At 56.6% G+C, this 84,436-nt stretch carries 77 protein-coding genes and 2 tRNA genes; 60 read left to right on the top strand and 19 right to left on the bottom strand.

Translation table 11 applies throughout. The annotated features are described in order from the left end of the window. The 6 genes from H9C73_RS11775 to paaE all read left to right on the top strand — a co-directional run bounded on the left by H9C73_RS11775 (position 1) and on the right by paaE (position 4,290). A tRNA-Ala gene (locus H9C73_RS11775) sits at positions 1–76 on the top strand. 490 nt (positions 77–566) lie between these two features. Next, positions 567–1,508: a 1,2-phenylacetyl-CoA epoxidase subunit PaaA gene (paaA, locus tag H9C73_RS11770; RefSeq protein ID WP_209288022.1), complete on the top strand. Its 942-nt coding sequence runs from the start codon at positions 567–569 to the stop codon at positions 1,506–1,508. A gap of 13 nt (positions 1,509–1,521) precedes the next feature. Continuing rightward, the gene (gene paaB / locus H9C73_RS11765) at positions 1,522–1,815 is read left to right on the top strand and encodes a 1,2-phenylacetyl-CoA epoxidase subunit PaaB (RefSeq protein ID WP_010325399.1); all 294 of its coding nucleotides are present in this window, start codon (positions 1,522–1,524) and stop codon (positions 1,813–1,815) included. 35 nt (positions 1,816–1,850) lie between these two features. Next, on the top strand, positions 1,851–2,615 hold the full coding sequence (gene paaC, locus H9C73_RS11760) for a 1,2-phenylacetyl-CoA epoxidase subunit PaaC (protein ID WP_209288021.1): 765 nt from the start codon (positions 1,851–1,853) through the stop codon (positions 2,613–2,615). Positions 2,616–2,640: 25 nt separating this feature from the next. After that, positions 2,641–3,180: a 1,2-phenylacetyl-CoA epoxidase subunit PaaD gene (gene paaD, locus H9C73_RS11755; RefSeq protein ID WP_209288020.1), complete on the top strand. Its 540-nt coding sequence runs from the start codon at positions 2,641–2,643 to the stop codon at positions 3,178–3,180. 9 nt (positions 3,181–3,189) lie between these two features. Further along, entirely contained in the window at positions 3,190–4,290 is a 1,101-nt protein-coding gene (paaE, locus tag H9C73_RS11750) for a 1,2-phenylacetyl-CoA epoxidase subunit PaaE (protein ID WP_209288019.1), read from the top strand. A gap of 43 nt (positions 4,291–4,333) precedes the next feature. Here the strand turns inward: paaE and H9C73_RS11745 are convergent, their stop codons facing one another. Continuing rightward, positions 4,334–4,915, bottom strand: coding sequence for a peptidylprolyl isomerase (locus H9C73_RS11745; RefSeq protein ID WP_209288018.1), 582 nt, complete (start codon positions 4,913–4,915; stop codon positions 4,334–4,336). 182 nt (positions 4,916–5,097) lie between these two features. On the opposite strand from H9C73_RS11745, the gene H9C73_RS11740 reads away from it, so the two are divergent. The 6 genes from H9C73_RS11740 to H9C73_RS11715 all read left to right on the top strand — a co-directional run bounded on the left by H9C73_RS11740 (position 5,098) and on the right by H9C73_RS11715 (position 12,762). Beyond that, positions 5,098–5,865 carry an EAL domain-containing protein gene (locus H9C73_RS11740; protein WP_209288017.1) on the top strand — a complete coding sequence of 256 codons (768 nt, stop codon included), beginning with the start codon at positions 5,098–5,100 and terminating at the stop codon, positions 5,863–5,865. A gap of 105 nt (positions 5,866–5,970) precedes the next feature. After that, the gene (locus tag H9C73_RS11735; RefSeq protein ID WP_209288016.1) at positions 5,971–9,444 is read left to right on the top strand and encodes an acyl-[ACP]--phospholipid O-acyltransferase; all 3,474 of its coding nucleotides are present in this window, start codon (positions 5,971–5,973) and stop codon (positions 9,442–9,444) included. 48 nt (positions 9,445–9,492) lie between these two features. Next, positions 9,493–10,590: an iron-sulfur cluster carrier protein ApbC gene (gene apbC, locus H9C73_RS11730; RefSeq protein WP_209288015.1), complete on the top strand. Its 1,098-nt coding sequence runs from the start codon at positions 9,493–9,495 to the stop codon at positions 10,588–10,590. Between the two features lie 114 nt (positions 10,591–10,704). Next, positions 10,705–11,271 carry a dCTP deaminase gene (dcd, locus tag H9C73_RS11725; RefSeq protein ID WP_209288014.1) on the top strand — a complete coding sequence of 189 codons (567 nt, stop codon included), beginning with the start codon at positions 10,705–10,707 and terminating at the stop codon, positions 11,269–11,271. A gap of 26 nt (positions 11,272–11,297) precedes the next feature. Beyond that, positions 11,298–11,945: a hypothetical protein gene (locus H9C73_RS11720; RefSeq protein WP_209288013.1), complete on the top strand. Its 648-nt coding sequence runs from the start codon at positions 11,298–11,300 to the stop codon at positions 11,943–11,945. A gap of 25 nt (positions 11,946–11,970) precedes the next feature. After that, complete coding sequence (locus H9C73_RS11715; protein ID WP_209288012.1) at positions 11,971–12,762, top strand: hypothetical protein; 792 nt, start codon at positions 11,971–11,973, stop codon at positions 12,760–12,762. Between the two features lie 74 nt (positions 12,763–12,836). On the opposite strand, the gene H9C73_RS11710 is transcribed toward H9C73_RS11715, so the two are convergent. From H9C73_RS11710 to H9C73_RS11685, 6 genes are all read right to left on the bottom strand, one after another. Further along, positions 12,837–14,138 (bottom strand): TolC family outer membrane protein, encoded by a 1,302-nt coding sequence (locus H9C73_RS11710; RefSeq protein WP_209288011.1) that lies wholly within the window; start codon positions 14,136–14,138, stop codon positions 12,837–12,839. A 15-nt stretch (positions 14,139–14,153) separates the two neighbouring features. Next, positions 14,154–17,210, bottom strand: a complete 3,057-nt coding sequence (locus H9C73_RS11705; RefSeq protein ID WP_209288010.1) for an efflux RND transporter permease subunit — start codon at positions 17,208–17,210, stop codon at positions 14,154–14,156. Continuing rightward, positions 17,207–18,265: an efflux RND transporter periplasmic adaptor subunit gene (locus H9C73_RS11700; protein ID WP_209288009.1), complete on the bottom strand. Its 1,059-nt coding sequence runs from the start codon at positions 18,263–18,265 to the stop codon at positions 17,207–17,209. Before H9C73_RS11700 ends, H9C73_RS11705 begins: the two co-directional genes overlap by 4 nt. After that, positions 18,262–18,900 carry a TetR/AcrR family transcriptional regulator gene (locus H9C73_RS11695; protein WP_209288008.1) on the bottom strand — a complete coding sequence of 213 codons (639 nt, stop codon included), beginning with the start codon at positions 18,898–18,900 and terminating at the stop codon, positions 18,262–18,264. Before H9C73_RS11695 ends, H9C73_RS11700 begins: the two co-directional genes overlap by 4 nt. Before the next feature lie 86 nt (positions 18,901–18,986). Next, positions 18,987–20,135: a GGDEF domain-containing protein gene (locus tag H9C73_RS11690; RefSeq protein ID WP_209288007.1), complete on the bottom strand. Its 1,149-nt coding sequence runs from the start codon at positions 20,133–20,135 to the stop codon at positions 18,987–18,989. 68 nt (positions 20,136–20,203) lie between these two features. After that, positions 20,204–21,391 carry a pyridoxal phosphate-dependent aminotransferase gene (locus H9C73_RS11685; RefSeq protein WP_209288006.1) on the bottom strand — a complete coding sequence of 396 codons (1,188 nt, stop codon included), beginning with the start codon at positions 21,389–21,391 and terminating at the stop codon, positions 20,204–20,206. A gap of 188 nt (positions 21,392–21,579) precedes the next feature. Between H9C73_RS11685 and uvrB the strand changes: the two genes are divergently transcribed. The 10 genes from uvrB to H9C73_RS11635 all read left to right on the top strand — a co-directional run bounded on the left by uvrB (position 21,580) and on the right by H9C73_RS11635 (position 32,637). Next, entirely contained in the window at positions 21,580–23,592 is a 2,013-nt protein-coding gene (uvrB, locus tag H9C73_RS11680) for an excinuclease ABC subunit UvrB (RefSeq protein ID WP_209288005.1), read from the top strand. 10 nt (positions 23,593–23,602) lie between these two features. Continuing rightward, positions 23,603–24,355 carry a sulfite exporter TauE/SafE family protein gene (locus tag H9C73_RS11675; protein ID WP_209288004.1) on the top strand — a complete coding sequence of 251 codons (753 nt, stop codon included), beginning with the start codon at positions 23,603–23,605 and terminating at the stop codon, positions 24,353–24,355. Positions 24,356–24,396: 41 nt separating this feature from the next. Beyond that, positions 24,397–25,491, top strand: a complete 1,095-nt coding sequence (locus H9C73_RS11670) for a substrate-binding domain-containing protein (RefSeq protein WP_209288003.1) — start codon at positions 24,397–24,399, stop codon at positions 25,489–25,491. Then, entirely contained in the window at positions 25,488–27,215 is a 1,728-nt protein-coding gene (locus H9C73_RS11665) for a sensor histidine kinase (protein WP_209288002.1), read from the top strand. Before H9C73_RS11670 ends, H9C73_RS11665 begins: the two co-directional genes overlap by 4 nt. A 163-nt stretch (positions 27,216–27,378) precedes the next feature. Next, positions 27,379–28,452 carry a TRAP transporter substrate-binding protein gene (locus H9C73_RS11660; protein WP_209288001.1) on the top strand — a complete coding sequence of 358 codons (1,074 nt, stop codon included), beginning with the start codon at positions 27,379–27,381 and terminating at the stop codon, positions 28,450–28,452. Between the two features lie 87 nt (positions 28,453–28,539). Beyond that, the gene (locus H9C73_RS11655; RefSeq protein ID WP_209288000.1) at positions 28,540–29,076 is read left to right on the top strand and encodes a TRAP transporter small permease subunit; all 537 of its coding nucleotides are present in this window, start codon (positions 28,540–28,542) and stop codon (positions 29,074–29,076) included. Between the two features lie 15 nt (positions 29,077–29,091). Further along, positions 29,092–30,381: a TRAP transporter large permease gene (locus H9C73_RS11650; protein ID WP_209287999.1), complete on the top strand. Its 1,290-nt coding sequence runs from the start codon at positions 29,092–29,094 to the stop codon at positions 30,379–30,381. Between the two features lie 64 nt (positions 30,382–30,445). Continuing rightward, on the top strand, positions 30,446–31,816 hold the full coding sequence (locus H9C73_RS11645) for a cache domain-containing protein (protein WP_209287998.1): 1,371 nt from the start codon (positions 30,446–30,448) through the stop codon (positions 31,814–31,816). Beyond that, positions 31,813–32,466 carry a response regulator transcription factor gene (locus H9C73_RS11640; protein WP_209287997.1) on the top strand — a complete coding sequence of 218 codons (654 nt, stop codon included), beginning with the start codon at positions 31,813–31,815 and terminating at the stop codon, positions 32,464–32,466. Before H9C73_RS11645 ends, H9C73_RS11640 begins: the two co-directional genes overlap by 4 nt. A gap of 94 nt (positions 32,467–32,560) precedes the next feature. After that, positions 32,561–32,637: transfer RNA gene (locus H9C73_RS11635), tRNA-Val, on the top strand. Between the two features lie 100 nt (positions 32,638–32,737). On the opposite strand, the gene H9C73_RS11630 is transcribed toward H9C73_RS11635, so the two are convergent. Together H9C73_RS11630 and gltA are read right to left on the bottom strand one after the other, a co-directional pair. Further along, complete coding sequence (locus H9C73_RS11630; protein WP_209287996.1) at positions 32,738–32,926, bottom strand: hypothetical protein; 189 nt, start codon at positions 32,924–32,926, stop codon at positions 32,738–32,740. Positions 32,927–33,370: 444 nt separating this feature from the next. Next, positions 33,371–34,648, bottom strand: a complete 1,278-nt coding sequence (gene gltA / locus H9C73_RS11625) for a citrate synthase (protein ID WP_209287995.1) — start codon at positions 34,646–34,648, stop codon at positions 33,371–33,373. Between the two features lie 447 nt (positions 34,649–35,095). Here gltA and sdhC point away from each other — a divergent pair, with 447 nt between their 5' ends. The 11 genes from sdhC to H9C73_RS11570 all read left to right on the top strand — a co-directional run bounded on the left by sdhC (position 35,096) and on the right by H9C73_RS11570 (position 48,341). Next, positions 35,096–35,473, top strand: a complete 378-nt coding sequence (gene sdhC / locus H9C73_RS11620; protein WP_209287994.1) for a succinate dehydrogenase, cytochrome b556 subunit — start codon at positions 35,096–35,098, stop codon at positions 35,471–35,473. Further along, positions 35,467–35,814: a succinate dehydrogenase, hydrophobic membrane anchor protein gene (gene sdhD, locus H9C73_RS11615; RefSeq protein WP_209287993.1), complete on the top strand. Its 348-nt coding sequence runs from the start codon at positions 35,467–35,469 to the stop codon at positions 35,812–35,814. Before sdhC ends, sdhD begins: the two co-directional genes overlap by 7 nt. Positions 35,815–35,817: 3 nt before the next feature. Next, a complete protein-coding gene (gene sdhA / locus H9C73_RS11610) occupies positions 35,818–37,593 on the top strand; it encodes a succinate dehydrogenase flavoprotein subunit (protein WP_209287992.1) in 1,776 nt (591 codons plus the stop codon). A gap of 12 nt (positions 37,594–37,605) precedes the next feature. After that, entirely contained in the window at positions 37,606–38,310 is a 705-nt protein-coding gene (locus H9C73_RS11605; protein WP_209287991.1) for a succinate dehydrogenase iron-sulfur subunit, read from the top strand. Positions 38,311–38,624: 314 nt separating this feature from the next. After that, positions 38,625–41,456: a 2-oxoglutarate dehydrogenase E1 component gene (locus H9C73_RS11600; RefSeq protein WP_209287990.1), complete on the top strand. Its 2,832-nt coding sequence runs from the start codon at positions 38,625–38,627 to the stop codon at positions 41,454–41,456. Between the two features lie 47 nt (positions 41,457–41,503). Continuing rightward, entirely contained in the window at positions 41,504–42,727 is a 1,224-nt protein-coding gene (gene odhB / locus H9C73_RS11595; RefSeq protein ID WP_209287989.1) for a 2-oxoglutarate dehydrogenase complex dihydrolipoyllysine-residue succinyltransferase, read from the top strand. A 40-nt stretch (positions 42,728–42,767) separates the two neighbouring features. Further along, positions 42,768–44,207, top strand: a complete 1,440-nt coding sequence (lpdA, locus tag H9C73_RS11590) for a dihydrolipoyl dehydrogenase (RefSeq protein ID WP_209287988.1) — start codon at positions 42,768–42,770, stop codon at positions 44,205–44,207. A 124-nt stretch (positions 44,208–44,331) separates the two neighbouring features. Beyond that, the gene (gene sucC / locus H9C73_RS11585) at positions 44,332–45,498 is read left to right on the top strand and encodes an ADP-forming succinate--CoA ligase subunit beta (RefSeq protein ID WP_209287987.1); all 1,167 of its coding nucleotides are present in this window, start codon (positions 44,332–44,334) and stop codon (positions 45,496–45,498) included. Between the two features lie 2 nt (positions 45,499–45,500). Further along, complete coding sequence (gene sucD / locus H9C73_RS11580; protein WP_209287986.1) at positions 45,501–46,382, top strand: succinate--CoA ligase subunit alpha; 882 nt, start codon at positions 45,501–45,503, stop codon at positions 46,380–46,382. A gap of 117 nt (positions 46,383–46,499) precedes the next feature. Further along, positions 46,500–47,876 (top strand): ATP-dependent RNA helicase DbpA, encoded by a 1,377-nt coding sequence (gene dbpA / locus H9C73_RS11575; RefSeq protein ID WP_209287985.1) that lies wholly within the window; start codon positions 46,500–46,502, stop codon positions 47,874–47,876. Positions 47,877–47,885: 9 nt separating this feature from the next. Next, complete coding sequence (locus H9C73_RS11570; RefSeq protein WP_209287984.1) at positions 47,886–48,341, top strand: YaiI/YqxD family protein; 456 nt, start codon at positions 47,886–47,888, stop codon at positions 48,339–48,341. Here H9C73_RS11570 and H9C73_RS11565 read toward each other — a convergent pair. Then, entirely contained in the window at positions 48,332–48,691 is a 360-nt protein-coding gene (locus tag H9C73_RS11565; RefSeq protein ID WP_209287983.1) for a DUF3301 domain-containing protein, read from the bottom strand. The two genes, H9C73_RS11570 and H9C73_RS11565, sit on opposite strands and share 10 nt — an antisense overlap. A gap of 84 nt (positions 48,692–48,775) precedes the next feature. Here H9C73_RS11565 and H9C73_RS11560 point away from each other — a divergent pair, with 84 nt between their 5' ends. From H9C73_RS11560 to H9C73_RS11515, 10 genes are all read left to right on the top strand, one after another. Continuing rightward, positions 48,776–50,242: a protein adenylyltransferase SelO gene (locus H9C73_RS11560; RefSeq protein ID WP_209287982.1), complete on the top strand. Its 1,467-nt coding sequence runs from the start codon at positions 48,776–48,778 to the stop codon at positions 50,240–50,242. 116 nt (positions 50,243–50,358) lie between these two features. Further along, entirely contained in the window at positions 50,359–50,853 is a 495-nt protein-coding gene (locus tag H9C73_RS11555; RefSeq protein ID WP_209287981.1) for a Na+/H+ antiporter subunit E, read from the top strand. Beyond that, complete coding sequence (locus tag H9C73_RS11550; RefSeq protein ID WP_209287980.1) at positions 50,850–51,152, top strand: monovalent cation/H+ antiporter complex subunit F; 303 nt, start codon at positions 50,850–50,852, stop codon at positions 51,150–51,152. Before H9C73_RS11555 ends, H9C73_RS11550 begins: the two co-directional genes overlap by 4 nt. After that, a complete protein-coding gene (locus H9C73_RS11545) occupies positions 51,139–51,477 on the top strand; it encodes a cation:proton antiporter (protein WP_209287979.1) in 339 nt (112 codons plus the stop codon). The genes H9C73_RS11550 and H9C73_RS11545 overlap by 14 nt, the downstream gene beginning before the upstream one ends. Then, positions 51,470–51,745 (top strand): Na(+)/H(+) antiporter subunit B, encoded by a 276-nt coding sequence (locus tag H9C73_RS11540; RefSeq protein WP_209287978.1) that lies wholly within the window; start codon positions 51,470–51,472, stop codon positions 51,743–51,745. The genes H9C73_RS11545 and H9C73_RS11540 overlap by 8 nt, the downstream gene beginning before the upstream one ends. Then, a complete protein-coding gene (locus tag H9C73_RS11535) occupies positions 51,742–52,440 on the top strand; it encodes an MnhB domain-containing protein (RefSeq protein WP_209287977.1) in 699 nt (232 codons plus the stop codon). Before H9C73_RS11540 ends, H9C73_RS11535 begins: the two co-directional genes overlap by 4 nt. Next, positions 52,437–52,769: an NADH-quinone oxidoreductase subunit K gene (locus H9C73_RS11530; protein ID WP_209287976.1), complete on the top strand. Its 333-nt coding sequence runs from the start codon at positions 52,437–52,439 to the stop codon at positions 52,767–52,769. The genes H9C73_RS11535 and H9C73_RS11530 overlap by 4 nt, the downstream gene beginning before the upstream one ends. Then, the gene (locus H9C73_RS11525) at positions 52,766–54,229 is read left to right on the top strand and encodes a complex I subunit 5 family protein (protein ID WP_209287975.1); all 1,464 of its coding nucleotides are present in this window, start codon (positions 52,766–52,768) and stop codon (positions 54,227–54,229) included. The genes H9C73_RS11530 and H9C73_RS11525 overlap by 4 nt, the downstream gene beginning before the upstream one ends. Continuing rightward, positions 54,226–55,719 (top strand): complex I subunit 5 family protein, encoded by a 1,494-nt coding sequence (locus tag H9C73_RS11520; RefSeq protein ID WP_236014244.1) that lies wholly within the window; start codon positions 54,226–54,228, stop codon positions 55,717–55,719. Before H9C73_RS11525 ends, H9C73_RS11520 begins: the two co-directional genes overlap by 4 nt. Beyond that, the gene (locus H9C73_RS11515) at positions 55,716–57,395 is read left to right on the top strand and encodes a complex I subunit 5 family protein (protein ID WP_209287974.1); all 1,680 of its coding nucleotides are present in this window, start codon (positions 55,716–55,718) and stop codon (positions 57,393–57,395) included. Before H9C73_RS11520 ends, H9C73_RS11515 begins: the two co-directional genes overlap by 4 nt. 50 nt (positions 57,396–57,445) lie before the next feature. On the opposite strand, the gene H9C73_RS11510 is transcribed toward H9C73_RS11515, so the two are convergent. Next, complete coding sequence (locus H9C73_RS11510; RefSeq protein WP_209287973.1) at positions 57,446–58,318, bottom strand: DMT family transporter; 873 nt, start codon at positions 58,316–58,318, stop codon at positions 57,446–57,448. A gap of 59 nt (positions 58,319–58,377) precedes the next feature. On the opposite strand from H9C73_RS11510, the gene H9C73_RS11505 reads away from it, so the two are divergent. The 5 genes from H9C73_RS11505 to H9C73_RS11485 all read left to right on the top strand — a co-directional run bounded on the left by H9C73_RS11505 (position 58,378) and on the right by H9C73_RS11485 (position 62,448). Then, positions 58,378–59,097 carry a DUF599 domain-containing protein gene (locus H9C73_RS11505; RefSeq protein WP_209287972.1) on the top strand — a complete coding sequence of 240 codons (720 nt, stop codon included), beginning with the start codon at positions 58,378–58,380 and terminating at the stop codon, positions 59,095–59,097. Further along, positions 59,094–59,579 (top strand): PaaI family thioesterase, encoded by a 486-nt coding sequence (locus H9C73_RS11500; RefSeq protein ID WP_209287971.1) that lies wholly within the window; start codon positions 59,094–59,096, stop codon positions 59,577–59,579. Before H9C73_RS11505 ends, H9C73_RS11500 begins: the two co-directional genes overlap by 4 nt. Further along, the gene (locus H9C73_RS11495) at positions 59,563–60,024 is read left to right on the top strand and encodes a PaaI family thioesterase (protein WP_209287970.1); all 462 of its coding nucleotides are present in this window, start codon (positions 59,563–59,565) and stop codon (positions 60,022–60,024) included. Before H9C73_RS11500 ends, H9C73_RS11495 begins: the two co-directional genes overlap by 17 nt. 77 nt (positions 60,025–60,101) lie before the next feature. Continuing rightward, positions 60,102–62,015 (top strand): molecular chaperone HtpG, encoded by a 1,914-nt coding sequence (gene htpG, locus H9C73_RS11490; RefSeq protein WP_209287969.1) that lies wholly within the window; start codon positions 60,102–60,104, stop codon positions 62,013–62,015. A 127-nt stretch (positions 62,016–62,142) separates the two neighbouring features. Beyond that, on the top strand, positions 62,143–62,448 hold the full coding sequence (locus H9C73_RS11485; RefSeq protein ID WP_209287968.1) for a c-type cytochrome: 306 nt from the start codon (positions 62,143–62,145) through the stop codon (positions 62,446–62,448). Between the two features lie 24 nt (positions 62,449–62,472). Here the strand turns inward: H9C73_RS11485 and H9C73_RS11480 are convergent, their stop codons facing one another. Further along, positions 62,473–63,693: an EAL and HDOD domain-containing protein gene (locus H9C73_RS11480; protein WP_209287967.1), complete on the bottom strand. Its 1,221-nt coding sequence runs from the start codon at positions 63,691–63,693 to the stop codon at positions 62,473–62,475. A gap of 160 nt (positions 63,694–63,853) precedes the next feature. Here H9C73_RS11480 and H9C73_RS11475 point away from each other — a divergent pair, with 160 nt between their 5' ends. Beyond that, on the top strand, positions 63,854–64,747 hold the full coding sequence (locus H9C73_RS11475) for a GGDEF domain-containing protein (RefSeq protein WP_209287966.1): 894 nt from the start codon (positions 63,854–63,856) through the stop codon (positions 64,745–64,747). A gap of 18 nt (positions 64,748–64,765) precedes the next feature. Here the strand turns inward: H9C73_RS11475 and hisC are convergent, their stop codons facing one another. Both hisC and H9C73_RS11465 read right to left on the bottom strand, forming a co-directional pair. Beyond that, positions 64,766–65,833: a histidinol-phosphate transaminase gene (hisC, locus tag H9C73_RS11470; protein ID WP_209287965.1), complete on the bottom strand. Its 1,068-nt coding sequence runs from the start codon at positions 65,831–65,833 to the stop codon at positions 64,766–64,768. A 78-nt stretch (positions 65,834–65,911) separates the two neighbouring features. Then, positions 65,912–66,433: a MarR family winged helix-turn-helix transcriptional regulator gene (locus H9C73_RS11465; RefSeq protein ID WP_209287964.1), complete on the bottom strand. Its 522-nt coding sequence runs from the start codon at positions 66,431–66,433 to the stop codon at positions 65,912–65,914. Positions 66,434–66,702: 269 nt separating this feature from the next. Here H9C73_RS11465 and ectA point away from each other — a divergent pair, with 269 nt between their 5' ends. The 5 genes from ectA to H9C73_RS11440 all read left to right on the top strand — a co-directional run bounded on the left by ectA (position 66,703) and on the right by H9C73_RS11440 (position 71,433). Further along, on the top strand, positions 66,703–67,215 hold the full coding sequence (gene ectA, locus H9C73_RS11460) for a diaminobutyrate acetyltransferase (protein ID WP_209287963.1): 513 nt from the start codon (positions 66,703–66,705) through the stop codon (positions 67,213–67,215). A gap of 13 nt (positions 67,216–67,228) precedes the next feature. Further along, positions 67,229–68,503 (top strand): diaminobutyrate--2-oxoglutarate transaminase, encoded by a 1,275-nt coding sequence (ectB, locus tag H9C73_RS11455; RefSeq protein WP_209287962.1) that lies wholly within the window; start codon positions 67,229–67,231, stop codon positions 68,501–68,503. 54 nt (positions 68,504–68,557) lie between these two features. Then, the gene (locus H9C73_RS11450) at positions 68,558–68,956 is read left to right on the top strand and encodes an ectoine synthase (protein ID WP_209287961.1); all 399 of its coding nucleotides are present in this window, start codon (positions 68,558–68,560) and stop codon (positions 68,954–68,956) included. Positions 68,957–69,064: 108 nt separating this feature from the next. Beyond that, complete coding sequence (locus H9C73_RS11445; protein WP_209287960.1) at positions 69,065–70,495, top strand: aspartate kinase; 1,431 nt, start codon at positions 69,065–69,067, stop codon at positions 70,493–70,495. Then, the gene (locus H9C73_RS11440) at positions 70,483–71,433 is read left to right on the top strand and encodes a TPR end-of-group domain-containing protein (protein WP_209287959.1); all 951 of its coding nucleotides are present in this window, start codon (positions 70,483–70,485) and stop codon (positions 71,431–71,433) included. The genes H9C73_RS11445 and H9C73_RS11440 overlap by 13 nt, the downstream gene beginning before the upstream one ends. Before the next feature lie 32 nt (positions 71,434–71,465). Here H9C73_RS11440 and H9C73_RS11435 read toward each other — a convergent pair whose 3' ends face one another. Together H9C73_RS11435 and H9C73_RS11430 are read right to left on the bottom strand one after the other, a co-directional pair. Next, a complete protein-coding gene (locus H9C73_RS11435) occupies positions 71,466–71,675 on the bottom strand; it encodes a PA3496 family putative envelope integrity protein (RefSeq protein ID WP_209287958.1) in 210 nt (69 codons plus the stop codon). 193 nt (positions 71,676–71,868) lie between these two features. Next, a complete protein-coding gene (locus tag H9C73_RS11430; RefSeq protein ID WP_209287957.1) occupies positions 71,869–73,605 on the bottom strand; it encodes a PHA/PHB synthase family protein in 1,737 nt (578 codons plus the stop codon). Positions 73,606–73,788: 183 nt separating this feature from the next. On the opposite strand from H9C73_RS11430, the gene H9C73_RS11425 reads away from it, so the two are divergent. From H9C73_RS11425 to H9C73_RS11415, 3 genes are read left to right on the top strand one after another with little or no spacing between them, the layout of a single operon-like run. Continuing rightward, positions 73,789–76,518: a bifunctional acetate--CoA ligase family protein/GNAT family N-acetyltransferase gene (locus H9C73_RS11425; RefSeq protein ID WP_209287956.1), complete on the top strand. Its 2,730-nt coding sequence runs from the start codon at positions 73,789–73,791 to the stop codon at positions 76,516–76,518. Positions 76,519–76,566: 48 nt separating this feature from the next. Next, the gene (locus H9C73_RS11420; RefSeq protein WP_236014243.1) at positions 76,567–77,262 is read left to right on the top strand and encodes an AzlC family ABC transporter permease; all 696 of its coding nucleotides are present in this window, start codon (positions 76,567–76,569) and stop codon (positions 77,260–77,262) included. Continuing rightward, a complete protein-coding gene (locus H9C73_RS11415; protein WP_209287955.1) occupies positions 77,238–77,567 on the top strand; it encodes an AzlD domain-containing protein in 330 nt (109 codons plus the stop codon). The genes H9C73_RS11420 and H9C73_RS11415 overlap by 25 nt, the downstream gene beginning before the upstream one ends. A gap of 36 nt (positions 77,568–77,603) precedes the next feature. Here H9C73_RS11415 and H9C73_RS11410 read toward each other — a convergent pair whose 3' ends face one another. Further along, entirely contained in the window at positions 77,604–77,945 is a 342-nt protein-coding gene (locus H9C73_RS11410; RefSeq protein ID WP_236014242.1) for an ArsR/SmtB family transcription factor, read from the bottom strand. Positions 77,946–78,232: 287 nt separating this feature from the next. Here H9C73_RS11410 and H9C73_RS11405 point away from each other — a divergent pair, with 287 nt between their 5' ends. Further along, positions 78,233–79,636 carry a xanthine/uracil/vitamin C permease gene (locus tag H9C73_RS11405; protein ID WP_209287954.1) on the top strand — a complete coding sequence of 468 codons (1,404 nt, stop codon included), beginning with the start codon at positions 78,233–78,235 and terminating at the stop codon, positions 79,634–79,636. Here H9C73_RS11405 and H9C73_RS11400 read toward each other — a convergent pair. Next, positions 79,633–80,913 (bottom strand): GGDEF domain-containing protein, encoded by a 1,281-nt coding sequence (locus tag H9C73_RS11400; protein WP_209287953.1) that lies wholly within the window; start codon positions 80,911–80,913, stop codon positions 79,633–79,635. The two genes, H9C73_RS11405 and H9C73_RS11400, sit on opposite strands and share 4 nt — an antisense overlap. 133 nt (positions 80,914–81,046) lie before the next feature. On the opposite strand from H9C73_RS11400, the gene H9C73_RS11395 reads away from it, so the two are divergent. After that, positions 81,047–81,985, top strand: coding sequence for a universal stress protein (locus tag H9C73_RS11395; RefSeq protein ID WP_209287952.1), 939 nt, complete (start codon positions 81,047–81,049; stop codon positions 81,983–81,985). Here H9C73_RS11395 and xthA read toward each other — a convergent pair. Next, positions 81,982–82,797, bottom strand: a complete 816-nt coding sequence (gene xthA / locus H9C73_RS11390) for an exodeoxyribonuclease III (RefSeq protein ID WP_209287951.1) — start codon at positions 82,795–82,797, stop codon at positions 81,982–81,984. The two genes, H9C73_RS11395 and xthA, sit on opposite strands and share 4 nt — an antisense overlap. 170 nt (positions 82,798–82,967) lie before the next feature. Here xthA and gor point away from each other — a divergent pair, with 170 nt between their 5' ends. Further along, entirely contained in the window at positions 82,968–84,323 is a 1,356-nt protein-coding gene (gene gor, locus H9C73_RS11385) for a glutathione-disulfide reductase (RefSeq protein ID WP_209287950.1), read from the top strand. Positions 84,324–84,436: the final 113 nt, after the last annotated feature.

Below are 84,436 nucleotides of genomic sequence, written 5' to 3'. Positions count from 1 at the left end.
GGGGCCTTAGCTCAGCTGGGAGAGCGCAACACTGGCAGTGTTGAGGTCAGCGGTTCGATCCCGCTAGGCTCCACCAATTTCCTTCTATCTGATTTGTTTTCCGAAGTTGCACGGGTTCCGCCGTGTCTGTTCTTTGTGCTGGTGCGTCTGCGCTCCAACATGCTCATGCTTTCCCTTCCCTTGACCCATATTGGCTGATTGTTTCCTGCTGGCAGGGCTGTCCGTGGTCAGGCCTGCGTTCGCCCGTTGTATCGCCTTCACTCTCTAATGTTACGACTGGTTACGAATTGACCAGTCTGGACTAGACTTAAGGATGTTGAGCCAGATCAAACCATCAAGTGATACATTTATTTAAAAAAAATTTTGTTTTTGTGTATCATTAATCGAAAGAGATGGTGTACATTTAATCTATCGCATGCTGGTGAGCGTATCTTGTGGTGTCGAGCCTGTTGATGGATGCCGACCCGGGTCTTAATCAGTCAGGTGCGATACAAAAAACACTCTGTCGTACAAGAATAAGTTACACAGTGCGAAAGAACCGAAACATAAGATCGGAGAGCAGAACGATGACGCCCGAAGAACAAAATTTCATGCGTAAGATCGAAGCGGAAGAGAAGATCGAACCTAAGGACTGGATGCCAGAAGCTTACCGTAAGAACCTGATCCGTCAGATCTCTCAGCACGCCCACTCTGAAGTGATTGGCATGCAGCCGGAAGGTAACTGGATTACCCGTGCTCCGTCGCTGCGTCGCAAGGCGGTTCTGTTGTCCAAGGTGCAGGATGAGGCCGGTCATGGTCTGTATCTGTACAGTGCAGCAGAAACACTGGGTATCTCCCGTTCAGAGATGATCGAGCAGTTGCAGAGTGGCAAGGCCAAGTACTCTTCCATCTTCAACTACCCGACCCTGACCTGGGCGGATGTTGCCGCTATCGGCTGGCTGGTAGATGGTGCTGCCATCGTCAACCAGGTATCGCTGCAGCGTACCTCCTACGGCCCGTATTCTCGCGGCATGATCCGTATCTGTAAGGAAGAGAGCTTCCATCAGCGTCAGGGTTATGAAGCCATGCTGGCACTGGCCAAAGGTTCTCCGGAACAGAAAGCCATGGCTCAGGACGCGCTGAACCGCTTCTACTGGCCGGCTCTGATGATGTTTGGTCCGCACGACTCCGAATCTGCACACTCCCAGAAATCCATGGAGTGGAAGATCAAGCGTGAGACCAACGACGACCTGCGTCAGAAGTTCATCGACCAGACTGTGAAGCAGATCGAAGTGCTGGGTCTGGAACATCCGGACAAGAACCTGAAGTGGAACGAAGAGCGTGGCCACTACGACAGCAGCGACCTGGACTGGGATGAGTTCTGGAGCGTGATCAACGGTAACGGTCACTGCAACCGTCAACGTATCGAGCACCACATTGCCGCTCACGACGAAGGCGAGTGGGTGCGTGACGCCATTGCGGCATACAACGAAAAGAAACGCGCGAAGAAAGCGCAGAATGCGGCGTAAGAGGGTAACTGAGATGACTAAGCCAACTGAAAAACTGGAACTGTTTGAAGTATTTGTGCGTTCCAAGCGCGGTCTGGACCACAAGCATGTCGGAAGCCTGCACGCAGAAGATCATGAACAGGCGCTGGAATATGCGCGTGACTGCTACACCCGTCGTAGCGAAGGCGTGAGCCTGTGGGTCGTTAAATCCAGCGACATCTGCGCGTCTCAGGAAGATGATGCGGATTGCTTCTACGATCCGAACGACGACAAGCCGTACCGCCATGCGACTTATTACGTCCTGCCTGATCCCGTTAACAACATGTAATCGTGTGTAACGGGATAGTTTAGAGGAGACAAGTAATGAGTGATGCAATCAAAGCGGCAACGCTGGAATACGCTACCCGCCTGGGTGATGACGCTGTAGTGCTGGGTCACCGTATCTCCGAATGGGTCAGCTACGGCCCGTTCCTGGAAGAAGATATTGCCTACGGCAACGTGGCGCTGGATTACATCGGCCGCGCACGCATGTTCTACACCTATGCCGCAGAACTGGCCGATGATGGCCGTACTGAAGATGACTTCGCCTACATGCGCAGTGATCGTGAATACCGCAACCTGCTGCTGATGGAAATGCCGAAGGGCGACTTCGCCTATTCGCAGGTACGTCAGCTGTTTGCTGATGTGTACTACACCCTGGTGCTGCCGGAACTGCTGCATTCCAAGGATGAAACCCTGTCCGCAATTGCGGCCAAAGGCATCAAGGAAACCAAATACCACCTGCGTCGCAGCCGTGAATGGGTACTGCGTCTGGGTGATGGTACCGAAGAAAGCCACAAGCGTACGCAGAAAGCGGTTGATTCTCTGTGGGGTTACACCCATGAGATGTTCGATATGGACGAAACCGAGCAGATGCTGGCAGACGCCGGTATTGCGGTAGACGTGTCCAAGCTGCGTGATGCATGGCACAAGATGGTCAGCGACATTCTCACTGAAGCAACACTGACAGTGCCGGAAGATGGTTGGGCAGTGCGTGGTGGCCGTACCGGTTATCACACCGAGAATCTGGGTCACATGCTGACCGAGATGCAGATCGTGCACCGCTCTTACCCGGGTTGTCAGTGGTAAGCGCAAGCTGCCAGGAATAAGAATCATGAATGAAATCTCACTGATGCCAGAAGAGCAGTACCGGCGCCTCCAGCAGCGCAATGCCGCTGAGGTGAAGGAGCTTTGGGACCTGCTCGACCAAGTCAAGGATCCTGAAGTGCCGGTGCTGAGCATTTGGGATCTGGGGATCTTGCGTGATGTCGAGCGTGATGGTGACCGCGTTGTTGTCACCATTACACCGACTTACTCGGGTTGCCCGGCGATGAACACCATTACCGACGATGTCATCGCGGCGCTCAAGGCCAGTGGTTATGACGACGTCGAAGTGAAAACCAAGCTGTCGCCGGCCTGGAGCTCGGAGTGGATGTCGCCGGAAGGGCGGCGCAAGCTGCGCAACTACGGTATCGCGCCGCCTGAAGATGCCGAGCTGGATGAGGACGGTCTGACACCGGACGCCCATGCTCAGTGTCCGCATTGCGGATCACGCAACACCCGCAGAATCAGTGAGTTTGGCTCCACCGCCTGTAAGGCGCTGTTTCAGTGCAACGACTGCAATGAGCCTTTTGACTATTTCAAAAAGATATAAGGTGAAGCAATGTCTGACACCAATTTCTACACGCTGAAGATTGCCGAAGTGCAGCCGGAAACCGATTCGGCCATCAGCGTGACCTTTGCTGTACCGGAAGAGCTGACCGAGAAATTCAAGTTCATTCAGGGTCAGTTCCTGACCCTGCGTGCCATGATCGATGGTGAAGATGTCCGTCGTTCTTACTCCATCTGCTCCGGCGTAACCGATGGCCACATGCGTGTGGGTATCAAGCGTGTCGATGGCGGCAAGTTCTCCAACTACGCCAACGATCACTTCAAGCCGGGCATGGATATCGAAGTGATGCCGCCGCAGGGCAACTTCTACACCGAGCTGAACCCGAACAACGCGAAGAACTACATGTGCATCGCGGCCGGCTCCGGCATCACGCCGATGATTTCCATCATGAAGTCCGTGCTGGATATTGAGCCCAACAGCAAGGTGACCCTGATTTACGGTAACCAGCGCTCCAACACCGTGATGTTCAAAGACGAGCTGAACTTCGTTAAGAACCGCTACATGGATCGCTTCCAGTGGATCAACATCATGGACTATGAAGACCAGGGTGCTGACCTGCTGAACGGCCGTATCGATAACAAGAAGGGCTATGCGCTGCAGAAAGCCGGTCTGATCGATATCAAGAATACCGATGAAGCCTTCATCTGTGGTCCTGAAGCGATGATGACCGAAGTATCGCGCGGCTTCCGTATGGAAGGTCTGAGCGACGACCAGATCCATTATGAGCTGTTTGCCAGCTCGTCTGCTGATGCTCAGGCAACCCTGGAAAAGGCTCAGGCGCGTGTAGCACAGTACGGCGAAGAGAAGATGAGCAAGGTCACCGTCGTTGCCGATGGCCGCTCTGTCATGTTTGATCTGGCTACGGTTGGTCAGAACATTCTGGATGCTGGCATGGACGTGGGTATGGACCTGCCTTATTCCTGCAAGGCCGGTGTATGCTCCACCTGCAAGTGTAAGCTGGTGAAAGGTGAGGTAGAGATGGACATCTCTCACGGCCTTGAAGAACACGAGATTGAAGCGGGATACGTACTGAGCTGTCAGGCGCACCCGATCACCGATGAGGTGATGCTGGACTTCGACCAGCGCAACTGATTCAGCGACACGAAAAGCCCCGCACCAGCGGGGCTTTTTGCGTTTATTGACCCGGGTTTTCCTGTGCCGGCTCCACCTTTTTCACGCTTTCGATGACCACTGCCTCAACCGGAACGTTGCGGTGATAGCCCCGGGTCTCTGTCTTGACCTGACCGATCCTTTCTACAGTCTCCATGCCTTCGGTGACCCGGCCGAAGACGGTATAGCCCGGCCTTCCCGGCATGCCATCCAGCCGGCGATTATCGACCAGATTGATAAAAAACTGAGACGTTGCACTGTCGGGATCACGCGTGCGTGCCATGGCAATGCTGCCCCGACGGTTGCTCAGCCCGTTATTGGATTCGTGTTGGATGGGTGCCCCGGTTTGCCTGGGCTGCATGTCTGGCGTAAACCCCCCGCCCTGAATCATGAACCCCGGTATTACGCGGTGAAAGGTCAGCCCGTTGAAATGACCCTGTTCTGCGTAATTCAGAAAGTTGCGTACGGTAATTGGCGCCTTGTCGGCATTCAGCTCAAGCCTGATGGTGCCGGCAGAGGTTGTCATCTCAACCTGAACGGGCGGGGCTGTATCGGCCATGACCAGCGAGCTGGCGAAAAGCAGTGGGGTAACTATCTGTTTTAGCATGGTAAACTCTCAACTGTCGGGGACAGGCGTCAAGTATGTTAGTCTGGCTGCGGTATTTGAACGTACTATAACGTATATACCCATTGGCGAGCATTGGGCTTTTGTGCTTGAGTGCCAGTTGAGAGATCTACTTCACCTGAAGCTGAACGGGTGGCTCTCCGTTAACCAGAATGGAGTCCTGCATGGGCGATGTGATTGCACAAACCAGCGAAGCACCCGGTTGCAATGGCTGTAGTGTGCCGCTTGATTTTGATTTTACCTTTGCCTTCCAACCCATCGTCGATGTCGCTCAGGGCAACGTGTATGGCTATGAAGCACTTGTACGAGGCGTCGATGGCCAGGGCGCAGGCGAGGTGCTGTCTCGGGTCAATGATGAAAACCGATATGCTTTCGATCAGGCCTGCCGGGTGAAGGCAATCGCGCTGGCGGCCAGACTCGGGCTGAAACAGGTGCTCAGCATCAACTTCCTGCCCAATGCCGTTTACTCGCCGGAGCACTGCATCCGCAGTACTCTGGCGGCCGCTCAGGAGCATAACCTGCCCATTGAACAGATCATGTTCGAGATTACCGAATCGGAGCGGGTGCACGATACGGCCCACCTCAAGCGCATCTTCGAATACTATCGAGCCCAGGGGTTTGTTACGGCGCTGGACGATTTTGGTGCCGGCCATGCCGGCCTGAGTTTGTTGGCAGGCTTTATTCCGCACATCCTGAAGCTGGATATGGAACTGGTGCGTGATGTGGACCACTCGGAAGTCAAGCAGGTCATCGTGGAAGGCCTGATGGAAATCTGCAACCGCCTGGGGATCACCGTGCTCGCGGAAGGCGTTGAAACCCGTGCGGAGATGGAGTTTTTCCGCGCTCATGGAGTGCGCCTCATGCAGGGATACTATTTTGCCAAGCCCGGGTTTGAATGCCTGCCAGAGCCGGCCAACCTGCCGCTTATTTAGCAAGCGGCCCCGGTTTGCCGCGGGCGGGGGCCTAATGGAGGTGCAAAGGATCCGTGACTACCCGAAGGAGCGATTGCGTTGAAGTGACAGCCAGAGGGGTTCGTTATGCTTGAGCTGATCCGAATCCGGGGCTTTGTTGCATTCATTCTGGTTGCCTTCATCAATGCCTTTATCGATCTTGGACACAAGATCATCATCCAGAACACGCTTTTCAAAACCTACGACGGTGATGTGCAGATCATGCTCACGGCCGTTGTAAACGGTCTTATTCTGCTGCCGTTCATCCTGCTGTTTACCCCGGCCGGCTTTGTATCCGATCGTTTCTCCAAGCCTCGGGTCATGCAGGCCACGGCCTGGGGAGCGGTGCTGATTACCGCGCTCATTACTCTGAGCTATCACCTGGGCTGGTTCCTCTTTGCGTTTGCACTCACGTTCATTCTGGCAGTTCAAAGTGCGCTTTACTCGCCAGCAAAATACGGGTTCATTCGGGAGCTGCTGGGGGCCGAGCGGCTGAGTGAGGGTAACGGCTGGGTACAAGCCACCACCATGGTCGCCATTCTGAGCGGCATCGTGGTGTTCTCGGCCCTGTTTGAAAGCCTGCTGGAAGGCAGTGAGTATGCCGATCCGGGCTTGCTGCTGCAGTCCATTGCACCACTGGGGTACCTCCTGTTTGCCGGCGCACTTTTGCAGCTGTTACTGACCTGTCGGCTGCCTCTGTTCCCGGCCCGCAAGCCGGACATGAAGCTGGACGTTCAGGACTACATAAAAGCACGGAGCCTGAAGGCTAACCTCCGTTTACTGATCGCCAAGCCGGTGATCATTCAGTCTGTGATCGGCCTCGCCCTGTTCTGGTCGATTAGCCAGGTGATGCTGGCGGTGTTTCCGGCCTATGTCGAAGCGCGCTATCAAGAGCAAAATACCTTCTTCATTCAGGGCATCATGGCGCTGGCGGGTGTGGGGATTATGCTCGGGTCCGTGATAGCGGCTCGCCTGTCGCGCCACTATATCAATGCAGGGCTGATCCCGCTCGGTGCCTCAGGGGTTGCGCTGGGGCTTTGGCTGCTGCCATTGAGTGCCGAACTGGTCTGGACGGCTCCCGTGTTTTTGCTGATCGGTGTCAGTGGTGCACTCATGACCATCCCGCTGAACGCGCTGATTCAGTTCAACGCGCGTGAAGATCGGCTTGGGCGGGTGTTGGCTGGCAATAATTTTATTCAAAACCTGTCCATGCTAGCCTTTCTGGGGGTAACTGTTCTGAGCGCCTGGTGGACGATATCGGCTGAGCGCCTTATCTGGGTGCTATTCGTGGTCGCGCTGTTGGGTGCGCTGTATGCTGTCGTTCGCCTGCCACATGCACTCTTGCGGGTGCTGGTCTCGGCACTGGTCAAGCGGCGCTACAACCTGCGTGTACTTGGCTTCGAACACCTGTCGAGCAGGCGTGGTGGCACCCTGCTACTGGGCAATCATATCAGCTGGCTTGACTGGGCCATGGTGCAGATGGCGTGCCCCCGTCACGTACACTTTGTGATGGAGCGCTCGATCTATGAACTCTGGTATCTGCGCTGGTTCATGGACCTGTACGGCGTGGTGCCCATTTCAGCCCGTGGCCCCAGAGCGGCCATGCAGGAGGTGCGCAAACTGCTGGCGGATGGCAAGGTGGTGTGCCTGTTTCCGGAAGGGGCGATCAGCTACAGCGGGCAGCTGGGAAGCTTCAAGCGCGGCTTCGAGCGCATTCTGGCCGACAGCAGCGCCGATACGCTGGACGCCTGCATTATCCCGTTCTACCTGCGCGGGCTCTGGGGGAGCCGCTTTTCCCGCTCCAGTGAGCGCCTGAAACGGGGTGAGGCCAAGCGGCTGAAGCGGGACGTTATCGTTGCGTTCGGGGCCGAGATGCCGATCAATAGCCGAGCACCGGAGGTCAAACAGCAAGTCCTCCGGCTGTCTGTGCAGGCCTGGAATGAATACACCGACTCCCTGCCAACGTTGCCGTGCGCTTTCATTCGGACTGCGAAGGCAAGCCCTTCGGAATGGGCCCTGACCGATCTGAATGGCCCGGTGCTGTCGCATAAGCGACTGTTAACGGCGTGTATCCTGTTTTGCCGTCGCATGCGGGCCATTCCCGAGCAGAATCTGGGGCTATTGCTGCCAACGGCTGCCGGTGGTGCCATTGCCAATATGGCGGCGCTGATGGCGGGCAAAACGGTCGTCAATCTCAATTACACGGCGTCCGAGGAGGCCCTTCTGAGTGCGATCGAGCAGGCGGGTATCAAAACACTGGTGACATCGGACACCTTTCTGCAGCGCCTGTCACAGCGAGGTGTGCACCTCGATGCCGTGCTGAGCGCGGTCAGGGTGATCAAGCTCGAGCCGGTCAAGGCCGAAATCGGCAAAATCGAATCGCTGCTCACGCTGCTGCAAGTCATCCTGTCCCCGCGTGCCATGCTCGAGTGGCGCTACTCCGGTCGGGCACGACTCGATGATACGGCGGCTATCCTGTTTTCATCGGGCAGTGAAGGGGCACCCAAAGGGGTAATGCTGAGCCATCGCAACATGATGGCCAACCTGAAGCAGATTTCTGCCGTGCTGAACGTGCGGGAAGATGACTGCATCATGGCAACACTGCCCATGTTTCATGCCTTTGGCCTGACCGTCACCTCTATGCTGCCGCTGGTGGAGGGGATCCCGCTGGTATGCCATCCGGACCCCACCGATGCGGTCAATATCGGCAAGGCCGTTGCTCGCTATCGTGCCACGGTGATGTGCGGGACCAGTACCTTCCTCAACCTTTATGTGCGCAATGAGCGACTGCATCCGCTGATGTTCGAGTCATTGCGAGTGGTCGTGGCAGGGGCTGAAAAGCTCTCACCACAGGTCAAACAGCGTTTTGAAGCGCGCTTCAAGGCACCGGTTCTGGAAGGGTATGGCTGTACCGAAACCACACCGGTGGCCAGTGTTAATCTGCCTGACCATCTTGATACCCAGTGGTGGAACGTGCAGGTAGGCGAGAAGCCGGGAACGGTCGGTATGGCGCTGCCCGGCTCCATGTTTCGTATCGTTGACCCGCAGACACTGGAGCCTTTGCCGACAGGAGAGGATGGCCTGATCCTGCTGGGCGGCAGCCAGATCATGAAAGGGTATCTGAATGACCCGGAGCGCACCCGGGAGGTGGTTATTCAGAGTGCAGGGCTGCGCTGGTACAAGACCGGTGACAAGGGGCATCTGGATGAAGACGGCTTTCTGACCATTATCGATCGTTACTCCCGTTTCGCAAAAGTCGGCGGCGAGATGATTTCACTCGGTGCCGTTGAGCAGCAGGTACGAGCGGTGCTGGGTGAGGACCAGGCACTGGCTGCGGTCGCTGTACCGGACGACAGAAAGGGCGAGCGGATATTGCTGCTGGTCGAGCAGCGTGACGCGGAGGCGGTTGCGCGTCAGTTGCGTGAGGCCAGAATTCCACCCTTGATGCGACCGGCATCGGTATATCGGGTCGAGCAGGTGCCGGTGTTGGGCAGCGGCAAACCGGATCTGGCCCACGCACGTCACCTGGCACTGGAATTGAGTGGCTGTTCTCAGGCATAATCTTGACTAAATAGGTAGGAATTAAGCCGTCGGGTGTGAGGAGTTGTTATGGCAGAGCTGAATGCTCAGCACGTTGAGGCTGTTATTGCCGGTTATGTGGATCCGGTGCTGGGGCAGGACTACGTCTCGGCCGGGTGTATCGGAGAGTTGAAAGTTGAAGGCTCGCGACTGTCGCTTGAGCTGGTATTGCCCTTTGCCTGCAGCAGTCAGCATGACCTCATCAAGCAGGTGTTGACGCAGCGGCTTGAAGAGGCTTTTCCGGGCACTCAGGTGGAGGTCGCCGTCCGCCAGCAGATAGAGGCTTTCCCCAGCGCTCGCAAGCTGCCGGGTCTGGCCGGCGTGCGCAACATTATTGCGGTCGCCTCCGGCAAGGGTGGTGTCGGTAAATCAACCACCACGGTTAACCTGGCGCTGGCGCTGGCGGCGGAAGGTGCCCGGGTCGGTATTCTGGATGCGGATATTTACGGGCCCAGTCAGGGCATGATGCTGGGGGTGCCTGAGGGCGAACGGCCTGAAACGGCAGAAGAAAAGTACTTTCGCCCCATTGAGCGCCATGGTGTGCAGTCCATGTCCATGAGCTATCTGGTGGATGAAAATACTCCGATGGTATGGCGTGGCCCCATGGTCAGCGGCGCCGTGCAGCAGCTGCTGAACCAGACACTCTGGGACGAACTGGACTACCTGCTGATCGATATGCCGCCGGGCACGGGGGATATCCAGCTGACACTGGCGCAGCGCGTGCCGGTTACGGCCGCTGTTATCGTGACCACGCCTCAGGATATTGCGCTGCTGGATGCACGCAAGGGGATTGAGATGTTCCGCAAGGTGGACATTCCCGTGTTGGGCATCATTGAAAACATGAGTGTTCACATTTGCTCAAACTGCGGCCACGAAGAAGCCCTGTTTGGAGCCGGTGGGGGAGAGTCCATCGCGCGGGCGTATGAAACAGAGCTGCTGGGGCAGCTGCCACTGGCGCTGGCCATTCGCGAGCAGACTGACAGTGGCAAGCCCTCGGTCGTGGCTGACCCGAACGGCACCCATGCCGAACGCTATCGTGAGATCGCGCGCAAGACGGGGGCCTTGTTGGCAAAAAAACGCAGCAGTGAGGGGAACTCAATCCCCAATATCGCAGTCGAAGTTGATTAGTACAGCGAGATGTATTTATCCGCCCCTTCGCCTCCGTCGGGGCGGTTTTTTTTGTCCAAATCCGTTAGAATAGCCGGCTGCATCCATAACAGACCGTCTCAGGGTGAACGCAACATGGGTATTAAGTCGGACAGCTGGATTCGCCGCATGGCAAGCGAGCATGGCATGATTGAGCCGTTTGAAGGTGGCCAGGTACGTCGGGTGAACGATCAGCCGATCGTGTCCTACGGTACTTCAAGCTACGGTTATGACGTGCGCTGTGCCGATGAGTTCAAGATTTTTACCAATATCAACTCATCGATCGTTGATCCCAAGCACTTCGATGAGGGCAGCTTTGTCGATGTCCAGTCGGATGTCTGCATCATTCCGCCCAACTCGTTTGCCCTTGCACGGACGGTTGAATACTTCCGCATTCCCCGCGATGTGCTCACCATCTGTCTGGGCAAAAGCACCTATGCCCGCTGTGGCATCATCGTCAACGTGACACCGCTCGAGCCGGAGTGGGAAGGCCACGTGACACTCGAGTTCTCCAACACAACACCGCTGCCTGCACGTATCTATGCGCATGAAGGCGTGGCCCAAATGCTGTTCCTGGGTGCGGATGAGGTCTGTGAAACCTCCTACCGTGACCGCAAGGGCAAATATCAGGGCCAGACCGGTGTGGTTGTGCCTCGCACTTGAACATTCATTCGTGACGCTGGGTATACATGATTTTCAAACCTGACCTGGAACAGATCAATGCGTTCTGGCAGCGTCTGGAGCAGACGCTCGACCAGTTGCTGCAGAGCCAACAGGGCATGCAGTTCGATGCTGAGAATCTGCTGAACACCTACCGTGACAGTCTGCAGAAGATTGACCGCAACCTGACGTTCCATTTTGAACAGGAACATGAAGAAGGTCCGGTAGAGATGATTTTCGGCTGTGACGGCTATCCGGAGTCAATACATTCCGTATTGAGTCTGGTGGGGGCTGCCCCCAATCTCGATGGCATCAGCATCCGTGCTTTCAATCACCGTCACGACCCGGTGCCCTCATGCGTCAACATGGGGGATGAGTTTTGTGATATTGATGATTTCTGGTGTTCCGTCAAAACGGTCAACGGCAAAATGCAGCTGACCGTCTATCTTCAGGATGCGCCCCGGATTCTCGAGATGGACCCCAGGGTTGAAGCGGTCATGATCTTCCTCGATGCCCTGATTGGCGAATATGAACTGATGACCCGTATCTGGGCGCTGGACTGGTGTGATCTGCCCAGGGATCCGGTCGATTTTGGCCTGATTCCGCTGCGTCAGCTGCGAGATGCATTTGACAAATTGAAAGACGACGTAAAACCTGTGGGTATTACGCTTCACTGATCCTCCCCATTTGCCTGAGGTGCCAATGAGCCAGCAGCTTGCAGACCTGATGGAGCGCGTCCGTAAACGTTACGTGCGCGCCATGCAGGACAATGGTCAGCATGAACCCTACCTGACGGCGCACCGTGTGTGTCAGTCGATGCTGAACCTCTCCTCCGCTGATCTGGCCGCCCTCGTGGTGGAAGACCCCAAGCTGCTTTCCGCCCGTGCCGGTGAACTGGTGGAGGATCCGGCGGAAGTCGAAAACCCCAGCGTTGGCGTGATTATCTGCAGCAATATCTGCGCGGCCGCGCTGGAAGGGCTGCTGGCAGTGGCGGTAAACCGAGAGTGGCTGGCCGTGGATGAGGAAGACCGCATCCTGGTCGATGCCTGGGAGCTCGACAACGTGCCCGAGGTGCGCAGTGTTGACTACAGCGATGTCGAAGGCCCCAACTTCGAGCAACGAGGAAACAGTCAACTCAGCCTGTTGTTCAACGCAGCCGAGAATGAGTTCATGAAACGCCTGGGTGAGGCGCCGCATGATGCCTACCAGCTGGCGCTGCAGGTGTCGTCAGACTATGTCGTCTTTGCGCCGGAGGATCTGGCCCCTTTGATTGAAGAAAACCCGCTTCTGCTGGGGCTGCGTCCTGATGGGCTGGTTGATGAGGACCTGTTTGAAGGCGACCCGCCGGCAGGTTTGGTGATCAGCGCGCATCTGACCGAAATGCTGCTGCAGCAGTTGCTGGAGCGGGCGCAGGAAGAGGGGGCGCTGGCACTGGACAGCTCGGGGCAGGTGATTATTCCCGAATCGGAAGATGACAACCCGACCCTGCATTGACCCGGCTGTAAGAGAGTTCAGATACAAAAAAAGGGGCTGAGAGTATCAGCCCCTTTTTTGTGCTTTGAGCGAGTTCAGCTTGCGTCCAGCCACTCATCGAGGGCGTACAGGTCATCCGGGCTGAGTGTGCCCAGCTGCAGCTTGAAGCTGAACAGGGTGGAGACGTGGTTGAAGCGCGCAGTGGCGTAGTCCAGTCGTGCCTGATACAGCGCCTGCTCGGCCTGCAGCACATCGACCACGTTGCGGGTACCCACATTGAAGCCTTCTTCTGTGGCCCGCAGCGCAGTTTCCCGTGACTTGATGCTCTGCTGGCGTGCCTTGACACTTTCAACACTGGTCTGAAGGTCTCGCAGCAGAGAGCGCGTCTCTTCCGTAACCGTGCGGTACTGGTCTTCATGGTCAAAACGGGCCGCATTCACGCCCTGTTCCGCCTGACGTACGCGGGAGCTGTTGGCGCCACCGGTGTACAGCGGCATGCTGAAAGTCAGGGCCACCGCGCTGTTGTCATCCCAGTCCTGAGCCTGAAACTCAGACTCGCTGTAGCCATAATTGGCCTGCAATTGAACCTTGGGGTGACGTCCTGCACGGGCGATCTGGGCATCTCGGCGGCTGATATCAACGCCCAGTTCGCTCAGTTTCAGTGCCAGATTGCCTTCACGAGCCTTCTCCAGCCAGGCTGTCGGGTCACGCGGGCTGATGGGGCTGATGGGGTAGTCTTCCTTCAGAGCATCAATTGCCGAGACGGGCTGGCCGCTGAGGCGCTCCAGTGCCTCATAGCTGTTGGCCAGTGCACCTTCCGCATCAATGCGTTGTACCACGGCGTTGTCGAATGAAGCCTGGGCTTCCTGCACGTCGGTGATGGCAATCAGACCTACATCAAACTGGGCGTTCACCTGATCCAGGCGTCGCTTCAATGCGCGCTCCTGCGCCCGTGCCGTGTCCAGAGCGCTGCTGGCATTGAGCACGCCGAGGTACGCATTGACGGTGCGCAACACCAGCTGCTGCTGGGCAAAATCGTAGTTCAGCTGAGCCTGCTGGGACACCATCTTGCTCTTCTGGTACCCATACCAGGCGGCGGAATCAAAAACGGGCTGAACCAGAGAAACCTGCCAGGCGCGATCATCTGCTTCCTGATCCAGCAGCCCGCTGTCGGCCTGTGTGATACTGCCGGTGGCGCTGACCTGCGGCAGCAGGCCGGCCTTACCCTGTGGCAGGGCTTCCTGGCCTGCCAGATAGCGGGCTTCGGCAGCCTTGAGCTGCGGATCGTTGGCCAGTGCCTGACGGTACAGGTCAGCCAGTGCTGCCGCCTGAACCTGGCCGGTGGCCAGCGCACCAGCGATGAGTACCGGAATGCAATGTTGCTTCAGTAATTTCACGATTCTTGGCTTCCCTTATCGATGTGCAGGGTCGGGCTCGACCTGAACAAAGTTGCGTTTCCCGAAATAACTATAGACGGTTGGAATAATGAACAATGTCAGCAGGGTACCAAACAGCATACCGCCGACAATGACCCAGCCGATCTGCTGGCGTGATTCGGCACCCGCGCCAAATGCAACTGCCAGCGGCATGGCACCCAGTACGGTGGCACCCGTGGTCATCAGAATGGGGCGCAGGCGCAGTGAAGCGGCTTCCAGTACGGCTTTCTGCAGTGCTACGCCCCGGTCCTGCAGCTGGTTGGCAAACTCGATAATCAGAATGCCGTGCTTGGTCACCAGACCAATCAGCGTGACCAGACCGATCTGACTGTAGATACTGAGCGAACCGCCTGAAAAGTGCAGTGCGGCCAGTGCGCCTGCCAGTGCCGGCGGCACGGCCAGCATGATGATCAAGGGGTTCTTGAAGCTCTCGAACTGGGCAGCCAGGACCAGGAAGATAAAGACCAGTGCCAGCGCGAAGGTGGTCTGCAGCGTATTGCTGGACTCCTTGAATTCGCGGGACTGGCCCGCGTAGTCGTAGAGAGCATCCGGCGCGATCTCTTTCAGGCTCTGCTCCATGAACGTGAGCGCTTCACCCAGGCTGTAGCCGGGCGCCAGCATGGCCTGAATCTTGACCGCCTTGAGCTTGTCAAAGTGGTTAAGCTCCTTGGCGGTAATGGTTTCTTCCACATCGACCAGGTTGGCCAGCTGAATCATGTCGCCCTCGGCACCGCGCACATAGAGATCCGTCAGGTCACCGGGCACACGGCGGTTGGCGTCATCCAGCTGCAGGATCACATCGTACTGCTCGCCATCCTGCTTGTAGCGGGTCAGGTCGCGACCGGCCATGAAGGTTTCCAGTGCACGCCCAATGCTGTCTACATTGATGCCCACGTCAGACACCTTGTCCCGGTTCAGCGTGATGCTGAGTTCAGGCTTGTTGAGCTTCAGGTCGGTGTCAGGCTGTGCCAGTCCCGGGTTCTCGGCCATCTTCGCCAGCATCTGGTTGGCAATGACGTTGAGCTCATCATAGCCCGCGGTGGTCTGAATGATGAACTCGACCGGTCGGGAGATAATGCTCTGACCCAGTGAGGGCGGGTTCATGGCAAAGCTCATGTTACCGGTGACGCCGCCATACAGCTGCGGTGTCAGGCTATCGGTGATGGCCTGCTGCTTGCGCTCGCGCTCGGACCAGTCTTCCAGTCGCAGGAAGGTGAGCGAGTTGGTTTCGCTCGGAAAACCCACCACGCCGAAGTAATACATGCCTTCGGGGACCTGGCCTACGATCTGCTCAACCTGACGGGCATAGCGGTCAACATAGTCGACCGATGAGCCTTCCGGCGAGATTGAAAAGGTCATGATGGTGCCGCGGTCCTCCACAGGCGCAAGCTCCTGCGGGAGTTGCTGGTAGAAGAAGTAGCCCGCACCTGCGCTGGCCGCCATCAGGACGATGGCCAGCAGACGGGAGCGGAGCACCCGGCCCAGCAGTGTCTGGTAGCCACGGCTGAGTGCGTTGAGCCAGCCTTCAATGAGATTGAACAGCGCGCTGTGCCGTGTTTCATGGTGCAGTAGACGTGAGCAGAGCATCGGCGACAGGGACAGTGCAATGAAGGTGGAGACGACGACCGAGCCGGCCAGTGTCAGGGCGAATTCGGTAAACAGTTTGCCGGTGCGCCCGGTACTGAATGCGACCGGAACAAACACGGCGACCAGCGTGGCGGTCGTGGCAATGACCGCAAAGCCGATCTCGCGAGCACCCTTGAAGGCTGCCTGAATGGGGGGCAGGCCTTCCTCCACGTGACGATAAATATTCTCCAGCATCACGATGGCATCATCCACCACCAGGCCGATGGCCAGTACCAGTGCCAGCAGGGTCAGCGTGTTGATGGAAAAACCCATCAGGGCCATCATGGCGAAGGCGCCGATCAGTGACAGCGGGATGGTAACGACCGGGATCAGCGTCGCTTTCACGTTGCGCAGGAAGAAGAAAATGACCAGCACAACCAGCACGCCGGCTTGCCAGAGTGTGGTAAATACGGAGTCGATAGACTCTTCGATAAACAGTGAAGAGTCGTAGCCGACCTGAGCATGCATGCCTTCCGGCAGGTTGCGGTCGATCTCTTCCAGCATCTTGCGCACGCCGGCCGAAACGTCCAGCGGGTTGGCCGTAGACTGTTTGATAACACCCAGTGCAACCGCCGTATCACCGCTGAAACGGGCAATATTGCGCTCCGATTCCGGGGCGATTTCAACGCGAGCCACGTCCTGAATGCGCACCGGATAGCCGTCATCGTTGCGAATAATAACGCGCTCGAATTCTTCAACGGTATTCAGATCGGTTTGCGCAAGGACAGTGAACTCACGCTCACGGCTCTCAATTCGGCCGGCAGGGATCTCAACATTCTGTGCACTCAGGGCCGCCTCAATGTCCTGAGGCACGATGCGGTAGGCCGCCATTTTCTGAGGATCCAGCCAGATCCGCATGGCGTAGCGCCGTTCGCCAACAATCATCACACTGGCAACACCGGGGACCGTCTGCAGCGGGTCTTTGACCCGGTTTTCGGCGTAGTCGGTCACCTCCATGGTGTCATGGATTTCCGATGACAGGGCGATCCAGATAATCGGCTGGGCATCGGCCTCGGATTTGGCCACTACCGGCTCGTTGATGTCGTCCGGCAGTTGGCCGCGCACACGGCCGACACGGTCGCGCACTTCGCTGGCGGCATCGTCCGGGTCACGCTTGAGGTCAAAGGTGACCGAGATCTTGCTCTCCTCAGAGCGGCTGATCGAAGTGATGTAATCGATCCCCTCGATGCCGGATAAAGAGTCCTCGATGATCTTGGTCACCTGAGACTCGATGATGGATGCGCTGGCACCGGGATAGACCGTTTCGACCGATACGACCGGCACGTCAATCTTGGGATACTCGCGTACTGTCAGGCGGTCGTATGCGATCAGCCCGACCAGCAGGACGAGCAGACTCATGACGGTCGCCAGAACCGGGCGTTTGATGCTGATATCGGAGAGTATCATGCGTCCTTGCCTTCACCTGTCTCTTGAGTGGGGAATACCGGCGTGATGGGCATGCCCGGCCGCAGCTTCAGGTGGCCCGCCGTGACGATGACATCACCCGCTTCTATGCCGGAGACAATCTGAACTTCGCCATAGCGGCGGGCACCCGTTTCGACCGGGGTCAGGCTGACCTGCTGCTGCTCGTTCATGCGCATCAGGAATGTCTTGTCACCATCCAGAATCAGGGCCTGTTCGGGCACGACCAGAGCATGATCATTCTGTTCAACCGGGATCAGGATGCGGACAAACAGGCCGGGCTTCAGTGTACCCTCCGGGTTGGGGACGCGTGCGCGAACCTGAACATTATGGCTGTTGGGGTTAACGGAGGGGGCAATTGCGTAAATAGTGCCCTTCAGCGGTGTGGCGCGAAACGCATCGACCGTGATGTCGATGGTCTGGCCAGTGCTCAGCTTGTCCAGGTGACGCTCGGGTATACTGAATTGCACCTTCAGGCGACTTGTATCCGCCAGTTCAACCAGTGACTGACCGACGCTGACAAAATCGCCCGGGCTTACCTGTCGCAGGCCAAGCGTGCCTTCAAAGGGTGCACGGACAGTCATCTTGTCCAGTCGCGTCTGGGCCAGCGCCAGCTCGGCACGGTCGACCTGAAGCTGTGCAAGCTTGCCATCACGGTCCGTCTGGGAGCCGACCCGCTTTTGCAGCAGGCTCTCGGAGCGCTCATATTCCAGCTGGCTCAATCGCACACGGGCACGGGCCTGCTCAAGTGCGGCTTCGTAGATGGCGCTGTCCAGCTTGATCAGGGGTTGGCCGGCGTTGACCTGCTCACCCTCGTCAAACAGGATCTGACTGATGCGTCCGCTCTGCTCTGGACTGAGCATGACGGATTCATTGGCTTCCAGCACCCCAACGGCACTGATGCGGGTATCCAGCTGCTGGGCTTCGACGCGAATGACTTCGGCCGGAAGGCCCTGCGGCTTGCCCGAGCCTTCTTCGGCTGCAGCCAGGCTGCTGAATGTTGCCAGGATAAATAGAAGTGTATGCGATAGTGGCTTCATGCTGTTCTCTTGGGGGCTTCTTCCAGATTGAGTGATGTTGATGGCGGGAGCAGGTGCTCCCACAACATCTCGACGGCGTGATAGAGCGGTTCCAGGCTGTCTTCCGTTCGCATGCGAAGCAAGGCGCCTTGCCAGTAATCCCAAACCATGGTGGCCAGTTGTGTCGGTGACAGATCGCACCGGACACTGCCTTCCTGCTGACACACCGCCATATCCTGTTCGATCATGGCGGTAATTCGGGCAATAGAGCGTTGAATGGCGGCACGGAACTCGGGGGATGCCAGCGACATTTCACCGGCGAGATTGGCGAGCAGACAGCCCAGGCGCTCATGCTCCTGATCAAATTCTTCCAGCAGTTTAAGCATCATGGACTTGATCTTGTGTGCATGCAGTCCCTTGAGTTGGGCAAATTCATGTGCCCAGCGGTCCATTTCCAGCGCCTGGTAGTGTTCAACCACTTCAATGGCGAAGGGTTCCTTGCCACCAAAGTAGTTGTAGAAGGAGCCTCTGGAGACATCGCAGGCGTCCAGAATCATGCTCAGGCTGGTGCCGTGATAGCCGTACCGCTGGAACAGGGCGTGGCCTTTTTCCAGCAGAAACTCACGACTGTGTGTGGGAGGTCGCCCTCGAGTCATAATTAAACCAATCGTTCTATTAAGTCTCTATTGTGAGACTTTAGACTGGTCAGTTCAATAACTTTATGGGGCGATATTGGCAACGGTCAGTTGCCGCTTTTCGCCTTTCTCAACCGCTGGTCGGCGAGCAGCAGCAGCTCATCGCCACTGCCTCGTGCTTCGCTCAGGGCTGCGGAGCCAAAGCGAGACTCAAAGGGGCGGTCCAGATGCCGGCTCATTTTGCGATTGACCTTTTCGAGCCTGTCGGCCAACGGTGGAGACAGGTCGTCATGGTGGAAGAGAATGACAAATTCATCACCACCAAAGCGAAACAGGTGGTCAGTTGGGCGGCAGATATGCCGGAGCTGGCCTGCGAAGGACTTCAATACCTCGTCGCCTGCACGCTGGCCAAGGCTCTGGTTGATCGCGGACAGGTTGTCGATGTCAATCATGGCCAGCAGAAAGTCCTGTGACTGGCCGGTAAAGCGACGCTCACAATACTTGAGCTGCTGATCCAGCGCGTCTCGGGTTGCCAGGCCGGTGAGTCTGTCGGTCGGCAATTTGCTGGATGCTTCCTGTCGGGCCTCGGGGCGGTCATGCCAGGCGGCAATCAGCTGCGCGCATGCCTGCAGAACCAGCAGGCACTCCAGCGGTGATTTGGCATGCTTATCCGGTGCCATCAGCGTGAAGTGGCCCAGGGGGTGGCCGTGTGAAGCGTCAACCCGGCAGGCGATGGGACCGCTCTCATCCGGTTCGACGTAAGCAGACAGGCGGTCACCTGTATAAAGCCTGGCTGCAATCGGGTCAGATTCCAGTGGCAGTGTTTCCGGTGCCCGGTAATGACCTGTCTCGAAACGACCGACCCGGTTCAATGCGTGGTTGCCGGACAGTTTGCTGCCGGTAACATGGGTGCGTCCCAGCAGCCTGGACAGTACTTCAGGCAGAACATGAAAGGGGTCCTGACCTTCCTGAAGCGCCTGTAATAACGGTTGTGTCACCTGTTGTCTCAGCGGCTCATCCAGCGGAGGCGCCTGCATGATCAGGCAGGTGTTGTCTTCCGTTGTGCGGGCAAATACCTGCCCAGCCAGCAGAGTGCAGGGAGATGCCGCGTTACTTGCCCAGTTCAGCAGTGCTGACTGGTCCTTGTCCGCAAGCTGGCGCCAGCCAAGGTTGTGCCATTTGAGTGTGTTGTCCTTGATCAGTGCGACCGGCGTGGGTGCATGCTCAAGCAATCGTGTGAGGGCAGTCGTCTTCATGAGCGGCTCGGAGCATTAACAGAGGGTGGAAACAAAACGCCCCGGCACAGGCCAGGGCGTTTTGAGTATCAGCGGCTCAGTGCAGCCTTGATACGGTCAGTTGCGTTTTCCAGCACGCTGAGGCTGGTGGCAAACGAGAGTCGCATGTTGCCGGGCGCGCCGAAAGCAGAGCCGGGTACCAGAGCAACACCGGCTTCCTTCAGCAGGAACTCGGCCAGTGCAATGTCGTCATCGAACTCGGGGCGTGAGTCGATCACTTTCTGGAAGTTGGGGAATGCATAGAAGGTACCGTCGGCACGGATGCACTCAACACCGTCGATTTCGTTCATGGCGTTGACAACAAAATCATGACGCTGACGGAATGCGCTCACCATCAGCTCGATGCACTCCTGAGGACCTTCCAGTGCTGCCTGAGCCGCCACCTGAGCGATGGAGTTCGGGTTGGAGGTGCTCTGAGACTGGATCTTCTTCATGGCGCCAATCAGCTTGGCCGGGCCTGCCGCATAGCCAATGCGCCAGCCGGTCATGGAATAGGCCTTGGAGACACCATTAAGCACCATGGTGCGGTCCTGCAGATCCGGGCAGGCATTAACGATGTTGCAGAAAGGTGCTTCCGTGAACAGGATGTGCTCGTACATATCATCGGTGGCAATGATGATATCCGGGTATTTCCGCAGTACCTCGCCGATGGCCTTCAGCTCGTCCAGCGTGTATGCCACACCGGACGGGTTGGACGGGCTGTTCAGCACGACCAGTCGTGTCTTCTCGTTGATGGCTTCGTCCAGCTGCTCAGGGGTGATCTTGAAGCGCTGCTCCTGAGTCGTGGGCAGAATAACCGGCTTCCCTTCGGCAACCAGAACCATATCGGGGTAAGACACCCAGTAGGGGGCCGGAATTACGACCTCGTCACCCGGGTTCAGCAGTGCCAGTGCCAGGTTGAAGAAGCTTTGCTTGCCGCCGCTGGAAACCAGAATCTGGTTGGGTTCGTACTTGAAACCGTTCTCGCGTTCGAACTTTTGAATAATCGCCTTCTTGAGGGCGGGGGTACCATCCACGGCGGTGTATTTGGTGAAACCGTCCTGAATAGCCTTGGTTGCCGCAGCCTTGATGTGCTCCGGGGTGTCGAAATCGGGCTCACCGGCACCCAGGCCAATAATGTCGTTACCGGCTGCGCGCAGTTCTGCGGCCCGGTTGGTCACGGCCAGTGTGGGTGAGGGTTTAATACTGTTCACGCGGTTGGAAAGTTGCACGTCCAAGCCTTGGTCCTCTCTATATTCGGTGCAAGGTATCCTTCAATGCATAGCTAGAAGAGCATACATCATTACTGTACGCGGCTGAACGCTTGCTGGCAAAAAAGCTGCAATCACGGGGCCTGAACGGCAGTCGGTTTAATACCGGAGCCGATAAGGCGTATACTCACCGGTCCATTGTCGGAGAGGAATACATGAAGCAAAGGTTCAAGGTCCAGTCAGCATTCGAGCCGGCGGGTGATCAGCCCAAGGCAATTGATAGCCTTGTGGACGGTCTGGAATCGGGTCTGGCAGCGCAAACGCTGCTGGGGGTAACAGGCTCGGGCAAAACCTTTACCGTGGCCAATGTGGTGGCTGCCGTGCAGCGACCCACCATTATCATGGCCCACAACAAGACACTGGCCGCCCAGCTTTATGGTGAGTTCAAGGAATTCTTCCCGGACAATGCGGTTGAGTACTTTGTCTCCTACTACGACTACTACCAGCCGGAAGCGTACGTGCCTTCTTCGGATACCTTCATCGAGAAGGATGCGTCCATCAATGACCATATTGAACAGATGCGACTGTCGGCTACAAAAGCGTTGCTGGAGCGGGATGATGCCATCATCGTCGCAACGGTTTCGGCGATATACGGTTTGGGGGATCCTCAGTCCTACCTCTCGATGATGCTGCACCTGGATCGTGGCGATGTGATTGACCAGCGTGACCTGCTGCGGCGTCTGGCAGAGCTCCAGTACACCCGCAACGATATCGAGTTCCACCGTGGTACCTACCGCGTGCGTGGTGATGTGATCGATGTGTATCCGGCCGAATCGGACAAGGATGCCATCCGGATCGAGCTGTTCGGGGATGAGGTGGATCAGATTGCATGGTTTGACCCGCTCACAGGCGAGGTGCTGCGCAAGGTGCCGCGGGCAACGATCTACCCCAAGACGCACTATGTGACCCCCAGAGAAACGCTGCTGGAGGCAACCGAACACATCAAGGTGGAGCTACAACAGCGTCTCAAGCAGTTGAAAGACAATAACAAGCTGGTTGAAGCCCAGCGGCTTGAGCAGCGCACCCTGTACGATATCGAGATGATTCTTGAGCTGGGGTACTGCTCGGGGATCGAGAACTATTCACGCTATCTGTCCGGGCGTGATCCCGGCCAGGCGCCACCGACCCTGTTTGACTACCTGCCCGACAATGCGCTGCTGGTGATTGACGAGTCACATGTGACAGTACCGCAGATCGGTGCCATGTATCGCGGGGACCGCTCGCGCAAGGAAACACTGGTCGAGTATGGCTTTCGCCTGCCCTCTGCGCTGGATAACCGTCCCATGAAGTTTGAGGAATGGGAGCGCATTTCCCCTCAGATGATCTTTGTGTCAGCGACACCGGGGAAATACGAAGCCGAACATGCTCAGCAGGTGGTTGAGCAGGTGGTGCGGCCAACGGGTCTGGTCGATCCGGTGGTTGAAGTGCGTCCGGCCAGTACCCAGGTCGATGACCTGCTGAGTGAAATCCACCGTGTCATAGCGCACAAGGAACGTGTTGTCGTCACGGTACTCACCAAGCGTATGGCGGAAGACCTGACTGAATATCTGGCAGAGCATGATATCAAGGTACGTTACCTTCACTCCGACATTGATACCGTGGAGCGCGTAGAGATTATTCGAGACCTGCGTATCGGCGAGTTTGATGTGCTGGTGGGGATCAACCTGCTGCGCGAAGGTATTGATATGCCTGAAGTAGCACTGGTGGCTATTCTTGATGCGGACAAGGAAGGCTTCCTGCGCTCGGAAACGTCCATGATTCAGACCATTGGTCGAGCGGCGCGTAACGAACGTGGCCGTGCCATCCTCTACGCGGACCGCATCACCGGTTCCATGCAGCGGGCAATGGATGAGACGGAGCGGCGACGCGAGAAGCAGCTGGCCTTCAATGCTGAACACGGCATTACCCCGCGAGGTATCCGCAAATCGGTCGCGGATATCATGGAAGGCGCGCAGCAGGTGCCCGGCAAGCGAGGCCGTGGCGGTACACGCAAGGTGGCGGAGCCTGAAGTCGAGTATCAAGTGGATACTGCCAAGCTGAGCCCGGCTGAACAGGCCAGAATGATGGTTCGGCTGGAAGATGAAATGTACGAGGCGGCACGCAACCTTGAATTTGAAAAGGCAGCGGCCATACGGGATGAGCTGGAGCGCCTGAAACACAGCGCCTAGGAAAAAGGGTATGGAAGTCACATTGCTGGAGTGGGGACTGCTGGTACTGGCGGGCTACCTGGCCGGGGTTTTGAACGCCATTGCCGGTGGCGGCTCATTTTTGACCTTTCCTGCACTGGTGTGGGTGGGTGTTCCGCCGGTTACGGCCAATGCCACCAGTGCGGTGGCCGTGTTACCGGGGTATCTGGGCGGTGCTGCCGGTTTTCGTCGAGAGCTTGAGACGCTCAGTCGTCGTGAACATGTACGGATGTCAGCCGTTGGGCTGGCGGGTGGCCTGCTGGGTGGAGGCTTGCTGCTGGTTACGCCCGGCGAGGTTTTTTCGCAGATCGTACCCCTGTTGCTCCTGTTCGCGACACTGATGTTTGCCTTTGGTCAGACCCTGCTGGAGCGGTTTCGCAAGAGTGCCCACCCCATGCCACTGCTGCCGGGGCTGTTTGTCGTGGCGGTCTATGGCGGCTACTTTAATGGTGGGTTGGGCATTATGTTGCTGGCCATGTTTGCAGCGGCGGGCATGAGCAATATGCTGCTGATGAACGGGCTCAAGAATTGGGTATCGTTTATCATCTCCCTGATTTCCGTTATCGCCTTTGCAATCGCCGGTAAGGTGATGTGGGCTGAGGCGCTGGTGATGATGGTGGCTGCCACGGCCGGTGGATATCAGGGGGCGGCTCTGGCGCGCAAACTGCCTGTGCTCTGGGTCAAGCGCTTTGTGATTGCGACAGGGCTGGTGATGGCCCTGATTTTTCTGTTAAAAAGCGGATAGCAGCGGACGCCTGCCATTCATGACAGACAAGGAATACGGATATGTGTCGACTGGGTGTGATCCTTTTGTGCTTTTTCAGTGTGATGGCGCAGGCTGCCAGCGTCAGCGATTACTGGGGGCACTCCGAGTTCTATCAGGCTCACCCTGAGCAGCGGGCATGGCTGGCCGAGCTGTCCAGCGCTGTAAGGGACAAGCCGCAACCACTGGATCAAAAGCAGCCCGAGCCGGTCCGAATCGGTCTGGTGTACCCATCCAATCAGTCTTCCAGCTACTGGGTTGATAACGAAGCCGCATTCCGAACCCGGTTGCAGCAATTGGGAATACGGTTTGAGCTGCAGGCGCGGTATACCGCTCCAAGCACGGAACTCGATGAGCAGGTCGCGCAGATTCGAGAGCTGTTGGAGTGGGAGCCCGACTATCTGGTCTATACGCTGGACTCAGTGCAGCAGAAAATGATCATTGAGCGCCTCATGCTCAACCATGACACCAAGCTGATCCTGCAGAACATCACCACGCCTCTTAAATCCTGGGGTGACCGCCAGCCCTTCCTGTATGCCGGCTTCGACCATGTTGAGGGGGCTCAGAAACTGGCTGCATACTTCTCCGGGGAGTTTGCCGGCGAGAGTCAATACGCCGTCCTGTTCCGCAACCGTGGTGTGGTCAGCCAGATGCGGGGGACCGGGTTTGTCCAGTCAGTGGACCGGCGCCACCGTCTGGTCGCCAGTTACTATACCGACTCCAGCCGTGAGGGCGGCAAGCAGGCGGCACGCAGGTTGCTTGAGGAGCACCCGGGGCTGGACTACATCTATGCCTGTTCTACCGATGTGGCACTGGGGGTTCTCGATGCGCTGACGCTCACCAAGCCCGAGCAGCCGCCGTCCGTGAACGGCTGGGGCGGAGGGCCTGAGGAAGTTGACGAGTTGCGCCGTGGCCGCCTGGATGTGGTGCTGATGCGAATGAATGACGACAGTGCCATTGCCATGGCTGAAGCGATCAAACGGGATCTGGAGGATCGACCGGTGCCACAGATCTATTCTGGCACCTTTGTTGTTCTGGATCGCAGCATGACAGATGCGCAGATTGAACGTTACGTTCGTCTGTCACGACGGGCTTCGTCCGGGCGGGCCGTAGAATGAGTCACCTTCGTTTCAGAACATTGACGTTTTTCCTGCTGTTGCTGCTGTCGCTGGTACTGCTGGCTGTTTTCTCCGTGACGACTTTCATGCAGGCCAGCGAGGTCATTGATCAGCAGTCGGAAGAGTACGGCCGGGGACTTGCGCTGCGCTATGAAGAGCGTCTGCGTGACTATCTCAAACAGGTTGAGGCCGAGGCGCAGGCGGTCAGTGCCGACACGACACGCATTGGTATGCTGTATGACGGCAACACCGAGGCCTTTCAGCGCAGTCTGAGCCGTTGGGAGGAAGGTTACGAAAATATCCATTACGACTTCGCGCTGTTTGCATTTCCGGACAGGGCGCAGTGCCACCTGTCCCGTACCTATGTCCCCGAGCTGAGCCCTGAGTCCTGCCAAAGCCTGGTCGAGGTACATCAGGGGATCAGCTATCAGGGCTGGTCAATTCTGCGCGTAAAAGATGAAACCCTTGCAGTCTATTCGGTTCCACTGGATATGCCGGGCAGTGGCAAAGTGGTTGGGCAGCTGATGATGGGGGTTCGGCTGGCACAGAACCGCTACCTGCTCAACAGCCTGGTATCTTCATCCGATCCCCTGCAATCACTTCAGTTGAGACTCAATGGGCAGACCCTGACCCGGCTTCAGGTCGATGGTTCGGATGGGGACGGGGCACATATCGAAGCACTCTCACCGGGACTGACTGCGCTGGGTGAGGAGGTGTCGTTGCGGTTGCAGTTGAATGACAACAGCCAGCCGGCACTGCGTGAGGGCTTGAGCTCCACGCTGGTGTATGGGGTGTTGCTGGCGCTGCTGGCCTCCATGCTGGTTGCCTTCTGGCTGTCGTCATCCGTCGATCGCCAGTTGCAGCAATTGATCCGATTTACCCGCCTTGCCAACCGGGACAGAGAAACCCGCTGGCCCGAGACCAATGTGCTGGAGTTCTACCAGATAGGCCGTGAGGTGCTTGAAATCGTGCGCTGTCTTAAGGAGCGGGAACATGAACTTGAGGCGGTCAACAAGGAACTGTCGGCAAGCATTATCGAAAAGCGCAGTATCCTCCAGCACTTGATCAAGGCACAGGAGAACGAACGCAAGCGCCTGTCCAATGAGCTGCATGACGATATGGCTCAGTTACTGGTGGCCGTAAAAATGAACCTGCAGTTATTGCGTGACGAGATGCCAGAGCGCTCGGATGTGAATCTGGATCAGGCCATCAGCCTGGTGAATACCATTTACGATAACGTGTACCACCGTATACGCACCCTGCGCCCTTACGAGTTGAGTGATTTCGGGCTTGAAGCCGGCCTGCGAGGCTTGCCGGCTGTCAGTATTCTTGAGCAAATGGACTACGCCGTTGAAATCGATATTGACCAGACGCGCCCCGTATGTCCGGAGGTGACGTCCAATCTGTACCGCATCGCTCAGGAAGCGCTGTCCAATGTGATCAAGTACGCCAAGGGCACCTACGTCATGATACGGCTCAAGGACGAACTTGAAGGGCTGAGGCTGACCATTGCGGATGATGGACAGGGCGGGGAGGCCGTGCTGGAAAAGCCGCAATCGGATCAGGGTGGGTTTGGTCTGCTGGCGATACGCGAACGTGCGGAGTTCTTGCAGGCGGAGTTGACGCTGACGACCAATGAAGGGGTCAGTGTGGATGTGCTGGTTCCTGTAGCCCATGCCTACGTGGATGCTTCAAAGTCTGAGGCAGCACTTATATCCGTATAACTACGGAGATTGCTTAAGGGATCTCCGTAGAAAGCTGCGTAGTTTTTTTGGTTAATTGCGCAGTTTCACGAATGTTTTTATCACCTCTTCATATCGATACTGTCCACTGCCGGCAACATGCCTGGTGCGCCGGTCAGAAAACAACAGAGGATTGATAAAAACAATGTTCAAATTTACCTTTGCAAAGAAAGTGATGGCGGCTGCCGCCTGCGCGGCTGTTCTGATCAGCCCCGCTCAGGCTGCCGAAAAAGTCTACAAACTGAAGCTGGCTGAAACCTGGCCCACCAACTTTGGTGTGTTCAGTGAACCTGCCCGTCGCATGGCTGACCTGGCCAACAAGATGTCCAACGGTCGTCTTGAAATCCGTATCGATACTGCCAACAAGCACAAGTCTGCTTTCGGTGTTTTCGACATGGTTCGTGCCGGTCAATATGACATGGGTCACTCTGCTTCCTATTACTGGAAAGGCAAGGTCCCGAACACTCTGTACTTCACCACCATGCCGTTCGGCATGACTGCAACCGAGCAGTATGGCTGGTTCTACTACGGCGGTGGCATGGAGCTGATGCAGAAGGTCTACGAGCCGTTCAACCTGATGTCATTCCCGGGTGGTAACACCGGTGTTCAGATGGGTGGCTGGTTCCAGAAAGAGATCAACTCCATGGAAGACCTGCAGGGCCTGAAGATGCGTATTCCGGGCTTTGCCGGGGAAATTCTGGCAAAAGTGGGTGCCAACCCGACCAATATCCCGCCGGGTGAGCTCTACACCTCACTGGAGCGTCGCACCATTGATGCACTTGAATGGGTAGGCCCGTCCATGGACCTGCGCATGGGCTTCCACAAGATCGCACCTTACTACTACACCGGCTGGCATGAGCCGGGTACCGAGCTGCAGTTCCTGGTCAACAAGCGCACCTTTGAAAAGCTGCCGGCCGACCTGCAGGAAATCCTGAAGACCGCCATGCGTGTTGCTGCGTATGACATGACCATCAAGTCTCACCATGAGTCTGGCGAGAACTGGGCCACCATGAAGTCTGAATTCCCGAACGTGGAAGTTAAGACTTTCCCGGATGAGGTTATCGACGCCCTGCGCAAGGCTAACGATGAGCTGCTGGCTGAACACGCTGCCAACGATGAGCTGGCCAAAGAGATCCTGGAATCTCAGGATGCTTACATGCAGACCGTACGTCAGTGGACTGATATCGCTGACCGTGCATACCTGAACAGCTTCGACTGATCGAAGTGAAGGGGCTGGCGTCTGCCGGCCCCTGTCTTGTTTCAAGCCGCCTGGTGATATCGGGTACCGCAACAGCGAGGGCAATCCATGTTTCTGTTACGCCTTGAGCAGACCATCAATGCATTTTCAGACTGGCTGGGCAAAATCTCTGCCGTGCTGTTTGTGCTGATGTTGTTCAACGTTTTTTATGACGTGATCACACGTTATCTGTTTAACAATGTTTCGATCGGCATGCAGGAACTCGAGTGGCACCTGTTTGCCGCCATGTTCATGCTGGGTGTGCCGTTTACCCTCAAGGCAGGCGGGCACGTGCGTGTTGATTTGATCTATGAAGGTCTGAGCCTGAAGAAAAAGGCCTGGATCGACCTCTTCGGTACGCTGACGCTGCTGTTCCCGTTCTGCATTCTCGTTGCCTGGTACGGCGTGGACTTTGCGCGTGAATCCTTTGAGCTGGGGGAAGGCTCAGGTGACCCGGGTGGTCTGCCGCATCGCTGGGTTATCAAGGCCGTGATTCCCTTTGCCTTTTTCTGCACCTTCATCAGCGGTATTGGCCTGATGCTGCGTGCAATCAATACCCTGACCGGTCATCACAAGAACGATGACTACATCCCGACGCAGCATTGATAGCGGAGTAGCCTGATGATTGGTATTACAATGTTTTTTGTTGCCCTGGTGATGCTGTTGATCGGCTTCCCGGTGGCATTCATTTTTGGCGGTGTCGCGCTCTGGTTCGGTGTCTACGCCGAAGGACCGGACATGTTTGCCTTCATGCCGTTCCGTATTCAGAGCATTATGGAAAACACGGTATTGATGGCGGTACCGCTGTTCGTATTCATGGGCATCGTGCTGCAGAAAACCCGTTTGGCTGAGCAGTTGCTTGAGTCGATGGGTAAACTGTTCGGCGGTGTTCGCGGTGGCCTGGCAATCTCCACTGTACTGGTTGGTGCGCTTCTGGCAGCTTCCACAGGTGTTGTAGGTGCCTCTGTCGTCGCAATGGGCCTGATCTCGCTGCCGGTCATGTTGAAATACAACTATGACAAGCGCCTGGCCTGCGGCACCATCTGTGCTTCCGGCACGCTGGGACAGATTATCCCGCCCTCCATCATCCTGATTATTCTGGGTGATGTCATGGGTATCCCCGTTGGTGACCTGTTCAAGGCCGCCATCGGTCCCGGCTTGATCCTGATCGGCATATATGTCGCGTATATCCTGATTTACACCTACCTGAAGCCGGAAGCGGCACCCTCGCTGCCGATGCATCCGGAAGATGGCACGCGTCGTGAGCAGATCACCAAGGCCCTGATCGCGATCATCCCGCCGCTGGCGCTGATTCTGGTGGTGCTGGGTTCCATTTTTGCCGGTATTGCCACCCCGACCGAATCCTCCGCACTGGGTGGCGTCGGTGCGCTGGTATTGGCAGTGATTTACCGCCAGTTCAGCTGGAAGATGGTATTCGACTCAGCTGCTGAAACCGTCAAAGTGACCGCAATGGTATTCGCCATTCTGCTGGGTGCGACCGCATTTTCCATGGCGTTCAGCTACACCGGTGGTGAGGAGATCGTTGAGCATTACCTGACCAATCTCCCGGGCGGTGCAATGGGCTTCCTGCTGTTGTCCATGCTGGCCATTCTGGTGCTGGGCTTCTTCATCGACTTCGTCGAGATCAGTTTCATCATCGTGCCGATCCTGCTGCCCGCAGCTGAAATGCTGGGTATCGCGCCGATCTGGTTCGCCATTCTGATCGCGATGAATCTGCAGACCAGCTTCCTGACCCCACCATTCGGTTTCAGTCTGTTCTATCTGAAGGGGGTGGCGCCACCGCAGGTGCGGACGCTGGATATCTACAAGGGTGTGGTGCCTTTCATTCTGATGCAGGTTGCCATCGTAGTATCCATACTGTTGTTCCCCGAGTTCTACGGCTTGGTATAAACTGTAGTAGCGAGGCCCCGCAAGTCGGGGCCTCTTTGTATCTATCTGCCGGGTGTTAATACGCATGCCACTGAAGGTCAAAATACTGCTGCTGTCATTGATACCGATGCTGCTGGTTACCTCAGCGGTTGCCTGGATTGGCATGAACCAGGCAAGGCAGTTATCGGAAGATGAAATTCACCTGTTTGAAGAAAACCTGCTGGCTTCTAAAAAGCGCGAACTGAAAAACTATGTCAGTCTGGCGCTCACCTCTATTGCGCATATCGTGAATAATGCGGGCCCAAACGATGAAGAGGCCAAGCGTGAAGTCAAACGCATCCTGACGGATATGACCTTCGGGCAGGACAAGGATGGCTATTTTTTCGTATATACCCTCGATGGAACCAATCTTGTTCATCCGACGCTGCCACACCTTGTGGGACAGAACCTGTATGACTTGCAGGATGGGCGGGGTGATTATGTCATCAGAAACTTGCTGAGCCTCGCCGGACAGGGCGGCGGCTTTCATCAGTATTTATGGCAAAAGCCATCCAACCAGGAATATGTCGAGAAAATCAGTTATGTGCTCAAGCTGGAAAAATGGGACTGGATGCTGGGGACCGGGCTTTATCTCGATGATATAACCCGCGATGTCGCTAAAATACGTGAGCAGGTTAACCGGAATATCCGTAATACCTTTTTTACCGTTGTCGTCATTATGTCAGTGGCAGTTTTATTGGTTGTTTTATTGGGTATTGCGATTAACTTGCACGAGAATCGCTTGGCTGACAGCCGCCTGAGGCTACTTGCGCACCGGTCTATTCTTGCCAATGTGGCGGATCGGCGCCGGTTCTCGAGAGAGTTGCATGACGGTATCAACCAGCTCATGGTATCGGTGCTGTATCGAATCGAACTGGCACAGCGCAAGCTGCGCAACCATGATCAGTCCGGGCTGGAAGATCTGGAGCAGGGCTATGGCGTGCTGAATGAGGCAATTCAGGAAGTCAGGCGCATATCGCACGATCTGAGGCCGACGTTGCTGGATGATCTGGGGTTGAAGGCGGCGCTGGATGGGCTGCTGTCGCGCTTCAGTGAAAGAACCGGTATACGGCTCAAAATCGATATGCGGCTGCCCGATATTCCCCTGCCGGAAGATGTAGAGATAACCCTGTACCGTCTGGTTCAGGAGGGGCTGACCAATGTTGAAAAGCATGCCGATGCCAGTTGGCTGAATCTGGGGCTCTGGCGACAGGGGAATGTAGTCTGGCTCAGGCTGCAGGATAATGGTCGGGGTTTTGATACCGAAGTATTGGAACGCTTTGAGGGGATAGGGTTGCGTAACATGCGTGAGCGTGTTGAATTACTCGGTGGTGAGTTCAAGTTGATTTCCAAGCCGGGGCAGGGGGCCATCCTGCTGGTGGGCTTGTCATTACAACAGGGGTTATCGTCGTCATGACAGCGCTGATACGTGTTCTACTGGTGGATGATCACCCGTTGGTGATAGATGGGATTCAGGCGCGGCTTGAGGACGAGGGTGGCATCGAGGTTGTGGGGCGTGCCAATAATGGCCGTGAAGCGATTGAGGCCGCGAAGTCCCTTCAGCCTGATGTGATTCTGATGGATATTTCCATGCCCGTGATGAATGGGCTGGAGGCCACCCGTGAACTGCAGCAGACGATGCCTGAAACCCGGGTGCTGATTCTGAGCATGCACGATAATCGTGAGTATATGGTGCAGCTCATCCAGTCCGGTGCCAAGGGCTATATCCTCAAGGATGTCTCGGCAGCAGAAATGGTCAGTGCCGTGGAAACGGTCTATCGCGGCGGCACCTATTTCAGCTCCAGTGCGTCACAAACACTGTTCAGTCAATTTGAGGCCCCGGAGGTGTCGGCAACCCCCTCAGCTTCCGGCTTGACCCGCCGGGAAACAACGGTCCTGAAGCTGCTGGCAGAGGGGCGAAATAACAAGGAAATTGCCAAGGTTCTGGGCATTTCAGTGCGGACAGTGGAAACGCACCGGCAGAACATCAAATCCAAGCTGGATATCCATACTGCTGCCGGACTGACGCGTTACGCAATCGAGCACGACCTTGTTCAGCTATCCTGAATCCGTCAATAAGAAGGGGTTGCAAGCGAATGGAATAAAGTGAAAAAAGTGCTTGCAAGCCAAACGGTTAGGTATATAATACGCACCAAGTTTCAGGACTATAGCTCAGTTGGTTAGAGCACCACCTTGACATGGTGGGGGTCAGCGGTTCGAGTCCGCTTAGTCCTACCAGATTTCATGAAGACAGCGAGCATGCGAAAGCAGCTCGCTGTTTTTGTTTCTGGATCTCGAAATATCTTCTTCCGAGTATGTCTCCAGGCAGTGCTTGGGGTTATCCGCTCGCGGCCGGCAGCCAGCCGGGAAAACAGGGTTCCCAACAGTCAAAGAGTTTCACCAGCTCGCTTCCGCAACGCTTGCAGCGGTAGACGGAGTGCAGGTGTTGCTCGCGCAGCTTGATCAGGTACTCGTGGGGCTGGAGGGCGGTGCCCATAATGCGCGTACAGTGTTCACATTCGTACATAGTGGCTCTTATTGTTTTGGTATGCTTTGTATATACAAATATAAGAGCGGCCTGAGGCAAATGCGAGCAAATAATTTGAAATTATTGTGACAGGGACGGGGCGTGACCGTTGGGAGTCTTCATGACGGGACGGCCAAGGGTTGTCGTGCGGCCCGGTTGTAGCAGTTCAAGTTGTCGGTTTTCATGCAGGAGATATGCGTTGCACTGCCGGCACCTGAAAAGCTCGCTGCCGGACAGGCGACTGATGCTGATGTGTGCTGCCTGTATCGCCTGAGTTATCAGAGCGGTTTCGCATTCCGGGCATCCGATGTCCATGGCTGACTCCTTTCAAATCTTATCCTGACAACAATCTATACGACCTGTCACCGCTTGGCACTAGGGCTTTTTCCTAAATTGCCAATAAAAAACCCCGCAGATGCGGGGTTTTTTTATGTGCCAATGTGATCAGGCAGGGTAGTCGCGCTGTTTTTCGCCGGTGTAGAGCTGGCGCGGGCGACCGATCTTGTTCGGGCTGGAGTGGAATTCGTTCCAGTGAGAGATCCAGCCAATTGTACGAGACAGGGCAAAGATCACGGTGAACATGTTGGTCGGAATGCCGATCGCCTTCAGGATGATGCCTGAGTAGAAGTCCACGTTCGGGTACAGCTTGCGCTGTACGAAGTATTCGTCTTCCAGTGCGATCTGCTCCAGGCGCTTGGCGATCTGCAGCTGCGGGTCGTTTTCGATGCCCAGCAGGCCCAGAACCTCGTCGCAGGTCTTCTTCATGACCTTGGCGCGCGGATCGAAGTTGCGGTAGACGCGGTGACCGAAGCCCATCAGGCGGAACGGGTCGTTCGGATCCTTGGCCTTTTCGATGAATTCGGGGATGTTGGCTTCATCGCCGATTTCGTCCAGCATGTTCAGTACGGCCTCGTTCGCGCCACCATGGGCAGGTCCCCACAGAGCTGCAATACCGGCTGCAATACAGGCGAACGGGTTGGCGCCGGAAGAGCCGGCCAGGCGAACAGTGGAGGTAGACGCGTTCTGCTCATGGTCGGCGTGCAGGATGAAGATGCGATCCATGGCGCGGGCCAGCACCGGATTGACTTCATACTCAGAGCACGGAGTGCCGAACATCATGCGCAGGAAGTTGGCGCCATAGCTCAGGTCGTTCTGCGGGTACATGAACGGCTGGCCGATGGAGTACTTGTAGCACATGGCGGCCAGGGTCGGCATCTTGGCGATCAGGCGATACGCGCAGACTTCACGGTGATGCGGGTCGTTGATGTCCAGTGAGTCGTGGTAGAAGGCGGACAGGGCGCCCACTACGCCACACATGATGGCCATCGGGTGAGCGTCGCGGCGGAAGCCCTTGAAAAACTGGCTCAGCTGCTCGTGCACCATGGTGTGGTTGGAAATGGTGTTTACGAACTTTTCTTTCTGCTCAGCGTTGGGCAGTTCGCCATTCAGCAACAGGTAGCAGACTTCAAGATAGTCGGACTTTTCAGCGAGCTGTTCGATCGGATAGCCGCGATGCAGCAGAATCCCGTTGGCACCATCAATGTAGGTGATCTTGGATTCGCAGGCCGCTGTGGACACGAAGCCGGGGTCATACGTGAACAGACCATTACCGGTCAGCGGGCGTACATCTATGACGTCGGGACCTTCAGTGCCGGAGTAGACCGGCAGTTCGATCGCGTCGTCCAGACCATCGACTGTCAAACGTGCTTTCTTGTCAGCCATTAGAGGCTCCTATCATTCTGTTTGTATTGCTGCGGCAAACATTTGCGCCGCGTCATAGGAAATGGCCCGAAAAAGGACTCGACCACTATAGAGTTTGAAACGGGATTGTCAATTAAGCCTTTTGACTAGAATGCTGCATTGCAAAAGAAATAGCTGCGATGCGATAGTCTGGCTGGTTAATTAAATAATTAATTAGTCGAATATACAGTTCAAAAAGGATCTTTACGTGCAATTTAAGCGGACGGATCCGGTACTAGACTTAAGCCTTAGGGACGGGTTCTCGCGTTGTATTCCATGGGTGATCTGTCTATACTCTCGCTCCTGAGTTGGCACCGTGCCCACTGGTTTAGTGTCAGTTCTGGCATCTCGAGGTACTACTCTCTGAGCACTTCCTAGCAACCTTGTCCTCTTGTCCTGCAATTGGACAGAAAAGTGTGAACTAGAGCCGTGAACAAGAAAAGACCTGTAAATTTAGATCTGCGAACCATAAAACAGCCACTCCCGGCGATCTCTTCCATCATCCATCGCGTAACCGGGGTGGCGCTGTTCTTCGGCGCCATCTTTATGATGTATGTGTTGAGTCTTTCGCTGGAGTCTCAGGCGGGCTTTAACGAAGCCGCTGAGATGCTCCAGGAATCTTTCCTGGCAAAACTCATTGCATGGGGACTGGTTTCAGCGCTGCTGTACCACTTCTTTGCAGGTATCAAGCACCTGATCATGGATCTGGGCCACTGTGAAGAGCTGGAAAGCGGTCGACTGGCTGCAAAAGTCACCTTGGTAGTAGCGGGTGTCGCTATTCTGCTGGCGGGAGTCTGGATATGGTAACTAGTATTACAAGCTTTGGTCGTAGTGGTCTGTATGACTGGATGATGCAGCGCGTTACTGCACTGGTCCTGCTGACCTACACCGTTTTCATGATTGGCTATCTGCTGTTTAACCCGGACTTGGGTTACGAGCAGTGGAAAGAGCTGTTCAGCGGTACTGCGATGCGCATCTACACCCTGCTGGCAATACTCTCCATGGTAGCTCACGCCTGGATCGGCATGTGGTCTGTATCCACTGACTACATCAAGGCCACCGGCGCCCGTTTTGTATTCCAGTCCGCATGCGGCCTGCTGGCGTTTATCTACGTCGTGTGGGGCGTTCAGATTCTGTGGGGTATCTAAAACATGTCTAAACTGCGTACACTTACTTTCGACGCCATTGTAGTCGGCGGTGGTGGTGCGGGCATGCGCGCCGCGCTGCAGCTGGCTCAGTCCGGTCTGGACACCGCTTGTGTTACCAAGGTGTTCCCGACACGTTCTCATACGGTTTCTGCTCAGGGTGGCATTACCTGTGCCATCGCAAGTGCGGATCCGAATGATGACTGGCGCTGGCACATGTATGACACCGTAAAAGGGTCAGACTACATTGGCGACCAGGACGCAATCGAGTACATGTGTTCAGTAGGTCCTCAGGCTGTATTCGAGCTGGATCACATGGGGCTGCCGTTCTCCCGTACCGAAGTAGGGCGTATCTACCAGCGTCCGTTCGGTGGTCAGTCCAAGGGGCCGGACAATCCCACTCAGGCGGCGCGTACCTGTGCTGCGGCTGACCGTACCGGTCACGCACTTCTGCATACGCTCTATCAGGCCAATATGAAGGCTGGCACTACCTTCCTGAATGAATGGTATGCCGTCGATCTGGTGAAGAATTCCCAGGGCGACGTGGTGGGCTGTATCGCTATCTGTATCGAGACTGGCGAAACCGTTTACATCAAGGCCAAGGCAACTGTTCTGGCAACCGGTGGTGCAGGCCGTATCTACGCCTCCACAACCAACGCGCTGATCAATACCGGTGACGGTATCGGCATGGCGATGCGTGCAGGTGTTGCTGTTCAGGATATGGAAATGTGGCAGTTCCACCCGACCGGTATCGCCGGTGCAGGCGTGCTCGTAACCGAGGGCTGTCGTGGTGAAGGTGGTTACCTGATCAACAAGGACGGTGAGCGTTTCATGGAGCGTTATGCGCCGAACGCCAAAGACCTTGCAGGTCGTGACGTTGTTGCTCGCTCCATGATTCTGGAAATCCTGGAAGGTCGTGGCTGCGGTGAGAACGGAGATCATGTTTACCTGAAGCTGGATCACTTGGGTGAAGAAGTTCTGCACTCGCGTCTGCCGGGTATCTGTGAGCTGTCCAAGACCTTTGCGGCAACCGACCCGGTCAAAGAGCCGATTCCGGTTGTTCCGACCTGTCACTACATGATGGGCGGTATCGCGACCAATATCGGCGGTCAGGCCATCTCTCCGGATCCGAAGACCGGCGAAGACAAGATCATCAACGGTCTGTTCGCTTGCGGTGAAGCGGCCTGTGTATCCGTACACGGCGCCAACCGTCTGGGTGGCAACTCTCTGCTTGACCTGGTGGTATTCGGTCGTGCGGCCGGTATGCAGATTGAGCAGCAGATGCGCGAAGGCTATGAAGTGGTTGATGCGACTGATGCTGACATCGAAGCAGCCATGGCTCGCCTGAACCGCCTGAACAGCAGCACCGGTGGTGAGAAGATTGCGGACGTTCGCAAGACGCTGCAGGACACCATGCAGCTGTACTTCGGTGTATTCCGTGACGGCGAAAGCATGCAGAAGGGTCTCGGTCTGTTGAAAGAGATCCGTGAGCGTGTTGAGAACGTACATCTGGAAGACAAGAGCCAGGCATTCAATACTTCTCGTATTGAAGCTCTGGAGCTTGAAAACCTGATGGAAGTGGCGGAAGCAACCGCAATCGCGGCGGAAGAGCGTAAAGAGTCTCGTGGCGCCCATGCCCGTAACGACTTTACCGAGCGTGATGACGAGAACTGGCTGTGCCATTCTGTCTTCTTCCCGCAGGAAAAAACCGTTGGCAAGCGTGCAGTCAACTTTGCACCGAAGACAATGGATCCGTTCCCGCCGAAAGTACGAACCTATTAAGAGGCTGTCACGATGCTGGTAAGTGTATATCGTTACAACCCTGAAGTTGATGATGCGCCTTACATGCAGGATGTCCATATCGACATCCCGGGTGGCAAGGACATCATGGTGCTGGATCTGCTCCAGCTGCTGAAAGAAAAAGACAGCACGATGGCATACCGCCGTTCCTGCCGTGAGGGTGTATGTGGCTCTGATGGCATGAACATGAACGGCAAGAACGGTCTTGCGTGTATCACACCGCTTTCTGAAGTGGTTGAAAACGACAAGCTGGTTCTGCGCCCGCTGCCGGGTCTGCCGGTCATCCGTGACCTGGTTGTCGACATGACCCAGTTCTACAAGCAGTACGAAAAGATCAAGCCGTTCCTGATCAACGATACGCCGGCGCCGGCGATCGAGCGACTGCAGTCGCCGGAAGAGCGTGCTGAGCTGGATGGCCTGTACGAGTGTATTCTCTGTGCATGCTGTTCAACGTCCTGCCCGTCCTTCTGGTGGAACCCGGACAAGTTCGTAGGACCTTCCGGTCTGTTGCAGGCATATCGATTCCTGGCCGACAGCCGCGATACTGCGACCAACGAGCGTCTGGCTGAGCTGGATGACCCGTTCAGTGTCTTCCGCTGTCACGGCATCATGAACTGTGTCAATGTCTGCCCGAAAGGTCTTAACCCGACCAAGGCGATTGGCAAGATTCGTAACATGCTGATTCAGCAGGCCACCTGAGCCTTGTTACGTGACAGTCTAAAAACGGCACCCTTGTGGTGCCGTTTTTTTTGTTCCATGCCCAGAGCGAACGAATTCTACTATCCGAAAGGCCTATGTCGTTTGAACGGTAATATTTTGTAGAATCGACCCCCGCTAGCAGTGTAAAGCCTGTCGCAAAAAGCGTAGAATTACTGCCCGCGGCCACTCGTGATCCTTGTGGTGGCGGCTAAAAATACAAAACGGTAATCAGCAGAGGGACCGAGGACTGCCGGAACAGGAAATAGTGCAGCCTGTCCGATGCAGCGCCCTCTCAGAGCCAGGGTGAGATGATAATGCAAGATGGCATAATGGAGCAGATGTGGAAGAACGCACACCTTTACGGTGGCAATCTTTCATATGTTGAACAACTATACGAAACTTACCTGATGGACCCGAACGCCGTTCCACAAGAGTGGCGTGAAGAGTTCGACAAACTTCCCAAGGTTGGTGACAGCATCGCTCAGGATGTGCCTCACTCCACTATCCGGGAACATTTCCTCCTCCTCTCCAAGAATCAGAAGCGTGCCGTGCCGGCTTCCGGCAGCAGCGTAAGCTCCGAGCATGAAAAGAAGCAGGTGCGTGTACTGCGCATGATCAACGCCTTCCGAGTGCGTGGTCATCAGCATGCAGACATTGATCCCCTGAACCTGATGGAGCGTGAACAGGTTCCCGACCTTGATCCGCGCTTTCACGAGCTGTCTGAAGCCGACTTTGATACGCGCTTCCAGCTGGGTTCGCTTTTCTTCGGACCTGAAGAGAGCACGCTGAAAGAGATCCTGGCAGACCTCAAGAAAACCTATTGCACTACCGTCGGCGCTGAGTACATGCACATCGTCGACACTCAGGAGAAGCGCTGGATTCAGTCGCGCATGGAGCCGGTGCGCAGCCACCCGGCCCTGACCGATGATGAGCGCAAGCACATCATGGAGCGTCTGAGTGCCGCTGAAGGGCTGGAGAAGTATCTCGGCTCTCGCTACGCAGGCGCCAAGCGCTTCGGCCTGGAAGGTGGTGAAAGCCTGATTCCCTGCCTCGATGAACTGGTTCAGCGTGCCGGCCGTGACGGCGCCAAAGAGCTGGTGATCGGCATGGCACACCGTGGCCGTCTGAACGTTCTGGTCAATATCTTCGGCAAGAACCCGCAGGAACTGTTCGGCGAGTTTGAAGGCAAGAAGCTGATCGAAACGTCCGGCGACGTGAAATACCATCAGGGCTTCTCCTCCAACGTGATGACCCCGGGTGGCGAAGTGCACCTGGCCATGGCGTTCAACCCGTCCCACCTTGAGATCGTGTCTCCGGTGGTTGAAGGCTCTGTACGTGCACGTCAGGACCGCCGCGAAGACCCGGTCGGCAACACGGTTATCCCGGTTTCCATCCACGGTGACGCGGCCTTTGCAGGTCAGGGCGTGGTGATGGAGACCTTCCAGATGTCTCAGACACGCGCCTACAAGACCGGCGGTACCATTCACATCGTCATCAACAACCAGGTGGGTTTCACCACTTCCAAGAAGGAAGATGCGCGTTCCACCGAGTACTGTACCGATGTGGCGAAAATGGTTCAGGCCCCGATCTTCCACGTGAATGGTGATGATCCTGAGGCGGTTCGCTTTGTTACTCAGCTGGCACTGGACTATCGCAACGAATTCAACAAGGACGTTGTGATTGATCTGGTCTGCTACCGTCGTCGCGGTCATAACGAGGCGGATGAGCCGTCCGGTACTCAGCCGCTGATGTACAAGCAGATCAAGACGCAGAAGACCACCAAGGAGCTCTATGCCAAGCGCCTCATCGACGAGGGTGTTATTACCCAGGATGAAGCCAAGGCCATGGACCAGGAATACCGCCAGGCACTGGAGAACGGCAAGCACGTTGCCAAGTCTCTGGTCATGGAGCCGAACGAAGAGCTGTTCGTTGACTGGCGTCCGTACCTGGGGCACAAGTGGTCCTTCGAATGCGACACCCGTGTCGACCAGAAACTGCTGAAGGAACTGGCCAACAAAACCTGTGAGTTCCCTGAAGGTTTCGCGGTTCAGCGTCAGGTGCAGAAGATCTATGAAGACCGCAAGAAAATGGCTGCGGGCGCCATGGAGATCAACTGGGGCTTTGCCGAAACCATGGCCTACGCCACTCTGCTGGCTGAAGGTCATCCGATCCGCTTGACCGGTCAGGACGTTGGGCGTGGTACCTTCTCCCACCGCCATGCCGTTGTGCATAACCAGAAAGATGCCAGCACCTACGTGCCGCTGCAGGATCTGGCTGAGGAGCAGCCTGCGTTCGATATCTACGACTCCTTCCTGTCGGAAGAGGCGGTACTGGGCTTTGAATACGGTTACGCCACGACAACGCCGAATGCACTGGTGATTTGGGAAGCACAGTTTGGTGACTTCGCCAACGGTGCTCAGGTGGTTATCGACCAGTTCATCACCTCCGGTGAGCACAAGTGGGGCCGTCTCTGTGGCTTGACCATGCTGCTGCCCCACGGCTTTGAAGGCCAGGGCCCGGAGCACTCTTCCGCACGCCTTGAGCGTTTCCTGCAGCTGTGTGCCGAGCACAATATCCAGGTATGTGTACCCTCATCGCCGTCACAGATTTTCCACCTGCTGCGTCGCCAGGTGATTCGCCCGCTGCGCAAGCCGCTGGTTGTCATGTCACCGAAGTCGCTGCTGCGTCACAAGCAGGCGGTATGTTCGCTTGAAGACCTGTCCGACGGTACCTTCCAGCCGGTGATCCCGGAAGTGGATACGCTGGATCCGAAGAAGGTGAAGCGACTGGTGATGTGTAGCGGCAAGGTCTACTACGACCTGTATAATCGTCGCGCTGAACTGGAAAAGGACGATGTGGCCATCGTGCGTATCGAGCAGCTTTATCCGTTCCCGGAAGAGCCGCTCAAGCAGGCGATCGCTGAGTATACTAACCTTGAGTCCGTTGTCTGGTGTCAGGAAGAGCCCATGAACCAGGGCGCCTGGTACTGCAGTCAGCACCACATGCGTAACGTCATGCAGCAGCACGATCCGAAACTGCACCTCGTAGGTGTGGGTCGTCCGCATGCCGCAGCGCCGGCGGTTGGTTATATTTCTGTACACCTTGAGCAGCAAGAGAAGCTGGTCAACGAAGCCATCAACGGTTAACACAGGCTTGAAGACAAGTCCTGAGCAGGATTAATAAAGGAAACAGCATGTCCACTGAAATCAAAGCGCCAACTTTCCCTGAATCCGTTGCAGACGGAACAGTTGCCACCTGGCACAAACAGCCGGGCGAGGCATGTTCAGCTGATGAGCTGATCGTTGATATCGAAACTGACAAGGTTGTTCTGGAAGTGGTGGCACCGACTGATGGTGTTATCAAGGAAATCGTAAAGGGCGAGGGCGAGACTGTCCTGAGCGAAGAAGTCATTGCGACCTTCGAAGCAGGCGCGGCCGCTGAAGCGCCTGCTCCGGCTGAAAAGGCACCGGCTGCTGAAGCTGCTGATACGCCTGCAGCTGAAGTCACTACCGACGCTGAAAAGGTTGGTCCGGCAGCACGTAAGCTGATCGAAGAAAACGGTCTGGATGCTTCCCAGATTCCAGGTACTGGCAAAAATGGTGGCATCACCAAGGAAGACGTACAGAACTTCCTGAAGAACAAGCCGGCCGCCGCTCCGGCAGCAGCACCTGCACCTGCGGCCGCAGCTCCGGCGCTGAACGTTCCGGCTGGTGAGCGCACCGAGAAGCGCGTTCCGATGACTCGTCTGCGTGCAACCATCGCCAAGCGTCTGGTTGAAGCGCAGCAGAATGCAGCCATGCTGACCACCTACAACGAGGTCAACATGAAGCCGGTCATGGAACTGCGCAAGCAGTACAAGGACCTGTTCGAGAAGGTTCACGGCGGTACTCGTCTGGGCTTCATGTCCTTCTTCGTGAAAGCGGCGACCGAAGCGCTGAAACGCTTCCCGGCGGTTAACGCGTCTATTGACGGCAATGACATGGTGTACCACGGCTACCAGGATATCGGCGTTGCCGTATCAACTGACCGTGGTCTGATGGTGCCGGTTCTGCGTGATACCGATACCATGAGCCTGGCCGAAATCGAAGGCACCATTGCCGACTTCGGCAAGCGTGGCCGTGAAGGCAAGCTGGGCATGGATGACATGCAGGGCGGTACCTTCACCATCACCAACGGCGGCGTGTTCGGCTCCCTGATGTCCACTCCGATCCTGAACCCGCCGCAGACTGCGATCCTGGGCATGCACAAGATCCAAGAACGTCCCATGGCGGTGAACGGTCAGGTTGAGATTCTGCCGATGATGTACCTGGCACTGTCATACGACCACCGTATGATTGATGGTAAAGAGGCGGTACAATTCCTCGTCACCATCAAGGATCTGCTGGAAGATCCGGCACGCATGCTGCTGGATGTTTGATCAGACCCGCCATCGAACGAGTGAAAGACAGGATTAAGTAATGTCAGATAAATTTGATCTTATTGTTATCGGTGCTGGCCCTGGCGGTTATGTTGCCGCCATCCGTGCAGCTCAGCTGGGCCTGAAAACTGCTTGTGTCGAGAAGTGGGTTGACGACAAGGGTACGCCTGTACTGGGCGGTACCTGCCTGAACGTAGGGTGCATTCCCTCCAAGGCCCTGCTGGAAACGACTCACAAGCTGCATGAAGCTCAGCATGGCTTTGCGGCTCAGGGTATCGTGGCCGACAACGTACAGATCGACACCAAGCAGATGGTGGCTCGCAAGGATCAGATCGTTAAGAACCTGACAGGCGGCATCGCCGGTCTGTTCAAGGCCAACGGCGTCACTCTGCTGCAGGGTACCGGCAAACTGCTGGCCAACAAGCAGGTTGAAGTGACAGCGCAGGACGGCAGCACGTCCGTTCACGCGGCTGAAAATGTGATCCTCGCGTCCGGTTCCGTTCCGGTTGAAATTCCGCCGGCACCGCTGACCGAAGGCCTGATCGTTGACAACGAAGGCGCCCTGAAGATCGACGAAACGCCCAAGCGTCTGGGTGTTATCGGCGCCGGCGTTATCGGTCTGGAAATGGGCTCCATCTGGGCACGTTGCGGCTCTGAAGTCACCGTGTTTGAAGCGATGGATGACTTCCTGGCACTGGCTGACGTGGATGTTTCCAAGGAAGCCAAGAAACTGCTGACCAAGCAGGGTCTGGATATCAAGCTGGGTGCTCGCTGCACCGGCACCGAAATCATCGATGGCAAGGAAGTGAAGGTCAAGTTCACTGACGCCAAGGGTGATCAGGAAATGGTATTCGACAAGCTGATCGTTGCGGTTGGCCGTCGTCCCCAGACTCAGGGTCTGCTGTCTGAAGATTCCGGCGTCAAGCTGGATGAGCGCGGTTTCATCTTTGTCGATGAAAACTGCCGCACTGACGCTCCGGGCGTTTACGCGATCGGTGATTCCGTTCGTGGTCCGATGCTGGCGCACAAGGCATCGGAAGAGGGCATCATGGCCGTAGACATCATTGCAGGTCACAAGGCTGCAATGAACTACGACTGCATCCCCAACATCATTTACACCTTCCCGGAACTGGCCTGGGTCGGCAAGACCGAGCAGGAGCTCAAGTCCGAAGGTGTGAAGTACAAGGTTGGTAAATTCCCGTTTGCAGCATCTGGTCGAGCAATGGCGGCCAATGCGACGGAAGGTTTCGTCAAGATCATCGCTGACGAAGAAACCGACCGTGTACTGGGTGTTCACATGGTCGGCGGCATCGCCTCCGAGCTGATCGCCCAGGCTGTGATTGCAATGGAATTCTGCGCCAGTGCAGAGGATCTGCAGCTGATGGTATTCGCTCACCCGACCGTCAGTGAGGCTGTTCACGAAGCGGCCCTGGCTGTAGACAATCACGCCATCCACATTGCGAATCGCAAAAAGCGATAACCTGAAGGGTTAACCCCGTCGGCGGAGAACCCGTTGGCGGGGGTTGCAGAGCAAAAGGTGTGTTCCCACTTCTGCACTACTCGGCGGGAACACCTGTATAACCGATAACACTACGGATTAGAGCATGAACCTTCACGAGTACCAGGGCAAACAACTGTTTGCCGAATATGGTCTGCCGGTTTCCAAGGGAATCGCGGTAGATACTCCGGAAGCGGCTGCTGAAGCGGCTGAAAAAATTGGCGGCGACAAGTGGGTTGTTAAGGCCCAGGTCCACGCTGGTGGCCGTGGCAAGGCTGGTGGTGTAAAGCTGGTTGATTCCCCGGCTGAAGCCCAGGCTTTCGCAGAAAAATGGCTGGGCGAACGTCTGGTGACTTACCAGACAGACGCTAATGGCCAGCCTGTTTCCAAGATTCTGGTTGAGACCTGCACCGACATCGCAAACGAGCTGTACCTGGGTGCAGTGGTCGATCGCTCCAGCCGTCGTATTGTCTTCATGGCATCCACCGAAGGTGGTGTCGAGATCGAGAAAGTTGCTGAAGAGACTCCGGAAAAGATCCTGAAGGCAACCATCGATCCTCTGACCGGTGCACAGCCTTACCAGGGCCGCGAGCTGGCATTCAAACTGGGCCTGCAGGGTGACCAGATCAAGCAGTTCGTCAAGATCTTCCTGGGTCTGGCGCAGATGTTTGAAGAAAAGGATCTGGCGCTGCTGGAAATCAACCCGCTGGTCATCACTGACCAGGGTAACCTGCACTGCCTGGACGCCAAAGTTGTTATCGATGGTAACGCTGTTTACCGTCACAAGGATCTGCAGGAAATGCACGATCCGTCCCAGGACGATGAGCGCGAAGCACGCGCTGCTGAGTGGGACCTGAACTACGTTGCTCTGAACGGCACTATCGGCTGCATGGTAAACGGTGCGGGCCTGGCCATGGGTACCATGGACATCGTTTCCCTGCACGGCGGTTTCCCGGCCAACTTCCTGGACGTTGGTGGCGGCGCGACCAAAGAGCGTGTAACCGAAGCGTTCAAGATCATCCTGGAAGACAAGAACGTTAAAGCCGTTCTGGTTAACATCTTCGGTGGTATCGTTCGCTGTGACCTGATCGCAGACGGCATCATCGGTGCGGTGAAAGAAGTGGGTGTAAACGTACCGGTCGTCGTGCGTCTGGAAGGTAACAACGCTGAACTGGGTGCTCAGAAGCTGGCCGAGTCCGGTCTGGACATCATTGCAGCAACCAGCCTGACTGATGCTGCTCAGCAGGCAGTTAAAGCAGCGGAGGGTAAATAATCATGGCCGTTCTGATTAACAAAGATACCAAAGTCATCTGTCAGGGCTTTACTGGTGGCCAGGGTACTTTCCACTCTGAGCAGGCGATTGCATACGGCACCAAGATGGTTGGTGGTGTTACTCCGGGTAAGGGTGGCACTGAGCACCTGGGTCTGCCGGTTTTCAACACTGTTAAAGAAGCCGTAGAAGCGACTGGCGCTGAAGCGTCTGTTATCTACGTACCGGCTCCTTTCTGTAAGGATTCCATCCTGGAAGCGGCCAATGCCGGCATCAAGCTGATCGTCTGCATCACTGAGCACATTCCGGTCATGGACATGCTGCAGTGCAAGGTCAAGTGTGACGAGCTGGGTGTTCGCCTGATCGGCCCGAACTGCCCGGGCGTTATCACTCCGGGAGAGTGCAAGATCGGCATCATGCCGGGCCACATCCACCTGCCGGGTAAAGTGGGCATCGTTTCCCGCTCCGGTACTCTGACCTATGAAGCTGTCAAGCAGACCACTGACGCCGGCTTCGGTCAGTCTACCTGTGTTGGTATCGGTGGTGACCCGATCCCGGGCTCCAACTTCATCGACATTCTGGAAATGTTCGAGAACGATCCACAGACTGAAGCGATTGTGATGATCGGTGAGATCGGTGGTTCTGCCGAGGAAGAAGCGGCTGCCTACATCAAGGCAAACGTGACCAAGCCGGTTGTTTCCTACATCGCGGGTGTAACTGCACCTCCGGGCAAACGCATGGGCCACGCCGGTGCGATCATCTCCGGTGGTAAGGGCACAGCAGACGAGAAGTTTGCGGCTCTGGAAGATGCAGGCGTTAAAACCGTTCGTTCCCTGGCTGACATCGGCAAGGCTCTGTCCGAGCTGACTGGCTGGGAAATGAAGTAATCGCCATCGCGGTTTAAGAAAAGGCAGCTTCGGCTGCCTTTTTTTGTGCCCGTTGATTATCGAAGCACCGGTTCTGATAAAATTGCGCATTGTTTTAACTCTCAGCAGGAACTGTCCTTGAGCCAACAACCTTTTGACCGTATTAATCTTAAGCCCGAGCTGCTTGAGAACCTCGCCTCCCTGGATTACATCAGCATGACCCCTGTTCAGCAGGAGAGCTTGCCGGTGATTCTTGCCGGGAAGGATCTGATTGCGCAGGGAAAAACGGGGTCGGGAAAAACGGCGGCTTTCGGGCTGGGCCTGTTACAGCAGCTGGACAACACATCGTTTCAGGTGCAGTCCCTGGTGCTATGCCCAACGCGGGAGCTGGCTGATCAGGTGGCTCAGGAGCTGAGGCGTCTGGCGCGTCAGATCTCCAACGTAAAAGTGCTCACACTCTGTGGAGGCATGCCGCTGGGGCCACAAATCGGTTCCCTGGAGCATGGGGCGCATATTGTCGTCGGGACGCCCGGACGTATTGAGGAACACCTCAGGAAGGGTACCTTGCGTTTGGGGCGTCTGCGCACACTTGTGCTTGATGAAGCGGACCGCATGCTGGAGATGGGGTTTCAGGAGGCGGTCGATGCCATTGTGGCGGCAACGCCTTCCAGCCGGCAAAGTCTCCTTTTCAGTGCGACCTACCCCAAGGCGATTGAGGCGATTGCAGGGCGCATCCTGCGTCAGCCCGTGAGAGTCCAGGTAGAGGCGCTGCATCAGAACACCAGTATTGAGCAGCATTTTCACCCGGTGTCTGATGAGTCGCGTGATGATGCTGTTGCCTGCCTGATCTATCATCACCGGCCCGTGTCGGCTGTTGTGTTTTGCAACACCAAGCAGGAAGTGCGTGCCCTTGAGCAAAGCCTGCAACAAGCGGGCCTGGCAGCGGTTGCGCTGCATGGCGACCTTGATCAGCGTCAGCGCGATCAAACCCTGGTACGTTTTGCCAATCAGAGTGCGACGGTGTTGGTGGCAACCGATGTGGCGGCCCGCGGACTGGATGTAGAAGGGCTTGATCTGGTCGTGAATCATCGCCCGGCCAAGGAAGCGCAGGTGCACGTGCACCGTATAGGGCGAACCGGCCGAGCAGGGAAGACAGGCGTTGCCGTCACTCTGTTCAACGAGCGTGAGCGTTTCAAGCTGGCCGGCATTGAAGCCCAGATGGATATGATTGTTACCGACGAGCCCCTGCCGGAATATGTGCCAAACCGGGAGTTTCGGCCTCCGATGGCCACCCTCCAGCTTGATGTCGGCAAGAAGCAGAAGATCAGACCCGGCGATGTTCTGGGTGCGCTGACACGTGGAGGTGAAATCTCCGGTGATGAGGTGGGCAAGATTCGCGTCTTCGACTTCTGCACCTACGTGGCTGTCCGTCGTCCTGTTGCGCGTCAGGCGGTTCAGCTCATCAGCAAGGGCAAGGTCAAGAATCGCAGTTGTCGCGTTCGACAGTTGCGCTAAGGGGGCGGCATGCAGATTTGGGTAGATGCGGACGCCTGTCCGGTTGTCATCCGTGAAATCCTGTTTCGTGCGGCACGCAGAACAGGCACCAGCTTAACCCTGGTGGCGAACCATTACCTGCCGGTACCGCCTGACCCCAATATACATTCACTTCAGGTGGGCGCCGGGTTTGACGTGGCGGATCACGAGATCGTGCGGCGGGTTGCAGCGGGCGATCTGGTGATCACCAGTGATATTCCGCTGGCCTCTGAGGTGCTGGAGAAGCAGGCAGCAGCCCTGACTCCCCGCGGTGAACGGTTTACGCAGGAGAATATCCGAGCGCGTCTCAATATGCGTGACTTTATGGAAACCCTGCGGGCCAGTGGCGTTCAAAGCGGTGGCCCGGCAGCACTCAGTCAGGCGGACCGTCAGCAGTTTGCCAATCAGCTGGACCGCTGGCTGGCACGCGCTGCGCGTCAGGGTTGAATGCGATGTGGCGCGAGGTTGATGCCCAACAGGCGACGTCCCTGCAGCTGAATGCTGCCGGGGTAGCGTTCGTCTCCGGTTGAAGTGAAGAAAAACTGATACTCGCGTAACAACACCAGTCGCCCCGAATCCCGGTCTCTGATCGGTTTCATGCGCTTCAGTGCGATGCTGTCATCCAGCAGCTGAAGCCCTTCCCGCTGACAGTGGCGTTTGACTGCCCGTGTGGCTGACTCACGCTGCTTCAGGTTATGCCACCAGGCCCCACACCCGGTCAGCACCAGAAAAAGCCAGAAAATATCATTCAGTTCAAGCCACATGTCACTGCCTGTGTCGGTTTGAGCGCCGTTCATAATACCCCTTCAAACTGCCGGATGAAAATACCTGATTAAAATGCTAGGGTATGTGAAATGGATTATCACAGCAGGAGATTCATCATGGCCAACGGATGCCGTCTGACAGAGCTGCCGTTTGACAACAGTTATGCAAGGCTGCCTTCGCAATGGTTCCAGCATGTGGACGTGCAGCCACTCAAGGGGGCACATTTGGCTGCCTTTTGTCCGGAGGTGGCGCAACTGATCGGTCTGGATCCCTGTTCTGTTTCGCCCTCGGAGCTGGTCGAGTGTTGCACTGGCCTGCGAGAGTGGCCGGGCACCGAACCGCTGGCGATGAAATATACCGGCCATCAGTTTGGCTCCTACAACCCGGACCTGGGGGATGGCAGAGGACTGCTGCTGGGTGAAGTGAACGGCCGTGATCAGGTCCGCTATGACCTCCACCTCAAAGGCGCCGGTAAAACCGCCTTTTCCCGTTTTGGCGATGGGCGTGCAGTGCTCAGATCCAGCATTCGTGAATACCTTGCCGGTGAAGCGATGGCGGGTCTGGGCATACCCACGACGCGGGCACTCTGCCTGATCGGCAGTGAAGAGTTTACGCTGCGTAACGGCATGGAACCCTGCGCTCAACTACTGCGAGTGACCCCCTGCCATGTCCGTTTCGGGCACTTTGAATTTTTTTTCTATTCCGGACGCCATGAAGAGCTTAAACAGCTGGCGGATTACTGCCTGACTCGCTATTACCCCGAGTGCAGGGACGCGGATGACCCTTACCTGGCGATGTTTCGATCCATCCTGGAGCGCACCGTCGAACTGGTGGCTGCCTGGCAGGCATATGGCTTTGTACACGGTGTCCTGAATACGGATAACATGTCGATCATTGGTGAGACCTTTGACTATGGTCCCTACACCTTCATGGACCATTACGAGCCTGATCATATCGCCAACAAGAATGATCATGTCGGTCGGTACGCCTTTGCCCGACAGCCCTCCATTGTGCTCTGGAACCTGGCAGCATTGGCGCAGGCGATGCTGCCGCTGACGCAGCGTGAGGCGCTTGAAGCCGAGCTGGATCGTTATGAAAGCCTCTATGAAGCGGCCAAGCTGGATCGAATGCGTGCACGCCTGGGCTTGCAGCGGGTTGATGCCGAGGACGCTGATCTGGTGTCCCGGCTTGAAGCGCTATGGACCAGTGATCGAGTAGACCATAACCGTTTCCTGCGTACCCTGTCGGAATGGGTGCCGGGCAAAACGGCAAGCCTTGAAGCGCTGGTCAACGACTCGGCGGCACTGGGCGCCTGGTTGCAGCGTTACGCAGCGCGTGTTGAGCAGGAGGCGGCAAGTGAGCCCATTCGTCATCAGCAGATGCGGGCGATGAACCCCCGTTACATTCTCCGCAACTACATGGCAGAGGAGGTGATTCGCGAGGCGCATCAGGGCGATTACCGACCGCTGAATGCGCTTCTGCCGGTGTTGCGCCATCCGGGGGATGAGCATCCGGATATGGAGCGGTATGCCGGTGCGCCCCCGAAGTGGGCCCGGGCCATTAATCTGACCTGCTCATCCTGAGGTGTCACGGTTGCCCGTGTCAGTGCTGCACGGACCTGCACGTTCTGTGTTAGTCTGAACCTAACCACTTGATTCGTGGTCAGTTCAGACAGTGATACAAACAAGCAGGAGGCCCCATGTCCCGATGGGTGACATTGGTATTGCGTGCGTTGCTGTTGTGGCTGGTCTGGTGGGCATTAACGGATGGAGATGCCACGGGCCTGCTGTTTGGTGGCATTGTAAGCCTGCTGGTCAGCAGTCTGTCCCTGGTGCTGTTTCCTCCCTCACCCCATATTATCCGTGTTCATGCCCTGCCCGGGTTCGCCCTGTTTTTCCTGAGTCACTCATTGTTGGCGGCAGTGGATGTTTCGCGCCGTCTTCTTTCACCATCGCTACCTGTAACGCCCGGCTACCTGCGTGCGCCTCTTTCATTACCGGAAGGCGTACCGCGCTGGCTGTTGGCCAACACATTGTCACTGCTTCCGGGTACGCTCAGTGTCACCCTGGATGGCGATGAAATTGAACTGCACTGCCTGGATCTGACTCAACCCGTGAGGCAGGAGGTGGAGCAGACACAGCGGTGTGTGGCCAAACTCTTTGGTCTGACGTTGAATCCTGAGGAGCGCGGATGACACTGGTACTGCACCTGGTTGCGTTGTTTCTTCTGTTGACGTTGATGCTGGGAGTTGTCCGTATCTGGCATGGTCCGACGGCCGCCGACCGTATGCTCGCCTCGCAGCTGTTTGGTACCACCGGAGTTGCGCTGTTGCTGGTGCTGGCTGAGGCTCAACAGATTCCTTCATTGCGTGATGTGGCGCTGATACTGGCGGTACTGGCGGTGTTTTCCGCCGCCGCCTTTGTCACCCGTGTGGTGCGGATTGAAGGCGAAAAAACTGACCGCCATGCGGTCAAGGGGCATGACGATGATTGATGGGCTGATATTCGGTCTGCAGATCCTGTTGTTGGTCAGTGGTTGCTTTTTCTTTGCGCTCGGCACGCTCGGTCTGTTTCGTTTCAACGATACCCTGTGCCGCATTCACGCTCTGACAAAGATCGATAATCTTGGATTGGGATTGGTCATCCTTGCTTTACTCACGATGACGCCATCGGTTGCCAGTGGTTTGAAAACACTGCTGATTTGGTGGGTTGCGCTTGCAGCAAGCGCCACTTCCGCTCATCTGGTTGCGCGTGCCGTGCGCATACATGAGCCTTCGCTGCCCGATCCACTGCGTGAAAGGGAGCACAAGGATGGTTGAAATTCTGCTGGACCTTCTGTTGGCACTGGCACTGATCTTGACCGCTGCAGCGGCATTGCTGTCGCAGGACCTGTTTCGGGCGATAGTCGTTTTCATTGCGTTTGGCCTGCTGATGGCGGTGTGCTGGGTACGGTTGCAGGCTCCGGACATCGCTCTCGCCGAGGCAGCCATTGGCGCGGGCCTGACAGGGGTGCTGTTGCTGGATGCGGTCAGTCACTTTCGTCGTGGCAGAGGCACCGACTCGGTTGTCGAGGAGGAGCGCGGATGAGATCACCGGCTGCCCGTATTGGCATGCTGTTGCTGGCATTGATGCTGACGGCGCTCCTGGGTCGCAGTGTATGGCAGCTGAGCATGCTGGAGCCTGCATCTGATTTGCCACGCCAGTTACAGGATAAGCTTGCGGCCAGTGGGGTGGAGCATCCGGTAACAGCGGTACTGCTCAATTTTCGCAGTTACGATACCCTGCTTGAAATAGCTGTGCTGGTGATTGCGGCGATGGCGGGTATTTCCATGGCGCGTACCCGCTCGCTGGAAGATCCTGAGCTGCGAACGTCCGATACGCTGCTCAGGGCCCTGTTGCGCTGGCTGGTGCCGCTGATGCTGCTGTTGGCTGGTTACCTGCTTTGGGCCGGAGCTGATCGGCCCGGAGGTGCGTTTCAGGCCGGGGCCATGCTGGCGGCCACCGGGGTATTGATGCGCCTGACCGGTCTGCCGCTGGATTTTCTGCGCCCCGGCATCCTGTTGCGTATCGGGCTGGTGCTTGGCTTTGCGCTGTTTCTGTTGGTTGGTCTTGCCAGCGCCATCGCCGGTGACGTGTTTCTGGCCTACCCGCGTGAATTTGTTAAAGGACTGATTCTGTCTATTGAAACCCTGCTGACGCTGTCAATCGGGATGATCCTGCTGGCACTGTTTGTGGCCGCGCCGGTTAATGATGCCAGTGAGCCAGAGGAGGGTGAAAAATGAGCACACCGCTATTGTACGCCCTCACCGGTGCTGTGCTCTGGGGCATTGGCCTGATGGGCCTGATCGGTTTGCGACACTTGCTGCGCAAATTGCTGGCGCTCAACTTGATCGGTTCGGCCACGTTTCTGATCCTGGTTGGGCTGGCACAACATCATAACGGGCCAGACCCTGTGCCCCAGGCACTGGTATTGACCGGTATTGTGGTATCGATTGCGGCTACGGCACTGGGGGTTGTATTGATCCGGCGCTATTTCCATCTGACCGGCAGAACTGAACTTGAGTCTGAGGTTCCGGAAGCAGGCCGTGATGAGGAGGGACACTCGGGATGAGCAATTGGCTGATGGCCGGGCTGTTGTTCACACCCCTGGCATTGGCAACGGTGTCACTGCTGCTTGGATTTCGCCAGGGACGCGCACTGTCCTGGCTGGGCATGCTGTTGCAGCTGCTGGTGTCAGTCGGGCTCTGGTGGCTGGTCCGGCACGAAGGCGGGTTTTACTACACGCTGGCGGGCTGGGATGCTCCGCTCGGCATTGAATTGCGTGTCGACGGGCTGGTCGTTACCTTCCTGCTGTTAACAACGCTGGTCGCCAGTGGTTGCGGCATTCATGCCGGTTTTTACCTTGAGCCCGACAGGCCTTGGCAACGCTACTTCTGGCCACTGTACTGGTTCCTGTGGGCAGGGCTGAATACGGTTTGGATGGGCGGGGATCTGTTCAATCTTTATGTCGGACTTGAGCTGATTACGTTGTCTGCCGTTGGGCTGGTTGCACTGGGCGGGCAGGCCGAGGCACTGCGAGCGGCTCTGCGCTATCTGCTGGCCGCATTATTGGGGTCTTTGGCCTACCTGCTGGGTGTGGCATTGGTCTACGGACAGTTTGGAACGCTTTCACTGGCCGATGTGGCCGGTCAGGTGCGTGTATCCGAGCATGCCCTGCTGATGCGTCCGGCACTGGTGCTGATGCTGGTGGGGCTGGCGCTGAAAACGGCTCTGTTCCCCCTGCATGGCTGGTTGCCGCCTGCGCATGGCATTGCCAAATCGCCGGTGAGTGCGCTGCTTTCGGCGCTGGTGGTGAAAGCCTCGTTCTACATTGCCGCCCGTGTCTGGCTTGAAGCGGGAGTTGCCGTGGCATCGCAGTGGATGGCCCAGTTGCTGGGTGTGCTGGGAGCGGTCGCAATCATCTGGGGCAGCTGGCTTGCACTTTGTCAGCCTCGGCTTAAGCAGGTGGTTGCCTACTCGTCAGTTGCTCAGATTGGCTATCTGTTTCTGCTGTTTCCTCTGACCTTTGGTGTAGAAGCCTCTGTTTCTTTGCATGCGCAGCAGGGCATAACACTGCAGGTGATCAGCCATGCCCTGGCCAAGGCCGCCATGTTTCTGGCCGCCGGCAACCTGATCCTGGCCGTGGGCAGCAACCGTGTGGAAGCACTGGCTGGGGTGAGCCATTTCCTGCCTTTCTCGCTGTTCTCCTTCGGGCTTGCCGGTGTCTCCCTGATGGGGTTGCCGCCATCCGGCGGTTTTGCTGCCAAATGGATGTTGCTGCAGGCGAGCATGGCCTCGGGGCAATGGTGGTGGATTATGGTTCTCGCAGGCGGAGGCCTGCTGTCGGCGGCGTATGTGTTTCGGATTTATAAAGCTTCATTCCTCGAACGGGATGAACAGGATCACTTCTACCATCCTGATCGTCGTCTGGAAGTGGCGGCCATGCTGCTGGCGTTGGCATCGCTCGGAGTGGGTGTCAGCGGCAGTCAGGTGCTGTCCGTAATGGCGATGCCGTTTGAGGAGGTGCAATGATGCAGCAGGCCCTTATACCGGTCTTTGCATTGCTCTGCTCCATGCTGGCCGCCGCAATTATCTTTACCCTGCCGGAAGAGCGTCAACGCCTGCGCACAGTGATCAACCTGCTGGCGGCCTTGATCAAGGTGGCGCTGGTTGGGGTAATGACCTGGGGTGTGCTGAATGAGCGTGATTACGGCCTCAGTTATGAGATTCTGCCCGGCGTCAGTTTTGTGCTTCAAGCCGATGCGCTGGCCATGATGTTTGCGGGGCTGTCAGCGGTGCTCTGGCTCCTCACCACCATATATGCCGTGGGCTATCTGGAAGGTTCGCCCAATCGAAGCCGCTTCTTCGGCTTTTTCAGCCTGTGTGTGGCCAGTACCATGGGTATTGCGCTGGCCGGCAACCTGTTCACCTTCTTTCTGTTCTACGAAATGCTGACGCTGTCGACTTATCCGCTGGTAGTGCATCGAGGTACTGATAAGGCACTGCGAGCAGGCCGTAACTACATCATGTACACGCTCAGCGGTGGTGCGGCTTTGCTGCTGGGCATAATCTGGTTGCAGGGTCTGGTGGGGGATATCTCCTTCCAGGAAACGGGGCAGCTCAAAGACGTTGATGAGAACCTTCATCTGCCATTGATGCTGGTATTTGGCCTGTTGGTGGCGGGCCTTGGGGTCAAGGCGGCACTGTTTCCATTGCATGGCTGGCTGCCACAGGCCATGGTTGCGCCCGCTCCGGTGAGTGCATTGCTGCATGCGGTGGCGGTAGTGAAAGCCGGAGCATTCGGCATCGTGCGGGTGGTATATGATCTCTATGGCATTGAGTTTGCGACCTTGCTTGGAGTGCTGGAACCCTTGGGCTGGCTGGCAGCATTCACCATCGTCTATGGTTCGGTCCGTGCGTTATCACAGAGCGACTTGAAGCGACGGCTGGCTTACTCAACGGTTAGTCAGGTGTCCTACATCGTATTGGGTGCTGCCGTGTTTGGTCCTGTGGGGACGGTAGGCGGGCTGGTGCATCTGCTGCATCAGGGCATCATGAAAATCACACTGTTTTTCTGTGCCGGCAACTATGCCGAAACGCTCGGTATCCACAAAGTACAGGAATTAAACGGAGCCGGTCGTCGTATGCCGCTGACCTCGGCAGCCTTCACACTGGCTGCATTCGGCATGATAGGTGCGCCACCATTGGCCGGTTTTGTTACCAAATGGACCCTGGGCAGCGGGGCCTTGAATGTCGGGATGGAGTGGGTGGTCGCAGTGCTACTGATCAGCAGTATGCTTAACGCTGCCTATTTTCTGCCTGTGATTCATCGACTCTGGTTCCTGTCGGAATATGAATGGTCATATCAGCGCCGCTGGGGGCGACTGGAAACGCACAGCTGGCTGCTCTGGCCACCGCTGGTTACCGCTTCGTTAACCCTGCTGGCCGGCCTGTTTGCAGTGTTGCCGTTTAGTCCGCTGAGCTGGGCCGAACTGATTGCGGCACGGGAGTATCTGCCATGATGGTCTGGGTGTTGCTGGCGGTGTGTCTACCCTTGCTGCCAGTCGTGCTGGCCCTGCACCCTGCGTTGCAGCGTTGGCAGTGGCGACTGCTGCCGCTGGTGTCCTTGCCGGCACTGGGGCTGGTGCTGCTGGGGCCTGCGCAATGGCAGCTTGGATTGCCGGGACTGCTGTTGGGAGCGAACTGGCAGCTGGATGCCCTGCGTCAGCCCTTTCTTCTGCTGACGGCGTTGCTTTGGAGTTTTGCCGGACTGTACGCGACTGGCTACGTTAAGCGGTGTCGACGCAGCTTTGCGCTGTTCTGGGGGCTTACATTGTGTGGCAATCTGGGGTTGGTCCTTGCCGCCGATCTGGTCAGCTTCTATGCCTTTTTCGCTTTGATGACCTTTGCCGGGTACGGTTTGGTGGTGCATGAGCGCACATCGGCTGCCTTCAGAGCCGGGAGAGTCTATCTGGTCATGGCCGTGCTGGGCGAGATGGCGCTGCTGGCCGGACTGTTGCTGGCGGCAGGAACAGCCAACAGTCTGCTGCTGGCAGACCTGTCGGTCGCCATCGCTGAATCCCCTCGTGCCGACTTGATAATGGTTTTTTTGCTGGTTGGTTTTGGTGTTAAGGCGGGGTTGCTGCTGTTGCATCTCTGGTTGCCGTTAGCGCATCCGGTTGCCCCCACACCCGCCAGCGCCGTGCTCAGCGGCGCAATGATCAAGGCCGGGCTGCTGGGCTGGCTGCTGACGCTGCCGCTGGGTCAGACGAGCCAGCTTGTAACGGGAACGGTATTGGTGTTGATCGGGATGTTGGCCTCGCTGGGGGGCGCGCTTATCGGGGTATGTCAGCGCCAGAGCAAGGCAGTTCTTGCCTACTCAAGCATCAGCCAGATGGGATTGATGACGCTGATGCTGGGTGTTGCCCTGGCAGTACCCGAGCGCACGGTTTGGCTGTTGCCCGTCATTGGTACCTTTGCCCTCCATCATGCTCTGGCCAAGGGGGCACTGTTTCTGTCGGTGGGTATCAGAATGCCGAACCATCGTCTTGCTCGCTGGCTTTACTGGGGGGTGATTGCAGTGCCTGGGCTCTCTCTCGCGGGACTGCCCCTGACCAGTGGGGCCCATACCAAACTGGCCATGAAACAGGCATTACAGGTGGATGGGCTTGTGTGGTCGCTGGCGCCTTGGCTTGGTAATCTGCTCACCGCTGGTGCGATGGCAACCTTGCTGCTGGTGCTGCGTTTCCTCTGGTTGCAAGTGCGCAATACAAACAGAAATGAGTCCGGTCCCTGTATGCAGATGGGCTGGGGACTTGTACTGATGGCCAGTCTGTTGTTTCCCTGGTTTGCCCCAGAGCTGCCGGCCGCAATCACCACGACACTGGCGGATCACGTCACGTACTGGATGGCACTGATCTGGCCGATGCTGGTGGCGCTGTTTATGGCCGGAATGGTTGTGGCGATTCGCTTGCGGGCGCCTGAAGTGCCTGCGGGGGATCTGGTTGTACTGCTGGAGGACAGTGTGAAGAAGGCTCGGGGCAGGTCGCGTGTGAGTGTTTCGATTCGCATCGGGGGCAAGCGGGTTGAATGGCTGCAAAAAGCACTCGTGTGTCGGGTCCAACCCGCAGAGACCGGATTGCGAGTGCATATTGCAGGATCAGTGCTGATCCTGGCGTTGTTATTTTTTCTGCTGTAACTGCAACCTGCTTGGATCTGCCCCACAGAGCCTGGGCGTTGCAACTGATCTCAATGGCGGCTCTGTAATTTGGCACCCAGCCAGACGGAGGTGATCCCGCCAATAATGACCAGCAGGGTGCCGGACAGGCTTTTGATGTCCGGTACCTGGTCCCAGATCATCCAGCCCCACACACCTGTCATGACGACCCCGAAGTAACTCAAGGGTGAAATGATGGATGCCGGTGCATGGCTGTAAGCGCGGGTGTACAGCCACATGGTGATCCAGATCGAAAGCGCGATCAGTGCTACAAGCGGCAGGGCCGCCGGTTCTGGCGTGCGCCAGTTAAACAGTGCCAGAGGTGTGCTGGCCAGCGTAGAAATCAGGAAATAGTAAAACAGTATACGGTTGGTCGGCTCTGTCTGTGCCAACGCCCGCGTGGTGACAATCGACCCTGCCAGTGTGAGTGCCGAGAGTACACCCACCAGGTGCCAGCCGCTTAAGCCCACGCCCTCCGGCTGGATGATCAGAGCAATCCCTGCAAAGCCTGTCAGAAGCGGCCCCCAGGCCAGCAGAGGCAGCCTTGCGCCATGCCAGAGCAGTAACCAGATGGGCACGCAGAGCGGAGCGGCGTTGCGCAGTAATGCGGCGTCTACCAGTGGAATCTGCTCCAGCGCCAGGTAATAGGTGTAAAAGCAGGCCCAGCCGCAGGTACCGCGCAGCAAGTGCAGAAAGGGCCGGGGAGTTGCCAGACAGCGGATACCCCGTTTCAATACCCAGGGGAGCATGGCGCAGGTGCACAGCAGGTACTGAAAAAAGACAATCATCTCGATGCTGAGGGTGTCGGCGGTGAGCTTGATCAGTACAGCGGCCAGGCTCATGACAAGGCTGGTCGCCAGAGCAAGGCCAACACCGGTTGCCAGCTGGGGTTGAGTTGCAGACACTGGAAGGTGATCCCTGTACATTTATCCGATTGAACCCACTGATGTATGGAACACATCGAATGGAAGACTTGATACTGCTGTTACAGAGCAACCGCTTGAATGCGGTGGCACTGGTCTGGTTCCTGTTGTGTTTTCGGGGCTATATGTATTACGCCGATCGAAAAAGTCACACAACAGCGTGCCTGTCGAGCCTGTTGCATCTCTATCGCACTGAATGGATGGAGCGCATGCTAGCACGGGACGTGCGGATCGCCGATACCACGGCCATCGCAAACCTGGAACGGAGTGTGGCCTTTTTCGCCTCCACGACCATTCTGGTGCTGGCGGGCCTTGTGACCGTCATGAGCTCGGCGGAGAAGGCCATCAACATGGTGCAGGATCTGCCTTTTGTGGTACCGGCCACCCGACAGGAGTGGGAGCTTAAGCTACTGCTGCTGGTGTTGCTGTTTATCTATGCCTTTTTCAAGTTCACCTGGAGCCTGCGTCAGTACGGCTTTGTGTCGGTGATGATTGGCGGTGCGCCTTCACCCGCTGAAGAGCCCAGTGCCAGCCAGGTCAAGGCGCATGCACAGCGGATCGCCACCATGGCCTCCATGGCGGCCAATAACTTCAACCTGGGTTTGAGGACCTACTATTTCAGCATCAGTGTACTGGGCTGGTTCATCAATCCCTGGTGCTTCATGCTGCTCAGCCTGGCGATAGTCGTGATACTCTACCGCCGCGAATTTACCTCTTCTACGCTGGATACCCTGAAAATGAGTGCCGGAGACCCACAATGACGCCCGATCTCTATACCGGCCGCTGCACGCGCTTTCTGAACGCACAGCCCCATATGCGCAAGCTGGGCATTCAACTGGTCAAGGCCGCCCCGCGTGAAGCGGTGCTGGTCTTGCCGGTGCAGCCACAACTGGTGAGTGATGTGCTCGACACCTATCTGCATGGCGGAGTCCTGACGACACTGGTGGACGCGGCCAGCAGTGTTTCGACACTGTGTGCGCTGGATGAGTTCGAGCTGTGCCCGACCCTGGACCTGCGTATTGACCATATGCGTACCCCGGTTCAGAGCCAGCCGTTGTACGTACAGGCTGAATGTTATCGCATTACCCGCAGTGTGCTGTTCACACGCGCGTCGGTCTATCAGGCATCGCCCGAAAAGCCGGTTGCCAACGCGGTGGCTACGTTCATGCGCCCCGAGCCGGGCAGTACGGATACGGCATTCAGAGCCATGATTGAAGGACAGGAACATGAAGCAACTGCTTGATCTGGTCACCGAGGCGCATCAGAGTGGCGACTACCAGCCTCTGGTTGACCTGATTCCCTATGCGCGCATGCTGGGTGTCGAGTGCGCCTGTTATGGTGAGGAAGTCATCTTCCGCTTGCCGGCCAGTGAGGACCATCTGGGCAACCCGACCATCCCGGCGATTCACGGTGGTGTTATCGCGGCCTTCATGGAACTGACAGCGCAGTTCCAGCTTACCCTGCAAATGCCTCAGCCCGGGCTGGCCAAGGTGATCGACTTCTCGCTGGATTACATGCGTGCCGGACTGGACCGGGACACCTTTGCAATCTGCCGGGTCAGCCGTCAGGGTCGACGTGTGGGGAGCTGTTCTGTGCTCGCATGGCAGGAGCGCAAAAGCAAACCGATTGCACAGGCGCGCGCCCATTTCCTGCTGGATGCGGGGAAAGATTCGGCAAATCCTGATTAAACGGTTGAAAAATACGTGGCGGGCCCCATATCCGTTCAAGCTAACAGTTTGTTTTTCGGAGATTAGGTACGCCTGCCATGAGCACTGAAACTCAGAAAGAGACACTTGGTTTTCAGACAGAAGTAAAACAGCTTCTGAATCTGATGATTCACTCCCTGTATTCCAATAAAGAGATCTTTCTGCGTGAGTTGATCTCGAACGCTTCGGACGCCTCCGAGAAGCTTCGTTTTGAAGCCCTGCACAACGACGCGCTGTATGAAGGTGATCCGGAGCTGGCGATCCGTATCGAGTATGACAAGGATGCCAAAACGGTCACCATCGAGGACCGCGGTATCGGCATGAGCCGGGAAGACGTGATTGAAAACCTGGGTACCATTGCCAAATCAGGCACCGCCAGCTTCCTGTCCAGCCTGACGGGTGATCAGGCCAAGGACAGCCAGTTGATCGGTCAGTTTGGTGTAGGCTTCTATTCGGCCTTCATCGTGGCAGAGCGAGTGGATGTCTATACCCGTCGCGCCGGTGTTGCTCCGACCGAAGGCGTGCACTGGTCTTCAACCGGTGAGGGCGACTTCACCATCGGCACGATTGAAAAGGCGAATCGTGGTACTCGCATTGTACTCAAGCTGAAAGAGGGCGAGGAAGAGTTTGCCGATGGCTTCCGTCTGCGCAGCCTGGTGCGGAAGTACTCCGATCACATCTCCATTCCGGTGCAGATGCTGAAAGAGGAGCTGCCGGGCGAAGATGATGAAGATCAGGCAGAAAAGACGCCCGAGCTGGAAAGCGTAAACTCGGCAACGGCTCTGTGGACTCGCCCCAAGACCGACCTGACGGACGAAGAGTACCAGGAGTTCTACAAACATATCTCGCATGATTTCTCCGATGCACTGACCTGGTCTCACAACAAGGTTGAGGGGAATCTGGAATACACCAGCCTGTTGTATGTGCCGGAAAACGCACCCTATGATCTCTGGAATCGTGAAGCACCGCGCGGTCTCAAGCTGTATGTTCAGCGCGTCTTTATCATGGATCAGGCCGATCAGTTCCTGCCGCTCTATCTGCGTTTCATCAAGGGCGTGGTCGACAGCAACAACCTGTCCCTGAACGTGTCCCGCGAAATCCTGCAGAAAGACCCGAATGTCGATAAGCTGCGTTCTGCCCTGACCAAGCGTGTTCTGGACATGCTGGCCAAACTGGCCAAGAAGGATGCGGACAAGTACGCCAAGTTCTGGAACACCTTTGGCCAGGTGATGAAGGAAGGCCCGGCTGAAGACATGGGCAATCGTGACAAGATTCTCAAGCTGCTGCGCTTTGCTTCAACTCACAGCGGCACGGCCGAACAGAATGTGTCGCTGGAAGACTATGTCAGCCGCATGAAGGAAGGTCAGAAGAAGATCTACTATGTGGTGGCGGACTCCTTCAATACGGCCAAGAACAGTCCTCATCTGGAAGTGTTCCGCAAGAAGGGCATCGAAGTGCTGCTGTTGTCGGATCGCATCGACGAATGGATGATGAGCCAGCTGTTCGACTTTGAAGGACACAACTTCCAGGATGTGACCAAGGGCGAGCTGGATCTGGGCGACACTGAGTCCGAAGATGAAAAGAAGAAGCTCGAAGAAGTGGCCAAGGAGCATGAAGGTCTGGTCGAGCGCCTGAACAAGGTGTTGGAAGACCGCGTTGACTCCATCCGTATTACCCATCGTTTGACGGACTCGCCGGCCTGTCTAGTAATCGGTGATTACGACATGGGTCTGCAGATGCGGCGCATCATGGAAGCGGCTGGCCAGCCCGTACCGGAGAGCAAGCCGATCTTCGAGATCAACCCGGAACACCCCCTGATCAACAAGCTGGACCAGGAGCCGGACGAGGATCGCTTCGGTGAGCTGGCGCTGGTGCTGTTTGACCAGGCAGGTCTGGCAGCCGGTGCCAACCTTGACGATCCTGCAAGCTATGTGCAGCGACTGAACAAGCTGTTGCTCGAGTTGAGCAGCTGATCGGCAGTCACATCTGAAGCATCAGAAAAGGGCGACAGGAGTCGCCCTTTTTCGTGGGCTGAGCAAGGTCAAAGACTTTTGCTGAACCAGAGGCTATGCTGGACACAAATAAACACAGGAGAGTTGTATGAAGGCATTTATGACGGGTTTGGCATGCTTGGGGGTGGTGGCTGTGGTGTCACCCGTGCAGGCCATGTCGGCAGATGAAATTGTAGCCAAACACTGTTCGGCTTGTCATGAAGCAGGGCTGGGCGGTGCACCCAAGCTGACCGATAAGGATGCCTGGGCTCCGCGCATCGCAAAAGGGGTGGATGCCATGGCGCAAACGGTAATGTCCGGTAAGGGGGCCATGCCGCCCAAAGGTACCTGTGGCAGCTGCTCCGACGAGGAGATCAAGGCCGCCATCGAGGCCATGATTGCGCCGCTTAAATAAACGCGTTTTGGTGCGGCAACATGGTCAGGAAGCTGACTGTTGCCGCATCAACCGCATGGACTCACGTGTCCAGGCAATGCTCTCAAGGTAGCGCGCGTTAAACCGCCCCATCCGCACCTCGTCTTGTTCGTCCGACCATTCCCCCTGCATGAAGGCTTCCACGCGGTAAATCAGTTCACCCAGCTCGCCCTTTCCATTCATGACGGCGTCATGAATTTCATCACTGACATGTACTTCATCCAGCATTTGTTCACGGGGTGTGTCCAGCAAGCCATCCAGATGCATCAAAAGACCGGCCATGAAGGCTTGTCCGGGCGATGGGAGCTTTTCATCGATTGCGATCAGTTCCGACATGCGGGCAAGCAGAAGCAGCTGTCGAATCAGCTCTGATGGCTTGCTCGGGTGGTCTGCCAGCGTAATGAGCGTGAGCCACTTCTTGAGTTCCTGCAGGCCCAGGTACACCAGAGTTTCCTGAATGCTGCTCACCTTGCGCTGCAGCCCGAATGCCGATGAGTTCACCAGACGCAGCAGCTTGTAGGTCAGACCCGGGTCACGCTCGATGAGCGCACGAATGTCAGCCATCTCCACATCGGGCTGATTCAGCGATGCCAGAAGCTGCAGCAGTATGGCCCGGTTGCACTCGGTGTGGGTGCCCTTTAGAAGCTGTGGCTTGCTGAAGAAGTAGCCCTGAAACAGTTCAAACCCCAGCTCGATACAGAGCTGATGCTCTTCATGTGTCTCCACTTTTTCCGCCAGCAAGCGGACATTGAACGGTTTGATCAGCTCGACCTGCTGGCGCAGACCTTCAGCGCTGTGGGCGCGGATATCCAGCTTGACGATCCTGGCGATATCCAGCAGTGGAACGGCGGCTTCAGTGTACTCGAAGTCATCCAGTGCAATGGTGTAGCCGGCGTCGGCCAGTCGCTTGACGGAATCAAGCAGTGTGGGTGTGATCAGGCAATCTTCCAGTACCTCGATCACGATCTCCTGAGGCGACATGGCGGGAAGAGTGCCCTGTTCAAGCATCTGTTGCGTGAAGTTGACGAATGCAGGCATGACCCTTAGGTTGCCGGCTTCACTGACACTGGTGTAGGAGTGAAGGAGTACGCGGCTGCTGGCCTGGTCGCCGCTGATCAAGGGGATCTGGTTTACGCCCTCACTGTTGCGATACAAGAGCTCATAGGCAACAACTTTCATGTTGCTGTTAAAGATCGGCTGCCTTGCCATCAATACCTGTGAGGTCATGCTCCAGCTCCTGGTCTGATTTGGTCTGAATATGCTGTATGAGCCGCGGTTGAATAGCTATTATGAATGAACGAAACCTTTATATGTATAAATTTCCGTCGCCGGAAGGTATCTTTTTGTAGGGTTTACATACGGAAATCAAAAAAGAGGGCCCGTAGCCATGGCGCATGCGTCAACTGATTCTCGTTATACGGCACTCCTGAATGCCTCTCAGGATGCGGTCATCATTCTGGATGGCGAAACCATTGCTTCGGCCAGTTCCGGCAATAGTGCATGGGTGGTGCCCGCCCAAGTTGAAGGGCGCAGGCTGGAAGAGCTGTTTGCGTCCGACCTGTGCGAGCAGTTTCGTGAAGTAATAGGGCAGCTCAATGGCAAGAAAACCGTGCAGGAGCTTGAGTTCCAGCTTCGCCCCGAGCACTGTCCAGAGCTCAAGGCGCTGGGGCTGAGTGAGCCCTGCTGGTACGCCAGCCGCTGGGTGATGACGAGCGGCAGGGAAGTGCTGGTGAGCCTGAGAGATGTGACCGAACAGAAACGGCTGTCACGCAAGCTGACGACACAGGCGCAGCGTGACCCGTTGACAGGGGCTTATAATCGGCGTGCGCTGGTGCCGGTGCTGGAAATGTCAGTGGCTCAGGCCCTGCGTTACGATGGCGCGTCCAGTGTCGTGCTGATCGAGATCGATCAGCTCAAGGAGATCAACGAGCAGTTTGGCTGGGATGCGGGAGACAAGGTGTTGCAGCACAGTGTATCGACACTGCATCGCCTGAAGCGCACCTCGGACTTTCTGGCCCGCTACAGCGACAGCCAGCTGGTCATGGTGCTGGGAGAAACCAATCATGAGCAGGCACTGCTGGCGGGCGAGCGCATACGGGATGCGATTGCCGAGCAGGAGCTTCCGTATGCAACGGGTGATATCCGCTGGACCGTCAGCGTGGGTGTGGCCTCTGCACTGAACCCGGAAGACGATGGTGCCCAGGTGCTGCGGCGCGCGCATGAGCACCTGCTTATCGCCATCCATAGCGGTCGTAACCGTGTTGAAGGTGAGGCGCTTTAAGCGCCTCGGATTCAGATATCAGTCTGCCATTTGTGGGTGCTGTTTCAGGCAGTCAATCAGTGCCCGCATCTCCGCATCGGTCCCGATGCTGATCCGCAGGTGGTTCTCGATGCCCGGTTTGGTGAAGTGACGCACCAGAATCTTGTTCTCGCGCAGGTATGCCATCAGCTCAGCTCCGGTCAGATTGGCGTGAGCGGCAAAGACGAAGTTGGTGTGTGAGGGCAGGACCTCAAACCCAAGACGGTTGAGTGCCTCCGTGGTCCACTGGCGTGTTGCAATGACACGCTCGATACAGTCGTTGAAATAAGCCTCGTCTTCCAGTGATGCAATTGCTGCGGCTTCTGCCAGCATATCGAGCGGGTAGGAGTTGAAGCTGTTCTTGACGCGCTCCAGGGCTTCGATCAGGTCCTTGTGTCCGAACGCGCAGCCGATGCGCAGGCCGGCCAGTGAGCGTGACTTGGAAAAGGTTTGCGTGACCAGCAGGTTGGGGTATTCGTTGACCAGAGCCGTTGCACTCTCGGCGCCAAAGTCCACATAGGCCTCATCAACCACGACGACGGAGTCGGGCGTGCTCTCGAGCAGACTGCGAATATCGTCCAGTGGAACGCTGATGCCTGTGGGTGCGTTGGGGTTGGCAAAAATAATGCCGCCGTTCGGTTGGCGGTACTGGCTCAGATCGATACGGAAGTCATCAGTCAGAGGTACGTGCCTGGCCTGAATCCCGTACAGGTCGATGTAGACGTTGTAGAAGCTGTAGGTTGTCTCCGGCAGCAGCAGCGGCTTGTCCTGGCGCAGCAGTGCCATGAACGTCAGTGCCAGCACTTCATCAGAACCGTTACCGACGAAAATCTGATCACATTCCAGGCCGGTATTGCGTGCCAGTGCCTGCTTCAGTTGTGCTGATTCAGGGTCGGGATAGAGTCGCAGGCGGTCGGTCTCAAAATCACGCAGAGCCCTCGCAACTCCCGGTGCAGGAGGGTATGGGTTCTCATTCGTATTCAGCTTGATTAAGCCCTCAACCTGAGGTTGTTCACCCGGTGTGTAGGGGACCAGTGACTGAATCGAAGGGCTCCAGTATTTGCTCATGTACTACGCTGCCTTTTGATCAACTCAAAAAGCATATTCTAACAGAGCCGTCCTGTGCGCTGAAGCCAGCCTCTCGGACTAGTTTTTGTGGTTGCCTGCGCGCAGATATTCCGGAGGGCGGATTTCGGAGGTCCGATCCAGAGCGCCAATGTCCAGCATGGGCGCGGCGTCCAGGTGGTGCGCACCCAGAATGTGGGATACATGCTCCAGTGCCGCCACAATCATGGACTGTTCCCAGTCCGGCATATCTTCAAACTGACGAATGAATGTGTCCTGCAAGGTGGCCGGTGCTGATTTCAGCAGCTCCAGTCCTTTCTCGGTCGGGCATGCCAGAACTTTACGCTTGTCGGTACTGCTGCGCTCACGTCGCACCAGAGCCTTGCGCTCAAGGCGGTCAAGAATACTGGTGACGGTGGCCTGCGCAAGGTTCATCTCCTTCGCCAGCATACCGATGGTCAGGGGGCCGTTGACCCTGAGTGTTTGCATGGTCATCAACTGGGGCATGGTGAGGCCCGTCATGCGGCTCAGGTGTTTGTCGTGCAGGTCGGTGGCACGAATGATCTGGCGCAGCAGCACCAGGGCGTCCTGACTTTTTTCCATAGCGCTGTATGTGTTTCCCGAAGCAGGTTGGATGTCAGCGCGCTTTTTAGCCTGATTTCCTATGTATTGCAAAACTTGATTGTCACCTCTGCTTAAAAGATTTGTAACGCTAAACAATGATTCTAGCCCTTGAGACGGCCCTGTCTGGCTGCTGTAGCGCTAAATTGGGCGCTAGAGTCTTACGTGTTGCGATTGCTTCCGTGCTTGAAAAGTTATTATGGATATGTTTTATACTAAAAACCATAGCAAGGCTAAATATATCAAACACTATGGAATCTGACATTATCAAGTTGAGAAAACCCAAGGCCACAGACGGCTTTGCCCTTCATAAGCTGGTTGAGCGGTGCGCTCCACTGGACCCCAACTCCATTTACTGCAACTTGCTTCACTGCAGTCACTTTGCCGACACCGCGGTAGCCGCTGAAGATGAAAACGGCGAGCTCGTTGGCTTTATCTCCGGCTATTGTCCTCCGGCGCGTCCTGACACGCTGTTCGTGTGGCAGGTGGCGGTAGATTCGCGCTGTCGCGGCAAGAAGCTGGGGCAAAAGATGTTGCTTGAACTGGCGGAGCGTCTGGCTCCTCAGGGTGTTCAGTACATCGAAACAACCATTACGCCGGACAACGTCGCATCGGAGAAGTTGTTTGCCCGTGTATTCGCGGCGTTGTCGGCACCGGTAGAACGTTCGGTGCTGTTTTCGCGAGAAGAACACTTTGCCGGTCTGCATGACGACGAAATTTTGTATCGCGCAGGCCCTTTCAAGCTCAGTAAACAGAATTCGTAAGCAGGAGAGATCGATGAGTATTTTCCAGAAAACTGAATCAGAAGTGCGTACATACAGCCGCTCGTTCCCGGTAACCTTCAACAAGGCCAAGGGCGCTGTGCTGACCACCGATGACGGCAAGGAATATGTCGACTTCCTGGCAGGTGCCGGTACGCTGAACTACGGCCACAACAATGACGTGCTCAAGCAGGCTCTGATCGACTACATCAGCGAAGATGGTGTGACTCACGGCCTGGACATGCAGACCACGGCGAAAGCCAACTTTCTGCAGACCTTCCGTGACCTGATTCTTGAGCCGCGTGGCATGGGTGACTTCAAGGTGATGTTCACTGGCCCGACCGGTACCAACTGTGTAGAGGCCGCGCTGAAACTGGCGCGTAAGGTAAAAGGACGCAGCAACATCATCTCCTTTACCAACGGCTTCCACGGTGTGACAGGCGGTGCTCTGGCTGCAACCGGTAACCAGCACCACCGCGGTGGCATGGGTACCTCCATGCCGGATGTAACCCGCATGCCGTTCGACGGTTACCTGGGTGAAGGTGTTGATACCACCGAGTATCTGGATCAGGTACTGAGCGACCCGAGCAGCGGTGTTGATCACCCGGCAGCCGTGATCGTTGAAACGATCCAGGGTGAGGGTGGCTTGAATGCGGCTTCTTTCGAGTGGCTGCGTAACCTGGAGAAGGTATGCCGTCGTCATGACATGCTGTTGATCGTCGATGACATCCAGTCCGGTTGTGGTCGTTCAGGTCGCTTCTTCAGCTTTGAAGAAGCCGGTATCAAGCCGGATATCGTAACCCTGTCCAAGTCTCTGAGTGGTTACGGTCTTCCGTTCGCGGTGACCATCTTCCGTCCGGAACTGGATCAGTGGAGCCCGGGTGAGCATAACGGTACGTTCCGTGGTAACAACCACGCTTTCGTGACGGCCGCTACCGCGTTCAAGACATTCTGGTCTGACGATCAGTTTGAGAAGGAAGTCCGTCGCAAGGCTGAAAAACTGCGTAACGGCCTCAAGGCAATCATTCGCAGCCACGGTGCCAAAACACTTGTACTGAAAGGTCGCGGCCTGATGAGCGGTATCGAGTGTCCGGATGGTGATCTGGCAGGCGATGTCATCAAGAGTGCCTTTGAGCAGGGTCTGGTCATTGAAACCAGTGGTGCTCACGATCAGGTAGTCAAATGCCTGGTACCGCTGGTCATCACTGACGAGCAGATCGAGTTTGGTCTGAAGGTACTGGACAAGGCCTTTACGGCGGCGCTGGAAAAGCGTGAGCGCAAGGCATCCTGAGGGGTGCCTTGAGCCGGACCTTTAACCTGAACAGAATCAACAAGAGAAGTAGTCATGATCGTTAGAACTCTGGAAGAGTGTGAAAAGTCAGAACGTCGTATTGTGTCCGAGAACTGGGAAAGCACTCGGATGCTGCTGAAAGACGACAACATGGGATATTCCTTCCATATCACGACGATTTACGAAGGAACCGAAACCCATATCTGGTACCAGAACCACCTTGAGTCCGTTTACTGCATCAGCGGCGAAGGTGAGATTGAGACGCTTGCTGACGGCAAGATCTACCCGATCAAGCCAGGCACGCTGTATAATCTGAACGAACATGATGAGCATCTGCTGCGTGCCAGCAAAGAGCTGAAACTGGCGTGTGTGTTCAACCCGCCGCTGAACGGCAAGGAAGTACACGACGAAAATGGTGTCTACCCGCTGGAAGCCGATACGGTTGAAGCCTGATACCAGCCAGTCGCTCTCCAACATGCCGGCTATATGCCGGCATGTTTTTAAAACAAGGGGCAAACCCCGATCTGGCACCACAAAAGAGAGAAGCCAACAGGACTAAACATGCATACTGTAGAGAAGATTGGCGGCACTTCGATGAGTCGCTTCAGCGAACTGATGGATACGATTCTCATTGGTGATCGCACAGAAGAAGACCTGTACAACCGCATCTTCGTAGTTTCCGCTTACGGCGGTATCACCAATCTGCTTCTGGAACACAAGAAAACCGGTGAACCCGGTGTGTACGCGCGTTTTGCCAATGCGGAAAACGAAAGCGCCTGGGGTGAAGCGCTGGACGATGTGCGCACCCGGATGCTTGAAATCAACCATGAGCTGTTTGGTGATACTGCAGAGCGGGAGTCGGCTGACGCTTTTATTACTCAGCGCATTGCTGATGTGGAAGCGATCATGTCCAACCTCCAGGAGTTGTGCTCCTATGGTCACTTCCAGCTGGACGACCACCTGATGAAGGTGCGTGAAATGCTGGCGGCCATCGGTGAAGCCCACAGTGCCAACAACAGCGTGATCGCGCTCCGCAAGGCGGGTGTGAATGCTCGTCTGCTGGACCTGTCCGGTTGGGACCAGGAAGAGCCGCTGCCGTTTGAAGAGATGATCGAGCAGAGCTTTGCTGATGTGGATGTCAGCAAGGAAATGCCGATTGTCACTGGCTATACCCACTGTAAAGAAGGCCTGATGAAGACCTTTGACCGTGGGTACAGTGAAATGACTTTCAGTAAAATTGCCACCAAGACCGGTGCTGCTGAGGCGATCATCCATAAGGAGTTCCACCTGAGCACGGCAGATCCGGGTATCGTCGGTCTGGAAAAGGTTGTCACCATCGGTCGTACCAACTATGACGTGGCGGACCAGCTGTCCAACCTGGGGATGGAGGCCATCCACCCGAAAGCGGCGAAGGGCCTGCGTCAGCAGCAGATTGAGCTGCGTATCAAGAACGCGTTTGAGCCGGACCATGCGGGTACTGTTATCAGCACCGATTACTGCAGCGAGACACCTTGCGTTGAAATCATCGCCGGTCGCCCGAACCTGTTCGCACTGGAAATCTTTGACCAGGAGATGCTGGGTGAGGCGCGTTACGATATCGAGTTGCCGCGTCTGCTGAATGAGCTGCGCCTGTATGTGGTGAACCGCGACTCCGACGCCAACAGCATCACTTACTTTGTGGCGGGAACGCGCAAGATGGTGACCCGTGCCGTGCGTCTGATTGGTGAAAAGTTTGCCAGTGCCGAAGTCGAACTGCACAAAGTGGCCATCGTGTCGGCCATCGGCTCCAATCTGAAGGTGCCGGGTATTCTGGCCCGTACGGTGTCGGCACTGGCCGATTCCGGCATCAGTGTTCAGGCGCTGCATCAATCCATGCGTCAGGTTGAAATGCAGTGTATAGTCAATCAGGACGACTACGAGTCTGCTGTCCGGGCGTTGCACCATGCCCTGATCGAGCAGGAAGATCATGGAGATGTAATATGCGCTGCCTAGCGAAGGTGGTGATGCTGACGCTGTTGGCCCTGCCAGCAGCCCTGTATGCACAGGAGGCCCCCGACTCGGGGGCCGAGTCCGTTATGGAGGCACAAAAAGTGCCGGTGGAAATAACGGAACAGGATGTACGTGAACGTATCGAAACATTGGATGAGCCGCTCTATAACCCCTTTATTGAGCGTTACCTCGTTGACGAAGTGAAGGCCTTGCGGTCTGAAATCGAGCGTCAACGGGTGGAAATGATCCGCGAGATTACGGACCGGGAGCTGAAAGTTGCCAACAGCTCCATTTCCTACGCCACCGATACGGTGACCTATTTCTTTTATCTGATCGCGGCCGCTTCCTCAATCCTCTTGATCGTAGGCTGGAGCTCCATCCGCGAAATCCGCGACCGTGTGCAAACCATTGCCGATGAGAAGGTGGGCCGACTGGTCGAGGAATATGAAGAACGTCTGGAGCGCGTAGAGAAGGAGCTGCTGCGCAAGTCCCGCATCATTCAGGAAAACCAGCATGAGCTGGAAGTGACCAATGCCGTGCAGTCACTCTGGGTCAAGGCCACTCAGGAAACCTCCTGGGAGCAGAAAATCCGCCTGTATGACCGTATTCTGGAGCTGCGCCCCGACAATGCGGAAGCCTTGACCTACAAGGCCGATGCGGCACTGGAGCTGAATCAGCACCAGTGGGCCATCTCGCTGTGTAACCGTGCCCTGACGCTGGATCCGGACAGTGGTCATGCCTACTTTCAGCTGGCTTGCGCCTATGCGGATCTGGGGGCCAGCCGCATTGCGCTGGATTACCTGAAGAAGGCGGTCACAATTTCGGATGAATACCGTGAGCAGGCGCGTCAGGAGCAGCGCTTGCTGTCGCTGTCTCAGGAACCGGACTTCATGTCTGTTCTGACACAGCAGGAAGGGGATGAAGCCGGTAAAGAGTCTTGAACCCTTACCGGCAAGCCTGAACCTGCGCGGCTTCAGTAGTCGCGCAGGTGATCCAGATCGTCGTAGACATTGCCGATCTGGCGCATCAAGCGGCGGTCTTCCATCAAATCTTCAATCTGACGGCGTCGCTTGCTGTTGTATTTGACTCGACTGCGGCTCACTTCCTCTTCGTCTGTCAGCTGATCAGTCCAATCATCCAGTTCGTCATCGTTGACGTGATCGACACGGATTTTAGTGCCCATCGTATTGCTCTCACACAGGTTGATATAAACGGCAACAGGTGCGCTGTTCCGGCGGTCGGCTAACACAGCCGCTTTCAGGCGGAATATAGTTGAGCCGCTGCCCAGTCACAAAATTGAAAATTGCTATTATGGAAATAGTTTTTCGAGGGTAAGAGCAATGGATCCCCGCACCAGAGGCGCGGGGGGGATTGGATCAATTCTCGAAGACGAAAGTGCCGGGAGCCGGGCCCATCACTGGATAGCCGGCATCGGCATTGCCAAGGGATGGCGGGGTGGTTGAGCCGGAAGAGTGGGATTTCAGCCAGTCGGACCAGGGCTCCCACCAGGAGCCGTCTTTGCTCTCATGGCGCAGCGGCCAGTCATCGGCAGGGATGTGCTTGTCCTCGGCGGTTTGTACGCCCATCTGGTAAGACCGGCGTGGATGGCCGGGTTCGCTCACAATGCCGGCGTTATGGCCGCCACTGGTCAGTACAAAGGTCACTTCCGTGTTCATCAGGTCATTGATCTTGTACACGGAGCGCCAGGGCGCGACGTGGTCTTTCTGGGTTGCAACACAGAAGACGGGTACACGTATGTCGCGCAGGGATACGGGACGGTCTCCCACGCGAAAGCGCCCGCTGGCCAGATCATTGTGCAGGAACAGCTTGCGCAGGTATTCGGAGTGCATTTTGTAGGGCATCCGGGTCGAGTCAGCGTTCCATGCCATAAGGTCATTCATGCGCGGCGTTTCGCCCAGCAGGTACTCACTGATAATACGGGACCAGATCAGGTCGTAGGAGCGCAGCAGGGTAAAGGCGCCTGCCATCTGCTGTGTATCCAGATAGCCCTTGTCCCACATGATATCTTCCATGTAACTCAGCTGGCTTTCATCGATAAACAGCATCAGCTCGCCGGCCTCGGTGAAGTCGGTCTGTGCCGTGAACAGCGTGAGGGATTTCAGGCGGTCGTCGTTATCCCGTGCCATGGCAGACGCCGCAATACTGGCCAGGGTGCCGCCCAGACAGTAACCAACCAGGTGTACCTTCTGTTCGGGAACGATGTGGTTGATCGCTTGCAGGGCGTCCATTACGCCGCGGCGCAGATAGTCGCTCATGCCCATGTCCCGGTCACGTGCCGTCGGATTGTGCCAGGAGATCATGAACACGGTGTGGCCCTTGTCGACCAGATACTTCACCATCGAATTATGCTCAGACAGATCCAGAATGTAGTACTTCATGATCCATGCCGGCGTAATCAGAATGGGCTCGGCCGAAACCTTGTCAGTGGTCGGGCTGTATTGAATCAGCTCAATCAGCCGGTTGCGGAACACGACCTTGCCGGGTGTGCAGGCTAGGTTCTCACCGACGCGAAATTCACTGGTCTGAGTGTCCGCATCCCCAAGCAGGTTGTGCTGTATATCTTCCAGCAGGTTCTGCATGCCCTGAAACAGGCTTTGGCCACCAGTGTTCATGGCCTTTTCAATGACCAGCGGATTGGTTGCCGGATAATTGGTCGGTGATAAAACGTCCAGCCACTGGCGGGCTGCAAATGACACCACGTTCTCGTGATGGTCGGCGACCCCGGGAATACCGGTGGTGGCGTAGTGCCACCACTGCTCCTGCAGCAGGAAGCCCTGTGCCATCACGTTGTAGGGAAAGCGCTGCCAGGCGGCATCTGAAAAGCGGCGGTCACCGGGCAGGGGGGTAATGAAAGGCTTGAGTTCGGGATCAAAGGCGGCTCGCATTGACCAGAGGCCGAACGCGCTATACTTGCGCAGAAAGTTCTCCCGCATTTCACTCAGCTTGCCGGGGGAGTGCGCGGTGTGGATCAGCCAGTCCATGAAGGCCAGTGTCAGGGAGGCAGGGGAAAGTCCCTGGGTGTAGCGTCCCTCAACGGCATGGATGACACGGTCGATACTGTTCTTGATATCGGGCAGGGGCATGCGGGTCATCAGTCACTCCTTTCGCTGGTGCGGACCTGTAATCGCGATCGCTGACAGGGCAGCGCTACGGCGAAAGTCCAATTGTCAAAGGGCAGGTTTTTGCGCTTTTGCTGCAGGTGCGAAAAATATAGAATAGACGTTATACGATTACACCCTGATGAAATATGGCCGGACTGGCAAGGGGCTCATTGAGTGTCAACGAAATACCTTAAACGCTTCTTCAAACCCAAATCGATCGCAGTGTTTGGCGCTTCAGAGCGTCAGGATAGCATGGGCGGCATTGTCCTGCGCAATCTGCTGGAGAGTGGATATGCCGGCGAGCTGATGGCCATCAATTCTCAGGGCTATGCAGAGGTCAATGGGGTGCCCTGTTTCAGCGCGGTGGGTGAACTGCCTGAAATGCCGGACCTGGCCATCATCTGCTCGCCGCCCGAGAGTGTGCCCGGCATTATCCGCAAGCTGGGAGCCAACATGGTCAAGGCGGCCATGATTCTGACGGGGGGACTGAACCCGGACACCAGTAATGGCTCGCTTCGGGAGGCCGTCAAGGAAGCGGCGCGGCCCTATGGCATTCGTATTCTCGGCCCTGACTGTATGGGGCTGCTGGTGCCCGGTTCCAACATGAACGCCAGCTTTTCCCATGTGAATATTCGCAAGGGCAAAGTGGCCTATGTAGGCCAGTCCGGTCTGCTGGGCACGGCCATGATCGACTGGGCCAGCGGTCAGGAGATCGGTTTTTCTCATTTTATGACGTTGGGACAGGGGGCTGATGTCGATCTGCCTGCCTTGATTGACTACCTGGCCACCGACCCCGGCACACACGCGATCCTGCTGCAGATGGATCGCATCATCGGCTCGGCACGGGATTTTGTCTCGGCTGTCCGGGCCGCGTCTCGTAACAAGCTGGTGCTGGTACTGAAATCCAACATCATCGAGGATGGTCGGCTCTCGGTTGAGCTGGCGCCGGGCGTGGATGATGAAGACCGGGTGTACGATGCGGCGCTGCGACGGGCCGGTGCCGTGCGTGTGGAGACGTCGGATCAGCTGTTCAATGCACTGGAAACCCTGTCGCGCATGAAACCGATGCGGGGCGAGCGCCTGGCCATTGTCTGCAACGGCATGGGACCTAATGCGCTGGCCTATGACCGGCTGCTGCGCAAGCAGGGCAAGCTGACTGAAATCACGGAGGCCACACAAGAGGCTCTCCTGGGGTTGCTGCCCAAGGGCTGGAACGGGCGCAACCCGGTGGACCTTAACGCAGATGCAACCCCCGAGCGCTTTGCCGAGGCTGTCCGCCTGCTGACCAAGGACCCGAATGTGGATGCGGTGCTGACCATACATGCTCCTACCCGTATGGCGGGCAGTGTGGAGACGGCTGATGAGGTGATCAAGATCGCCCGCAAGACCCCCCGTAATGTGCTGACCTGCTGGATGGGGCGGTACTCGGCGATTGAAGCGCGCAACCACTGCAATGCGGCAGGCATTCCGACGTTCATGACACCGGAAGAGTCCGTCGATGCCTTCATGCAGATGGTGGAATACCACCGGAACCAGGCAGCCATGCGACAGACGCCGGCGCCGTTCCATCTGCATAACCTGCCGAACCGCAAACGTGCGCGGAACATGCTGCAGTCAGCGCGAGCGTCTGGCCGGGATTACCTGTTGCACTCTGAAGCCTGTGACCTGCTTGATCTGTACGAAATCCCGACACCCAATACCGGTTACGCCGATGATATCAACGGCGTAGTGGATATCGCGCGCCGGATGGGAGGCTCCGTTGCAGTGAAGGCGCTGCACAAGGATAACGTCTACCCCTTCTGTTACGACAGCACCTCGCATCAGCGCTGGCGCGATTTGGCGCTGGATCTGTTCTCCATCAGTGAAGTCCGTCATGCGACCACCAAGCTGGGGTACCGTGTCGGCGAACGCTATACACCGGAGGAAAGCTACGGTTTTGTCGTTCAGCAGATGAAACGCGGTTTTCAGTCCATGCAAATGAACGTGGGGATTACCCGCGATCCGGTATTTGGTCCGCTGATCCTCTTTGGTGTCGGAGGCTACACCATCGACGTGCTGGCCGATCGCAACATGATGCTGCCGCCCCTCAACTTTGCGCTGGCCCGGCAGCTGGTCAAACGGTCCCGTATCTACAATATCATTGCGGAAAACAGCTATCAGACCGAGCGTGACATCGACCATATCTGTGAGCTGCTGATCCGCTTGTCAGAGATGGTGATTGATCTGCCCGAGTTGAAGTGCCTTGAAATCAACCCGCTGCTGCTGAACAAGCGCGGGCTGCTGGCCGTGGATTGTGCCGTCTCTTTGGGTGAAGATGCGCGGCTGTCCATCTCGCCCTACCCGGAGCACCTGACCGAACAGGTTGTCCTGAAACGCTCCGGTCGGCATGCCACCTTGAGAGCGATTCGTGGTGAAGATGAGCCGGCGCACCTGGAGTTTTTCAACTCACTGAGCCCAGAATCGATCCGGTTGAGGTATTTCTACAGCCGTGGCGTGCCCACCCATGCTGAACTGGCCAACTGGACGCAGATCGATTACGACCGTGAGATGGCCTTTATTGTTTCAGCGCCGAAACTCAGTGGTGCAGGCTTTGAAACCCTCGGGGTAGTGCGTGCGGTGACGGATGCTGATAATGTACGCAGCGAGTTTTCAATCGTGGTGCGCGATGACATGCAGGGCGAAGGGCTCGGTGTCATGCTGATGCAGAAGACCATCGATTACTGCCGTGCACGCGGCACACTGCAGCTTGTAGGGTCAACCATGCCCAGCAACAAGGGGATGCAGGGGTTGGCACGCAAGCTGGGATTCAAGATCAGCTACAACATGGAAGAAGATGTGGTGGATATGAAAATGATGCTGAATGAGCCTAGGGAAGACTGGCAGATCTACCGCCTGCAACACTGAATCGACTTTCCGGAAGGATGTGCCGCCGCTCCGGCGGCACGGATAATCATGACGACGTATGACTCTTCTTCAGCACTCAAGCTGTCGCTGCCGGTGCTGTTTGGATATATCCCGTTGGGCGCCGCTTTCGGCGTCATGTTTGCAGACCTTGGCTATCACTGGCTCTATGCAACCCTGATGGGGCTGGTGATCTACGCCGGTGCAGGGCAGTTTCTGGCCGTGGGCCTGCTGGCAAACCATGCCGGCCTGGTCGAGGTCTTTGTCGCGACCCTGCTGCTGAATGCGCGCCATATGGTCTATGGCCTGTCATTGCTGAGCACGCTCAAGCTGAAGGGCGGTCGGCGCTGGTATCTCATTTTTGCGCTGACCGACGAAACCTATTCACTGCTGACGATGCTGCAGATCAAATGCGAAGCGCTGCGCTCCCGGCTCCAGTTCAGGGTTGCCGCACTGAACCATGCATACTGGGTCACGGGTTGCACACTGGGCGCCTGGCTGGGAGGACAGATCGATTACTCCACAGCCGGAATCGAGTTTACCCTGCCGGCCCTGTTCATGGTGCTGACCATTGAACAGTATCGCTCTGTTCAACGTCCACAGGTGTTCGCACTGGCGGTTGCCATAGGGGTTATGGCGCTGCTGATCAGTCCGGACAACATGCTGATGCTGTCGATCGCAATGGCGGTGTCCCTGTTGCTGATGGCCCGAGGAGGTGTTGAGTGGAATCGACTGCGTATCTTTTGACGTTCATTGCGGTCGCGGCTGCGGCCACATTCCTGACGCGGCTGTTGCCCTTTGTGCTGCTGTATCGCTGGGCCGACCATCCGCTACTGAAGCACCTTGGACGTTATCTGCCTCCGGTACTGATGGTGCTGCTGCTCATGTATGCGCTCAAGGATGCGTTCGTCACCGGGGAGGCGTTGTTGCCGTCGCTGACGGCCTTGCTGCTCGTCACGCTGTTGCACCTGCTGTGGCGCAACCCGCTGATCAGCATCCTCTCGGGCACCGGGCTGTACATGTTTTTGACCCAGAGCGGGGTTATGGCCTGATCACACGCAAATCTGTCGACAACCTGTGACGTGCGATCAGTGCCGTGAATCGGCGCAGAAAAGCTGGTGCAGGGTGCGGATGATGGTAATGGCAGTATCGCCATTGAGCGAGTAGTAGATGGTCTGTGACTCGCGCCGGGTACGCACAAGGCCGTCGCGGCGCAGGACGGCCAAATGCTGAGACAGGGCGGACTGGCTCAGGTCCAGACAGCTGTTCAGCTCGGAAACGGAGAGCTCCTTGCCATCCAGGTAGCACAGGATCAGCAAACGACTGTCATTGCCCAACACGCGCATCAACTTGGCTGCAGCAGCAGCGTTTTCTTTCATTAGTGCCAGACTTTCACTGGGCAGTGCGGTGGGTGAGATCTGTGTGGCCATGTCCGTAAGCTTCTACTCCGATCTTGTTATGGGGCGCAAGTTTATCGTAATCGGACAGTCAATCCTATTTCTCTAATATACTGAGGTTTTATAAAAGTATAACCCTTTTTAAAAACGGGTATTCACGAGGGCACAACTTTAGTTGCAATAGCGACTAAAGTTGATTGTCGACAACTCGACTTGTTTAACGTCGCCCAGTACCTTTCGTGCCCAGCTGCGGGTTAGGGATATTACTTATATCTCATCCGCAGTGTTATCCCTCCGATTAGCACTACAAGGAAGCAACTATGGGCATTTATCGGCGTGAACACGGTGCCGAACACCCGTACTGGAAACTGGGACCTTTCAAGGTCCGCCTGCCTTTGATTCATCATCGCTGGGAATGGCCGGAAACCATTCAGGCGCTTATCATGTTCGTGGTCGGCATGGCCATGATCCCGTTGTTGGAAAAATACCTCGGACTGCCGTATGACGTGGCGCTTGCGTTTGTCGTGGTCTGCGGTTTTGGCTTTATGCTGCCCACCATTCTGGGGGTGCCCATGGTGCCGGGCTGGATTACGCCTGCCATCCCGGTGGTTGGCCTGTATCTGGGCAACTTTGAACCGGGCCCTGATGCCATTCGTGCACTCATTGGTCTGCAGTTAGTGGTCACGCTGATCTTTTTTGTGCTGGGGGTGACACGTCTGGGCAGTAAGCTGGTCGATCTGTTCCCGGCATCGATCAAGGGCGGCATCCTGATGGGCGCCGGCATTGCCGCAATTTCCGGCGAAATCGTGGAAGGGGGGCGCCTGGCGCAAACGCCGATCTCGCTGATCATAGGCGGTGCGGTGACCGGATATATTCTGTTCTCGCTCTCGTTTCGTGACTGGACCGAGCAACACCGCTGGGCGCGCATCATCGCAGGCTACGGCATGGTGCCCGGAGCAATCGTTGCGATGATAATCGGCTGGGTTGCCGGTGAGTATCCGGTGCCGGATGTTCAGTTTGGCCTGACGTCGCCGGCCTTTGACAAGATGCTGGATTACACCGTGTTTGGTGTCGGTCTGCCCAGTCTGGATATTCTCTGGATGGCGCTGCCGACGGCGATCATTGCCTACATCATCGCCTTTGGGGACATCATCGTGGGCAAGAGCCTGCTGGACCGGGTGGACCACCTGCGTCCGGACGAAAAGATTGAAGTCAACGTTGACCGTGTTCATCTGGTGACAGCGCTGCGCAACCTGATGCACTCGCTGCTGGCGCCTTATCCGGGGCTGGCGGGGCCGCTGTTTACGGGTGCCATGGCGACCATTGCCGAGCGCTATCGGTATGGCCGCAAGGCGATGGATACGATCTACAGTGGTGCCAGTATTTTCTGGATCGTGGGCTTCATTGCGCTGTTCATGCTCCCGCTGGTGACCGTATTCAAGCCCGTCCTGCCGATTGCTCTGTCGTTGACGCTTCTGATTACAGGTTACCTGTGTATCAGTGTGGGCGTTGAACAGATCGATAATGCGACTTCAATGGGCGTCGCCGGCACCATGGGGGTTGTGCTGTCCGTATACGGTGCGGCCTATGGACTGGCGGTGGGTATTCTGCTGTATCTGCTGTTTGAAAAGCGCTCCAGAAAGGCGCTGCAGGAACATGCAGGAGAAGCACCGGAAGAGCCGATTCACATAGAAGAGCGTGCTGAAGAGTACGGCAATCGCTAGCCTGCTTCGCGGGCAAAATCCGAGCGGCTTCGACGCCTTGAGCGGGGCCGCTCTCTACCGGTACGAACGCAGTTACGGCCCTGTTCCTTGGCCAGATAAAGTGCCTTGTCGGCACGTTTGATCACCTGTTCCGGGGTTTCGCCCGGCTCATTTTCGCAGGCACCGATACTGATGGTTACATTGACGGTCTTGCGCGCCTCCTTGTTGTGGCGCTTCTGACGGCCAGCGGTATCATCCTTGGGACGGCCCTGATCCCTGATTGCAAGTGGATAGTTGGCCACACGCTCTCGAACCTGCTCCAGTGCCAGCAGGGCTTCTCCCTCCTGTTTGCCTCGAAACACAATGGTGAACTCTTCGCCCCCGTAACGAAACAGCCGCCCGCCGGCCTTAACACTGGATAGCTGCGTGGCGACCATGCGCAGGACCTGATCTCCCGTGTCGTGGCCATAGCGGTCGTTGAACTGCTTGAAATGGTCAATGTCCAGCATCGCAACGACATAGCGACGCCCCGGAGAGTGCAGCAGGTGTTCGAGTGCCCTGCGTCCGGGTACACCGGTGAGGGTGTCGAGAAACGCCATGCTGTAGCCGTGGTGAATCAATGTTCCCACCAGCATCAGTTGGGCCAGCAGGTGGTAGCTGTTGCCAATCAGTGGTGTGTCGGGTCTGGAAAGGCCGATCAGCATGGCGACTGTCAGTGCGATGGTGATGACCGTATCGACGGGCCGGTACTTCACAAAACCCAGGCACAGGAAAACCAACAGGGCGTTCCAGGCCAGAGCACCGTGACTGAGGGTGAAACCGGCAAAGGTATATTCAAGCAGGGACGGGGGCAGGGTGAAGAGCCACTCAGTCAGCATCAGGGGGGCATAATGCCAGAGCAGGAGCAGAGTCGCATAAGGCCCGAACAGCAGGATCAGGCGCCGGAGGCCATAGCGCGACAGCAGGTGACGCTCGGGCAACATCAAGAGCAGCAGTTGCAGCAGGGGCAGGCTGGCGCTGGCCAGCAGGAGGGCCGTATAACGGGCCGGGTTTTCGTCCGGCTGGGCGGCGAGTAGCTGTAATACGGATCCGACCAGCAGCAGGTGCAGACTGAGCCAGACGGCTCGGTAATGTTTCAGGCCCAGCCCCAGCAGCACTACCACGACGGCGAGCAATGCCGGCAGCGTACCGGCGAGCATTTTTTCAGCATCGCCAAGCGCCGTCAGCCAGGGCTCCAGCAGCAGCGGAACCGGCAGAATGAACAGGGGCAGAATGAGAAAAATGAACCTGAGCAGCACCCGGTCAAACACTCCAGACTATAAACCGATCATGAATCATACCATGGCTGCTGCCAGGACTCGCGCTTGATGTGCATCAGTTGCTCTCCCTTGTTTGGAGTCTATTCTGAAGGTGATGACAGGAGGGCAAAATATGAGTGGTTACAATCGTTTGTTAGTGCACCTTAAGCAGGACGAGCACCGCAGTGAGCTGCTCGTGAAGGTTCGGGGTCTGTTGCATCCCGAAGCCACCGTAGAGCTCTTCAGCCAGACATACTCGGCGTCATTGGAAGGTAGTAAGCTGTTTGATCCCGATGGCCGGCAGCACGCCATTCAGTCCGTATTGCGCAAGCTGGAAAAAGGCCTGCAATCCAATGCCGACAAACTGGAGCATCTGGGGGTAACGGCAGGTGCGGATGTGGCCTGGGAGCGAGACGAAGCGGAAGCGCTGGTCAGAAAGGCGCTCCGGTTTCATCCGGACCTGGTGATACACGCACCGGACACGCATCCGGACCTGTTGCACCGTTTAATGGGCGCACCGGACTGGCGGCTGTTGCGTCAGTGCCCTGCGCCATTGTTGTTGAGCAAGAAACATCAGTGGAACAGCCGGCCCATCGTGGCAGCCGCCATTGATCCCTTCCATCTGGATGACGAAACGGCCGAGCTGGACCAGAAAATACTGGCTCATGCGCAGGCAATGGCCAGCCAGCTGGATGGTGAGCTGCACGTGGTTCACGTGTTTCAGACCCTGCCCCATTCGGCCATTTTCGACGAGCACATGGTGATGGATTTCGAGGCGCTGCAGAAGAAGGTCAGACAGGAGCACCGTGATCGCATTGGCGAGTTGATCAAGCCCATGAACCTGAAGGTTGATGATCCCTGTGTTCACCTTCTGGAAGGGGAGTTGAGCAGCGTGATACCGGAATGGGTAGAGTGTACCAGTGTGGATGTACTGGTGATGGGTTCCCTTGCACGCGGTTTTGTGGACCGCATGCTATTGGGCAGCTCGGCGGAACGGCTGTTGGAGCGGGTGGACAGCGACCTGTTGATCATCAAACCGGACAGCTTTCACTGCCCGGTGTCGGAGTTCTAGTCAAAAAAGCGGGCCCAGACCGGGGCATGGTCAGACGGTTTCTCCATGCCCCGAATGTCATAGTCGATCCCGGCTTCGACACACTTCTCCAGCAAGGGTGGCGTCGCCATGATGGCGTCGATACGCAGGCCGCGCTTGGGGTCGTCATCAAAGCCCTTGCTGCGATAGTCAAACCAGCTGAACAGGCGCTCTTCATCCGGATGCAGATGTCTGAAGGTATCCGTCAGTCCCCAGTCGTACAGCTTTTGTAACCATTCCCGCTCTTCGGGCTGAAAACTGGTCTTGCCCGTGCGAAGCCAGCGCTTGCGGTTGGGCTCGCCGATACCGATGTCCTTGTCGGTGGGGGATATGTTCAGGTCGCCCATGACCGCCAGCGGCTGGTCCGGGCTGCAATGTGCCTCAAGGTGGGCCAGCAGGTCTGCATAAAAACGGCGCTTGGCCGGGAACTTGACGGGGTGCTCAATATTTTCACCCTGCGGAAAGTAGCCGTTCAGTACGCGCACCAGCGTGCCATCCTCAGCCGGAAAATCAGCCATGATCATGCGGCGCTGGGCCTCGGGCTCATCACCTTCAAAGCCATATTGAACGTTCACGGCCGGTACCCGGGAGAGCAGGCAGACTCCGTAGTGGGTTTTCTGGCCGTGAAATACCGCGTGGTATCCCAGTGCCTGAATCTGCTCCAGTGGGAACTGCTCATCAGCGACCTTGGTTTCCTGTATCCCGATAACGTCCGGTTGGTAAGCGTTGATGACGGCTTCCAGCTGATGCATGCGCGCACGAATACCGTTGGTGTTGAAAGAGATGAGCTTCATGTTGTTCCTGCCAGTTGTTACATCGAGCGCGCATCATAACAGAAATGTTCAGAGGCCTGCCCCGGCCTGATTGCCTGCTTTTATCAGCCGGGGCCACGAATTTAATTGGTCCAGCGCCATTCACGGTGGTTACAATGCAGATTGAAATGGTTTGGACTCAAGGAGGCACAGTGGCTGAATTTGATTATGACCTGTTTGTAATTGGCGCCGGTTCAGGCGGTGTTCGTGCAGGCCGCATGGCTGCGGCCGAAGGTGTGCGGGTCGCGGTGGCGGAAGACCGTTACCTGGGAGGGACCTGTGTCAACGTCGGCTGTGTGCCCAAGAAGCTGTACGTCTATGCCTCTCACTATGCGGAAGCATTTCATGAGGCAGCCGGCTTTGGCCTGGAAGCCAAGTTGGTTGACTTCAACTGGTCCGTGCTCAGAGATAACAAGACCCGCGAGATTCAGCGCCTGAACGGGATCTACACCGGTCTGCTGGAAAATGCCGGCTGTACCCTGATTCATGGCCGTGCCCGTGTGATCGGGCCCCATGAGGTGGCCGTGGGTGATCAGCGTTATACCGCCGAGCGGATACTGGTGGCGACAGGCGGATGGCCCTATATTCCCGATCTGCCCGGCAAGGAGCATGTAATCAGCTCCAACGAGGTGTTTGATCTGGAAACATTCCCCGAGGATGTGCTGGTCGTGGGCGGCGGTTACATCGCGGTTGAGTTTGCCGGTATCTTTGCCGGCCTGGGAGCCAAAACACACCTGATTTACCGGGGTGACCTGTTCCTGCGAGGGTTTGATCAGGAAATCCGTGAGTACACGGCTCAGGAAGTGGCCAAAAAAGGCGTGAACCTGGAATTCAATACCAATATCACAGCCATTCGCAAGCTGGACAACGGGCGTCTTGAAGCGGAGTTGACGGACGGCCGCAAGCTGGAGGCTGACCAGATACTCTATGCAACCGGTCGTGTTCCCAACATTCAGGGGTTAGGGCTGGAAGAGACCGGTGTCGCTACCCGAGATAATGGTGCGGTCATCGTGAACGAACAGTTTCAGACGTCCGTGCCTTCCATTTACGCCATTGGCGACGTGACTGACCGCGTGCAGCTGACCCCGGTGGCGCTGGCTGAAGGCATGGCGCTGGTGAAGCATCTTTACGCCGACGGCTCACCGGACGTGGACTACGATCTGATTCCGACGGCGGTGTTCTGTCAGCCCAACATTGGCACTGTCGGTCTCACCGAGGAAGATGTGCGGGCGCGCCATGGGGCCGTCAAGGTGTTCAAATCCGAGTTCAGGGCATTGAAACATACCCTCAGTGGCAGTGATGAACGTACCTTGATGAAAATGATCGTGGATGCAGAAACGGACCGTGTGCTGGGTATCCACATGGTAGGGCCTGACGCCGGTGAAATCATTCAGGGCATGGGCGTTGCTTTGAAAGCCGGTGCAACCAAGGCTGTTTTTGACAGCACTATCGGCATTCACCCCACGGCGGCAGAAGAGTTTGTCACCATGCGACAGCCTGTGCGATGACGCGGGCGGCAGAGTGTTAAAAGGGGCCCTTGGTGGCACTGCTGTCCCATAAATGGCAGCAAATGAGAAAGCCTGAATCCAAGTGAGTAAAATGAGAGTGCGACCAAACACTC

Origin of the sequence: Marinobacterium alkalitolerans (genome assembly GCF_017776525.1) — a bacterium.
In the GTDB taxonomy this organism is placed as follows: Bacteria; Pseudomonadota; Gammaproteobacteria; order Pseudomonadales; family Balneatricaceae; genus Marinobacterium; species Marinobacterium alkalitolerans.
The sequence above is the reverse complement of the archived record's forward strand: the minus strand, read 5'-3'. Positions and strand labels throughout refer to the sequence as shown.

Excerpts from the sequence above, each read along its gene's own strand:
- apbC (WP_209288015.1), top strand. The coding sequence starts at position 9,493 with ATGGCAGAGCTGAATGCTCAGCACGTTGAGGCTGTTATTGCCGGTTAT.
- H9C73_RS11485 (WP_209287968.1), top strand. The coding sequence starts at position 62,143 with ATGAAGGCATTTATGACGGGTTTGGCATGCTTGGGGGTGGTGGCTGTG.
- H9C73_RS11705 (WP_209288010.1), bottom strand. The coding sequence starts at position 17,210 with ATGATACTCTCCGATATCAGCATCAAACGCCCGGTTCTGGCGACCGTC.
- H9C73_RS11465 (WP_209287964.1), bottom strand. The coding sequence starts at position 66,433 with ATGGAAAAAAGTCAGGACGCCCTGGTGCTGCTGCGCCAGATCATTCGT.
- H9C73_RS11740 (WP_209288017.1), top strand. The coding sequence starts at position 5,098 with ATGGGCGATGTGATTGCACAAACCAGCGAAGCACCCGGTTGCAATGGC.
- H9C73_RS11395 (WP_209287952.1), top strand. The coding sequence starts at position 81,047 with ATGAGTGGTTACAATCGTTTGTTAGTGCACCTTAAGCAGGACGAGCAC.
- uvrB (WP_209288005.1), top strand. The coding sequence starts at position 21,580 with ATGAAGCAAAGGTTCAAGGTCCAGTCAGCATTCGAGCCGGCGGGTGAT.
- paaB (WP_010325399.1), top strand. The coding sequence starts at position 1,522 with ATGACTAAGCCAACTGAAAAACTGGAACTGTTTGAAGTATTTGTGCGT.
- H9C73_RS11720 (WP_209288013.1), top strand. The coding sequence starts at position 11,298 with ATGATTTTCAAACCTGACCTGGAACAGATCAATGCGTTCTGGCAGCGT.
- H9C73_RS11600 (WP_209287990.1), top strand. The coding sequence starts at position 38,625 with ATGCAAGATGGCATAATGGAGCAGATGTGGAAGAACGCACACCTTTAC.
- H9C73_RS11695 (WP_209288008.1), bottom strand. The coding sequence starts at position 18,900 with ATGACTCGAGGGCGACCTCCCACACACAGTCGTGAGTTTCTGCTGGAA.
- gltA (WP_209287995.1), bottom strand. The coding sequence starts at position 34,648 with ATGGCTGACAAGAAAGCACGTTTGACAGTCGATGGTCTGGACGACGCG.
- H9C73_RS11570 (WP_209287984.1), top strand. The coding sequence starts at position 47,886 with ATGCAGATTTGGGTAGATGCGGACGCCTGTCCGGTTGTCATCCGTGAA.
- H9C73_RS11630 (WP_209287996.1), bottom strand. The coding sequence starts at position 32,926 with ATGTACGAATGTGAACACTGTACGCGCATTATGGGCACCGCCCTCCAG.
- H9C73_RS11700 (WP_209288009.1), bottom strand. The coding sequence starts at position 18,265 with ATGAAGCCACTATCGCATACACTTCTATTTATCCTGGCAACATTCAGC.
- paaA (WP_209288022.1), top strand. The coding sequence starts at position 567 with ATGACGCCCGAAGAACAAAATTTCATGCGTAAGATCGAAGCGGAAGAG.
- sucC (WP_209287987.1), top strand. The coding sequence starts at position 44,332 with ATGAACCTTCACGAGTACCAGGGCAAACAACTGTTTGCCGAATATGGT.
- H9C73_RS11670 (WP_209288003.1), top strand. The coding sequence starts at position 24,397 with ATGTGTCGACTGGGTGTGATCCTTTTGTGCTTTTTCAGTGTGATGGCG.
- H9C73_RS11405 (WP_209287954.1), top strand. The coding sequence starts at position 78,233 with ATGGGCATTTATCGGCGTGAACACGGTGCCGAACACCCGTACTGGAAA.
- paaC (WP_209288021.1), top strand. The coding sequence starts at position 1,851 with ATGAGTGATGCAATCAAAGCGGCAACGCTGGAATACGCTACCCGCCTG.
- H9C73_RS11530 (WP_209287976.1), top strand. The coding sequence starts at position 52,437 with ATGAGCACACCGCTATTGTACGCCCTCACCGGTGCTGTGCTCTGGGGC.
- dcd (WP_209288014.1), top strand. The coding sequence starts at position 10,705 with ATGGGTATTAAGTCGGACAGCTGGATTCGCCGCATGGCAAGCGAGCAT.
- hisC (WP_209287965.1), bottom strand. The coding sequence starts at position 65,833 with ATGAGCAAATACTGGAGCCCTTCGATTCAGTCACTGGTCCCCTACACA.
- H9C73_RS11565 (WP_209287983.1), bottom strand. The coding sequence starts at position 48,691 with ATGAACGGCGCTCAAACCGACACAGGCAGTGACATGTGGCTTGAACTG.
- H9C73_RS11445 (WP_209287960.1), top strand. The coding sequence starts at position 69,065 with ATGCATACTGTAGAGAAGATTGGCGGCACTTCGATGAGTCGCTTCAGC.
- H9C73_RS11435 (WP_209287958.1), bottom strand. The coding sequence starts at position 71,675 with ATGGGCACTAAAATCCGTGTCGATCACGTCAACGATGACGAACTGGAT.
- paaE (WP_209288019.1), top strand. The coding sequence starts at position 3,190 with ATGTCTGACACCAATTTCTACACGCTGAAGATTGCCGAAGTGCAGCCG.
- H9C73_RS11660 (WP_209288001.1), top strand. The coding sequence starts at position 27,379 with ATGTTCAAATTTACCTTTGCAAAGAAAGTGATGGCGGCTGCCGCCTGC.
- H9C73_RS11555 (WP_209287981.1), top strand. The coding sequence starts at position 50,359 with ATGTCCCGATGGGTGACATTGGTATTGCGTGCGTTGCTGTTGTGGCTG.
- H9C73_RS11545 (WP_209287979.1), top strand. The coding sequence starts at position 51,139 with ATGACGATGATTGATGGGCTGATATTCGGTCTGCAGATCCTGTTGTTG.
- H9C73_RS11495 (WP_209287970.1), top strand. The coding sequence starts at position 59,563 with ATGAAGCAACTGCTTGATCTGGTCACCGAGGCGCATCAGAGTGGCGAC.
- H9C73_RS11475 (WP_209287966.1), top strand. The coding sequence starts at position 63,854 with ATGGCGCATGCGTCAACTGATTCTCGTTATACGGCACTCCTGAATGCC.
- H9C73_RS11525 (WP_209287975.1), top strand. The coding sequence starts at position 52,766 with ATGAGCAATTGGCTGATGGCCGGGCTGTTGTTCACACCCCTGGCATTG.
- H9C73_RS11505 (WP_209287972.1), top strand. The coding sequence starts at position 58,378 with ATGGAAGACTTGATACTGCTGTTACAGAGCAACCGCTTGAATGCGGTG.
- H9C73_RS11515 (WP_209287974.1), top strand. The coding sequence starts at position 55,716 with ATGATGGTCTGGGTGTTGCTGGCGGTGTGTCTACCCTTGCTGCCAGTC.
- paaD (WP_209288020.1), top strand. The coding sequence starts at position 2,641 with ATGAATGAAATCTCACTGATGCCAGAAGAGCAGTACCGGCGCCTCCAG.
- H9C73_RS11480 (WP_209287967.1), bottom strand. The coding sequence starts at position 63,693 with ATGACCTCACAGGTATTGATGGCAAGGCAGCCGATCTTTAACAGCAAC.
- sdhA (WP_209287992.1), top strand. The coding sequence starts at position 35,818 with ATGTCTAAACTGCGTACACTTACTTTCGACGCCATTGTAGTCGGCGGT.
- H9C73_RS11410 (WP_236014242.1), bottom strand. The coding sequence starts at position 77,945 with ATGGCCACACAGATCTCACCCACCGCACTGCCCAGTGAAAGTCTGGCA.
- H9C73_RS11640 (WP_209287997.1), top strand. The coding sequence starts at position 31,813 with ATGACAGCGCTGATACGTGTTCTACTGGTGGATGATCACCCGTTGGTG.
- H9C73_RS11420 (WP_236014243.1), top strand. The coding sequence starts at position 76,567 with ATGACGACGTATGACTCTTCTTCAGCACTCAAGCTGTCGCTGCCGGTG.
- H9C73_RS11520 (WP_236014244.1), top strand. The coding sequence starts at position 54,226 with ATGATGCAGCAGGCCCTTATACCGGTCTTTGCATTGCTCTGCTCCATG.
- H9C73_RS11645 (WP_209287998.1), top strand. The coding sequence starts at position 30,446 with ATGCCACTGAAGGTCAAAATACTGCTGCTGTCATTGATACCGATGCTG.
- H9C73_RS11675 (WP_209288004.1), top strand. The coding sequence starts at position 23,603 with ATGGAAGTCACATTGCTGGAGTGGGGACTGCTGGTACTGGCGGGCTAC.
- odhB (WP_209287989.1), top strand. The coding sequence starts at position 41,504 with ATGTCCACTGAAATCAAAGCGCCAACTTTCCCTGAATCCGTTGCAGAC.
- H9C73_RS11745 (WP_209288018.1), bottom strand. The coding sequence starts at position 4,915 with ATGCTAAAACAGATAGTTACCCCACTGCTTTTCGCCAGCTCGCTGGTC.
- H9C73_RS11550 (WP_209287980.1), top strand. The coding sequence starts at position 50,850 with ATGACACTGGTACTGCACCTGGTTGCGTTGTTTCTTCTGTTGACGTTG.
- H9C73_RS11650 (WP_209287999.1), top strand. The coding sequence starts at position 29,092 with ATGATTGGTATTACAATGTTTTTTGTTGCCCTGGTGATGCTGTTGATC.
- lpdA (WP_209287988.1), top strand. The coding sequence starts at position 42,768 with ATGTCAGATAAATTTGATCTTATTGTTATCGGTGCTGGCCCTGGCGGT.
- H9C73_RS11605 (WP_209287991.1), top strand. The coding sequence starts at position 37,606 with ATGCTGGTAAGTGTATATCGTTACAACCCTGAAGTTGATGATGCGCCT.
- H9C73_RS11690 (WP_209288007.1), bottom strand. The coding sequence starts at position 20,135 with ATGAAGACGACTGCCCTCACACGATTGCTTGAGCATGCACCCACGCCG.
- ectA (WP_209287963.1), top strand. The coding sequence starts at position 66,703 with ATGGAATCTGACATTATCAAGTTGAGAAAACCCAAGGCCACAGACGGC.
- H9C73_RS11560 (WP_209287982.1), top strand. The coding sequence starts at position 48,776 with ATGGCCAACGGATGCCGTCTGACAGAGCTGCCGTTTGACAACAGTTAT.
- H9C73_RS11715 (WP_209288012.1), top strand. The coding sequence starts at position 11,971 with ATGAGCCAGCAGCTTGCAGACCTGATGGAGCGCGTCCGTAAACGTTAC.
- H9C73_RS11535 (WP_209287977.1), top strand. The coding sequence starts at position 51,742 with ATGAGATCACCGGCTGCCCGTATTGGCATGCTGTTGCTGGCATTGATG.
- H9C73_RS11655 (WP_209288000.1), top strand. The coding sequence starts at position 28,540 with ATGTTTCTGTTACGCCTTGAGCAGACCATCAATGCATTTTCAGACTGG.
- htpG (WP_209287969.1), top strand. The coding sequence starts at position 60,102 with ATGAGCACTGAAACTCAGAAAGAGACACTTGGTTTTCAGACAGAAGTA.
- H9C73_RS11500 (WP_209287971.1), top strand. The coding sequence starts at position 59,094 with ATGACGCCCGATCTCTATACCGGCCGCTGCACGCGCTTTCTGAACGCA.
- H9C73_RS11440 (WP_209287959.1), top strand. The coding sequence starts at position 70,483 with ATGCGCTGCCTAGCGAAGGTGGTGATGCTGACGCTGTTGGCCCTGCCA.
- H9C73_RS11735 (WP_209288016.1), top strand. The coding sequence starts at position 5,971 with ATGCTTGAGCTGATCCGAATCCGGGGCTTTGTTGCATTCATTCTGGTT.
- H9C73_RS11430 (WP_209287957.1), bottom strand. The coding sequence starts at position 73,605 with ATGACCCGCATGCCCCTGCCCGATATCAAGAACAGTATCGACCGTGTC.
- H9C73_RS11450 (WP_209287961.1), top strand. The coding sequence starts at position 68,558 with ATGATCGTTAGAACTCTGGAAGAGTGTGAAAAGTCAGAACGTCGTATT.
- sdhD (WP_209287993.1), top strand. The coding sequence starts at position 35,467 with ATGGTAACTAGTATTACAAGCTTTGGTCGTAGTGGTCTGTATGACTGG.
- ectB (WP_209287962.1), top strand. The coding sequence starts at position 67,229 with ATGAGTATTTTCCAGAAAACTGAATCAGAAGTGCGTACATACAGCCGC.
- H9C73_RS11540 (WP_209287978.1), top strand. The coding sequence starts at position 51,470 with ATGGTTGAAATTCTGCTGGACCTTCTGTTGGCACTGGCACTGATCTTG.
- xthA (WP_209287951.1), bottom strand. The coding sequence starts at position 82,797 with ATGAAGCTCATCTCTTTCAACACCAACGGTATTCGTGCGCGCATGCAT.
- H9C73_RS11665 (WP_209288002.1), top strand. The coding sequence starts at position 25,488 with ATGAGTCACCTTCGTTTCAGAACATTGACGTTTTTCCTGCTGTTGCTG.
- sucD (WP_209287986.1), top strand. The coding sequence starts at position 45,501 with ATGGCCGTTCTGATTAACAAAGATACCAAAGTCATCTGTCAGGGCTTT.